This window comes from Mycobacterium sp. IDUB_5 (assembly GCF_055419565.1).
This window is the reverse complement of the sequence record NZ_JBVAXX010000004.1, coordinates 450487-561516: the sequence shown is the minus strand read 5'-3', so window position 1 is coordinate 561516 and position 111030 is coordinate 450487. Positions and strand designations below refer to the sequence as shown.

Here is a 111030-nt window from a genome sequence, read left to right as displayed (position 1 = left end):
GGTTGCCGTCCGCGTCGGACTGCACGACGGCCGCGGTACCGCAGGCTTGCCCGGCGGCGTCATCGGTGGCGCGGTAGAGGGCGTAGGCCAGCGAGCCGCCGTCGGGGGAGAGCCGGGCAACAGAGACCGGGCTGTTGGCGTCGACCTGCCCAAGCGAGGCCGGCGCGCCGGGACCCCGCACGGCGTACAGGGTGTCCGGTCCGCCGAACGGCGACGGCGGTGCTTCGACGCGGGCCAGCACGGTGGTGCCGCCGCGCGCCACGATCAGACGCGCGTCGCCGACGCCGGGGGTGGGCGGGAGTTCGACGGACTGCATCAGTCGCGGTGCCGCGTCGGGGGCGGACAGGTCGAGACCCATCAGCCGGTTCGGCTGTTCCCACCAGACGATCGTGCTCCCTCCCGACGTGCCGAGCGTCGGCCCCACCGAGATCTGGCGGATACCGCCGCGCCGGTTCTTCACGTCGATGGCGGCGAGGTGGTTGTCGACGGTGCGGGTGAAGACGAAGCGGCCGTCCTCGGTGGTGATCAGGTCGTTGCTGGGCGGAAAGGCTCCTGGCACGTTCGCGACCTTGGTCGTGCCGTCGATGATGCCGATCTCGTCGGCGGCGCGGTAGGCCAGCATCGGGCCGGTGGGCGGGGCCGGCGTCGTCGTCGGGTCGAAGGGCGAGGTGACTTTCGGTGCAGACGAGCCCGTGCTACTCGAAGACGTCGAACCGGGCGGTGACTGAAGACCGCTGCAGGCTGCGACCAGGACGGCCAGCAGCGCGAACAGCGCGGCGGTCAGGGCATGTCTGACGGAACTGTGAAGCGAATTTCTCATAGGGGATCGCCCTCCATGGTGGCCGAAGATCGGACGGCCGGACGGAGCGGGTGGCCGCGGGGTGGGTCCGCGGCGCGCCCCGGACCGTCACGCTCGGTATGGTGATTCCTCGCCGGCGACGGGGGAATCGTGGGCTGACGAGCACCGTCGGCCGGGCCGCCGACTGTCGAAACCTCAGATGTGGAGCAACGCTGTGAGCCTGAACACCATCGCTTTGGAGCTGGTGCCGCCGAACGTCGATCGCGGACGCGAGCGGGCTCTCTCCGACGCCGAGAAGGTGCTGCGCTGTTCGGCCGAGGCGGGCATCGGCGGTCGGGTTCGGCACGTGATGATCCCGGGCATGATCGAGGAGGACGACGACCGTCCCCTGGAGATGAAGCCCAAACTCGACGTGCTCGAGTTCTGGTCGATGATCAAGCCCGAACTGCCGGAGGTGCGCGGGTTGTGCACCCAGGTCACCGCGTTCATGGACGAGCCGACGCTGCGTGGCCGGTTGACCGAGCTGAGCGAGAGCGGGTTCGACGGCATCGCCTTCGTCGGTGTGCCACGCACCTTGAGCGACGGCGAAGGTTCCGGGGTGGCGCCCACGGATGCGTTGACGATGTTCGACGAGGTCGTCGACAACCGCGGCGTCATCCTGATCCCGACCCGCGAAGGCGAGCAGGGCCGGTTCTCGTTCAAATGCGGCCGCGGCGCCACCTACGGCATGACGCAGCTGCTGTACTCCGACACGATCGTCGACTTCCTCACCGAGTTCGCCGCCACCAACGAGTACCGGCCCGAGATCCTGCTGTCCTTCGGCTTCGTGCCTGCGGTGGAGAACAAGGTCGGCTTGATCAACTGGCTGATCCAGGACCCGGGCAACGCCGCGGTCGCCGCCGAGCAGGACTTCGTCAAGCAGCTGGCCGGCGCCGAGCCGGTGGAGCGGCGCAAGCTGATGGTGGACCTGTACAAGCGCGTGATCGACGGTGTGGGCGAGCTGGGCTTCCCGCTCAGCGTGCACTTCGAGGCCACCTACGGCATCAACACCCCGGCGTTCGAGACGTTCGCCGAGATGCTGGCCTTCTGGGCTCCAGACACCCCATGATCTCCGATCCTCCGGTCGGCACGCTGGGCGCGACGTCGATCGACTGTCCGAACCCGGGCGAGCTGGCCGACTTCTACGCGGCGCTGCTCGGCATGCGGCGACTGGTGGAGACTCCTGACGGCGGCGTCGTGGCGATCACCGACGGTGCCGCGATCCTCGCGCTGATGCGCGTCGACGACTACCGCGCGCCGACGTGGCCGAATCCCGATGTCCCGGCGCAGATTCACCTGGACGTGTCGGTCACCGATGTCGACGCGGCGGTGGCGGCCGCCGAGCGGCTCGGCGCACGCCAGGCCGATGTGCAGCCGCAGCCGACGCTGTGGCGGGTGATGCTGGATCCGGTGGGTCATCCGTTCTGCCTGACCACGGTGTCCGCCGGCTGAGATGCCCGAGCCGAGCACGGAGAACGTGCGCGCCCTGCGCGCGCGGCTGGACGGTCTGACGCTGCGGGACGCGTCGCGGCTGGGCCGCAAGCTGCGTCAGCTCAGGTCCCCCGCACCCTCCCAGCTGGACCGGCTGACCCAGCAGATCTCGGCCGCCGAGGCGCTGGTCGCCACCCGCAGGGCTGCGGTTCCGCAGATCAGCTACCCGGACCTTCCGGTCAGCGATCGCCGCGACGACATCGCCGCCGCGATCGCCGCGAACCAGGTGGTGATCGTGGCCGGCGAAACGGGATCGGGAAAGACCACGCAGCTGCCGAAGATCTGCCTGGAGCTGGGCCGCGGTATCCGGGGCACCATCGGGCACACGCAGCCGCGTCGTCTCGCCGCGCGCACCGTGGCCCAGCGCATCGCCGACGAACTGGACACCCCGCTGGGCGAGGCGGTCGGTTACACCGTGCGCTTCACCGACCAGGCCAGTGACCGCACATTGGTGAAGTTGATGACCGACGGCATCCTGCTGGCCGACATCCAGCGGGACCGCCGCCTGCTGCGCTACGACACCCTGATCATCGACGAAGCGCACGAACGCAGCCTCAACATCGATTTCCTCCTCGGGTATCTGCGCCAGCTCCTGCCGCGCCGCCCCGATCTCAAGGTGATCGTCACGTCGGCGACCATCGAGCCGGAGCGTTTCGCCCGGCACTTCGGAGGCGCCCCGATCCTGGAAGTCAGTGGGCGCACATATCCGGTCGAAATCCGTTATCGCCCCTTGGAAGTTCCGGTGGTCGCCGACGGTGACGATCCTGACGACCCCGACCACGAGGTGGTCCGCACCGAGGTCCGCGATCCGACCGAGGCGATCGTCGACGCCGTCGCCGAGCTCGCGAGCGAGCCGCCGGGTGACGTGCTCGTGTTCCTGTCCGGTGAACGTGAAATCCGTGACACCGCAGAGGCATTGCGCGCAGACCTCGGCGAGAGGGCCGAGATCCTGCCGCTGTATGCCCGCCTGCCCACTGCCGAGCAGCAGAAGGTGTTCAGCCCGAGCCGCGCGCTCCGGCGGGTCGTGCTGGCCACCAACGTCGCCGAGACATCGCTGACGGTGCCCGGCATCCGCTACGTCGTCGACCCCGGGACCGCGCGGATCTCCCGGTACAGCCGACGCACCAAGGTGCAGCGGTTGCCGATCGAGCCGATCTCCCAAGCCTCCGCGGCCCAACGCGCCGGCCGGTCGGGACGCACCGCGCCCGGTGTGTGCATCCGCCTGTACTCCGAGCAGGACTTCGAATCACGGCCCCGCTACACCGATCCGGAGATCCTGCGCACCAACCTCGCCGCGGTCATCCTGCAGATGGCCGCGCTCGGCTTCGGGGACATCGAGGGTTTCGGGTTCCTGGACCCACCCGATGCCCGCAGCATCCGCGACGGCATCGCCCTGCTCACCGAGCTGGGCGCGTTCACCGACGGAGAACTGACCCCGCTGGGCCGTCGGCTCGCGCAGATCCCGGTCGATCCCCGGCTGGGCCGGATGATCCTGCAGGCCGACGCCGAAGGCTGCGTGCGGGAGATGCTGGTGCTTGCCGCGGCGCTGTCCATCCCGGATCCGCGGGAGCGACCCACGGACAAGGAGGAGGCGGCCCGGCAGAAGCACGCGCGCTTCGCCGACGAGAACTCCGACTTCGTGTCGTTCCTGAACCTGTGGCGCTACCTCGGGGAGCAGCGAAAAGAGCGGTCCGGCAGCTCTTTTCGCCGGATGTGCCGCGAGGAGTTCCTGCACTACCTGCGTATCCGGGAGTGGCAGGACCTGGTCGGTCAGTTGCGCGGCATCTGCCGTGATCTGGGCATCACCGAATCCGACGAGCCGGCCGACGTGGCGCGGGTGCACACGGCACTGACCGCCGGCCTGCTGTCGCACATCGGGATGCGTGACGACGCCAAAGGCCGGGAGTCCCGGGAGTTCCTCGGCGCTCGCAACGCGAAGTTCGTGCTGGCGCCCGGATCGGTGCTGACCCGCCGGCCGCCGCGCTGGGTGGTGGTGGCCGACCTGGTGGAGACCAGCCGGCTGTACGGGCGGATCGCGGCCCGCATCGATCCCGAGGCCGTGGAGCGGGTGGCGGGGCATGTGGTGGTGCGCACGCACAGTGAGCCGCACTGGGATGCCGAGCGCGGTGCGGTGATGGCCTACGAGAAGGTGACGCTGTACGGGCTGCCGCTGGTGGCGCGACGGCGGGTGGGGTACGCGCAGATCGATCCGCCGGTGGCCCGTGAGCTGTTCATCCGGCACGCCCTCGTCGACCAGGACTGGCGCACCAAACATCACTTCTTCGCCGACAACGCCCGTCTCAGAACAGAAGTCGCCGACCTCGAGGAGCGCGCACGCCGCCGCGACCTGTTGGTCGACGACGACGAGATCTTCGCGTTCTACGACGCCCGGATTCCCGCCGACGTGGTGTCGGCGCGGCACTTCGACGGGTGGTGGCGCAAAGAGCGGCACCGCACGCCTGATCTGCTGACGATGACGCGAGATGATCTGCTGCGCAACGAGTCCGATGCTGATCAACCCGACGCGTGGCAGGCCGAGGATGTGGCGCTGCCGCTGTCCTACCGCTACGAACCGGGCGCGACCGACGACGGCGTCACCGTCCACGTGCCCGTCGACGTCCTGGCTCGGCTCGGCGGTGACGACTTCGCCTGGCAGGTGCCCGCTCTGCGCGAGGAACTGGTGACCGCTCTGATCCGCTCGCTGCCGAAGGACCTGCGCCGCAATTTCGTGCCCGCCCCGGACACCGCTCGCGCGCTGCTGTCCTCGATCACACCGGAGGACGGTCCGCTCCTCGACTCACTGCAGAGGGAACTACGCAGGCGCACCGGCATTCTCGTCCCGATCGACGCATTCGACCTGGACAAGATCCCGCCGCATCTGAGGGTGACGTTCGCGGTGGAGGCCGCCGACGGCAAGGTCGTCGCACGTAGTAAGGACCTCACGGAGTTGCAGCGAACGCTGGCCGCGCCGGCCCGTGACGCCGTGGCGGCCGCAGCCGGGGATCTCGAACGGTCCGGGCTGCGAGCGTGGCCGGATATCGACGAGGTGCCGCGCGTCGTCGAACGGCAGGGACGGTCCGGGAACACGGTGCGCGGATACCCTGCTCTGGTCGACGAGGCAACGTCGGTGGCGGTGCGGGTGTTCGCCAGTGCGGCCGAGCAGGCCATCGCTGCGCCGGCGGGCACCCGCCGCTTGCTGCGGCTGACCGGACCGTCGGTGGTCAAACAGGTCGAGAAGGCGCTCGACATGCGGACCCGGCTGTCGCTCGGGACCAACCCGGACGGTTCCTTGGCGGCGTTGATCGAGGACTGCGCCGACGCCGCGATGCAGCTACTGGCTCCCGAACCACTCTGGACCAGAACAGAATTCGATCAAGTCCGTACGCGTGTCGGGCAATCTTTGGTCGCCACGACCCTCGACGTGGTGCGGCGCGCGGAAAAGGTGCTCGTCGCGCTGCACGACGTGTCGCTCGCACTGCCCGACACTCCGTCGGCGGTGCAGGCCGATGCGGTCGCCGACATCCGCGCCCAACTCGCGCGGCTGGTCCCCGCCGGCTTCGTGGCTGCCGCCGGGGCGCCGCGGCTGGCCGACCTGACCCGCTATCTGACCGCCGTCAGCCGACGGCTCGAGCGGCTGCCGCAGGCGCCGGCGGCGGACCGCGAGCGGATGGACCGGATAGGCGCCGTACAGGACGCCTACGACGACGTGGTGGCGGCGCTGTCCCCGGCGCGGGCGGCCGCCGCCGACGTTCGCGACATCGCCTGGATGATCGAGGAGTTGCGAGTCAGCCTGTGGGCGCAGCAATTGGGGACGTCGCGCCCGATCAGTGAGCAGCGCATCTACCGCGCGCTCGACGCGATCACGGGCTGAATCTCCTCAGCCCAGTGCGGCGATCCGCGCGACCGTCAGCGCGGACGTCAGCTGCAGCAGATCGGCGGGTCGCGACATCACCAGCCCCGTCAGGTCTTCCAACCGGCGCATCCGCTGGGCGACCGTGTTGGGGTGCAGGTGGAGCCGTTCCGCGGCGGCGCGCCGATCGAGTCCGGTGTCGACGACCACCCGGGCGGTGTCGAGCAGTGCCGTCGAGCGGGCGCGGTCATAGTCCATCGCGCGGCCGAGGACGGACACTGCGAACTCCCGCAGCCGCGCCGGATCGCCGAGCTCGAGCAGAAGCTGGTCGACCGTCAGCTGGGTCAGATCGATCACGGTGGGGGAGTCTGCCCCGGCGGCCAGGTCGAGTGCGCCACGCACGGTCCGGAAGGCAGCGGGCAGCTCCGAGGCACTCACAGTTCTCGACACAGCGGCATACACCCCTGGCACGGCAAGGGTGTCGAGCAGTCGGCGTGTCGTCTCCACGGCGGATTCGGCGGGCCAGAGCAGGATGACGTCGCCGCGGTGCACGGCCGACAGCGGCCGCACCGGCGCACGCCGGAAGAACCTGTCGGCGGTGGCCAGCACGCGTTCGGTGTCGGTGCAGCGCAACCCGATCAGCGTCTGGGTCCCGCCGAGGTCCCAGCCCAGCCTGCGGGCCCGGTCGAGGATGGCGGGAAGGCCGGCGGGGGCGGTGCCGAGCACGTCGGCCACGAGCGAACCCCGCAGGCGCTGTTCCACTTCGGCGGCCGTGCGGGCACGCAGCAGCTCGAGCGCGGTGACGACTGCGGCCTGTTCGACGGCGCGCACATCGACCGGCGACAACTGATCTGCTGGTGCGCCGACGCGGATGTGCGCCACCGCGGCGCCGTCGAGGATCACGTCGGTGACGGTGGCCCTCGGCTGATCGGGGGCGCTGTCTGTCTCGGTGACCGAGCCCGCGGCCGCCAGCTGCTCGCCGTAGGCGTCGTCGATCAGTACGGACCGCCCCAGGAGTTCGGCGAGTGCCTCGGCGACACCGGCGACGCCCTCACCGCGCAGGGCCGTCGCCGTCAGCAAGATGTGGACTTCCTCTGCGCGACGCAGTTCGGCGATCGTGGCCTGTTCGGCGGCCCGCAGCTGTGCGGTGCCCAGCGCGATCGCGACCTGGGTGGCCAAGGTGCTGACCAGACCGATCTCGGCGCGATCGAATCGGTGGGGACGAGCGCGATATCCGTTGAGCGCGCCCACGATCGTGGCTCCGCGCCGCAGCGGCACCGAGATCAGCGCCCGGTAGCCCTGTTCGTGCGCCACCCCGCTCCAGGTGAAGCCCGGCTTGCGATCGATGTCGTCGACCGTCACCACCTCACCCGTGCGAAACGCGATGCTGGTCGGTGCCTCGGATTCGTCGCGCACGTCGAGCAGGATCGGCCGGTCGGCGTTGACCTGAGCGACGTAGTCCGGCGACAGCCCGTGCGAGCCGACGATCGTCAAGGCGGTGCGGCCGGCGGTGGTGAGGAACGTCGGCAGGAACACCGCGCAGAAGTCGTAGCCCAGCAGGGTGCAGGCGGTCTCGGCCACCCGGGTCAGCACGGCCGCCACGGGGGTGTCCCCGCCGACGGCTTCACCGATGTCGGCCAGCGCATCCAGCCAGAGTTCCAGCTGGTGCACGCCACCGTATGTATCAGAGGACACAAGAAAAAGTCTAAGTGTGTGTGTCAAGACATTGCCCGCATCTCGGTCGGGGCCGCACAGTGGTGGTCGTGACGGTGGTCACACGTCAAGGAGGTTCTTCGGTGAGACGTTCGATTCGGATCTGGGTCCGCGTGGCGATCGCGCTCGCGTCGATATCGGCGGTGCTCGTGAGCACCGGGTGCGCCGCCGGACTCGGCGGTCCGGCGTCCTCGCGCACGGCGCGCGACGGCGTCATCCGGTTCACGTTCGCGCCCGACCCGATCTGGGACTACATGCACGAGACCGGAGTCGTCGCGCAGTGGGAGCACGACACCGGCTACCGCATCGAGACGAGCGCGACCTGGGACGAGTTCGGTCTATTCGCCGGCGGCCACGCCGACATCATCTCCACCGCGTCGTTCGAGGTGCCCGGACTGGAGGAGCAGACGCGCCGCGAGACCCTCATCATCGGCCGCTACAACGCCGAACGCAGCCGAATCCTGGTCCGCGCAGGCGATCCCGCCCAGACGCCGGCCGACCTGAAAGGCAAGCGGCTGGGCGTGTTCACGACCGTCTCGGGCACCCTCGTCTGGAGCGCGCTGGTCAAACAGCTGCACGGCGTCGACCTCACCGGCGGTGACTACGACGTCGTCGTCGCAGACATCCAGAACCTGTCGAACTTGTTGGCGCGCGGCGAGATCGACGCCTGCATCTGCTATCCCGATCTGTCTGCCCGCGAACTGCGCGACGGGTCGGTGCGCCCGCTCTACGACGGAAAGTCCTCGGCCGACCTGTTCGCCGAACTCGTCGCGCCGGGTCACGACGGTCCGATGGGCAACGTCTTCGTCGCTCGCAAGGACTGGGTGGACGGCCATCCGGCCGAGGTGTCGGCCTTCCTCGACCTGTGGGACCGCGGCCTCGCCGAATGGCAGGCACACCGCGACGAGATGATCGAACGCTACCCCCAGCACTTCGCAGTCGCCACGCCTGAGGACATCGCGTGGATGAAATCCTATGTCGCAGAACATGACTGGGTAGTCGACGAGGTCCGTTTCGACCCCACGTGGGCGCAGGACGAGAGCTCGGTGTTCGACCTGATGCGCACCACCGGAGTCATCGGCGACGACGTCACCGATCCGAAGTTCCTGCCCACCGAAGGAGTCCAGCCGTGACCGCCACCCTGACGCAGGCGCCCCGGCGCACGCTGAACCTCCGGTGGCTCGCCTCGGGCGCAGCGCTGCTCGCCGCCGTCGCGATCTGGGCGGCTGTCGCCGCCTTGATCGACGACCCGATCGTGCCCCGGCCGGCAGGAGTCGCCGAGCAGGTCGTCGCGATCGTGGTCTCGGGCGAGGCACTGACCAACTTCGCGGTCAGCATCGCCAAGATCGCCGCCGGTTTCGCGATCGCGATGGCGGGCGGTCTGGTGATCGGATTCCTGATGGGCCGTAGCCCGTTCATGACGTCCTACTTCTCCCTGCCGCTGTTCGTGCTCGGCAACATGCCCGGGCTGACCTACGCCGTGTTCGGGCTGCTGATCTTCGGGGTCGGCGCGGGTGGACCGATCGTCGTCTCCGCGCTGGTGGCCCTGCCGTTCATCGCGATCAACGTGGCCGAGGGTGTGCGGTCGGTGGACGGCAAGCTGCTGTCGATGTGTCATGCCTTCGGGCGCAATCGGTTCGACGTAGTGCGCCACCTCTACCTGCCCGCGGTCACGACGTTCGTCTTCGCCGGTGTCCGATACGGCTTCGCGATGGCGTGGAAGGTGGAAGCGCTGACCGAGGTGTTCGGCGCCAGCAGCGGCGTCGGCTTCATGATCCGCAAGGCCTACCAAGAGTTTCGCGTCGACGACATGCTTGCGTGGACCGCCCAGTTCATCATCGCGATGGTCCTGATCGAACGCGGACTGGCCGCGCTGGAAGACCGCTTCTTCGCCTGGCGAAAGGACATCGCATGACCACCCTCACTCGTCATCGGATCACAGGCGGGACCCGTTCGGCCACAGCAGTTCTGGCGGCTGTGGCGAGCATCCTGGCCGTCTGGAGCTTGGCTGTGGTGCTCGGCAACCGGGTGCCGTCGCTGCCGGATGCACTGACCCGGTTGAGTTCCGAGGCAGCCGCCGGCCAACTCTGGGGCAACCTGGCCATCAGCATGAACCGATTCGCGCTCGGACTGCTGGCGGCCCTCGTCGTCGGCACCGCACTGGGCGTGCTGATGGGACTGTCCCGACTGGCCGATCTGGCCTTCGCCGACCTGACCGCGGCCGGTCTGGCGATCCCCGCGGTGATCTGGGCCCTGTTGACCACGATGTGGTTCGGCTTCGGCTGGCTCACCCCGGTGGTCACCGTGTTCCTGTCCGGTCTGCCGTTCGTGATCGTGAACATCGCCAAGGCCACCCGCGCGGTCCCTGCGGACCTGCTCTTGATGGCGCGCGCGTTCGGTGTCTCCCAGCCAACGGTGCTCCGCCAGATCGTCGCGGCGGCCGTCGCCGGCTCCGCGGTCGCCGCCGTGCGCTTCGCGATCATGAGCGCCTGGAACGGTCTGCTCCTCGCCGAATGGTTCGGCTCCACCTCGGGCGTCGGCTGGCGCGCCCGCTACTGGTACGACGCCAACCAGCTCGACGGGTTCCTGGCCTGGGTGCTCGTCTTCATCGCCCTGCTGGTCGTCGCCGACCTGCTGATCCTCGGTCCCATCGAGCGCCGCACCACCCGCTGGCGCACCGTCTAGAAAGCGAGAAAACGCATGGCTTCCATCGACATCCAGCAGCTGATCAAGGAGTACACCGATCGCCGGGGTGCAGTCACCCGGGTGATCGACGCGATCGACCTGACGATCTCGGGAGAGACGTTCGTGTCGGTGGTCGGCCCGTCGGGCAGTGGAAAGACCACACTGCTCAACATCGTCTCCGGCATCGAACCGCACACGTCCGGCACGGTGTCGCTGCGGGCAGGGGAGCGCGACGCCCGCGTCGGTTACGTCTTCCAGGACCCCCGGTTGCTGCCGTGGCGCACCGTGATGGCCAACCTCGGCTTCGTACAGCACGAGCGCGACGGCTGGCAGGACCGCGCGCGGCACTACCTCGACCTGGTCGGGCTGAGCCACTGCGCGGACAGGTTCCCCGCACAGCTCTCCGGCGGGCAGCAGCAGCGCATCGGCATCGCCCGCGCGTTCGCCGTCGAACCCGACATCCTGCTGATGGACGAACCGTTCAGCCACCTCGACGCGATGACGTCGCGCACACTGCGCGAACACCTGGAACGCATCTGGCTCGAGTCGCGGCGCACCGTCATGTTCGTCACCCACGACGTGACCGAAGCGGTGCAGCTCTCGGACCGCATCGTCGTGCTCGCCCCCGGCGGGCGAATCCACGAGATCATCGACGTCGACCTGCCGCGCCCGCGCAAGGCGTCCGATCCCGCGGTGGCGATCCTGCAGGCCGAGGTCCTCGCCCGCTTCGAGGCGCTGGAAGCGATGGGGGCCGCCGTATGAGCACGACACTGCGCCGTGGACCGATCGACGTGCACGCGCACTGGCTGCCGCGGCACCTCTTCGGCCTCGCCCCCGGTTCTCCGTTGCCACCGCTGCGGGATCACCACGGCGAACTGCATCTCGGTGAACTGCCGCTGTCCATCGAGACCGACGCGATGAGCGATGTGAGCCGGGTGCTCGCCGACACCGACGCCGCCGGTCTGGGTGCCCGTGTGCTGTCTGCCCCGCCGTTCGCGTTCCCGGTCGCCGACGGCGCCGATGGGGTCGACGAGTTCGTCGGGACCTACAACGACGATCTCGCGAAGGTCTGCCGGGACAGCGATGGTCGACTGATCGGACTGGGGTTGATCTCGCTGCATGACCCGGTGGCCGCCCGCAGGCAGATGGAGGCGCTGGCGGGGGTCGAGGCGATCCGTGGTGTCGCGGTACCGCCACTGTTGGGCGCCACCTCCTTCGATGTCGCGCCGATGCGTGAGATCGTGGGCACGGCAGCAGAACTCGGACTCGCCGTACTCGTGCACCCGATGCAGCTGCCCCGGCCGGAGTGGGCGTCGCACTACCTTGTCAACCTGATCGGCAACCCCGTCGAATCCACCACGGCCGCGGCCTCACTCACCCTCGGCGGCGTCCTCGACGAGTACCCGTCGCTGCGGATCTGCCTGGTGCACGGGGGCGGCTGCGCACCTGCTCTGGTGGGTCGTTGGGCACACGGGTGGCAGCAGCGCGCCGACGTGCGCGGCACAGGCACCCGGCCGCCGCGGGAGGCGTTCTCCCAGTTGTGGTTCGACACACTCACCCACGACGTGCCGGCACTGGAGCTGCTGAAAGCACAGTCCGATCCGGCCCATCTGATGTGCGGCAGCGACTACCCGTTCGACATGGGCACGCCCGACCCTCTGCACCTTCCGCACGCGGCGGACATCGACGACGCCGCACTGGAGGCCAACGCCCGAGCATTCCTCGGACTCGACACAGGAGATGAACGATGAGCGACACTGCTTGGCGCGGTCACCGCGCGCTGGTGATCGGCGGTTCGATCGGCGGGCTGACGGCAGCGCTGCTGCTGCGCCGCCTCGGCTTCGACGTCGACGTCTACGAACGCACGCCGACCGACCTCGACGGCCGCGGCGGCGGCATCGTCCTGCAGCCCGACACGCTGCGCTGGTTCGCCGAGTGCAGCACTCAGCACCCCGAGACGGTCAGCACGCAAACGCATTTCGTTCAGTACCTGGGTGCGGGCAACGCCGTCGTGCACCGTGAACACGCGCCGTGGAGTTACACGTCGTGGGGCACGTTCTACCGGGCGCTGCTGGCCGACTTCGATCGTCTGAGTGGCACCGAGCACTACCACCTGGGCGAGTACGCCGCCGGCTTCGACCAGGACGCCGACTCGGTGACGGTGCGGTTCGCGTCGGGCCGGTCCGAGACCGCCGAGCTCGTCGTCTTCGCCGACGGCATCGGGTCCCCGAGCCGGCGGCGCATCGCCCCCGAGTCGCACATGGAGTACTCCGGCTACGTCGGTTGGCGCGGCACCGTGCCCGAACGGGACGTGACGCCCGAGACCTTCGAGCTGCTGCACGATTCGATCACCTACAGCGTCGCGCCGCACACTCATATCAACGTCTACCCGATCCCCGCCCCCGGCGGCGGGCTGAAGATCGGCGAGCGGCTCCTGAACTACGTCTGGTACCGCAATGTCCCCGAGGGGCACCAGCTCGACGAACTGATGACCGACAAGCGCGGCTTCGTCGCCGGGGTGTCGCTGCATCCCGGCCACGTGCAGGACCGATTCGTCGACGAGATGCGTTCGGCTGCAACCGAACTCTTGGCACCGGCGGCCGCAGAGGTGGTGCTGCGCACCGAACAGCCCTACCTGCAGGCGGTCTATGACGTCGGCGCCTCCCAGATGGCGCTCGGGCGGGTGGCCCTCGTCGGGGACGCAGCCAGTGCCGCCCGCCCGCACGCGGCTGCCGGCACCGCCAAGGCCGCGGCGAACGCGTGGGCGCTCTACGACGCGCTGTCCGACAGCTCCGACGTCGCCGAAGCGCTGGCCAAATGGGAGCCAGGCCAGCTCGAGCTGGGGCAGCGGTTGCTGCGCCGTGTCAAAGAGATGGGCACCCGCTCGCAAGTGGACTGCACCTGGGTCCCCGGCGATCCCGACAACCGGTTCGGCCTCTACGGCCCGGGCCGATAACCCACGAGGAGAGACCATGACAAGTACCCGTGAATTCCTGACAGACGCCCCGCTGGCGGGGACCCTGGTGGGCACCGACTTCGACGGCTGGACCGACGAGCTGCGCGCCGAATTCGCCGAGCATGCGCACGACGGTCGTGTCGGTTCCCGGCTGCTCAGCGAGAACGACAGGGTCCGGGTCTGGGAGATCCGGCTGGCGCCGGGGCAGCGGTGGCACGCCCACCGTCACGTCCTCGACTACTTCTGGACCGCGGTCACCGCCGGACGCAGCAAACAGCACACCGCCGACGGCACCACCCGCGAGGTCTCCTACGACGCCGGCGAGACCCGCCACTTCGATTTCGCGGCAGGTGAATTCCTGCTACACGACATCGAGAACGTCGGCGACACGGAGCTGGTGTTCACCACGGTCGAGCACCTCGACTCCGCGAACGCGGCGCTTCCGCTCTAGGGGCTGACCGCGGCGCTCGCGGGGTCGATGAGGATCTTGGCGTGCGTCTCGGGGTCACCGAGGGCGTCGAAGGCCGCGGCGACGCCGTCGAGGCCCACGGTTCCGGTTACGAGTGCCGAGGCGTCGAGCTTGCCGTCGGCCAGCATGTGCAGGGTGTCGCGGAACTCCAGCGGCGTGTAGCCGAACGCGAATCGGATGTCGACCTCCTTGCCGATCGCCATGGCGGGCCGGATCTTGTCGTCGCCCATACAGACGCCGACCACGACGATCCGCGAGGCCAGCGGGGCGGCGCCGATGACCCCGTCGATCATCCCGGGCACCCCGACGCATTCGAAGATCACCGGCCGCTTCGGCGCGGTGCCGCCGAGGCGGTCGGCCAGCCGGTAGACGTGCGACCAGCCCGGGATCTTGCGCAGCTTCTCCATCGACCCCATGCCGAGCTCGTAGAGCGCCGGGAGTTCGGTCATCCCGCGCTGCTTGCCCGGCACGGCCTCGTACGGCGAGTCGACAGCCGGGTCGACGACGACGTCGGCACCGCACCGCGCGGCCAGCGCCCGCCGGCCGGGGGAGAAGTCACTGGCGACGATCGTGCGGACCCCCAGCGTCTTCAGGTGACAGATCACCGCGAGCCCCACGGGGCCGCAGCCCAACACGATCGCGACGTCCTTGGTGGCGATCTCGCTGCGCCGCACCGCGTGGTAGGCCACCGCCATCGGCTCGGTGAGCGCAGCCGTCGCGGGGTCCAGGCCGTTGGGCACGACGAACGTCATCGCGGCCTCGGCCAGCACCTGCTCGGCGTAGGCGCCCGGCGCCAACGGTGAAAGACCCGTCAGATGCACGCCGCCGCGCGCACGCAGCAGCGGGAACGACACCACCGTGGTGCCGGGAGTGAACTCCTTCCCCACCTTGCGTCCGCGTTCGGCGACCACGCCGCAGAATTCGTGGCCCATCACCACAGGGGTGTCGCCGCGCATGAAGTCGGTGTAGCCGCCTTCGGCCATCACCTCGCGGAGTTCGTCGGCGTGATCCTTGGCGTGCAGGTCCGATCCGCAGATGCCGCAGCGCAGCACCTCGAGCACCAGCTGGCCCTCGGCGGGGGCGGGATCGGGAAGGTCGATGACGTCGAGAGAGCCGTGCACACAGCGGACCGCTTTCATCGGCCCATCGTCGCACGGTAGAACAGGCCTATGACCAGACGGCAGAAGTGGGCGGGGATCGCACTGGCGGTACTGGCCGTCGTCACCGTCGTGCCGGGCGCGCGCGCCGAACCCGAGGCGCCTCCGGGGGTCGCCGCGGTGCCGGTCATCGAGCCCGTCGTGCTGGGAGAGATGCCGCACGATCCGATGGCGTTCACCGAGGGATTCGAGATCGACGACGGCGTGCTGTACGAGGGCACCGGCGAGGTGGGCACCTCCCAGCTGCGCGAGCTCGACCCTGACACCGGCGCCGTCCGCAAGGCCGTCGACATGCCCGGCCGCTACTTCGGTGAGGGTGTCACCGTGGTCGGGGACCGGGTCTGGCAGCTCACCTACACCGACGGGGTCGCCGTCGAATGGGATCGGGGCACGCTGACCCCGATCCGTGAAGTCCCGATCACGCCGCAGGGCTGGGGGCTTTGCCGGGACGGCGACCGGCTGATCCGCAGCGACGGCACGTCGCGGCTGCGTTTCCAGAACCCGGACGATCTGACCGAGACCGGCGGCGTCGACGTCACCAAGTCCGGATTGCCGGTCACCGGCCTGAACGAACTCGAGTGCGTCGGCGACCGGGTGTGGGCCAACGTGTGGCCCACCGACACGATCGTGCGGATCGATCCGGCCACCGGTGCGGTGGATCTGGTGGTCGACGCCAGCGCGCTCCGCGCGCGCGGGATTCCGCCGACGGCACAGGTGCTCAACGGGATCGCGCACGTCGCCGGTGACGAGTTCCTGCTGACTGGCAAGTACTGGCCGACGACGTTCCGGGTCCGGCTCGGGTGAGCGCGGTGAGCACCCAGATGAGCAAGGCGCGCTCGCTGTCGATCGTCACCCTGGCCTACGTGCTGGCCGTTGCCGTGGCCGCCGCGTGGCTGCTGTGGGGACCAGGCACCGGGCGGCTGTGGCTGGACACCCTGATCGCCGATGTGCTGGCCACCCTGGTGGTGTTCGCGTTCAGCCGCGCCTATCGCAATTCCAGTTTCTACGACGCCTATTGGAGCGTGATCCCGCCGCTGCTGCTCTTCTACTGGTGGAGCCAGGGGCACGGCGATCCGCTGCGGTCCTGGCTGCTCGCCGTTCTGGTCGTCGTGTGGGCGGTGCGGCTGACCGGCAACTGGCTCTACGCGTTTCCCGGGCTGCACCACGAGGATTGGCGCTACCCGATGTTCCGCGAGAGGGCGGGCCGCTGGGAGTTCGTGGTCGACCTGGTCGCCATCCACCTGATTCCGACGTTGCAGGTGTTCCTCGCGATGGTGCCCGCCTACGTGGCGGTGACGACGCCGGATCGCGGCCTGGCATGGCTCAGCGTGGTCGCGTTCGTGCTCGGAATGGCCGCGGTGGCACTCGAATTCACCGCGGACGCGCAGATGCACCGCTTCGTCCGCGACCGTGAGCACGGTCAGGTGATGGACCGCGGCCTGTGGGCCTGGTCGCGGCATCCGAACTACTTCGGGGAGTTCGGGTTCTGGTTCGCGGTGGCGCTTTTCGGTGTGGCGGCCTGGCCGACGGCGTGGTGGCTGTTCGCGGGTGCCGCGGCGATGCTGGCGATGTTCCTGGGCGCGAGCATCCCGATGATGGAGGAGCGCAGCTTGGCCCGCAGGCCCGACTATCAGGCGGTGATCGACCGCGTGCCCCGGTTCGTGCCCCGGCCGCCGGCGAAGGTGCGCGCGTGAAGCGGGTGGTGATCGCCGGCCTCGGCGACACCGGGGTGCTGACTGCGATCAAGTTGGCGCGCCACGCGCAGGTCACCGGTATCTGCAGCAAGCCGGGCCTGGTCAGCGGTCAGGAGTTGGGCTGGCGGCTCGCTCGGCCTGACGAGTGGGCGCGGCACAACTGGATCCCCTACGGCCGGTTCCGGGGGCTGGACCGGGTCACCACGGTGCACGGCACACTCACCGGCGTGGACCTCGAATCACGCAGTGTTGCTGTCGAACTCGCTGACGGCGCAACGCAGCAGGTGCCCTACGACGCGCTCGTCATCGCGACCGGGGTGCGCAACGGGTTCTGGCGCACACCCGTGCTGCAGGGGGCCGACGAGGTCGACGCGGATCTGCGCGCGCCGCACGAGAAGCTCGCCGCGGCGCGGTCGGTGATCGTGGTCGGCGGGGGAGCGGCCGCGGTCAGCAGCGCTGCGCAGATCGCGACCACGTGGCCGGGGAAACGAGTGGACCTGTACTTCCCCGGAGAGCGCGCGCTCGCCGGACACCATCCGAGAACGTGGAAGACAGTGCAGCGCAGGCTCACCGATGCCGGAGTGAGGTGCCATCCCGGTCACCGGGCCGACGTGACAGAGCTGCCGACCGATCTGACGTCTGGCCCGGTGCAGTGGCGCACCGGTCAAGCTCCGGCGGCGGCCGACGTGGTGCTCTGGGCGATCGGGCGAGTCGTGCCCAACACCGGCTGGCTGCCCGGCGACGTGCTCGACGAGCAGGGCTTCGTGCGCGTCACCCCGACACTGCAGGTGCCGGGGCACCCGGAGGTGTTCGCGATCGGCGACGTCGCCGCCACCGATCCGCTGCGCAGCTCGGCGCGCAACCGTGCCGACGGCCTGCTGGCCCGCAACGTGCGTGCGTTCTTCGACGGCGGTGAGCTCAAGTCTTACCGCGCGCCCACGCGGCGGTGGGGATCGGTGCTGGGCATCCAGCCCGACGGGCTGGAGGTGTTCGCACCCAACGGCCGTGCGTTCCGGTTCCCGGCCTGGTCGTTCGACCGGGTGCTGATGCCTTGGATCGTGGCCCGGGGCATCTACCGGGGTATCCGGGCGCGCTGAGCGCTCACCCGGCCACGTCGAAGAACGTGACGGACAGCTGGGATTCGGCTGGGGTGAGCCGGTGTTCGGCCAAGTGGGCCAGCAGGATTCGGCGGGCGGGTGCCCCCTGCAGTGCGACCACGCGGACGTCGTCACGCAGATTGGACAGCGCGAGCCGCGGTGCCATCGACACCCCGAGGTCGATGGCCACCATCGCCTGCGCCTCCTGGTAGTCGTTGGCGGCGAAGGCCACTGACGGGGTGAATCCAGCTGCGCTGCAGGCTCGTTCGAGGGCCTCGCCGACCGGGTGGGTGTCTTCACGGGTGATCCATTGCTCGTCGGCGAGTTCGGTCATGTCGATCGAGGAACGGTCGGCGTAGCGATGGTTGGCCGACACCAACAGCATCGGGGGGTCCACGAGCAGCTCGCGGACCACCAGATCGGGGTCGGCGACGGGGGCCCAGTGATAGTCCCAGAGCAGCGAGAGCTCGATCTCGCGAGCGTCGAGCATCGCGCGCAGCGCGGCGAAGCGGGAACTGCGCACGGTCAGTGAGACGGCGGGGTGGCGGGACTTGAAGTCCTTGACCACCCGGGGCAGCAGCCCGGCGCCGGCGGTGGGGAAGGTGCCCAGGCGCACGGTCCCGGACCGAAGGCCGGCGATGTCGTCGAGCTCGCTGCGCGCGGCGCGCAGCTGCAGTTCGATCCGCTCGGCGCGCCGGATCAGGGCGCCTCCCGCCTCGGTGAGGCGTACGCCGCGGGCGTGTCGTTCCAGAAGTGGTTGTCCCGCTTCGGCTTCCAGCTTGGCGATCTGCTGAGAGATGGCCGAGGTGGTGTAGCTCAACCGGGTGGCGGCAGCGGTCAGCGACCCGGCCCTCACCACGTCGACGAGGAGCAGCAGCCGCCGCGGGTCCAGATCGCTCATGCCCACCAGACTATAGCTGAACTTAAGCCATATCGAGTTTTCCGAGATTGTTCTAGAGGCTGGATGTGTTGCATCCTCGAATCACCGGCCAAACGTGACCGGTATCACGCACAGACGAAAGGTCGTCACATGCTCACCCTGCGAGGCACGTGGATGCGCGGCGGGACCAGCAAGTGCTGGCTGTTCAACGCCGTCGACGTCGACCCGCTGGTTCGCGAGGACGGTGACCTCGATCGTCTCCTCAGCGCCGCGTTCGGTTCCGGGGACCCCGCGCAACTGGACGGTGTCGGCGGCGGCAGTTCGACGACGTCGAAAGCCGCTGTGGTCCGCAGGTCCGCAGTGCCGGGCATCGACATCGACTACCTGTTCGCCCAGGTCGCGATCGGACGGCGCGCGGTCGAATGGGGCAGCAACTGCGGCAACTGCGCCACCGCGATCGGGCTGTACGCGCTGCAGTCGGGGCTGGTGCCCGTCGCCGCCGAACGCACTGTCATCCGGATGCGCAACCAGAACACGGGCGCTGTCCTGACCGCGGAGATCGACACAGCGCAGGCACGCATTCCCACCGAGGGCACCGCCGCCGTGCCCGGCACGACGGCGCTGGGTGTGCCCGTCGCGCTCACCTTCGATGCCGTCGTCCCGTCCGCCGCTGCTCTGCTTCCCAGCGGCGCCGTCACCGACTCGCTGGAAGCTGCCGGCCGGCACTACGACGCCACACTGGTCGCCGCCGGTGCGCCCGCTGCGCTGTTCGCCGCACGCGACTTCGCGATGACGGGCGCCGAGAGCAACGACGTGCTCGCCGAGCGGCTCCCGGTGCTCGTCGAATTGCGCCGCCAGGCCGCCCTGCGGATGGGCCTGGCGCGATGCACCGACCCGGTGTCGCATGCCGTACCGAAGGTCGGCATCGTCGGCCCCGCAGTGCCGTACCGCACCACCGCGGGCGAGTCCGTCGACGCGTGCGACTACGACGTCTCGGTCCGCATGGTCTCGATGATGGCGCCGCATCCGTCGATCGGATTGACGTCCGCGGTCGCGATCGTCGCCGCGGCAGCGGTCGACGGCAGCACCGTCGCCGGTCACATCGGCGCCTGCGCCCCGGGACGGCTGAGGATCGGCACGGCCGCCGGGGTCGTGCACGCGACCTACACCCGGCACGACGACGGCACAGTCGATTCGGTCAGCCTGCACCGGGCAGCGCGCCGCATCGCCACCGCCGAGCTGTATGTCGCCGACACCACCGCCGCGCTCGCGGGGGCACCGTGATCGGCCCGTTCTCCGGACTTGCGGGTCTCTTCCTGCCGATACTGGCAGCGAGCCCGCCGGCCGGAGCCATCCCACCCAGCCCCCGACCGGCGACCGCGAACGCGGTCACCTCGAGCAGATGAAGGAAACCATGAAAGTCACGATCGAGCACCTCACCCTCGCCTACGGGGGGAACACGGTCGTCAGCGATCTCGACCTGCAGATCAACGACGGCGAATCCTTGGTCCTGCTCGGCCAGTCGGGCTGCGGCAAGACGAGCACCATGCGCTGCATCGCGGGTCTGGAGACGCCCAACGTCGGGCGCATCACGATCGGTGACCGGGTGGTGCACGACAGTGCCAGCGGGAAATCGGTTCCGCCGCACAAGCGCAACGTCGGCATGGTCTTCCAGTCCTACGCGGTGTGGCCGCACAAGACCGTCTTCGAGAACGTCGCGTTCTCGCTGCGCATGCAGAAGGTCTCGCGCGCCGAGACCGCGACGCGCGTCGGCGAGGCACTGGATCTGGTCGGGTTGGGTGAGTTCGCGTCGCGGGGTGCGAGCCTGCTCTCCGGCGGCCAGATGCAGCGCGTCGCCCTGGCCCGCTCCCTCGTCATGCGCCCCAGCGTGCTCATGCTCGACGAACCGCTGTCCAACCTGGACGCGCGGCTGCGCGAACGCCTCCGGATGGAGTTGCGCGAACTGCAGCTGCGGCTGGGACTGACCACCGTCTACGTGACCCACGACCAGATCGAGGCGTTCGCGCTCGCCGATCGGATCGCGCTCATGCAGAAGGGCCGCATCGTCCAGATCGGCACCCCGGAGCAGATCTACAAGCAGCCGACGTGCGCGAGCATCGCCGACTTCCTCGGCATCGGCAACATCTTCCGCGGTAGCTCTGGCGCCGACGGTTTCCGCCTGTCCGACTACCCGGCGATCACCGTCGATGTCGATCACCATGCCGGCGACGACCCGTCGATCGTGTGCCTGCGCCCCGAGGACCTGTTGGTCACCGGTCCGAACGAGCCACGCCCGGCCGGTCAGCACTGGACCGGACGCATCGAGGTCGCCAGCTACCAGGGCGCCTCCATCCGCTACCGGGTCACTCTCGACAACGGCCCCGAGATCGAGGCCATCGCCACCGGACACGGCAGCCCCGTCCTGGGCATCGGCGAGGACGCGATCGTCACCGCGCGCCCCGGCGCAGCCCAGGTCCTGATCGACGACCGCGCCGACACCACGCCGGCGGTGACGGCATGAGCGCCCCCACCCTCACCCGGCCGGCGCCGCCGACCCCAGGAGGCCCGGACGTGCAGGTGCCCCAGCCCCGGCGGCGGATGAGCCGCTGGATTCCGGTCCTGCTGCAGCTCGCGGTGCTGGCTGTGATCGTGCTGTGCCCGATGTTCTTCATCCTGGCCGGCGCATTCACCACCGACTCCGACCGCGAATCCCTGTTCGATTTCGGCAGTTTCACCCTCGACAACTTCACCGTCCTGGGCTCCGGAACGGCGCGCACCGCGTTGCTGAACTCCGCGGCCGTGGGTATCGGCGCCTCGGTGGTGGCGCTGGTGATCGGCTGCCTGCTGGCCTTCCTCGCCGCGCGCACCGACGTGCCGGGCCGAAAAGCGGTGTACGGCATCGCGATAATGCCGCTGTTCCTGCCCGCCCTGGTCGGCGCGCTGGCTTGGGCGCTGCTCGGCGGACCCGCCACCGGCTATCTCAACCTCGCGCTCAACGCGATCGGGCTGCCGCATCTGATCAACATCTACAGCTTCGCCGGCATGGTTCTGGTACTGGGTCTCTACTACGCCCCATACCCCTTCCTGATGGTGCACTCCGCACTGTCGCTGATGAACCCCGACCTCGAGGACGCGGCGAGCCTGCACGGTGCCCGTGTCAGCCAGATGCTGCGCAAGATCACGTTCCCGCTGGTGATGCCCGCAGTTCTCGGCTCGGCGATCCTGGTCTTCGCGCTGACCGTGGAGAATTTCCCGGTGGCCCAGGTGATCGGCGTCCCCGGTGGTGTCGACACGCTGCCCACGCTGATCTACCGGTTGATGAACGCCTCACCAGCCCGGTCCAACGACGCCGCCGCCGTGGCCGTCGTGTTGACCGTGCTGCTCGTGGTGGTGGTCGCCTTCCAGCAGCGAGCGATGGGCAACAAGCAGTACACCACCGTCAGCGGCAAGGGTGTACGTGCGCGCCGAGTCCCATTGCGGGGCTGGCGGATTCCCGCCGCGGTGTTCGCGTGGACGTACTTCGCCCTGGCGGTCCTGCTGCCCGTCGGCGCCCTGGTGATCGCAGCGATGCAGACCAGCCCCTATGTCGCCGACCTCGGCCAGCTGGCCCGCCCCGGCGCACTCTCGCTGTGGGGCATGGGGCAGACGCTGACCGATCCGGACTTCCACAGTGTGGTGATCAACAGCGTGGTAGTGGGCGTGGCGACTGCTGCCATCGGAACGGCACTGTGCTTCGCGCTCGCCTACACCCGCTACCGAACCAATGCGCCCGGCCGAAAACTGCTCGAGTACGTGGCGATGCTGCCGCTCGCGGTGCCGGCGATCGTGCTGGGCCTGGGTCTGCTGTGGACCTGGCTGGCGCTGCCCGTGCCGATCTACGGCACGCTGGCCGTGCTCGTCATCGCCTTCGTCGCGGTCTTCCTGCCGCAGGGCTACCGCGGGGTGTCGGCGTCGATCATCCAGCTGGACAAGGACCTCGAAGACAGCGCGATCATGCTCGGCGCCCGCCGCAGGCGGGCAATCACCTTCGTCACCGCCCCGCTGCTGCGCGTCGGACTGTCCTCGACATTCCTTCTGCTGCTGATGCTGTCGATGCGCGAGCTGACTGCCGCACTGTTCCTGTTCACCTCCGACACCCGCCTGCTGTCGATCGCGATCTTCGACGCGTACGACAACGGATCGTTCCAGTCGGCGGCTGAGCTCAGCCTGCTCTACTGCGCGGTCATCGGCGTACTCGCGGTGCTGGCCCGCCGCTTCGGTTCCAAGGAGATCTCATGAAAAAGATCAGCACCCTGCTGGCCGCCCTGGTGGTCGGTACAGGCCTGGCCGCCTGCTCACCCCCGCCGGAGGCCCCGCCCCTGGCCAAGCCCGCCGAGTCCATCCAGCGCGACGGCGCGCTGGTGATCGACGGAGAGACCATCGCCGATCCGGCACTGTGGAAAGCCGCCCAGGAAGAAGGCGGGCTGGTCCTCTACAGCGGCTACACCCAGGACAGCGAAGCCACCGTGCTAGAGCAGTTCAAGGCCGACACGGGCCTGGACGTCAAGCTGATCCGGTTGACGCCCAACCGCCTCTACGAGCGCCTGGTCGCCGAGTACGGGGCAGGCAAGCTCAACGCCGACGTGGTGCGGATCTCCGACGCGGGATTCGTCTCCGGGCTCAGCAAGCGCGGCGTGTTCGCGCCGTACACGCCGTCGACCGCGGTCAATCTGCGCGACGACGTGGTGTTCGACGGGGGTGCCTACTACCGCACCTTCGATCCGATCTACACCTTCGGCTACAACACCGCGATGATCGACAAGGACGCTGCGCCGACTGCGTGGAAGTCGCTGCTCGACTCCCGCTGGGACAACAAGCTAGGCATCGCCCAGGCTGGGGCGGGTGGCAGCGCATTGGCGCTCACCCGCTTTCAGCGCGAGGTGCTCGGTGATGACTATCTGCGGGACTACGCCGGCCGGACAAGGGTTTTCGACTCCCTTGGCGCTGAGCTCGACGCGTTGGCCCGCGGTGAGATCGAGGCAGGCACCGTCGTGGTGAGCAGCGTCAACATCGCGATCAACGAGAACGCACCCGTCACGTTCGTCGTGCCGCCGGAGGGGGTCACGGCCTACGACTACTACACCGGTCTCGCGTCAACCGCGCACAACGTCGCGGCGGGCAAGGTGTTCATGAACTGGAACCTGTCCAAGCGCGGTCAGAACGTCATGCGCGACATCGGCGAGTACTCGGTGCGCGCCGACGTCCCGGCCCCCGAGGTGCGCGGAGTGTCGTTGCCCGACTTCGACGATCCCCGCGTGCACCGGATCACCCCGGCCGACTCGATCACCCACGCTCCCGACGATCAGAAGGCCTGGAACGCGATCTTCGGCTACAACGAATAACCGCACGAACCCGCAGATGCCCCGCTACTGGCGGGGCATCCCGGCATTGATGCGGTCCAGCAGCTGCGGATACCGCTTGGCTTCGGGGTGCCCACTCGGCTTCCCACTGCTCACCACCGCGACCGAGAGGGCACGCTCGGGGTCGGCCCACATCGCGATGTCGGTGAGGCCCGTGTGGCCGAAGGCGCCGGCGGCATCCCGCCCGAATGGGCCGAAGCGCTTGGAGCCCAACATGTATCCGGTACCCCAGCGCATCGGCTTCAACCCGGTCGCCAGGTCCGGGCGCAACCGGCGGGCCTCCCGGGTGGCTGCGCGCAGCGTCTCCGGCGACATCACCCGGATACCGTCGAGTTCACCTCCGCGACAAAGTATCTCGGCGAACCGGGAGAGCTCGTTGGCGTTGGACACCGTGCTGGACGACGGGATCACGCTGGTCAAGAAGGCCGGGGTGTTGGAGAACGGGATGATCTGCTGCGGCGTACCCCCGACGGCGGTCTTGAACGCCTTGGCGATCGGCGCGGGCAGCGGCTTGCCGGTCACATGGCTCGGCGCGACCAGTGGAACATCCTGCGGCGCAACACCGTAATTGGTCCAGCGGAAGTTCAGCGGCGCCAGGATCTCCTCGCGCAGGATGTCACGGATGCTGCGACCCGTCGCGGCGTTGATGATCTCGCGCATCAGCGGACCCCATGTCACACCGTGATAGATGTGCACCAGACCCGGTGGGTAGACCGGCTTCATCTTGCCGAGCATGTCGCGCGCGTAGTCGCTGTCGTCCATCCGTTTGAGGTCCGGTCGCGGACCGGTCGCGAACGGCACACCGGCACTGTGCGTCATCACGTGCCGGATCGTGGTGCGGTCCTTGCCGTGGCTGGTGTAGGTGGGCAGGTAGTCACAGACCCGGTCGTCGAGCGCGAACACACCCCGCTCGATGAGCATGTGCGCGACGGTGGTGGTGATCGCCTTGGCGGTGGAGTACACGCAGAACGGGGTGTCGGTGCCGACGACGACCTTCTCCGCCTCGGGTGAGTCGGCGGGGCCGTTACCCCACGCGTGGCCGATCGCTCGATCCAGGACGACGCGGCCGTCGCGGCGGATACACACCTGGATGGCCGGCTGCATGCCCGCCGCGTACCAGTGCCGGGCCGCCTGCCAGATGCGCTCGATGGCGGCCGGGTCGAGACCGGTGTGGTCCTCGGCGCCGACCGAGGTCACCGCATCGAGGTCCGCTGGCACCGCGATGCGGCCGTCACCCCGGTCGGAACCGGCCGAGCTCAGCGAGGCCCTCCGTTGAACATGCCGCTGCCGATGGCCTGGGTCAGTGCGCCGAGCAGGTCGCCGGGGCCGGGCTGGGGCGGCATCGGGCCGTTGGTGAGCTGCCAGGCCTGGCAGTCACTGGTGGTGAACGACGTGTCGGTCGCATCGATCTGCACGAACGCCGGCTTCTTGGTCAGGGCGTTGTCGACCAGCTTGTCTCCGGCCGCGCGCTTCCAGTAGCAGGCGCCGTTGTCGACCGGGCCGGCGGACTGGTACACGCCGGGGAGGATGTCCTTGCCGACCGCGTACGACCCGTCGGCGTCGATCGTCGTCTTCGGGCCCTCGCCGGCGGGGGCCGGAGGGGCGGGCGCAGGAGGCGCGGGCTGAGCGTGGGCCAGGGGCGCCACGACGCAGGAGCACGTCAGCGCGACGGCGGCGGTGGCGAAACGCAGCGATCTCATGAGAAAACCAGCCTCATAGAAAGACAGTCTAAGTGCTGCGGCGGCGGGCGTGAACCCGCCGCCGCAGCACCTGGTGTTCTGCTCGGTGTCAGCCGGCCATGAAGGTGTTGTAGGCCGACTGCAGATCGGCGGGCAGCACGTTCACGTTGCAGGTGCGCTGGGTGTCGCCGATCGGCGCCAGGATGCCCCGCAGGTCGTAGTACTCACCCGGGTTCGCGGTGAAGTAGGTCCGCAGGTTCGCTTCGGCGTCGGGTCGCGGCTGGTGCATCGCGGCCGTCACGGCCTGGTTGGCACCGGGATGGCTGTCGAGGTACTGGCGTGCCGCGGTGGTCGCCGAACCGACCGTGCCCGCGACCTGGCTGGCGCTGCAGCCCTGGATGGGCTGAGCCGACGCGACAGGCGCGGCAACACCTGCGACAGCAAGCCCGCCGAAGACACACGCCGCCCCGACGCGAGCCATATTCTTGCGCACGCTGATAGCACTGGAATTCATGGTGATTGTGGTCCTTGTCAGAGTTTGTTGACGTCGTACGTATTGCGTTTCCCCGCCCGAAATCCACGGTAACCCCGTGCGAGAGGGCTCAAACCGGACCGGATGACGCCGCCGCATCCACCGGTGGAGTGTTACAGGATCGAGGCGTGAGATCGGCCTCAAAACAACCGCGAAACCCCCTCTGACGTTGGGTCATCGTTGAGATTTCTCACGATCGGTGACGCTTCCTTAAATGATCGTGATGTGCGTTGTGTCCGAATCGTTATGTGCCAACGGCTAATTTGGTGGCGTGAAGCTGGATCTGCTGATGCCCGGCATCGAGGTGGGGCTCGTCACCACGAACCTCGACGCGATGACCGCGTTCTACGAGGGGTTCCTCGAACTCGAGCCGCAAGGGGAGATCGCCTTCGCGGGCGGATCGCAGCGCCGCTACACGCTCGGCACGTGCGTGCTGAAGCTCGTCACCTACGACACCCCGCCCGCCCCCGCGATGCCCGGCGGCGGGCGTGCCCAGGCCGGCCTGCGGTACTTCACGATCGGGGTTACCGGGTTGCGCGACGTCGCGGCGGCGTTCGAGGCGTCGCCTTATCAGATCGTCGAGCCGCCGACGGAGTTCGCGCCGGTGCCCGGGATGGGCTTCATGTTCGTCGCCGACCCCGACGGCAACCACATCGAACTGTTCGGCACCCTATGAGCCAGCCCGGGTACCCGCCCCCACCGCCCGCGGCCTGCTACCGGCACCCTGACCGGGGAACCTACGTCCGCTGCACCCGCTGCAACCGCTTCATCTGCGGGGAGTGCATGCACAGCGCGGCGGTCGGTCATCAGTGTGCGGAGTGTGTCGGCGCGGGCGCCCGGTCGGTCCGCCAGGCCACCACTCCGTTCGGCGCGGTCGCGCGCCAGTCGACGACGCCGGTGATCACGTACGCGCTGATCGGGCTCAATGTCGCGATGTTCGCGCTGCAGATGGCGCTGCCCGGCTTGGAGCGCGCGCTGGCGCTGTGGCCGATCGCGGTCGCCGACGGCGAGTGGTACCGGCTGTTGACGTCGGCGTTCCTGCACTTCGGGTTCGCACACATCGCGTTCAACATGCTCGCGCTCTACTTCGTCGGTCCGCCGCTGGAAGTGGCGCTGGGCCGGCTGCGGTTCGCTGCGTTGTACCTGCTCAGTGCGCTGGGCGGCTCGACGCTGGCCTACCTGCTGACGCTGAACGCGCTCACCGCCGGTGCCTCGGGTGCGGTGTTCGGACTCTTCGGCGCGACGTTCGTCGTGGGCAAGCGGCTCAACATGGACGTCCGCGGCGTCGTCGGGGTCATCGTCTTGAACCTGGCGTTCACGTTCGTCTTCCCGTTGATCAGCTCGCAGAACATCAGCTGGCAGGGCCACGTCGGCGGGTTGATCACCGGCGCCGCGGTGGCCGCGGTCTTCGCCTATGCACCGCGCGCGCAGCGCACCGCGGTCCAGGCCGGCGCGTGCGCCGCGATCCTCGTCCTCCTGGTCGCCATCGTGGTGTGGCGCACGGCGGACCTCCAGGCGACGTTCGGGCTGTGACCGGTTAAGCGGACAAGCCCGCCGCGCCCGCGACAGCCTCCAGGGCAGCCAGGTGCTCGTCGACCGTCGTCAGGCCGGCGCCCATGGTGTTCACCGTCAGATGCGTGGCGCCGGTCTGCTGCCATGACTCGATCGCCGCGACGGCGGCGTCGAGATCGCCCTGCCAGCTGACGCGTCCTTCCATCCCGATGCTCGCCGGATCTCGTCCAGCGTCGCGGGCCGCCTGGTCCACCACGGCACGCGCCTCGTCGAGACGCGGCCCCGGCGCGAACATCGGGAACCAGCCGTCGGCGAGCCGGCCCACCCGGTCATAGGCCCGCGGCGACGCCGCGCCGATCCACAACGGGATGGGACGCTGCACCGGCAGCGGAGCCACGCCCGCGCCCACCACGCGGTGATGACGCCCCTCGAAGGTCACCGAGCGCTGGGTCCACAGCCGGCGCAGCAGCTCCATCTGCTCTTCCGACCGTTTGCCCCGATCGCGGAAGTTCTCGCCGAGCGCCTCGTACTCGACGGCATTCCAGCCCAGCCCCACACCAAGCCGGAACCGCCCGCCCGTCAACAGGTCCACTTCCGCGGCCTGCTTGGCCACCAGCGCGGTCTGGCGCTGCGGCAGGATGATCACGCCGGTGACCAGCTCCAGCGTCGTCGTCACGGCCGCGAGATAGCCGAACATCACCAGCGGTTCGTGGAACGTGGTGTCCACGTCGTACGGGCCTGCCCAATCGCGGTGCACGGCCGGGTCAGCTCCGAGCACGTGGTCGTAGGCGAGAAGGTGGGTGAACCCGAGTTCCTCGACCCGCTGCCCCATGGCGCGCACCGCGCCGGGGTCGCCGCCGAGCTCGGTTTGCGGAAAAACCACGCCGATGCGCATACCGGGGCCAACCGCCACAGCGTGGAAATTAGTCCGTCCGGGTAGAAAGGGTGGGTGTTCGGTTTACCGGAGGGCATCCGCGCGTGCCTGTTCGACCTCGACGGAGTGCTCACCGACACCGCCAGCGTGCACAAGCGGGCGTGGAAGGCGATGTTCGACGAGTTCCTCCGGCAGCGTGACGGCGACGACTTCACCCCGTTCGACATCGGCTCCGACTACGACGACTACGTCGACGGCAAACCGCGCGGGGACGGGGTGCGGTCCTTCCTGCAGAGCCGGCACATCGACGTCGACGACGCGACCGTGCGCCGGCTCGGCGACCAGAAGAACACGGCCTTCCAGCACACCCTGGAGAAAGACGGGGTCGAGGTGTTCGACGGATCGCGCCGCTACCTGCAGGCGGTCGCCGAAGCCGGGCTGCGCCGCGCCGTGGTGTCGTCGAGCGCCAACACCAAACAGGTTCTCGAGATCACCGGTCTGGCCCAGTACGTCGAGGTGCGCGTCGACGGCGTGACGTTGCAGGAGGAGCACCTGCGGGGCAAGCCCGCACCGGACAGCTTCCTGCGGGCCGCGGAACTGCTCGACGTGGCAGCGGGCGATGCCGCGGTGTTCGAGGACGCGCAGTCGGGTGTGGCCGCCGGCCACGCCGGGCACTTCGGAAGCGTCGTCGGCGTCGACCGCGTGGGGCAGGCCGACGCCCTGCGCGACCACGGCGCCGACATCGTCGTCACCGACCTCGGGGAGCTGCTCGACCGATGATGATCACCGACGAGGCCTTCCCGGTCGAACCGTGGCAGATCCGCGAAACCCAGCTCGTGTTCGACCTGCTGCCCCAGACGGAGTCGATCTTCGCACTGTCCAACGGCCACATCGGTTTACGCGGCAACCTCGACGAAGGGGAACCCTTCGGTCTGCCGGGCACCTACCTCAACGGGTTCTACGAGACGCGGCCTCTGCCCTACGCCGAGGCAGGGTTCGGCTACCCGGAGGACGGCCAGTCGATCGTCGACGTCACCAACGGCAAGCTGATCCGACTGCTCGTCGAGGACGAACCGTTCGACGTCCGCTACGGCGAGCTGCTGTCCCACGAACGGGTGCTCGACATGCGGGCGGGCACCCTGACGCGGACCGCGGAGTGGAAATCGCCTGCGGGCAAGCATGTTCGGGTGACGTCCGTGCGGTTGGTGTCGCTCGCGCAGCGCGGTCTGGCCGCCATCGAGTACATCGTCGAAGCGGTCGACGACCCCGTGCGCGTCACCCTGCAGTCCGAGTTGGTGGCCAACGAGGACCAGCCGGCGCCCTCGGACGATCCGCGGGTGGCGTCGGTCCTGAAGAACCCGCTGAAGGCGATCCAGCACGAGGTCAGCGACAACGGCGCGGTGCTGATCCACCGCACCCGCAACAGCAAGCTGATGATGGCTGCGGCGATGGATCACGTCGTGGACGCGCCCGGACGCGTCGACATCAGCGGCGATGCCGGTGGTGACTGGGCGCGTACCACCGTGGTGTGCGCACTGGAGCCGGGTGAAAAGCTGCGCCTGGTCAAGTATCTCGCCTACGGCTGGTCGAGCATCCGGTCCCGGCCCGCCCTGCGCGACCAGGTCGCCGCGGCCATCGCCGGCGCCCGCTACACCGGCTGGGACGGGCTGCTCGACTCACAGCGGGAGTATCTCGACGACTTCTGGGACAGCGCCGACGTCGAGGTCGACGGCGACGCCGACTGCCAGCAGGCGGTGCGGTTCGGCCTCTTCCACGTCATCCAGGCCAGTGCCCGCGCCGAACGCCGCGCGATCGCCGGCAAGGGTCTCACCGGTACCGGCTATGACGGCCACGCCTTCTGGGACACCGAGGGTTACGTGTTGCCGGTGCTCACCTACACCGCGCCGCACGCCGCCGCCGACGCGCTGCGGTGGCGGTCGTCGACGCTGGGCCTGGCGCGCGACCGCGCCAAAGAGCTCGATCTCGAGGGTGCCAGTTTTCCGTGGCGCACCATCGCCGGCGAGGAGTGCTCGGCGTACTGGCCGGCAGGTACCGCCGCGTTCCACGTCAACGCCGACATCGCGATGGCGTTCGACCGCTACCGCGTGGTCACCGGGGACGACTCCCTCGAAAAGGACTGTGGTCTGGCGGTTCTCGTCGATACAGCGCGGCTGTGGATATCGCTGGGGCACCACGACCGCGATGGTCTGTGGCGCATCGACGGCGTCACCGGCCCCGACGAGTACACCGCGGTGGTGCGCGACAACGTGTTCACCAATCTGATGGCGGCCAACAACCTGCGCATCGCCGCGGACGCCTGCCACCGCAATCCCGACGCCGCGGCGGAACTCGGCGTCGACAACGAGGAGACGGCCGCGTGGCGCGATGCCGCCGATGCCGTGCACATCCCGTACGACGAAGACCTGCGCGTGCATCCGCAGTGCGACGGTTTCACCACCCTGCGGGAGTGGGACTTCCGGGAGAACACGGAATACCCTCTGCTGCTTCACGAGCCGTACGTCCGGCTGTATCCCGCACAGGTGGTCAAACAGGCCGACCTGGTGCTGGCCATGCAGTGGCAGAGCCACGCGTTCACGCCCGAGCAGAAGGCCCGCAACGTCGACTACTACGAGAAGCGGACCACCCGCGACTCGTCGCTGTCGGCATGTACGCAGGCGGTGATGTGCGCCGAGGTCGGCCATCTCGAGCTCGCCCACGACTACGCCTACGAGGCCGCTCTGATCGATCTGCGCAACCTGCACCACAACACCGGCGACGGTCTGCATCTGGCGTCGCTGGCGGGCAGCTGGACCGCGCTCGTCGGTGGCTTCGGCGGACTGCGGGACGACGAGGGCATGCTGAGCCTCGACCCACACCTGCCCGCGGGGATCAAGCGGCTCTGTTTCCGGTTGCGCTGGCGCAACTTTCGCGTCACGGTCGAGGCCGATCACTCGTCGGTGACCTACACGCTGCGCGACGGCCCGCACCACCGCCTGACCATCCGGCACGCCGGTGAACCGCTGGAGATCAACACGGACTCACCGACCACGGTGCAGGTTCGCCCGATCACCCCACTTCTGCCGCCGCCGACCCAGCCGCCCGGCCGCGAGCCGATGCGTCGGCATTTGCAGAAATCAGACCTCGAGCCGTGATCCGATGACGACCGTGCGTTCCAGCGGCAGTCCGAAATAGGCGGCCGCGTCCGAGGTGATGTAGGACGTCGCGATGAACAGCCGCTTGCGCCACCGCGCCATCGACGGCCGATCGCCTTCGCACAGTTCGAGTTTCGACAGGAAATAGGTCGCGTTCGCGAGGTCGAGCCGGCCTTCGGTCTGCTCGGGTTCCAGCATGGCCAGCACCCTCGGCACGTTGATGTGCTCCATGTAGCCGAACCGGGCGACCACGTGCACGATCCCGTCGTCACGCGGCCCGAGCTCGTCGACGCTGAGGCGCTCGGAATCCGGGATGCGGGGCACCGGCTCGGTCGTCAGGCTCATGATCACCACGTGCTCGGCCAACACGTGGTTGTGTTCGACATTGGTGCGCATCGACAGCGGCGCCGTGTCGTCGCCCCTGTTGAGGAACACGGCCGTGCCCGGCAGCCGCACGAGAGGCGGGTCCATCGAGCGCAGCCCGTCGATGAACTCCTGCATCGGGCCCTCGACCTCGCGGCGTTCCGCGGTGACGATCACCCGGCCCCGCTGCCACGTCGTCATCACCACGAACGCGACGACGGCGATCAGCAGCGGCAGCCATGCCCCGTGCACCAGCTTGGTCATATTGGCGGCGAAGAACATCAGGTCGACGGTCAACAGCACCGCGCCGCCACCGATCACCAGCCACAGCGGGGCGCCTGCACGGGTGCGGGCGATGTAGAAGAACAGCAGCGTGGTGATCGTGATCGTGCCGGTGACCGCCATACCGAACGCATAGGCCAGCGCAGACGAGCTGCGGAAGGCGAACACCAGGATCAGCACGGCGACCATCAGCATCCCGTTGATCCAGGGCACGTAGACCTGCCCCATCGCGGTGGCCGATGTGTAGTGGATGCGCAGCCGCGGCAGGTACCCCAGCTTCGCAGCCTGCGACGCCACCGAGAACGCGCCGGTGATCACCGCCTGCGAGGCGATCACCGTCGCCGCGGTGGCCAGCAGCACGATCGGGATGCGCCCCCACTCGGGCACGAGAAGGAAAAACGGTGCGGAGACGTTCCGTTCGTCGGCCAGCACCAGCGCGCCCTGCCCGAAGTAGTTGAGCGTGCAGGCCGGCAACACCAGGCCCAGCCAGCCCACGGTGATGGCCTTGCGGCCGAAGTGCCCCATGTCGGCGTAGAGCGCCTCAGCGCCGGTGACCGCGAGCACGATCGCCGCGAGCGCGAAGAACGCGATGTGGAAGCGTCCGGACAGGAACTCCAGCGCGTGGGTGGGGGAGAGCGCCCAGAGGATGTCGGGATCGGCGACGATGCCGCGGATGCCGCACGCACCGATCACCGCGAACCACAGGATCATCACCGGACCGAAGAACCGGCCGACGGTTTCAGTGCCACGGCGCTGCACGGAGAACAGGATCACGATGATGACCGCCGTCACCGGCACCACGAAGTCGGCGAACCCGGGGTCGATCACCTTGACGCCCTCGACCGCCGAGAGCACCGAGATCGCCGGGGTGATCATGCTGTCGCCGAAGAACAGCGCCGCGCCGAACACGCCGAGAGCGGCCAACACCGACGACACCCGCCGGGTCGACGGTTTCGAGAACTTCTTGACCAGCGTGATCAGCGCCATGATGCCGCCCTCGCCGTGGTTGTCGGCGCGCATCACCAGCGTGACGTAGGTGAACGTCACGATCATCATCACCGACCAGAAGATCAGCGAGACCACGCCGTAGACGTGGTCCCGCGTGACCGGCACCGGGTGCGGATCGTGGGGATCGAAGACGGTGGCCAGCGTGTAGATCGGGCTGGTGCCGATGTCGCCGAACACCACACCCAGTGCCCCGACCACGATGGCCAGGCGGAGTGGATGGCGACCAGTGTTCTCGGTGATAGTGGACAGTGTGACCGATCCTCCGGCCGTTCAAGCGTCCGACGCACTTGACGTCCTCTACGCGGCGCGCCCGGAGGACTTCACCGCGCGCCGCACGGAATTGGCGGCGGCCGCCAAGCGTGCCGGCGACGGTCCCGCGGCGACACAGATCCGCGGCAGCCGTAAACCGACCGTCGCGGCATGGGTGGTCAACCTGCTGGCGCTCAAGGGAACGGCGCGAACACAACTGACCGATCTGCGGACACGCCTGCGGGACGCGCACGCGGCGATGGACGGTGAGGCGATCCGCGCGCTGACCACGCAGCAACGCCGGCTGGTTGAGGAACTGAGCCGGGCCGGATTCGTCGCCGCCGGGATCACCGACCCGTCGGCCGCGCTGCGCGACGACGTCGTCTCGACACTGCAAGCCGCCGTCGCGGATCCGGACGTGCTCGCTCGACTCGGCCGGCTGACCAAGGCCGAGCAGTGGTCCGGTTTCGGCGACTTCGGCGTCGCCACGCCGGTGACGGCGACACGCGCCCCCGCCCGGCCCGCCGCGCCGGCCGAGCCGCCCCGACGAGGGCCGCCCCCGGCGCTGACAGCGGCGTTGGCACGACAGGCGGACGCCGACGCCGCGCTACCGGAGCTGCAGTCCGATCTGGCCGTGACCCGGCTGCGGGTCGAGGATGCGCGACGCCGCCTCACCGCCGCCGAAGAGGCGCTGCACGCCGCCGAAGAGGCGCTGCGCACCGCCGAGGACGCGTACGAGGCCGGCAAGCAGACGAGCCGGGAGGCTGCGGCGGCTGTCGCGGCGGCCCGATCGGCACGCTGATTCCCGCTACCCTGGGCACAGGCATCCACACAGGGAGGCGCGGGAGATGAAGCTTCGAGTGCTGCCGTATGTCACTGTCGAGGTCGACGACCGGCTCCGGCGCAGATTGCGGCTCGCCGGGGATCGCTGGCGGCTGAACATGCGGGCCTACCTGCTCAGCGCCGCCGACGATGTCGACACGGCCGTCGACACCGCTGGGGATCGCGTTCGCGGGCTGTGTGACCGCGCGGTCAACCGCATCGACTCGGTGGCAGCCACGGTCACCGACAAGATCGGGCCGCAACCGTCGGCGCAGCCGGAACCGCAGGAGCGGCCCCGGCTGCGGGTGGTCAAGAGCGAGCGCGCCAGCTAGCTGCTAGGCCCGCACCCGGCCGGTGCGGCCGCCGACGAAGAACGAGCCGGCGAGCACCAGTACACCCACCACCGCCACTGGGATCGACCACGACCGCCGCGACGACAGCGCCGAGTCGCACTCGGCCACGAAATCCTTGTGCGGGATGATCTCGTTGAGCACCGGCAGGTTCGCGAGATTCTTGCTGTCGACGTCGCGCGCCTGGGACAGATCCGACGCGATCGCATTGCCGCACCCGATGTCGCCCTGGGGTCCCGGCACCGATACCGGCACCAGCAACGCGATGACTCCGACGAGCAACACCACCGCGCCGACGAGCATGACAACTCTCCGCAGATTCATGGCGCAGGGAGTGCCCAGTTCTGTGATGACGAAACAAGATCGATCATCGGCGCCCGCCGAGCCGGGTGGGCAGCAGCCCGTCGGATGTGCTGTCCTTGTCGGGTGATCGGCCATGGGGTGACCGTCCTGCTGTCGTTGTTGGCGGCGGTGTTTCTGGCCATCGGCATCGTGGTGCGGCAGCGGGCCACGCTCGACGTGCCGGCCGAACACGGTGTCAGCAGCAAGATGGTTCTGACGCTGATCCGCAGGCCGCTGTGGTGGGCGGGCACGGCAGCGGCGATCGCCGGCTACGTCTTCCAGGCGCTGGCGCTGGCCAACGGTTCGCTGCTGTTGGTGCAGCCGATCCTGGTGTCGGCGCTTCTGTTTGCGCTGCCCCTGTCGGCCCGGCTGGCCCATCGTCGGGTCACCCGCGCGGAGTGGGCCTGGGCGCTGCTGCTCACCGCGGCGCTCGCGGTGTTCGTGGTGCTGGCCAAGCCCAGCCCCGGCGACTACGAGGCCTCACTGAGCACGTCGGCGATCGTCGCCGTGGTCTGCACGGTGCTGGTGATGGTCTGTGTCGTGGTCGCTCTGCGCAGTGCCGACTGGCGGCGGGCGGTGCTGCTGGCGGTCGCGGTCGGTGTGTTGTTCGGCGTCGTCGCGGTGCTCACGAAATTGTTCATGCACGTGCTGACCCACGAGGGCCTCCTCCCCGTCATGATCACGCCGGTGCCTTACCTCTTGGTGGTGCTCGGAGTGATCGCGGTGCTGCTGCAGCAGTCGGCGTTCCATGCGGGATCCCTGCAGACCTCGGTGCCGACGATGTTGACCCTGGAGCCCGTGATCGCGGTCATCCTGGGGGCCGTCGTGCTCGGCGAACAGCTCGACGTCAGCCGCCTCGATGCCGTGGCGCTGACAGTCGCGACGCTGGCGATGGCCGCGGGCACGATCGCGCTGGGGCGCGACGAAGGCGCCTACGAAGAGCGATTGACCGCTACCGAACTCGCAGAGCGTCAGGCTGCCTCGGGCACCGAGTAGCCGACGGAGGCGGCCCTGTCCCGCAGCGCCAGCCGCAGTCGGGTCCGGCCGCGGTGGACGCGGGACATCACGGTGCCGATCGGCACCTGGAGCCGGGTGGCGATCTCTCGGACCGCGAGGCCCTCGATGTCGCTGTAGTACACCGCGGTGCGGTAGTGCTCGGGCAGGGAGCGCATCGCCGCTGCGATCGCCGGATCGCCGAGGAGCGCCAGCACCTGATCTTCGGGGGAGTGCGCGACACCGGCGCGTTGATGATGGTTCAGCAGTTGGCGTTCGGAGAACTCGTCGGTGAATTCCAGGGTCGGGCGTCGCTGCGCTCTGCGGTGCTCGCTGATGTGGGCGTTGACCATGATTCGGTAGAGCCAGCCGGCCAGGTTGGTGCCCTCGGTGAACCCGCCGAACGACGCGAACGCCTTGACCGCCGTCTCCTGCAGCAGGTCCTCGGCGCTCAGCGGGTTGCGGGTCAGTCGCACCGCGTGCCCGCGCAGCTGACGCAACAGCGGCACCGCGTCGCGTTCGAATCGTTCGGTGAGCTGGATTTGATCGGTCATCGGGGCTCCTCGGCAACGCGTGGATGATGCCCTTGACTCTTCCGCCGGGCTGCCCCCGCGTCTGCCCGGCTGACCTCCAACCCGGCGGCGGACAACCACCGCAGCCTCTACCGGCTAGCCCCCACTCCAGGACGTCCAGCGGTGGATCTGGATGCTGATCACTGGCCCGGTGAGCGCGACCTTTTCGTACTGCGGGTACTTGGCGCGCAGCGCCGCGTACCCCGCCGCCACGGTCTCGCCGGCGTCGTGGATCGTCGCCGTGCCGTCGGCACGGACCCACCACAGCCGTGACCAGTCGTCGTCGTAGTGCTCCACCAGCAGGCTCACCGCCGGCTGGTGGGCGATGTTGTCCAACCGGCGCAGCCGCTGCGTCGACTTGGGCTTCGCGTCGACGGCGGTGAAGACCACGTCGTCGCGATCGGCGGCCATCGCGAACACCACCGGGACGACGTGAGGAGCACCGTCGGGGCGCACGGTGGCGAGCACCGCCACCGGTGCGCCACCGAACTCGGCGACAGGCCGGGACATGCTCACCGGCTCAACCCTAGGCGCGAACAGCGCCGCCAGGTTATGGTTCACCGCGATGACACGGCCAGGTAATCGCCGCGCCACTGCGCAGCCTCCTGCTCACCGGAAGGTCTCAACCATGCCCTCTGCCAACGCCACTGGACGTCTGTCCCGCTTCTTCGCCTGCGCCGCCTCCGCCCTGCTGGTCGTCGGCGCCGCGGCATGCGCCCCGCCGGAGAAGAACGATTCCGGCTCGCAGACGCAGTCCGGCGCCAAGGCATCGGAGGCCACCTCGGCACAGGACTTCGGTGGCATGGACGGCCTCGTCGAGGCGGCCAAAGGCGAGGGTGAGCTGAATGTGATTGCGCTGCCGCCAGATTGGGCCAACTACGGGGCGATCATCAAGGCCTTCTCCGACAAGTACGGCATCAAGGTCAACTCCGCGCAACCCGATGCGTCGAGCCAGGACGAGATCAACGCGGCCAACCAGCAGAAGGGCCGCAGCAGCGCGCCGGACGTGTTCGACCTCGGCCAGTCCGTCGCCCTGGCCAACACCGCGATGTTCGCGCCGTACAAGGTGGCCACCTTCGACGACATCCCGGCTGCCTTCAAAGATTCGGGCGGAACATGGGTCAACGACTACGGCGGCTACATGTCGATCGGCTTCGATTCGGCCAAAGTCCCCCCGGTGACAGGGGTCAACGATCTCCTCAAGCCCGAGTACCAGGGCAAGGTCGCGCTCAACGGAGATCCCACCCAGGCCGGTGCGGCGTTCTCCGGGGTGCTGATGGTGGCGCTGTCGCAGGGTGGTTCGGCCGACGACATCGCCCCGGGTGTCGAGTTCTTCCGCAAACTCAAGCAGGCAGGCAACTTCCTGCCCGTCGACCCGACGCCCGCGACCATCGAGTCCGGACAGACGCCGGTGGTGATCGACTGGAACTACACGAATTCCAGTGAGACCAAGAAGCTTCCGTCGTGGACGGTGGTGGTGCCGCCGAATGCCGCCGTCGCCGGGTACTACTACCAGGCCATCAACAAAGAGGCACCGCATCCGGCGGCGGCGCGGCTGTGGCAGGAGTTCCTCTACAGCGACGAGGGTCAGAACCTGTACGCCCAGGGCGGGGTTCGGCCGGTGCGCGCCGACAACATGCTCGCCAACAAGACGTTGAACGCCGAGGTCGCCAAGTCGCTGCCGGTCGTGGACGGGCCGGTCACGGTGCCGACTCCCCAGCAGACCGAGGCGGCGTCGAAGTACCTGTCGGAGAACTGGGCTGCCGCGGTTGGCTGACATGCGCCGCGTCCGTGACGGCCTGCCGCTGCTGCCGTTCCTGGCCGTCGTCGTGGTGTTCCTGATCATCCCGACGGTCACCGTCGTGGTGAGTTCTGTCTACATCGACGGGGTGTTCTCGCTGAGTCGTATCGCGGCGCTGTTCACCGGAACCGCGCTCTCGGCTCTGCTCAACAGCGTGCTGCTGAGCGCCGCCACGGCCGTGCTCGGTGCGCTGCTCGGTGCGGTGATGGCGTGGCTGATCGTCAGCAGCCCACCGACGTCGATGGTGCGCCGGGCGGTGCTGTCGCTGTGCAGTGTGCTGGCCCAGTTCGGCGGTGTCGCACTGGCTTTCGCGTTCCTGGCGACGGTCGGTCTGAACGGTGTGCTGACGCTGTGGGTGCAGCAGGCCACCGGGTGGAACCTCGCCGGCTCGGGCTGGCTGTACGGCCTGGGTGGGTTGATCCTGGTCTACACCTACTTCCAGATCCCGCTGATGGTGATCGTCTTCGTGCCGGCACTCGAGGGGCTGCGCGAGCAGTGGCGCGAGGCGGCGGTCAGCCTCGGGGCGTCCACGTGGGACTACTGGCGAGAGGTGGCGGTGCCGCTGCTGACACCGGCGTTCCTCGGTTCGATGTTGCTGTTGTTCGCCAACGCCTTCGCCGCCTACGCGACGGCCGCTGCCCTGGTCAGTCAGGGCAGCCCGATCCTGCCGCTGCTGATCCGAGCATCTCTGGTCAGTGAGGTGGTGTTGGGGCAGGCCGGCTTCGCCTACGCGCTGGCACTGGAGATGATCGTCGTCGTGGCCCTGGTGATGATCGCCTACAACCTGCTGGTGCGGCGCAGCGCGCGGTGGCTGTCATGACGCGGGCGGTGCGCGGGCTGCTGTGGGTGGTCTTCGGGTTGTTCTTCTGCTTCCCGCTCTACGCGATGGCCGACTTCTCGACCCGCGACCTGATCTCCGGCGGACGCACCGGGCAGGCCTGGGCCAACCTGATCGCCGACGAGCAGCTGTACCGGGCCATCGTCGTGTCGCTGTCGCTGGCGGTCCTGACCGTCGTGGCGATGCTGATCCTGTTGGTGCCCACCATGATCTGGGTACGGCTGCGCGCCCCCTGGGCCAAGGGGCTGGTCGAGTTCCTGTGCCTGTTGCCGCTGACGATCCCGGCGCTGGTGATCGTCGTCGGCTTGCGCAACGTCTACCTGTGGGTCACCTACTTCCTCGGTGAGTCCGCACTGACGCTGACGTTCGTCTACGTCGTCGTGGTGCTGCCGTTCTCCTACCGGGCGCTCGATGCTGCGCTCTCGAGCATCGATCTGCAGACCCTCTCGGAGGCCGCGCGGTCGTTGGGCGCGGGCTGGGCGACGACGATCCTGCGGGTCGTGGTGCCCAACATCTGGTCGGGCATCCTGTCGGCCGCATTCATCTCGATCGCCGTCGTGCTCGGCGAGTACACGATCGCGTCGCTGTCGGGATACGAGACGCTCCAGGTACAGATCGTGACCATCGGCAAGAGCAACGGCCCCACCTCGGTGGCAGCGTCGCTGGCCACGCTGCTGTTCGGCTTCGCGCTGCTGCTGATCCTCTCGCTGGTCACCCGCGGCCGCCGCCACCAGACAGGAGTCACCACGTGACCGGAGTTGCCGTCGAGCTCACCGAGCTGACCCGTCTCTACGGCGAGACCAGGGCGCTGGACGGGCTGACCCTGCACATCGAGCCGGGCGAGATGGTGGCGCTGCTCGGACCTTCGGGCTGCGGAAAGACCACGGCACTGCGCATCCTCGCGGGCCTCGACGAGGCGACGTCGGGCACGGTGACCGTCGGCGGCGTCGACGTCAGCAGGGTGCCGGCCAGCAAGCGGGACATGGGCATGGTGTTCCAGGCGTACAGCCTGTTCCCGCATCTGACGGTGCTCGACAACGTCGCGTTCGGTCTGAAGATGCGCGGAAAAGCCAAGAGCGAGAGGCTTTCCCGTGCCGCCGACATGCTCGACCTGGTGGGCCTGGGCGCGCTGGGCAGTCGGTACGCGAAGGAGCTGTCGGGCGGTCAGCAGCAGCGGGTCGCGCTGGCCCGCGCGCTGGCGATCCAGCCCCGGGTGCTGCTGCTCGACGAGCCGCTCTCGGCGCTGGACGCCAAGGTGCGCACTCAGCTGCGCGATGAGATCCGGCGTGTTCAGCTCGACGTCGGCACCACCACGCTGTTCGTCACCCACGACCAGGAGGAGGCGCTGGCCGTCGCGGACCGCGTCGGGGTGATGAACAAGGGCAGGCTCGAACAGCTCGCGGCGCCCGCCGAGCTCTACGCACACCCCGCGACCCCGTTCGTCGCGGACTTCGTCGGGCTGAACAACAAGGTGCCGGCTTCTGTGTCCGGTGGACATGCGTCGCTGCTCGGTCTGTCACTGCCCGCGGCGCCGGGGTCCGTCGACGGTGAGGGTGTGGCGATGGTGCGGCCCGAGTCGGTGAGCGTGACCGCCGATCCGTCGGGTACCGCGACCGTGACGTCGGTGTCGTTTCTCGGGGCGATCTCACGAGTGCACCTGACGGCGGCCGACGGAGCGGCGCTGATGGCTCAGATGGCCAGCTCGGCGGCCCGGGACCTGCAGCCGGGGGAGCGGGTCGCGGTCGCAGTGGACAGCGACGCCGTGCTGGTCACCCCAGCGTGATTTCGGCGTGCTTATCGTCGGTCAGCGACGACAACCACGCCGGAATCACACGTCCTTGACCGGGTCGATGCCCAGGTCGCGGTAGCTCACCAGCGCGTGGAAGGGGATGCCGCGCCTGGCGAACCGCGCGGCCGCGATGTCCCCGCGATCGACCATGGGGATCACACCCGTGACCACCACCCCGAGGGGCGCGATGCGCTCGAGAGCCAGCTCGGTGGAGCCACCGGTGCTGATCACGTCGTCGACGAGCAGCACCCGGTCCCCGGACTGCAACCGGGTGCCCTCGATCCACTGCTCGCGGCCGCGGCTCTTCTGCTCCTTGCGCACCGAGAACCACGCCTTGCCAGTCACCATCGCCACGCCATGCGCAAGCGGGTCGGCACCCATCGTCAGTCCGCCGACGGCGTCGAACTCGATGCCTTCCGCCGCCGCCAGATCGGCCACCGCACGGCTGACCACCGACAGGCGCTCGCCCGTGTCGACCGCGAACTTGCCGTCGATGTAGTCGTGGCTGAGCTGACCACTGGCCAGCCGGAAGGGCTCCTCGCGACGCTCGTGCCCGCGCGTGCGGATCAGTTCGAACGCGGCCTGCCAGGTCTCGGGACGCTGCATCTGCTCGGGCATAGCGCGATGGTAGTGCCCGCCCCGAATCAGTGCCCGCGCGCCCGACGTGTCAACTCGACCGCGGCGGAACGCAATTCGTCGGCGGAATCGAGTGGTGAGGCGAAACCGATTCGGGTGTAAGCCATTCCGCGTTCGGTCATCAGCCGCAGATCCAGGCCGTAGCGATCCACGCCGGTGCACGAGGCGGTTGTCGTGTCGGGGTAGCCACCCAGCTCGCGGGCCATCGCGGCCAGCGCATCGGCGTGGTCGGCGTTGAGATGGGCGATGGCACCTGCGGCATGCGGGCTGATCGGGTCGGGCTGCGCCGCGGCATAGTCGGCGCCGCTCGTGGACTCCATGCGGCCGTAGCCACCGACCCATCGCACGCGGTCCACCCGCAGCACCCACAGCGTGAAGTCGGTGTAGTCGATGTAGTACTTGGCCGCGGCCACCGCCGAGAGGTGCGCATCGCGAGCCGCCGCCTGCTCGTCGCCGGTCGGTCGCTCCACACGACCAGCGACCGTGATGCGCGCATTGGCCAGCGGGTCGGACTCGGTGGCGGGGGCGACGATCGCGAGGCTCGCGCGCGGATCGGCCGCCAGGTTGCGGCCGTGCTCGGCGAGGTTCGACACGCACAGCACCGGAGCTCCGCCGAGGAGGCCGTACGTCACGAACGAGGCCCACGGGTCGCCGTCGCCGGTCAGCGTCGCCAGCGTTGCGGAGTTCGTCGACGCCGCGATCGTGCGGGCCTCCTCGGCCGCCGAGGGGCGCGCGGGATTGACGGGTTCGCGCAGCGGCGGCGGGATGGTCGGCGCATCGCCGGGGTCGCCGTGATCGCGGGGTCGGCTTCCGGACGTCACGACGGCACGATAACGCACTGACGCGCGCGTCGATTTCGGCCCGTCGTCAGCAAACTCGGATCGGGCCGCGGGGTTGTGCTGATGTGCGAGAATTGCCGAGATGGGGAGGATAGTCGGCGGCATCTCCTCGCTAGTGCGTCTGCCGGATTAGGGGGCATCATGGGGCGGCCCGCATCGCGTGCCTTCGCCGCTGCCGGTGCGCTCTCCATGGTTCTTTTCCTCGGCGGGGTGGGGTCTGGGATAGGTGTCGGGCCCGTCCTCGCTCAGCCGTCGGACGGCGACGGTTCCTCGCAGACGGACTCCGGCGGCACCGACAGCGGTGGTACCGAAGGTTCCAACAACACGTCGACGGACACCTCCGGCGGCTCCTCACCCTCGGTTGGCACCCCGGACACCGATTCGTCGGTCACCGTCGACACCGAACCCGAGGAACCGTCTCGCAACGGCGGCTCCCGTGAACCCTCCGAGCCGGACAGCCCGGAGCCACCCCGAGAATCCGGCAAGGTCGATTCGGGCCGCTCGCTGACGATCCCGGTACTGCGGCTGCCCGCCCCCGGTGAGATCCCCTCGGGCCAGCTGCCGCTGCCGCGAAATTTCTACACCACCGTCCAGATCCCCGTGCCGACGCTCACGCAGTTCCTCTCGGCCCTGTCGATCGTGCCGCCCGCGCCGCCGCCGGGCCCCGCGTTCCGGACCCAGGAGGAAGCCCCGGTGGTGGACGCCGCCACCGGGACCGCAGGCGGAGGGGGCGGCGGCGCAGGCGTAGGCCAAGATCCGACGGTGCTGCACGCGCCGCTGGTGGTGACCGTTCCGCGCGCCATCACGGTCGCCAGCCCCAGGGCAGGTACCCGCGCACCTGACGCCGTCGCCGCCGAGCCGGGTGTGACCGCGCCGGGCGTCGCCGGAGCGAGCACGCCGACGATCCGCGGCTCGATCGAACCGACGCCGGGGGCCGCCGCACAACCCATGGCCACCGGTGCGTCGGGGCCGCGACCCGAGGCGATGCCGCGCTCCATGGTCAGCCCGACCATCACCCAGCTCGCCGCCGTCGCGCTTCCCGGGCTCGCCGGCCTCATCCTGCTGACCTTCGGCGGGGGCGTGCTCGGCTACCGGCAGGCCAACAGTCTGAGGTTCGTCCGCACCGCCGGAGCGGAGCGTTTCCTCGCCTGAGCGTGGGGTCGCGGCGGCGGAACGGGTACAAGGACACCGTGATGAGACTGCCCTTCGCTGACTGGATCGTGCGACAGCGCTGGTACGCCGGTCGCACCCGCCAATTGACCAGTGCCGAACCGACCGCCGTGACTTCGCTGAGTGCCGACCTCGACCACGTCCTGCTCGACGTCGGCTACGGCGACGGCACCACCGAGCGCTACCAGGTGCTGATCCGCTGGAGCGACACCCCGGTGCCCGATTTCGGAGACCTCGCGGCCATCGGATCGGACCAGGACCGTTTCGCCTACGATGCGATGTTCGATCCGGCCGCGGCCACCCGCCTGCTCACGCTGATCGACGAGTCCGCGACGGTGGGCCCACTGACCTTCGTCAAAGAGCCCGGCGCCTCGCTGCCGCTCGACGCGGCGCCGCGGGTCTCGGGGGCGGAGCAGAGCAATACCAGCGTGATCTTCGGCAGCGACGCCATCCTCAAGGTGTTCCGGCGGGTGACCCCCGGCATCAATCCGGACATCGAGCTGAACCGGGTCCTCGCGCGGGCACAGAACACCCACGTGGCGACGCTGTTCGGATCGTTCGAGACCGGTCCAGAGGAGCCGTCGGCACTCGGGATGGTGACGGCGTTCGCGGCAGACAGCTGCGAGGGCTGGGACATGGCGACCGCGAGCACGCGCGAGGACTTCTCCGACTTCACCGGGGAGTCCCGACGACTGGGACAGGCAGTGGCCTCCGTGCACGCGGCGCTGGCCGACGCCCTCGGTACGTCGACCGTCCGGTTTCCTGTCGATACGGTGCTGCACCGGTTGCGCACTGCGGTCGACGCAGCGCCCGCGTTGGCTGAGCACGCGCCGCGGATCGAGGCGCGCTACCGCGCGCTGGCCGACGAGGCGATGGTGGTGCAGCGCGTGCACGGCGATCTGCACCTGGGGCAGGTGCTTCGGACCGAGGACGGCTGGGTGCTGATCGACTTCGAGGGTGAGCCGGGACAGCCGCTCGACGAGCGGCGCCGTCCGGATTCGGCGATGCGCGACGTGGCGGGTGTCTTGCGGTCGTTCGAATACGCCGCCTACCAGTTGGTGGTCGAGCGCAGCTCCGACACGAGCGACGACGGTGAACTGGCGGAGCGGGCGCGGCAGTGGGTGGACCGCAACAGCGCCGCCTTCTATGACGGCTATGCCGCCGGTGGCGGGGCGGATCCGGCTGCCGCGGCGCAGATCCTGGCTGCCTACGAGCTGGACAAGGCCGTCTACGAGGCGGCTTATGAAGCCAGGTTCCGTCCGTCGTGGCTGCCGATCCCGATGCGGTCGATCGAACGCATCGTGGGCAGCTGAAGACTGCATAAAAAGCTGGCAACCGTGGCCGCCCGGTAGGTCACCGCCGCTCTACGGCTCCTACTCCGGCCCGCCCGACCGGTGGCCTCGCGTCAAGACGCTCGCCCACTAGCGACCACGGCTGCAACAGCTCCCCAAAGCTAACACACCGATGCAGCAAAGACGCTGAACCTGGCGTCTAAGCGCGATGCCGCGCAACGTCTTTCAAGGCAGTCTTTTCACAGCGCTGTCTCAGTCGGTCTGCGCGCGCAGAACGACCGTCGTCCGCGCCGGCACCTTCAGCGTCTCCCCTGCGGGCTGAGCCTCGTCCGGCTGGCCGTCGGGAGTCAGCTCGGCGGTGTTGATCACCGGCACCCACGCCGCCCCGAACTCCTTGGGAGGCAGTGTGAAGTTGATCGGCTCGTAGTGGGCGTTGAAGCACAGCAGGAACGAGTCGTCGATCACGCGCTGGCCGCGGGCATCCATGTCCGGGATGCCGTGGCCGTTGAGGAACGCGGTCAGCGACTTCGCGAAACCGGCGCCCCAGTCCTCACCGGTCATCTCCGTGCCGTCGGGACTGAACCACGCGATGTCCGGCAGACCGGCGTCACCGCGGCGGCCGACGGGCTTGCCCGAGAAGAACCGCCGCCGCCGGAACACCGGATGGTTGGCTCGCAGCTCCGACACCGCCCGGGTGAAGTCCAGCAGACCGTCGTCGACGGTCGACCAGTCGATCCAGGTGATCTCGTTGTCCTGGCAGTAACCGTTGTTGTTGCCGCCCTGGGTGCGCCCCAGCTCGTCGCCGTGGCAGATCATCGGCACACCTTGCGACAGCAGCAGCGTGGTCAGGAAGTTGCGTTCCTGCTGGGCCCGCAGCGCGTTGATCTCCGGGTCGTCTGTCGGCCCTTCGACGCCGCAGTTCCACGACCGGTTGTGGCTCTCGCCGTCGTTGTTGTCCTCGCCGTTGGCCTCGTTGTGCTTCTCGTTGTACGACACCAGGTCGCGCAGCGTGAAGCCGTCGTGGGCGATGACGAAGTTGATGGATGCGACCGGCCGTCGCGCGGTGTGCTCGTAGAGGTCCGAAGAGCCGGTCAGCCGGTAGGCGAACTCGTCGAGGTTGGCGCCCTCACCGCGCCAGAAGTCTCGGACGGTGTCGCGGTACTTGCCGTTCCACTCGGTCCACTGCGGCGGGAAGTTGCCGACCTGGTAGCCGCCCGGGCCGACGTCCCACGGCTCGGCGATCAACTTGACCTGGCTGACCGTCGGGTCCTGCTGCACGAGTTCGAAGAACGTCGCCAGCCGGTCGACGTCGTAGAACTCGCGGGCCAGGGTCGAGGCCAGGTCGAAGCGGAACCCGTCGACGTGCATCTCGGTGACCCAGTACCGCAGCGAGTCCATGATCAGCTGCAACGAGTGCGGGTGCCGCACGTTGAAGCTGTTACCCGTACCGGTGTAGTCCATGTAGTACCGCTTGTCGTCGTCGACGAGCTGGTAGTACGCCGCGTTGTCGATGCCGCGCATCGACAGTGTCGGCCCCATGTGGTTGCCCTCGGCGGTGTGGTTGTAGACGACGTCGAGGATGACTTCGATGCCGGCTTCGTGCAGCGCCCGCACCATCGCCTTGAACTCCTGGACCTGCCCACCCGGGTTCGGGTTCGAACTGTACTTGGAGTCGGGGGCGAAGAACCCGATCGTGTTGTAGCCCCAGTAGTTCGACAGCCCCTTGTCGATCAGGGTCGAGTCGTTGGCGAAGTGGTGCACCGGCATCAGTTCGATCGCGGTGATTCCCAGCGATTTCAGGTGGTCGATGATCACCGGGTGCGCGACCGCGGCGTAGGTTCCGCGGATCTGCTCGGGGATGTCGGGATGGGTTTGCGTCAGGCCTTTGACGTGGGCCTCGTAGATCACGGAGTCGGCGTACTCGAGGTTGGGCGGTCGGTCGTTTCCCCAGTCGAAGTAGGGATTGACCACCACGGACTTGGGCATGCTCGCCGCGGAATCGTCGTCGTTGCGGCTGTCGGGATCCCCGAAGTCGTAGCTGAACAGCGACTGGTTCCAGTCGAATTGTCCGTCGATGGCTTTGGCGTAGGGGTCGAGCAGCAGCTTGTTCGGGTTGCAGCGCATCCCGTTGGGCGGGTCGTAGGGGCCGTACACGCGGTAGCCGTAGCGCTGGCCCGGCTCGATGTTCGGGATGAACCCGTGCCAGATGTACCCGTCCACCTCGGGCAGCGTGATGCAGTCGGTCTGCTCGCCGTTGACGTCGAACAAGCACAGCTCGACCTTCTCGGCGGCCTCGCTGAACAGCGCGAAGTTGGTGCCGTATCCGTCGTAGGTGGCCCCGAGAGGGTAAGCCTTGCCGGGCCACACCTCGAGCGCATACGAGGTGTCAAGCGAGGCGGCGGTCTGAGTCAAGGAGCTCTCCTGGTGTGCGTGCGGCGGGTGGCGGTAGGGGATGCCCACAACGGGGGTGCTGCAACCGTTCGTTATGTCACAGGGACGTCAATTGACGATGACGCCGGCCGCGCGGAGCGCGCCGACGGCGTCATCGGTCGTGGTGGGGGCGACCCCGGCGGTGAGATCGAGTAGGACGCGGGTGTTCAGCCCGGCGGCGACCGCGTCCGCGGCGGTCGCCTTGACGCAGTAGTCGGTGGCGATGCCGACGACGTCGACGGTGTCGACGCCGCGTTCGCGCATCCAGTCGGCCAACGAGGTGCCGTCGTCGTCAACGCCTTCGAAGCCGCTGTAGGCGGCCGAGTACCGGCCCTTGTGGAACACGGCCTCCACGGGCGTGACGTCCAGGTCGGGATGGAACTCGGCACCGTCGGTGCCGACGACGCAGTGTCGGGGCCAGGACGTGACATAGTCCGGGTGATCGGAGAAGTGCTCACCCGGGTCGATGTGGAAGTCCTTGGTGGCCACCACGTGGTCGTAGCCGTGCTCGCCGGCCAGCAGGTCGGTGATGGAGCGTGCGACCGCGGCGCCTCCCTCGACAGCCAGCGATCCGCCTTCGCAGAAGTCGTTCTGCACGTCGACGATGATGAGCGCGTTCATGGCCTTACGGTATCCGCGCCGCCTCCCACCCGCTGGTGGGCGGTCAGGAGCAGGTGGTCGAAGGTCTCACGGCTGGGCAGGGTGTCCTGGTAGTCGAGCTGCCGGTAGTCGGCGAGGAGCTGCTCGGCGAGCGCGCGCAGCTTGACGTTCGACTCTTGGGATCGCCAGCGGAGCAGTTCGAACGCGGCATCACTGTCGACCCGGTAGATGAGCATCAACATGCCCTTGACCTGCTCGATTGCCGCACGGTTCTCGGCGATCTCCGTCAATGCGGCGGTGACCATCTCCTGGGTCATCGTCTTGACAGTGACGTCGACGTAGAAGCCGTGCGTCCCGACGACCTGACCCTGCTCGTCGGTCATCCGGTCACCCACGACGACGACGTCGCGGACGTCACCGCGGGTGTCGACGATGCGATGTCGGGTCGAGAACGGCCGGTGCGCGCGACGCATCTCCTCGAGAGTCGCGGCGATCGTCTGCCGGTCGTCGGGATGCTTGTGGGAGAGCACGAGTTCGGTGGTCGGGGTCACCGTGCCGGGTTCGTAGCCGTGCATGATCTGCACCGCGTCGGACCAATCCCATCGCTCGTCGTCGAAGTGGAACGTGAACCATCCGACGCGCTGGGATTCATCACCTACCGGCGCCTGCTCGAGTGGTTCCTCATCGGGCACATCGAGCACGATAGCTGCGGCGGTGCCGGGTCAGCCGCCGAACAGCAGATACAGGCCCATGAACGTGTAGCCGACCATCACCAGCATCATCGCCAGCTGTCCGGTCACCTGATGAGCGCGCGGTAGCAAGGCCAGCGAGCGATCGTGCGCGGCGATGACTCCGGCGATGTGGCCCGCCACGACGAAGCCGACCTTGAGCGTGGCGCCGACCGCGGGATGCATCGACAGCAGGTAGCTGACCTCGTTGTCGGCCAGGCCCAACACGTTCCAGCCGCGCCCGAGGGGATCCGCGAGCCGGATGATCGTCTCCTGACCCCGTTCGACCAGATACGTGAGGTAATGCGCGAACACGTAACCGATGACGATCGGGATCAGCGAGTGGGCCATCTTGCCAGGGAGTTCGCGCCGCTGCTGCGCATCGACGCCTCCCGTGCAGCGGGCCGCGAGCGTGAAGGACACCGCCACGACGGTGGCGAAGAGCAGTAGACCCGCGGTGCGCAGCAGGCTCGCCGTCGCCGCGGAGTCGGTGACCCGATCGGAGAAGTTCCGGAACGCAGGCGTGGCCGAGAAGCTGTCGAACGCGGTCGAGCCGAGCAGCACCGACAGCACGACGACGATGCCGGGGCGCACCGGCAGGGTCCCCAGGTGGTCGAACGGGTTGCCGATCGCGATCCGGCCGTCGGCGTTGCGGCGTATCGGAGAAAGTCGCGACGCGACGACGCTGTAGACCTCGAACGGATCGGCGCGGGCACACCACCGGGTGCCGCACCACAGCGTGCCCGCGACGGTGATGCCCAGGTAGATGAGCAGCCAGACGCGGATCGCCGGCAGGGAACCGGGGTCCGGGCTGGCCAGCTCGAGCCAGACGAATGCGAACAATCCCACCGCGGCCGGCCAGTACCCCAACCGGTCCGGGTAGCTGCGCCCCAGCGATGGCCGTCCGGTGATGCGGTGCAGGGCGCGCACCGGCGAGATCACCCGCCACACCGGGCCGAACACGAGCGACAGAGCGACCAGGCCGACCCACAGCAACACGTAGAAGACGCCCGGCAGCGCGTTGTCGGAGTTCTGCGGCCCGACGAAGGCCGCCATGGCCACCCACGCCGTCAGCACCAGCGTCAGCACCGTCAGGATCCAGCGGGTCACCGCTGCGTCGACGACGCGCGTGACCACGTCGGGCAGTGCCCGGCCTGGACGCGTGGTGTCGAATTTCGGTCGCTTCCACGCCAGCGCGACGACGGCGAAGGTGAACGTCAGAGCCCACGCCGCGCCGATCAGCGCGTAGGTGAACGGGATCGGCAGATCGGTCGAGCCGCCCAGCCCGTGGGCGAGCACGTGGGTGGTCACTGAACGGCGATGGTGGCGATGGTCTTGTTCAGTTCGTGCAGTTCCACGTCGACGCGGCCGGGCATGTCGACGGAGAACTGGAACGATTGTCCGTTGCCGACGGCAATCGGAAACGAGTGCTCCGGGGTGGAGTGCACGTGCAGCTCGTCGGCGGCGTCACTGTCGACCTGAATCACGATCGGCTGCTTGAGCTTTGCCTGCAGCTGTTCGTTCGTCGGGGTCACCGAACCGTCTTTGATCGTCACGGTCACGACCAGCCGCTCCGGCGCTGCCTGTGCATCGCTCATCTGCGTGGGCGCAGGGGCTCCTGGACTGGAACTCCCCGTGTCGGCACCGTCGCTCTTGTTGCCTCCACACCCGGCGAGCAGCAGAACCGCGGCGGCGGTCAGCACGAGCAGTCTGGTCACGGTTCTCCTGTCTCGTCGGGTTTCCTGCGGTTCTTTCTGGCGATGTAGAACACCACGCCGGCCACCACGAACGCGGGGGCGAACGCGGGCAGCGCCAACCAGATGGAGTGATCCGCGAGGATCACCACCTGTTCGGCTGACGTCATGCCTGCCCGGACGGCTGCAGTTCGTTCTCGCTGCCGCTCGGCTCGTGGTTGTTGATCCGGCCACCACCCCAGCTGATACCGGCGATCATCGCCAGCGTGCAGACCAGCACGATCAGGCAACCGATGAGCCACAGCGAGGCCGGGATATCGGGGCTGCGCTCGCGCTGCAGGATGGTGATCTCCGAGACGAACGGCCGGGTGAACTGTGCTTCGGCCGGCACCTCCTTCGCGCCGATGCCCGGATCGCCGGCCAGGTAGATCGGGACCGCGGTGAGGGTGGTGCCGTCGTGGACACGCAACAGGGTCTTCCACTGACCGGACACGGGCATCGGTTTGGTCGAGACGTAATGACCGGGGCCGACTTGCTCCAGATGGTCGATGAACTGGCCGCGTTCGTTCGACAGACCGCCCTGCCATCCGAGCACCGACACCCAGTTCGGGTCGTCGCTGATCGCGTCCGGCGGATTGAAGCGCACGTCGGCGGTGACGAACCGGCCGGGACCGGGGCCCTGGGCCTCGGTCAGCGCGAACGTCGCGGTCTCGTTCTCGGGCACCGTGTAGCGCAGACCGTTGGCCGTCGCGCCGCCGATGGCCAGCACCGTCAGCACGACCAGGCCGATGGAGATTGCGCGGCCGGGCAGTTTGCGGCCGGTGAGGACCATGCCGATCATGCCGCCGCAGCCACCCGCCAGGATCGCGACCGGGACGGCCATCGCCAGTGCTTCAGGCCAGATGCTGGTGGGCCAGGGGTAGGGGTAGATCGCGTCGATCCACAGCGATTCCAGCCACAGCCCGACCGTGGCGATACCGAGCCCGCTGACCATGCCGAAGAGCACGGGTTTTCTGATCAGCGGGGTGAGTGCCACCAGCTCCACGACCAGCGCGGGGCCCAGATAGAGCGGGAACCAGTTCACCGGCGCGTCGAGCAGCGGCGCGACCATGAACGCGATGATGCCGCGCAGGCCGATGGCCACGACGGCGGCGATGATCGCCGCGCCACGGCCGAGGAAGATACGCGCGGCCACGAGCGCGACGGACGCCGCGGCGGCGATCAGCATCGGCTGGAAGACCTGCCGGAATTGGGGGACGCCGAAGTCGAACTCGATCTGATAGACCGACAGTCCGATCAGCACGCCGGCGAACGCCAGGTACTGGATGAATTTCAGGGCGATGCTGTCGCGCGGCGCATCTGCGCCGGCAGCCCGTTTGCCTTCGACTTCGAGGTAGGCCGCGGCGATGGTGGAGAAGCCGGCGCCGCCGATCATCATCAGGTGCGTCGGACCCCACAGCGTGACGTCCTGGCCGAAGATTCGGTGCCACACGTCGTCGAGCGGGAACCCGATCAGTGCGTACATGCCGCAGCCGGCCATCACGATGCCGCCGACGGGAGCGTGCCATGCGTCGGTGATGCGGACTGCGGCCGGGCCGGGCTTGTCGAAGGGCAGCACGATCGCCGTGCATCCGGCGATGAACACGAAGAACAACCCGATGATGATGAAATAGTGCGCCGGGTTGGCCAGCGGGCCGGGGTCGCGACCCTTGCCGATGTGCAGGCTGACGTCCCAGATGAATCCGAACAGCGCGCAGATGATCGCGCTGACGAAAATCGCTATGGGCAGTGCCACCCATCCCGGTCGGTTGAACTTGCGGCCCAGCCAGTCGGCAAGATTGCCCAGCCACGAGATCTTGTGTTGGCGGTGCAGATACCCGATCCACAGCAGGACCGCGGTGACGGCAAGAGCCACTGCGGAAAGCCCGAATACCTGGCTGAGCTCCGCGCCGCCACCTTCGCTGCCCTGTGCGAGCACCGTGATGTCCGGTCGAGAATGCGTCATCGTCATTCCTTCACCCGTACCGATGGAGTCATTACTGGGCGGTAATGTTGCCAGAAGCAGGTGAGGTGAAACCAGGGGTATCGGGTTTTTTCGCAGACTGACATCTTTCCGTGTCTGAGGCCTCGCGAAGGACGTGCACAGTAACCGGCACTGGGCAGATATGGGGCCCTATCCCGGCTTTCGCGCGGTCCGCCCGGCGTTCTGCCCTCGTCTCCAGATCAGGCCGCGAACGCCCCACAAACGCGTGGCTCCGATGTCTGGTGACCCCGCCGGCAGGGACCGCTAGCGGTTGCTAGCAATCGCTAGCGCGGGTCGCCAGCGTCGCGTTGTCCTCGGCCTCACTTCCTGGGCGGGCGGAGCACCTTCATCGCGGCGTTCATGACCGGTGCCGGCACGCGGTCCTTCATCGCCAGCGCGGTGTTCGCCGCTTGCGTGCGCGCCGGCGTGCCCCGGCCGAACATGCGGTTGAGCGGGCCGCCGGTCGGCTCCAGGTCGACGTGCAACGGTGGTCTGCCGTCCGCGGCCCCCAGCGCGTTGGAGATCACGATGCGCTGGATCTCGCTGGTTCCCTCGAAGATGGTGTAGAGCTTGGCGTCTCGATACCACTTCTCCACGGGGTGGTCCTTGATGTACCCCCAGCCGCCCATCGTCTGGATCGCGCGCTCGGTGGTCCGTACCGCCAGTTCGCTGGCTGCCAGCTTCGACATCGAGCCCTCGCCGCGTTCGAACGGCACGCCGGTCGCGGCCATCCACGACGCCCGCCAGGTCAACAGTCGCGCCGCGTCCAGCCCGGTAGCCAGGTCCGCCAGCGGGAACGCGATGCCCTGGTTGTCGATGATGGGTGCGCCGAACGCTTCTCGCCGGTTGGCGTACTCGGTGGCGTATTCCAATGCGGCTCTGGCGATTCCGAGCGCCTGGGCGGCGACCATCGGCCGGGTCTGCTCGAAGGTTCCCAATGTCGCCGAGCCCGAGTGCTTGGCGCCTTCGACGGCTTCGCGGGCGCGGGCCAGCTTGTGTTGCAACTTCTCCTGCCCGCCCAGCAAGTTCTCGGCCGGCACCCGGACGCCATTGAACTTCAGCTCGGCGGTGTGGGAGGCGCGGCAGCCGAGTTTGTCGAGCTTGCGGACCATCTCGAGCCCTGGGGTGCCGCCCGGCACGATGAACAGCGCTTGGCCCTTGTGGCCCAGCTCCTGGTCCACGACCGCGTTGACGACGTGGACGTTGGCGATGCCGCCGTTGCCTATCCACATCTTGTGGCCGTCGATGATCCAGTCCGCATCCGGGCCGTCACCGTCGCGCCGGGCCGTGGTCCGCAGATTGCGGACGTCGCTGCCGCCTTCGGGTTCGGAGATGGCCAGCGCAGCGAGCTTGAGGTCACCGGGAGTCCCGAAACACTCCGGCGCCCACTGCAGCATCTGTTCGGGGGAGGCGGCCTGTCCGATCGCCGATAGCGCCAGCGCGGGCATCACCACGGCCAGCCCGATGCCGGCGCAGCCCCAGAACAGCTCCTCCATGAACATCGGCAGGGACAGACCGGTCGGGTCGCCGATGAGATCGCGATAGAACAGCGGGCTGTAGAAGCCCCTCTGTGCCGCCTCTTCGAGGACCGGCCACGGGAACTCCTGGCGCTGGTCGTACTCAGCGGCAACGGGCCGGACCACCTGTTCGGCGAATTCGTGCGCGCGCCTTGCCAAGTCGTGTTGCGCGGCAGTCGGGGTGATGTCGAAGGTCATGTCGGCGGGTACCCGCGGGCGCACCGAAATCCACCGGTCATGCCGACATCGCCTGCGGCGGCCCGCCGGCCTCGACGATGCGACGCTGGGCCTCGCCGACGGAGATGCGCAGGCGGCGGGACAGCACCTGAGCCCACGAGGCGCCCGCGAACTCGGCCGGAGGCGGCGCGCTCACCAGCCGGCGGATCATTCGGCGTTGGAGGGCGACGACGGCCTTGTCCAGCTCCTCCAGTCGCACGATCAGCGCGCGCAGATCGGTGGGGCGAAGGTCCTGCAGCGGCAGATCGTCCAGAGCACGGTAGGCGGTGTCGAGGGCGTCGAGGGTGGTGAACAGATTATTCGAACTCATGTTCGACAGCGTAGGAGAGCCCACCGACATGTCGAATACGCTGAGGTGATGGCCCGAAAGTACGCGACAGCCGACACCGTCGCCGCCGACGATCTCCACGACTTCATCCGAGGGCGCCACCACATGGTGCTCACCACGTTTCGCTCCGACGGATCGCTTCAGACCTCGCCGGTCACGGGCGGACTCGACGAGCAGGGACGCATCGTGGTGGCGAGCTACCCGCAGCGGGCGAAGGCGGCCAACATCCGCCGGGACCCGCGCGCCAGCGTCCTGGTGCTCAGCGACGATTTCAACGGCCCCTATGTGCAGGTCGACGGACCGGCCGAGGTGATCTCGCTGCCGGAGGCGGTGGAGCCCCTTGTCGACTACTTCCGCGCGGTGGCCGGCGAACATCCGAACTGGGACGAGTACCGGCAGGCGATGCTCGATCAGGGAAAGTGCCTGATCAGAGTCACTCCGCAGCGGTGGGGCCCGGTGGCCACGGGCGGCTTTCCGCCTCCGTGACCGCCAGGGGCGAGCAGGACGGCCGGCGCCGATTGTGATAGTCAGAGCAAGCAGACGCGTTGCATCAGCTAGCACGTCAAACTATAGTCTGGACACATGTCCAGGAGGGGTTCGGATTCCTTGCGCCACATGATTCGGCCAGCTCGCAGCGGCTTCTCTCGCTGGACTCGCGCTCACCTGCGTGCCGCGGCATAGGTGAACTGACGATGCGTATCGCCTTGCTGTCCTATCGGAGCAAGACGCACTGTGGCGGGCAGGGCGTCTACGTGCGCCACCTCAGCCGTGGGCTCGTCGAGCTCGGCCACGACGTCGAGCTCTTCTCCGGCCAGCCCTATCCCGAGGGGCTCGACCCGAGGGTGCGCCTCACCAAAGTGCCCAGCCTCGATCTGTATCGCGAGCCGGATCCCTTCCGCGTGCCGCGGCCGAGCGAGATCAAGACCACCGTCGATCTCGAGGAACTGCTGACCACGTGGACGGCCGGGTTCCCCGAACCGAAGACCTTCAGCAAGCGGGCGGCCCGGCTGCTCGCCGATCGCCTCGACGATTTCGACGTCGTCCACGACAACCAGTGTCTGGGGACCGGGCTGCTGGACATCGCCGCCGCCGGGATGCCGGTGGTCGCCACCGTGCACCACCCGATCACTCGTGATCGTGTCGTCGAGGTGGCCGCGGCCCCGTGGTGGCGCAAGCCGCTCGTGCGCCGTTGGTATGCGTTCGCCGAGATGCAGAAGGCCGTCGCGCGGCGCATCCCTGAACTCGTCACCGTCTCCTCGACGTCGGCCGCGGACATCGCCGAGGACTTCGCGGTCGACCCGCGACAGCTGCATGTCGTGCCCCTCGGCGTGGACACCGAGCTGTTCGGCCCGTCCGAGCACCGCGTGCGCAACCGGATCATCGCGATCGCCAGTGCCGACGTGCCGCTCAAGGGCGTGAGTCACCTCCTGCACGCGATCGCGCGGCTGCGTGTGGAACGGGACCTGGAACTGCAGCTGGTCGCGAAACTCGAACCGAACGGGCCCACGGAGAAGCTCATCGCCGAACTCGGCATCTCCGACATCGTGCACAGCTCCAGCGGGTTGTCCGACACCGAACTGGCCGACCTGCTCGCCTCAGCGGAGGTCGCATGCATCCCCTCGCTGTACGAAGGCTTTTCGCTTCCGGCCGTCGAGGCGATGGCCAGCGGTACCCCGATCGTCGCCAGCCGGGCGGGCGCGCTGCCCGAGGTCGTCGGCCCCGACGGTGACTGCGCACGGCTGGTGACCCCGGCCAACGTCGACGAACTGACCGCCGTGCTCGGCGAGCTGCTCGATTCGCCGCTCGAGCTGCGCCGGCTCGGGGCCAACGGGCGGCGCCGCGCGCTCGAGGTGTTCAGCTGGGAATCGGTTGCCGCACAGACGGTTGCGGTGTACCAACAAGCTCGAGAGAGGGTCGCTGCATGCTGACCGTGGACTTCGACCGCCTCGACGTCGGTGCGGGAACCAAGGTGATCGACGTCGGCTGTGGGGCCGGCCGCCACACGTTCGAGGCGTTCCGTCGGGGTGCCGACGTCGTCGGATTCGACCAGAATGCGGCTGATCTCAACGACGTCGACGCGATTCTGCAGGCGATGAAGGAGCAGGGGGAGGCACCCGCGTCTGCGGTCGGCGAGGCCGTCAAGGGTGACGCGCTCGAGCTGCCGTACCCCGATGCCACGTTCGACTGTGTGATCGCCTCGGAGATCCTCGAACACGTCCCCGAGGACGAACGGGCCATCGCCGAACTCGTCCGTGTCCTCAAACCCGGTGGGGCACTGGCGATCACCGTGCCGCGATGGCTGCCCGAGCGCATCTGCTGGGCGCTCTCGGACTCCTACCACGCCAACGAGGGCGGCCACATCCGCATCTACCGTGCCGACGAGCTGCGGGACAAGGTCCTCGCGCACGGCTTGAGGTTGACTCACACCCATCATGCCCATGCGCTGCACTCGCCGTACTGGTGGCTCAAGTGCGCGGTCGGCACCGAACGTGACAGCCACCCTGCCGTGACCGCGTACCACAAGATGTTGGTGTGGGACATGATGAGCCGGCCATGGCTCACCCGGACCGCCGAGTCGGTTCTCAATCCGGTCATCGGCAAGAGCGTCGCCCTCTACTTCACCAAACCCAGCTGATGGCCGACGTCCCCCACGTGGCAGGCGTTTTCACGCCCGAGCAGTGTCTGCAGACCGCGGAGTCGATTGCCGCGACGCAGGAGTCCTCGGGCGCGATCCCCTGGTCGGTGGGTGGGCACACAGATCCCTGGGATCACGTCGAGAACGCGATGGCGTTGACTGCGGCCGGTCTGCTGGACAGCGCACGTGCGGCCTACGAGTGGTCGCGCGTCACGCAGCGGCCCGACGGCAGCTGGCCGATCCAGCTGCGTGACGGGATCATCGAAGATCCCAACAGCGACAGCAACTTCTGCGCCTACATCGCGACCGGGGTGTGGCACCACGTGCTGATCACCGGTGATCGCACGTTCGCCGAGTCGATGTGGCCGGTCGTGGCCGCTGCCATCGACTTCGTGCTGAGCCTGCAAAGGAGTACCGGCGAGATCGCTTGGGCCGCAGGTCCTTCGGGCTCGGCCGCGGAGGCTCTGCTGACCGGGTGTTCGAGTATCCACCACAGCATTCGGTGTGCGTTGGCGCTGGCCGACTATGTCGGCGAACCGCAGCCGGAGTGGGAGATCGCGGTCGGGCGCCTCGGTCACGCCATCGCCGAACACCCGGAGGGCTTCGTCGTCAAGGACCGCTGGTCAATGGAGTGGTACTACCCGGTGCTGGGCGGCGCGATCCGAGGTCGGCGTGCGCGGGCTCGCATCGACGCGCGCTGGCAGGATTTCGTGGTTCCCGGGTTGGGCATCCGCTGCGTGGACGACCGTCCCTGGGTGACGGGTGCCGAGACGTGTGAGCTGGTTCTGGCACTCGAGGCGATGGGCGACCGTAGCAGGGCCCACGAGCAGTTCACGGCCATGCACCACCTGCGCGAAGAGGACGGGTCCTACTGGACCGGCCTGGTGTACGACGACGGAAAGCGCTGGCCGGTGGAGCGCACGACGTGGACGGGGGCGGCGGTGATCCTGGCTGCTGACGCGCTGTCGTCGGCGACCCCGGGCAGTGGCATCTTCCGCGGCACCGACCTGCCCCGTGGCCTGGAGGGCGAGTACGACTGCGAGTGCGCGACCAGCGAACGCTAGCGGTCGCCCAGCGTTCCGACGTCGCCGCCGACTCTCTCCAGCACCCTCATCGACCCCGTCGCCGACACCTCGCGGAAATCGCCGCAATCCAGCGCCCGTCGGTAGATGTGGAACGGTGCCTGACCGCCGTCGGCCGGATCGGGGAAGACATCGTGGATCACCAGGGCGCCACCGACCTCCACCCACGGCGCCCAGCCGTCGAAGTCGCGTTGGGCTGCCTCCTCGGTGTGGCCGCCGTCGATGAACAACAGCCGCAACGGTGTTCGCCATCCTCGGGCGACGACGGGGGAGCGGCCGACCACCGCGACGACGTGCTCGTCGAGGCCGGCGGCGTCGAGGGTGTGCCGCAACGTGGGCAGCGTGTCGAACAAGCCGGTCACCGGGTCGACGAGGGAGGAGTCGTGGTACTCCCACCCGGCCTGGTGCTCCTCGGAGCCGTGGTGATGATCGACGGTGTACAGCAGGCCTCCGGTCTGCTGTGCCGCGGCACCGAGCATCACCGTCGACTTGCCGCAGTACGTGCCGATCTCGACGGCCACCCCGTCGCCGAGGTAGCGCAGCGCGGTGTCGTAGAGCGCTCGGCCCTCGTCGGCGGGCATGAAACCGGTGACCCGTTCCGCGAGGTCGAACAGCGTCGTGGCGGCCGGCGGCATGGTCATGACACCCAACTTACCGTTGCTGGCATCACGGGGTTGTAGTAGCGTCCGGACATGTGTCCGATCCGGCCCGCGAGTCGACTCGTCGGCGCCTGACGGCCAAGCAGGCCGAGACCGTGGAACGGCTCGGGCAGGCCGCGGTGAACGTGCTCGGCCGTGAAGGTTTCGCCGGTCTGACAGTGCGGCGGGTCGCCGCCGAAGCCGGTGTCGGTGCGGCGACCGCCTACACGTACTTCTCGTCGAAAGAGCATCTGGTCGCGGAGGTCTTTTGGCGCCGTCTCACCGGATCTCCCTGTGTGGCACACCAATCCGATGATCCAGCAGTGCGAGTCATCGAAGTGCTCGGGCACATCTCGAAACCGGTCGCCGACGAGCCGGAGTTCGCCGGCGCGGTCACCACCGCGCTGCTCGGCCGCGACCCCGACGTCGAGGTGCTACGCCTGCGTATCGGCCGCGACATCCGGGATCGGTTGGCCGAGGCCGTCGGCCCCGACGCCGACTCAGGTGTCGTCGACACGCTGGAGTTGCTCTACGCGGGCGCACTCGTGCGCTCGGGGATGGGCTACGCCTCGTACGAGGAGATCGCCCGCAGGCTGGAGAACGCGGCGCGCCTGCTGTTGGGTTAGCCCGGGGACTACTTCGGCTTTTCGCGCCAGGCTCGCTCGAACGGCAGCCGCCAAGCGTTCGGCGCGATGAGCTGGTGGATGGCGTTCGGGCCCCATGTTCCCGGCTGGTAGACCTTGGCCGGGGGTGGGTCCTCGAGCAGTTGTGTCGAGCGCTCCCAGAGCGATTCGATTCCTTCGGCGGTGGTGAACAGGGTGTGGTCGCCCCGCATGGCGTCCAGGATCAGCCGTTCGTATGCTTCCAGCACGTCGCCATTCGTCGCGATTTCCGTCGTCGAGAACTGCATCGACATCTTGTCCAGCTTCATCCCAGGCCCCGGCCGCTTGCCATAGAAGGACAGTGACACCCTGGAGTTGTCCGCCAGATCGAAAGTCAAGTGGTCCGGTCCTTGTGAGCCGACACCGGAGCCGGCCGGGAACATCGTCCGCGGGGCCTCTTTGAAGGCGATCGAGATGATCCTCATACCCTCGGCCATCATTTTGCCGGTGCGTAGGTAGATGGGCACCCCGGCCCACCGCCAGTTGTCGATGCCGACCTTCAGCGCGATGAACGTCTCGGTGTCTGAATCCCTTGCGACGCCCGTGAGTTCGCGATAGCCGGCGAACTGGCCGCGCACCACGTCGCTGCATTTGATCGGCAGCATGGAACGGAAGACCTTGTTCTTCTCCTCGCTGATCGCCCGGGGTTCCAGGGCGGTCGGGGGCTCCATCACCACGAAGGCCATCACCTGGAACAGGTGGGTGACCACCATGTCCTTGTACGCGCCGGTGCTCTCGTAGAAGTTGGCGCGCTCGTCCAAGCCGAGCATCTCCGGGATGTCGATCTGAATATGGTCGATGAAGTTGCGGTTCCAGATTGGTTCGAAGAGACCGTTGGCGAATCGGAACGCCAAGATGTTCTGTGCCGCTTCTTTACCCAGGAAGTGGTCGATGCGGAAGACTTGGCGTTCCTTGAAGGTTTCGTGCACGAAATCGTTGAGCGCGACCGCGCTGGCGAGGTCGGTGCCGAACGGCTTTTCCATCACCACCCGCGATCGGTCCACAAGATTGGACTCGCGCAACATGGTGATGACAGAACGAGCGGCCTTGGGTGGTACCGAAAGATAGTGTAGCCGTTGAGCATTGCCGCCGAGCCTTGTTTCGGCGTCGGCGACTGCCGCGGCCAGTGCCTCCGGGCCCGCACCTTGAGGCACGTAGCTCACGATCTTGGCGAAGTTCGCCCACTGCTCATCGGTCAGCTTATGGGTGCCGTACCTGCTGATGGCCTCTTTGGCCAGCGCGCGGAACTCGTCGTCGGTGAGGTCCTCCAGTGAGGTACCGACCACCTGGATGTTGGGCGCGAGTTCGGACTGATCGAGGTACGCCATCCCGGGGAGCAGCTTGCGCTTGGCGAGATCGCCGGTCGCCCCGAACAGGACGATGACGTGCGGCTCGAGCGGGTCGCCGTCACGGCGATGCGGGCGGGCGTCCGGCGCGGGGTAGGCGATGGTCTGCGGGTTTTCTGGCAAGGTGGCGGCCACTTGGAAGATGCTTCCATCAGATTGTGAACTCTGCGCGACATCATGACGTATCCACTGACGGACTGCGCAGGGACGGGTTGCTGGGGCAAAGCCCGGAGAGCCGATTCTGCATACTGTTTATGTGGCTAAGACTGGACGAGTGGTGTCTGATCTGGCATGAAACTCTCGTGCACTCGCAGCGCACCAGGATCACGCCGATATCGGCACCGCCATCGGCACCGGCAGTGAGCGCCTCGCCGAGAGCGTGGCCTACGAGAGACGCCGGACGCCTTTGCCGACATCTGCGCGCCTGCTGCTGGGTTAGGCCTCCTCAGCGCGGTCGACGAGCGCGGCACACATCTCGCGTACCGAGGCCACCTCGGCCTGCTTGCGTTTGATGACCCGCCGAATGTTGCGGCCGCGTTCGGATTTTCGTGCCGCCGGGGTGAGTTTGCGCAGTTCGTTGCACCGTTCGACGATCTCTGTCTCGAGGGTCTGCCAGCGCGCAGCAAGCATCGTCAGGTAGTAGTCGGCCTGGGCGTTGTTCGCGCTGTCTGAGGGCGGTCGCACTAGCCGGGCGTCGGAACGTGCGACGCGATGTGATCGGCAATCACGCTGGCCTGCTTCACGTCGGTGGCTTGCGGCGCGCAAGCCAGCACGTCGATGACCACGTTCACTCGCGCCGAGAGAACGTGTTCGCACGACGACGAGGCTGTCTCGGTCGAGCGACTGACCGGCATCCTCAAGCGCTCGGGTGCCGCGTCGAGATCACCACTGCGCCAACGGGGTAAGCGTTGGTCGTTCAGTGTGATGTTGACCGTGTGATTGCTGCACCTGGTCCATCGGTCCGCGGACTGGGTGAGGAAGTCGCGCGCCCCCTGGGGTGTCGGGTAGGACGTCACGGATTGGACGACCGACGAGCGCCACTGATCGCTGCCGGGAGCGCGCAGGAGCTGCCGACGCACCGACGTCCACGACCCCGGGGTGTCCGCGGTGCCGTAGATGGCCGTCTCGCCGGGATGCCAGACACCGAGGCAATTCAGGTTGGGCAGCATGTTCCGGTTGTCGTCCATCGCGGAGTTCACGGGGTCGGCGATCAGTGGAGCACCGTTCATGATCGCGTCGATGTCGTTGCCACTCAACAGAAGTCCGTTGAGTGCAGAATCAGGCACCAGTTCCTGCGCGGTCGGCGTCGGTGCAGGCGTCCCGCCACAGCCGGCTACGACGAATGCCAGTGAGACAGACCCGGCGCACAACGCGGCGACGCGCCGTGGTCGGGCGTAGGTCATGCGTGAGTACCCGCCGCGGCGCACGCTTGCTGGGCGGCGATCGCGTCGTTGTTCATCTCGTCAGCGGTGGTGTTGAGGGTGTCGCGCCCGCCGCGCAGGCCCATCTTGATGAGAAGCTTGGTGGCATCGACTGACCATTGCCGCATCGGATCACCCACTGCCGGTGCCAGGCCGGGTGTGTTGGCGGCAGCCATCGCGGCTCCAGCCCCCTGCCGTAATGCGGTGCGGCCGACGACATTGCTGCTTTCCACGGCGGGATCCGAGTAGTCGACCGCGGCGAAGGCCTCGAGCGAGTCGGCGAAGTCACCGTAGTACGTTGCCGTGGCGTCCAGGACCTGGGCGAACTGGCTGCACGCGGCGACGGCGGCGGGATCAGCGTTGTCGCTTCCCGGTGTGGCGACCTGCACCGGCGGCGCCGACGGATCGGCGACCGCATCGACGGGTTGTGCGGCAACGGTGGGCGCCAGCAAAAAACTCATGGTGAGTGTGACACATCCTGCCAGCATTGCTCGCTTGGCGCAGATCCCGGTTGGCACGTTCGTTCTCCGATCGATTCAACAGCGTGATGGAGGCCCGCGAAAATCGTCAAGGCCAACGTATTTCGTCCTTGCGGATGAGTACTCAATGCGCCGAAGGTGAACGAACGGCGACATCCGGATGGCCGAATGCACACTATTCAGAGGTTCCCGGCCACTTCACAGAAAACCTCACAGCTGACTTACAGCAAAGGTGCGCACTCGATAGCGAGCAGGCCTGAACGAGCCACCGTGCGTTCACCCGGCGGACACCCGGCCCATGGACGCTCTGCGAGTCAAAGGCGATACAACCCGTCCACACCCCACGAGAGGCGTCGTCAGACCCATGTTCAACCGCTATGTCTCGCTCGCCGCTGTCTGCCTGGCGGCGCCGGTCTTGGCCGCGCCGATCGTCGCTGCGGAACCGGCACCCGCCAATCCAGGTGTACAGCCCGTCGCGGATGCGGCGCCCGTTCCGCCTCCGCCCGATGGCGCGGTCCCCTCGGGCCCGCCCGGAATCCTCGATACGCCCGACGGTTGGCATCTGGAAGTCCTGGGCAGCAACGAAACCCAGCTTCCGGTGGCGCCGCTGACCACAGCCATCTCGTCGCGCGAGTACCTGGTGAGCGGCACCTTCACGGGCAAGATCACCGGCACCGGCAAGACCACACTGGCCGGTGGGTCGATGGAGGCCGGCGAGCAGATCGGCTGCGGCATCATCTCCGATGAAACGGAGATCAACCCCGGCGCCAGCATTACGCCCAGCATCGGCATCCCGTTCACGGGTAACCCAGCCTTCGGCGCCTCGCTCAGCCTGCAGGGCAAGGTCTACCTCAAGCCCGGCACGGTCACCACCGTGGCACTCGACAAGAAGTCTTTCAAAGGCACCTCGACCCGCATCACGCTGACCGGCGTGCGGGTCAAGACCGATCAATGCGCGGGGCAGTCCTTCATCCGGTCCTACGCGACGCTGACCAGCTCGACCGACAACACCGATGACGTCGTCACCTACCTCGGCGTGACGAAGGCGGTGTGAGCCCCTATCCGGACCTTGTTCGTCACCACAGACTTCGCTGACCCGAAAGACTCTGAGAGGCAATTGCATTCATGAAGAAGAAGTTGCTCGCGATGGCCGTCGCCGGCCTCGTTCTCCCGGCCTTCGCGGTGCCCACCGCGCTTGCCCAGCCCGCTCCGCCGGCGCCACTGCCGCCCGCGGTCGACGGTGCGCCGCCGCCAGACGCCGGACCGCCGCCGGACAACGGAATCGTAGCGTCGGCACCTCCCGGAACCGTCATGTCTCCGGACGGTTGGCAGCTCAGCGTCGCCGCCACCGGTGAGACGCAACTACCCATCGCTCCGCTGACCACCGCCGTGTCCTCGCGCGAATACCTCGTCGGCGGAACGTTCGTCGGGACGGTGACGGGCAACGGCAAGACGAAGCTCAACGGCGGTGTGCTCGAGGCCGGCTACCAGATCGGTTGCGGTATCGAGCTGGGCCAGGTCCGTCTGATCGGCTCCGTCGGTATCGGCACCTCGGGGTCGACACTGACCGGAGGGCTCGTGCCGACGGGCGTGAACTTCCCGATCTCGGGCACGCTCGAGATCCACCTCAAGCCCGGCACGGTGAACCAGGTGTCCGTCGACAAGAAGTCGTTCAAGGCCGCACCCGCCCGCGTGACGCTCAAGGACGTGCACATCAAGGTGGATGGCTGTGCGGGACAGTCGTTCCTACGCTCCTACGCGACACTGACGAGCTCCACGACCGACACCGACGACATCGTGGCGTACTACGGCGTCACGAAGTCCGTATGACACGAGTGATCCGGCAGGCACCGGCGGCGCTTCTCGCCGCCGGTGCCGCTGTCGTCTTCGCGGCTGCGGCCCACGCGCAGCCGCCGGCGCCGCCGGATCCAGTACCGCCCGCACCCGCGCCTGCGCCGCCGGGACCCACCATCCCGGTGATCGGCGCACCGCTGGGGCCCGAGGGCTGGAACATGCTCGCCCAGACCGGGCAACCCGCTGTTCCCGGAATGCTCGGAGCGCCAGCGATTCCGGGCGTCGATCGCGCCACGGCCCTGGGCCAGAACGCGGTGCCGTCGGCGCCGGGCGCGGGGCCGGGCGTGGTGCCGAACCTGCGAGCGTTCAACAATGCCTACGGGCTGCCGCAGAACGAGGTGCCATCAGCCCCGGGGCAGGGCCAGCAGTTCGACGTCGCCCCTGGGCAGGAAAACGCCGATGTCAACGGCCGCACCTGGCTGGGCCGCTTCTACGACCTGGCCGCGGATGGGCGCTTGCACGGAGCACTGCTCAACCAGTTGCCGCAGCAGCAACTCGGTGAGCCACTGCCGGGAACGGCTCCACCTCCGGGCACCAACATTCCGCCGGGCTTGGTGCAGTTCCTGCCCGATCCGGCAGCTCCGCCGCCGCCGCCGGGCTGACGGTCCTCGGCTCCGCGAAAGTGCCTCCAGTGCTGTAGTTCTTCGCTGGCTGCGACCGTGTGTGCACTTTCGCTGCGCCCCAACGGCAATCGGCCCCCACCGAAGACGGTGGGGGCCGATTGCGTCAGCGGTCAGGCGGCGTCAGCCTCCGGCTTGCGGTGCTTGCCACCCAGCGAGGGAGCGGACTTCTTCGTCTCGCTCTTGGCATCGGACGTCGACGCTGTCGTCGTATCGGACTCGGACGCCTTGGTCTCGGTCTTGGGCTCGGTCTTCGTCTCGGTCTTGGGCTCGGTCTTCGTCTCGGTCTTCGACTCGTCCGTGGTGTCGGTCTTTGTCTCAGAAGCGTTCTCGGTTTTGGTGTCCGGGGTCTTCTCGGATTCGCTCACGGTCGGCTCGGCCGACTCCTGGATTTCGGGTGCACGGTGCTTACCGCCAAGGGTCTTCGGAGTCTCGGCGAGCCGAGCCAGGAACGGGTGCGGGCTGTCGAGAACGGTAGTCGCCGAGTCATCGCCGGCCAGCAGGTTCGGGGCGTGCCGCGTCTGCAGTGCCAGCGACGCGGTGTTGCCACCGAAGACCTGGTCGATGACGCTCTTGTTGTAGGCGAGCTCATTCTTGACGGCGGTGGAGATGCCGGGCAGCGCACTCTTCAGGTTCGCGCGGACGGTGTCGACGTACCCGGGGATCTCGTCGGTGCGGTTAGCCAGCACATAGGTGAAGACCGAGAAGGGCAGCGAGACCAGCTGGACGACGGCGTTGGCGGCACTTCCGACGGCCTTCGAGACGCCGACGAAGTTGTGATAGGGGATGGTCAGCAGCTGAAGCAGCACGGTGCCCTGATCAACCGGATCAGCCTGTGCTGCAACGCTCTTGGCGCCCGCGGTGGTGGCGTCGGGTTGCGATCCGAACACCTGCGAGATCAGGTCGAGGTCGTACTGGATCTCGGTCTTGATCGCGGTAGAGATCCCGGGGAGAGCGCCGTCGAGATTGTTCCGGACGCTGTCGACGTAGGCGGGGATCTCGGTGGTGCGGTTGGCCAGGACGTAGGTCGCGACGGAGAACGGCAGTGACGCCACCTGAAGGACGGCGTTGACGGCGCTTCCGACGGCCTTCGAGACGCCGACGAAATTGTGGTACGGCGCGGTCAGGAGCTGCAGGAGCAGCGTGGCCCTGTCGACGCCCGACAGCTCGGCCATCGTGTCGACCGCAGCGACCAGCGTGGCGTCATCGGTCGGTGCCACAGGGGAGTTCAGCGTCCGGAGCGACGGCGGTACCGGATCGAACGTGCTGACCGCGGCTGACAGTTCGACGGGGATCGTCGCGGTGGCGCGCACGGAATCGGGAGTGGTCGAGGTCATGGCCAGGGCTGCCAGGCAGGCGGCCGAGACGAGTGCCACGAGGGGTTTGCCAATGGACGAGTGCATACCGTCGCCTTCGTAAGGGGTGTCAGGACGGACGGAAATGTACGGGGCTCGCACATGGGTGGTCGGAACGCATTGCAGCGCGCGCATTCTCGGCAGGTGAACGGGTGGTGACTTTCCTGGCAGTGGCTCAACCGATGGCGAGGGCGGCCGCCGCTGCGATCGCAGGCTCGGTGATGTCGCCGACGTCGCGGCCGTCTTCGACGACGAATGCCGTCAGCTCGCGCAAGCCTCCCAGCAGGATCAGCGCGGTGGCGGGTGGCAACGGGCGCACGCCTGCCCGTCGGAACCCGGGGCTGGCGGTCAACGTCGTCAGCAGCTCGGTGAGGTCGCCCATCACCTGGCGGTGCAGCGGCCGGGCCACGACGCCCAGCGCTGGAGCCTCCCGTATCCAGCACAGGGTGATCGCGGGGCGCGCCCCGATGTGTGCGACGTACGCCTCGACGGCCTGCCGGATCTGCGATCGCCAATCATCATCTGGCGCAACAGCTGCACGGATGCCGGCGATCAAGTCGGCGTTGTTGCGGCGCAGCAGCTCGATCAGGCACTGCTCCTTGCCGGCGAAGTGCTCGTAGAACGTGCGTTTCGAGGTCCGTGCATGCCGGACGATGTCGGCGACCGTGGTGTCGCGGTAGCCGCGCTCACCGATCGACGCGGACAGACCATCGAGCAGTCGGTCCGGCGTCAGCACTGCGGTCACGGTCATCTGCACCTCTTGCGGTCCCTGGTACCAAACGGTACCGTACCCCACATGACTGCGGTACACAGCAGTACCAAAACGGTGAACATCGATCGCTTGCCTCCGGAGCCACGCATTCCGCATGCGCTGCAGGGGCTCGGGTTCTCGTTCGCACGGAAGTGGACCGTGCGGCAGGCCACCCGTCAATGCGGTGACGTGTTCACGCTGCACCTGCCGGTGTTCGGTCCGTCGGTGATCGTGGCCGATCCCATGCTGGCCAAGCAGGTGTTCATGGCCAATCCCGACGAGGTGGGCAATATTTCGCCCAATCTGTCGCGGGTGCTCGGGCCTGGCTCGGTGTTCGCTCTCGACGGCACCGACCACCGCCTCCGGCGCAAGCTGTTGACTCCGCCGCTGCACGGGAAGAGCATCAAGAACTACGAGCGGATCTTCGAAGAAGAGACGCTGCGCGAGATCCGGACATGGCCGCAGGGAAAGCCTTTCGAGACGCTCGAGCCCATGATGCGGATCACCTTGAACGTCATCCTGCGGGCGGTGTTCGGCGCCGACGGTGCACATCTGGACGAGTTGCGGCGCAGCATCCCGCCCTGGGTGACGCTGGGATCGAGGCTCGCGGTGCTCCCGATGCCCTCGCACACCTATGGCCGGTTCACCCCGTGGGGCAAGCTGGCGGCCTACCGCAGGACCTACGACGAGATCATCGGACGACTGATCGATGCCGTCGCGTCCGATCCGGAGCTCGACTCCCGCGACGACGTGCTCTCGCTGCTGTTGCGCAGTACCTACGAGGACGGCTCGTCGATGTCGCGTGAGGACGTCGGCGACGAACTGCTCACCCTGCTGGCCGCCGGCCACGAGACCACCGCTGCGACCCTCGGGTGGGCCTTCGAGAGGTTCAGCCGCCACCCCGACGTACTGACCGAGCTCGCCGCGGAAGCCGACACCGACGACAACACCTACCGGCAGGCGGCGATCCTCGAGGTGCAGCGCACCCGCACGATCATCGACTTCGCTGGGCGGCATGTGTACGCACCGTCGTTCGACCTCGGGGACTGGGTCATCCCGCACGGCTACTCGATCTTGGTGGCCATCAACCAGATACACCGTCGCGCCGAGGAGTTCCCGGACCCGACACGGTTCGACCCGCAGCGCTTCGTGGGTCAGCGCCCGTCCACCGTCGCGCACATCCCCTATGGCGGTGGCACCCGACGCTGTGTCGGGGCCACCTTCGCCAACGTGGAAATGGATGTCGTACTACGAACTGTGCTGCGCCACTTCACCATCGAGCCGACCACCGAGCCGGCGGAGAAGCAGCACTTCCGCGGTGTCGCCCACACGCCCAAGCTGGGCGGGCGCATCGTGGTGCACCCCCGCTGAGTCTGGCACCACCAGCAGGCGAATCAGACCTGCGTGCGCTTAGGCAGCTTCCAGCCCGCGCGCGGAAAGTGGCAGGTGTACCCGTTGGGGTAGTGCAGCAGGTAATCCTGATGCTCGGGCTCGGCCTCCCAGAACTCCGGAGCCGGGCTGACCTCGGTCACCACCTTGCCGGGCCACAGGCCGGAGGCGTCGACATCGGCGATCGTGTCGAGCGCGACGTCACGCTGCTCGTCGTCGACGTAGAAGATCTCCGAGCGGTAGCTGCTCCCGACGTCGTTGCCCTGCCGGTTCTTCGTCGTCGGATCGTGGATCTGGAAGAAGAACTCGAGCAGCGCCCGGTAGTCGGTCTGCGCCGGGTCGTAGACGATCTCGACGGCCTCGGCGTGCCCCGGATGGTTCCGATAGGTCGGGTGGTCGTTCTGGCCGCCGGTGTAGCCGACGCGGGTGGACACCACGCCCGGCTGACGCCGGATCAGGTCCTGCATGCCCCAGAAGCAGCCGCCGGCCAGCACGGCCCGCTTGTAGTCGCTCATGCGCGCTCCTCAGTGGATTCGTCGGATGGGGTGAACAATTCACGGTACTGCCCGTAGCCCTCGGCCTCGAGGTCGTCGAGGTGGACGAACCGCAGGGCTGCGGAGTTGATGCAGTAGCGCAGGCCGCCCTGGTCGTGGGGACCGTCGGTGAAGACGTGCCCCAGATGGCTGTCTCCGTGGGCGGAGCGGACCTCGGTGCGAATCATCAGGTGCGAGAAGTCCCGCTTGCTGATGACGTTCTCCGCGTCGACGGGGCGCGTGAAGCTCGGCCACCCCGAACCGCTCTCGAACTTGTCGACCGAGGCGAACAACGGCTCACCGGAGACGACGTCGACGTAGAGGCCGGGTTCGTGGTTGTCCCAGTACTCCCCGGTGAAGGGGCGCTCGGTGCCGTTTTCCTGGGTGACGTGATACTGCTCGGGCGACAGTGCGCCGAGCGCGTCGGGATTTCTGTTGTAGGTCTGGGTCACGGAACCTCCTCGGGTTGGCACTTGTACAACCGTGAGTGGCCTGCGGTTAGTTCCCGTTACGGACCTCGTCGACCAGCGTCACGATCTCGTCAGCCACGGCCTGCGGCTGATACAGCATCTGGTTGTGCCCGGTCCCCGGCACGATGACGTTGGTGGTGCCGAGCGCGGCCGCCAACATGTCATTCGCCTGATGGACCTGAGTCTGGGTGTAGTTGTCGGGCTCGAGGTTCTTCGGCGCGGCGAACTTGTCGGCGCTCAGAACGATCGCCGGGACGCGGGGCAGCGGTGGTGCGGCCGCGATCCGCGCGAACGCGTCATACGCCAGGATCGCCTCCTCTCCCGGCGGCTTGGTGCGCCCGTCGGCGTCGAACGCGTCGTTCTGGTCGGGCCGACCGACGCTCACCAGGAATTCGGACGTCGGCTCGGAGAACAGCAGGCCGCTGACGAGTTCCGGATGCTGTCGAGCCAGCAGGTCGAGAACCAGGCCGCCGTAGGAGTGGGCGACGAACACCATCGGGGTGGGCAGCTGTGCCGCGGCGATCAGCGCGACGATGTCGTCGACGTCCTGCGCCGCGGTGTGCGGCTGTGCGACGGGGGTCGACCGATCCGGCCCGTCGGGCCGGGTGTCCGGTCTGTCGTAGGAGCAGATGCGCGTCGTCCTCGCGACGGTCGGCTGCGTCGCGACGTCGGTGGGGTAGACGATCGCAGCCTCGTCGACGAGGTCGTAGGGCTGTGAGCGAACCGGGTCGGCCGGCGCGATCGACGCGTTCCAGGCCTGGGCGTAGCTGCCCATGCCGGGGATGACGAAGACGGTGGGCGAGCCCGCAGCGGCGCTGCCCTGGCAGTCCAGATAAAGGCTGCGACCGTCGCCGATGTCGATGAGCCCGGCGACGTCCTGTGCGAGGGCGGTCGGTGCGGTTGCGAGCGCGGCGATGACTCCGATAGCTGTCGCCAGCAGCTTCTTCACGTCGATGACACTACGACTGGTCGACAAGACCAGGTAGAACGTGTTCTAGTTCTGGGTGTGACGGGTAGCACTTTCAGTCGCGACGAACTCGCCGCGGCGTTCGCCGAGTTTGAGAAGACGGTCGACCGCGCGGCGACCACCCGCGACTGGGACCCCTGGGTCGCGCAGTACACCGACGACGTGCTCTACATCGAGCACGCCGCCGGCACGATGCGCGGCCGTGAGGAAGTGCGGCCGTGGATCTGGGACACCATGGAGACCTTTCCTGGCAGCTACATGACGGCGTTCCCCTCGCGGTGGAAGGTGTTCGACGAGGACACCGGACGGGTGATCTGCGAGCTCGACAACCCGATGCGCGACCCCGGTGACGGCACGATCATCAGCGCCACGAACATCTCGATCGTCACCTACGCCGGCGACGGCAGGTGGTGTCGCCAGGAAGACATCTACAACCCGCTGCGCTTCGTCAAGGCGACGCTGAAGTGGTGCCGCAAGGCCCAGGAGCTGGGCACCCTGCCCGACGAAGCCGCCCAGTGGATGGCCGGGGTGACCCGATGAGCGCGCTCGTCATCGGGGCCAACGGCTACCTCGGCAGCCACGTGACCCGCCAGCTCGTCGACGCCGGTGAGGACGTCCGCGTGATGGTGCGCGACGGCGCCAACACGGTCGGCATCGACGACCTCTCCGTCATCCGCTTCGTCGGCGACATCTTCGACGACGACGTGCTGCGCGAGGCCATGATCGGCGCCGACGTCGTCTACTACTGCGTCGTCGACACCCGCGGGTGGCTGCGCGACCCGGCGCCGCTGTTCCGCACCAACGTCGAGGGCACCCGCCGCGTCCTCGACGTCGCGGTCGAGCCGGCGATCGCGGCGGGACTGCAGAAGTTCGTGTTCACCAGCAGCTATGCGACCGTCGCCCGGCGACGCGGGCACACCGCGACCGAGGACGACGTCATCACCGACGAGCGCGCACTCACCCCCTACGTGCAGTCGCGCGTGCAGGCGGAGCGGCTCGTGCTGGACTACGCCCGCACCCGCGGACTGCCCGCCGTCGCGATGTGCGTGTCCACCACCTACGGCGCCGGGGATTGGGGCCGAACCCCGCACGGCGCGATCATCGCCGGAGCCGCGTTCGGCAAGCTGCCGTTCGTGCTGGGGAGCATCGAGTTGGAGGCCGTCGGCATCGACGACGCTGCGGCCGCGCTCCTGCTGGCCGCGGAGAAGGGCAGGGTCGGCGAGCGCTATCTGATCTCGGAGAAGATGATCTCCAACGCCGAGGTGGTCCGCATTGCCGCCGAGGCCGTCGGGGTGCCCGCGCCGAGCAGGACGATCCCGCTGCCCCTGACCTACGCGATGGCGGCACTGGGCAGCCTCAAGGCGCGCCTGACCGGAACCGATGAGCGACTCTCGCTGGATTCGGTGCGGTTGATGCGCGCCGAGGCCCCCGTCGACTGCAGCAAGGCCAAGCGCGAACTGGGGTGGACGCCCCGACCGGTCGAGGAGTCGATCCGGGAGGCCGCGACGTTCTGGGTCAACCTGCGCTCCGCGAAACGGTAGAGGCTGCCACAATCTGTCGGTGCTCAACGGTTACATCTCGCACTGGTATGACGGACTCCCCACACCGCGGACGTTCCTGCCCGGCAGTCGTGACGCCGACGTCTGCATCGTCGGTGCCGGATACACGGGGTTGTGGACGGCGTACTACCTGAAGAAGGCCGATCCGAGCCTGCGCATCGTGGTGCTCGAGGCGCGGTTCGCCGGATTCGGTGCGTCCGGACGTAACGGCGGCTGGCTGTCGGGTCTGGTGCCCGGAGATCGTGAGCGCATGGCGCAGCAGTACGGCCGCGACGGTGTGGTGGCCTGGCAGCGCGCTCTGAACGAGGCCGTCGACGAGGTCATCGACGTCGCCGCGAAGGAGGGCATCGAGGCGGGCATCGTCAAGGGCGGGACGCTGGAGGTGGCCCGCAACCGCGCGCAGGCCAGTCGACTGGCTGCCGCGGCCGCGGCCGAGCGCCGCTGGCAGATCGACGGTATCGAGGAACTGTCCAGAGACGAAGCGCGGCAACGCATCCGGCTCAGCGACGTGGTGGCGGCCTACCACAACCCGCACTGCGCCAGGATTCAGCCGGCGCAGCTGGTGCGTGGGCTGGCCGACACCGTCGCCGCGCTCGGCGTAGACATCTACGAGCGCTCACCCGTCGTCGAGATCGCGGCCGGGCGCGCGGTCACCCCGCGCGGCACCGTCACGGCCCCGATCGTCCTGCGCGCGACGGAAGGGTTCACCGCGGGGCTGCGCGGGCTGAAGCGTCGCTGGTTGCCGATGAACAGCTCGATGATCGCCACCGATCCGATCCCGGCGCACATCTGGGACGAGATCGGTTGGCAGGGCAGGGAAACGCTCGGCGACACCGCGCACGGGTTCTTCTACGCGCAGCGCACTGTCGACGACCGCATCGCGATCGGAGGGCGCAGCGTGCCCTACCGGTTCGGGTCCCGCACCGACCGGGACGGCCGGGTGCCGGAACGCACGATCACCGCGCTGACCGCCACACTGCGCACCGTTCTGCCCCAGGTGGCCGACATCGGTGTCGCGCACGGCTGGTGCGGTGTGCTGGCCGTGCCGCGCGACTGGGAGGCGACCGTCGACTTCGACAGGGCCAGCGGGCTGGGCTGGGCGGGCGGCTACGTGGGCCATGGAGTGACCGCGACCAATCTGGCCGGCCGTACGCTCGTCGACCTCGTGCTCGGCCTCAAGACGCCGCTGACCGAGCTGCCCTGGGTGGGACACCGGTCGAAGCAGTGGGAGCCCGAGCCGCTGCGCTGGCTCGGGGTACGGGGCATGTACCTGGCCTACAAGGCCGCCGACTGGCACGAGGCGCGGGGGCGTGCCGGCACCTCACCGATCGCCGTCGTCGCCGACAAGATCGCCGGCCGCCCGCACTGAGTGGCGCCGAGGCGTTCAATGGAGTCATGACCGACCGACCTGTGCTCGAACCGTCGAGCAGCCACCCGATCACCGTCACCCCCACCGGACGTCGCGTCGTCGTCCGGATCGCCGGCGAGGTGGTCGCCGACAGCTCTGCCGCGTTGACGCTGCAGGAGGCCGATTACCCTGCGGTGCAGTACATCCCGATGTCAGACGTGTCGGCCGAGAAGTTGCAGCGCAGCGATACCGCGACGTACTGCCCGTTCAAGGGTGACGCCGGCTATTACGACGTCCGGACCGGGGACGACACCGTCACCGACGCGGTGTGGACCTACGAGCAGCCTTACCCGGCGGTCGCGGCGATCGCCGGGCACGTCGCGTTCTACCCGGACAAGGCCGACGTCGTGGTGGAGCCCTAGCCTGTGCCACAGAGCAGGACGGCCAGCGTCACATTCGCCGGCCCCGCAAGTCCAGCGCTGACGCTGTCGCCGCTGCGCCGGGGCCGGGCCGACCCGTGCTACCACGTCGCTCCCGACGGTTCGATCTGGCGGACCAGCCTGCTGGCCAGCGGTCCGGTCACCGCTCGGATCGGCCGCGAAGCCGTCGACACCGTCGGCTGCGAGGCGTGGGGGCCCGGCGCTGCGGAGTTCACCGACGCGCTGCCCGCCCTACTCGGGGCCGAGGACGAGGTGAGCGGGTTCGACCCGCAGGAGCCCACGATCGCGCGCGCCCACCGACGCGTGCCACACCTGCGGCTGGGGCGGACGGGGCGGGTGCTCGAGGCGATGGTTCCCGCCATCCTGGAACAGCGGGTGTACGGCAAGGACGCTCGACGGGCGTGGCGCACGCTCGTGGGGAAGTACGGAGCGCCTGCCCCGGGTCCCGCGCCTGCGCACATGCGGGTGCCGCCGAGCGCCGACGTGTGGCGTCGGGTGCCGTCCTGGGACTTCCACCTCGCCAATGTCGATCCGGGTCGCGCGCGGACCGTGGTCGGGTGCGCGCAACGCGCCGACGCACTCGAACGGCTGGTGCATCGGTCGTGTGAGGCGGCGCGCGCAGCGATGATGTCGCTGCCCGGTGTCGGCGTGTGGACGGCGGCCGAGGTTGCCCAGCGGGCCATGGGGGATGCCGACGCGCTGTCCATCGGGGACTACCACCTGTCCACGATGGTGGGCTGGAGTCTGCTCGGCCATCCCATCGACGACGACGAGATGGTGACACTGCTGGCGCCCCTGGCGCCGCACCGGCAGCGCGCCGTCCGATTACTGGAAGTCAGTGGGCTCGCGGTGAATCCGCGCTTCGGGCCGCGGGCGGCGATCCCGAATCTTGCCGAACTGTGACGTCGAGCGCAGGTGATTATCGCGCCGACGGCAGGGGTACACGGGGCGGGACATACGAAGGAGTTGTTACATGACTACGTTCACCGTGCCCGGACTGTCCGACAAGGCGGGCGCCGAGGTCGCTGAGTTGCTGCAGAAGGCGCTGAGCCGCTACAACGACCTGCACCTGACGCTCAAGCACGTGCACTGGAATGTGGTGGGCCCCAACTTCATCGGGGTCCACGAAATGATCGACCCGCAGGTCGAACTGGTCCGCGGGTACGCCGACGAAGTGGCCGAGCGCATCGCCGCTCTCGGCGCCTCCCCGCAGGGCACCCCAGGTGCGATCCAGAAGGACCGAACCTGGGATGACTACTCGGTCGGGCGCGACACCGTGCAGGCGCACCTGGCCGCACTCGACCTGGTCTACACCGGCGTCATCGAGGACACCCGCAAGAGCATCGAGCGGGTCGGCGAGCTGGACCCGATCACTGAGGACATGCTGATCGGCCACGCCGCCGAACTGGAGAAGTTCCAATGGTTCGTGCGGGCGCACCTGGAGAACGCCGGCGGTCAGCTGGCCAACGAAGGCCAGAAGACCGAGAAGAGCGCGGCCGACGCCGCCAAGAGCGCCTGACCGGTCAGTTCGTCGCCAGATCTGGGCTGCCGCCGGGGAGCGTGTCGTCGCGAACAGGACGATCGGCGAGCTCCTCGGCGGTGCCGAACAGGTACGGGTAGGCGACTCCGGCCAGGGCGGCACCGACCAGCGGCGCGATCCAGAACACCCACAGCTGCGCGGGTGCCCCGTCGCCGTTGAAGAACGCGACGCCGGTGGAGCGTGCCGGGTTGACCGACGTGTTGGAGATCGGGATCGAGATCAGGTGGATCAGGGTCAAGGTCAGCCCGATCGACAACCCCGCGAAGCCCTTCGGTGCGCGATCGTCGGTCGATCCGAGGATCACCAGCAGGAAGATGAACGTCAGCAGCACCTCGGCGATGATCACCGCCACCAGCGAGTACCCGCCGGGGGAGTGCGTGCCGTACCCGTTGGCAGCCATACTTCCCGTCGCGCTGAAGCCGTCGCGGCCCTTGGCGATCACGTAGATCGCGGCGCCGGCTACGACACCAGCGACGATCTGGGTCAGCCAGTAGCCGGGTACGGCTTTCCATTCCACCCGCTTGGCCAGCGCGGCGCCGAGGGTGACGGCCGGGTTGAAGTGGCCGCCCGAAATGGTGCCGAAGGCGTAGACGCCGCTGAGAACCGTCAAACCGAAGGCGAGTGAGACGCCGACGAAGCCGATCCCCAGAGAGACACCGTCGCCGGAGAGGAACTTGGCGGCGAACACGGCACTTCCGCATCCGCCGAATACGAGCCAGAACGTGCCGATGAACTCCGCTGCAACTCGATGCAGCATCGTCGGTGCGCGCATCAGGGACCTTCTTCCGCCGTCGAGGGCTCAACGGTGACACGGTCGGGTGCCTGAAGGCCGCGCTGTGTCCGAACCGATGCACTTTGGCAATGAACGATTCACCCAGGTCAGCGGTAGGCGGTCACCCGTCCCGTGAGTGCGGTGCGACCGTCCGACCCGACGGCGACGACGTCGGCGGCGGCGCTGCGCCGGCCCATGCGCGTCGGCGTCGCGCTGTAGTGCGCTCCGGCTCCGCCGTGCATCGGCCGGTAGAAGTTCACCCGCAGCGAGCCGGTGACGAATTCGGGTCCGGTGCCGCCGTTCAGGGCTGCCGATCCGACCAGCTCGAGCCCCATCGACGACACTCCGCCGTGGACGGTGCCCACGCCGTTGTAGACCGCGGGGTCGTCGCGTTGGACGAGCACCGCCGCCGCGCCGCCGGTCTCGCCGACCTCGACGGCCATCCGATCGGCCAATCGCGGACCCACTGTCGTCCCGTCTGTGTCGTCGGACCATGTCGTGAAGGTCGCCGGTGCGGGGATGTAGAAGGAACGGACGGTCGCCGTCGCGATCACTGCGCCGCCGACCGACAGGTCGCAGAGCGCCAGCGCGGTCGTTCCTTTGGGGCCGACGGGCCGCGCGACGCCGATCACGGGGTGATCGGGCGCGGCCGCGATGGCCTCTGCCGCCCCGGGAGCGACCTCCAGCGACAGCTCGCTGGACACCGTCCACTCGTCAGCTGCTCGGCGGACGTGATTGGCCGCGCCGGCGACATGGTCGACGAGCATCGCCAGCGGGGCGACGGTGGGCAGCCCGGTGAGGGGATTGACCAATCCGGCGATCGGAATGGACGCCGTCGCCAGGTCGGGGTCGTCGTCGTCGGTCTCGATTCCGAACCGGCCGAGGGGATGATTCAGCGGGTAGCGCACCCAGCCAGCCTGACCGGCGTGCCTCATCCGCGCAGCGGTGGGGCCGTCATTGCCATCGATCCTGCTGTGGCGCAGCGTGTTTGGGCCAGCAGGTGCCCGCCGGGCACCCTCGGTGGCTCTGTCAGCCACTCGGGCGACAACTCTAAGAATCTCGCCAGGCTTTCAGCAAATGCAACGAGAACGTCACGTGCACGTCATGACGGTGAGAGACTGATGTGGCAAATACTGGACGCGGGAGTGTCGAGTGTGTGATGTGGGTCTCACCCGGTGGATCTCCTCTTTATCGAGGTGAAAGACCGTCCATGGCAACGTTATTCGCCTGTGACCTGGCGCCGTGAGCCGTTGGGCGAAGTCCGGGCGGCCCAACCTCGTTAGGATGCACTAAGTTGGCATGTCAGGGGCCCTTTGTCATATCGTTTTGAGCACTTGTGGCGAGTGGAAAAAGGGCCGTCGTTCAGTGCTGCACGAGAGCCCCTCCGCCGCCGCCCCGGCTAACGTTCTCGCGCCGAGGTATCTGAAGAAATAAGGTAGGTGGGAATGGCGCCCAGTCCTCAGGGCCTGTACAACCCCGCATTCGAACACGATGCGTGTGGCGTGGCCATGGTGGCCGATATGCACGGCCGCCGCAGCCGCGACATCGTGGAAAAGGCCATCACGGCGCTGCTCAACCTCGAACACCGCGGCGCCCAGGGCGCCGAACCGAACACCGGTGACGGCGCAGGCATCCTGCTGCAGGTCCCCCACGAGTACTTCCAGGCGGTCGTCGAGTTCGATCTGCCCGAGCCGGGAAACTACGCCACGGGCATCGCGTTCCTGCCGCAGTCGTCCAAGGACGCTGCGACGGCGTGTGAATCCGTCGGCAAGATCGCCGAGGCCGAAGGCCTGCAGGTGCTGGGGTGGCGCGACGTGCCGACCGACGAATCGTCGCTCGGGGCTTTGGCTCGCGATGCCATGCCGACCTTCCGCCAGGTGTTCCTCGCCGGCGCCTCCGGAATGGACCTCGAACGCCGCGCCTACGTGGTGCGCAAGCGCGCCGAGCACGAACTCGGCACCAAGGGGCCGGGCCAGGACGGTCCCGGCCGCGAGACCGTCTACTTCCCGAGCCTGTCCGGGCAGACGTTCGTCTACAAAGGCATGCTGACCACGCCGCAGCTCAAGGCCTTCTACCTCGACCTGCAGGACGAGCGCCTCACCAGCGCGCTCGGCATCGTGCACTCCCGCTTCTCGACGAACACGTTCCCGTCGTGGCCGCTGGCTCACCCGTTCCGGCGCGTCGCCCACAACGGCGAGATCAACACCGTCACCGGCAACGAGAACTGGATGCGGGCCCGCGAGGCGCTCATCAAGACCGACATCTTCGGTTCGGGCCAGGACCTCGACAAGATCGTGCCCGTCTGTACGCCTGGGGCGTCGGACACCGCCCGCTTCGACGAGGTGCTCGAACTCCTGCACCTCGGCGGTCGCAGCCTGCCGCACGCAGTGCTGATGATGATCCCCGAGGCCTGGGAGCGCCACGAGTCGATGGACCCGGCGCGGCGGGCCTTCTACCAGTACCACTCCTCGCTGATGGAGCCCTGGGACGGTCCTGCGGCAGTGTGCTTCACCGACGGCACCGTGATCGGTGCGGTCCTGGACCGCAACGGTCTGCGGCCCTCCCGTATCTGGGTGACCAGCGACGGACTCGTCGTGATGGCCTCCGAAGCCGGCGTGCTCGACCTCGACCCGGCCACCGTCGTGCAGAAGATGCGCCTGCAGCCCGGCCGCATGTTCCTCGTCGACACGGCGCAGGGTCGCATCGTCGACGACGAGGAGATCAAGGCCGAGCTGGCTGCCGAGCAGCCGTACCAGGAATGGCTTGACGCCGGTCTGTTCAAGCTCGAAGAACTGCCGCCCGGTGACTACGTGCGGATGCCGCACCACCGCGTCGTGCTGCGCCAGCAGATCTTCGGCTACACCTACGAAGAGCTGAACCTCCTGGTCGCGCCGATGGCGCGCACCGGCGCCGAGGCGCTGGGCTCGATGGGCACCGACACCCCGATCGCGGTGCTCTCCGCACGGTCACGTGTGCTGTTCGACTATTTCCAGCAGCTGTTCGCGCAGGTCACCAACCCGCCGTTGGATGCCATCCGCGAAGAGGTGGTGACCAGCCTCGCCGGCACCGTCGGCCCGGAGGGTGACCTCCTCAATCCCGACGCCGAGTCGTGTCGCCAGATCGCGCTGTCGCAGCCGATCCTGCGCAACGCCGAGCTGTCCAAGCTGATCTGCGTCGACCCCGACCACGAGATCCGCGGCCACAAGCACGGCATGCGCGCCGCCGTCATCCGCTGCCTCTACCCGGTCAACCGCGGCGGCCGAGGGCTCAAGGAAGCACTCGACAACGTCCGCGCCAAGGTGTCGTCGGCGATCCGCGACGGTGCCCGCATCATCGTGCTCTCCGACCGCGAGTCCAACGAACAGATGGCGCCGATCCCGTCGCTGCTGTCGGTGGCTGCGGTGCACCACCACCTGGTACGTGACCGGACCCGCACCAAGGTCGGCCTCGTCGTCGAGGCCGGCGACGCCCGCGAGGTGCACCACATGGCGTGCCTGGTCGGCTTCGGTGCGGCCGCGATCAACCCCTACATGGCGTTCGAGTCGATCGAGGACATGGTCGATCGAGGTGTCATCAACGGCATCAGCAGCGACCAGGCCAAGGCCAACTACGTCAAGGCCGCAGGCAAGGGCGTGCTCAAGGTGATGTCGAAGATGGGCATCTCCACGTTGGCGTCCTACACCGGTGCCCAGCTGTTCCAGGCCATCGGTATCAGCCAGAAGCTGCTCGACGAGTACTTCACCGGGCTGAACTGTCCGGTCGGCGGCATCGACCTGGACGACATCGCCAACGACGTCTCCGCCCGGCACTCCCTGGCGTACCTGGACCGCCCCGACGAGTGGGCGCACCGGGAGCTCGAGGTGGGCGGCGAGTACCAGTGGCGCCGCGAGGGCGAGTACCACCTGTTCAACCCGGACACGGTGTTCAAGCTCCAACACTCCACGCGCACCGGTCAGTACGAGGTGTTCAAGGAATACACCAAGCTGGTCGACGACCAGAGCGAGCGGATGGCCTCGCTGCGTGGGCTCCTGAAATTCCGTGTGGGCGAACGCCCGTCGGTTCCTCTCGAGGAAGTCGAGCCGGCCAGCGAGATCGTCAAGCGGTTCTCCACAGGCGCGATGAGCTACGGCTCGATCTCCGCCGAGGCGCACGAGACGCTGGCCATCGCGATGAACCGGCTCGGCGGCCGGTCGAACTCAGGGGAGGGCGGTGAAGCGGTCGCCCGCTTCGACCGCGACGAGAACGGTGACTGGCGGCGCAGCGCGATCAAGCAGGTCGCCTCGGGTCGCTTCGGCGTCACGTCGCACTACCTGTCCAACTGCACCGACATCCAGATCAAGATGGCCCAGGGTGCGAAACCCGGTGAAGGCGGCCAACTCCCGGGGCACAAGGTGTACCCGTGGGTGGCCGAGGTGCGGCACTCGACGCCTGGCGTGGGATTGATCTCGCCGCCGCCGCACCACGACATCTACTCGATCGAGGATCTCGCTCAGCTGATCCACGACCTAAAGAACGCCAACCCGCAGGCACGCGTGCACGTGAAGCTGGTGTCGGAGAACGGTGTCGGCACCGTGGCGGCGGGCGTGTCCAAGGCGCACGCCGACGTGGTGCTGATCTCCGGGCACGACGGCGGCACCGGCGCCACCCCGCTGACGTCGATGAAGCACGCCGGCGCGCCGTGGGAGCTGGGGCTGGCCGAGACGCAGCAGACGTTGCTGCTCAACGGACTTCGCGACCGCATCGTGGTCCAGGTCGACGGCCAGCTCAAGACAGGCCGCGACGTGGTGGTCGCCGCGCTGCTCGGCGCCGAGGAGTTCGGCTTCGCCACCGCCCCGCTGGTGGTGTCGGGCTGCATCATGATGCGCGTCTGCCACCTCGACACCTGCCCCGTCGGCGTGGCCACCCAGAACCCGCTGCTGCGTCAGCGCTTCAACGGCAAGCCCGAGTTCGTCGAGAACTTCTTCATGTTCATCGCCGAAGAAGTTCGGGAACTGATGGCGCAGTTGGGCTTCCGGACGGTCAACGAGATGGTCGGCCAGGTCGGCGCGCTCGATACCGCCAAGGCTGCCGAGCACTGGAAAGCGCACAAGCTCGATCTGACCCCGGTTCTGCACGAGCCCGAGTCGGCGTTCATGAACCAGGACCTCTACTGCAGCTCGCGGCAGGACCACGGGCTGGACAAGGCGCTCGACCAACAGCTGATCGTGCAGTGCCGGGAGGCGATCGACGACGCGTCCCCCGTTCGGTTCTCCACGACGATCGCCAACGTCAACCGCACCGTCGGCACCATGCTCGGCCACGAGGTGACGAAGGCCTACGGCGGACAGGGACTTCCCGACGGCACGATCGACATCACGTTCCAGGGTTCGGCGGGCAACAGCTTCGGCGCGTTCGTCCCGAAGGGCATCACCCTGCGCGTCTACGGCGACGCCAACGACTATGTCGGCAAGGGCCTTTCGGGTGGGCGCATCGTGGTGCGTCCGCCGGAGAACGCGCCTGCGGACTACGTCGCCGAGGACAACATCATCGCAGGAAACGTCGTGCTGTTCGGCGCCACCAGCGGCCAGATGTTCCTGCGCGGCCAGGTGGGAGAGCGGTTCGCGGTGCGCAACTCCGGCGCCCACGCCGTCGTCGAGGGCGTGGGTGATCACGGCTGCGAGTACATGACCGGTGGACGGGTCGTCATCCTCGGCCCCACCGGCCGCAACTTCGCGGCGGGTATGTCCGGCGGCATCAGCTACGTCTACGACCCCGACAACGTCCTGGCCGACAATCTCAACGGCGAGATGGTGGCCTTGGAGAGCCTCGACGACGAGGACACCGAGTACCTGCGCGACATCATCACGGCGCACGTGGACGCCACCGATTCTGCCGTGGGACAACGGATTCTGGCCGACTGGGACGCCCAGTCCGGTTCTTTCACCAAGGTGATGCCCCGCGATTTCAAGCGTGTGTTGCAGGCCATCGCCGATGCGGAACGCAACGGAGACGATGTGAACGAAGCGATCATGGCGGCCGCAAGTGGCTGATCCGCGCGGTTTCATGAAGTACACCCAGCGGGAGACGCCGCAGCGTCGCCCCGTCGACCTGCGCCTGCGGGACTGGAAAGAGGTCTACGAGGAATTCCCTCCCGACCATCTGCAGGTTCAGGCCGCCCGGTGCATGGACTGCGGTATCCCGTTCTGTCACAACGGATGCCCGCTGGGCAACCTGATTCCGGAATGGAACGACCTGGTCCGCACCGACCGGTGGCGCGAGGCGATCGAGCGGTTGCACGCGACCAACAACTTCCCGGAGTTCACCGGGCGGCTGTGTCCGGCGCCGTGCGAAGGCTCGTGCGTGCTCGGCATCAATCAGGACCCGGTGACCATCAAGCAGGTCGAGGTCGAGATCATCGACAAGGCCTTCGACGAAGGCTGGGTTGTTCCGCTGCCGCCGGACCGCAAGACCGGCAAGAAGGTCGCGGTGGTCGGCTCGGGCCCGGCGGGACTGGCCGCGGCGCAACAGCTCACACGTGCCGGCCATGATGTGACGGTGTTCGAGCGGGACGATCGCATCGGCGGTCTGCTGCGCTACGGCATCCCCGAATTCAAGATGGAGAAGCGCCACATCGACCGGCGCCTCGAGCAGATGGAGGCCGAGGGCACCGAGTTCCGCGCCGGCGTCAACGTCGGGGTCGACATCACTGCCGCGCAGCTGCGTTCGCAGTTCGACGCTGTGGTGCTGGCCGGCGGCGCGACGGCGCGGCGCGATCTGCCGATTCCCGGACGTGAACTCGACGGCATCCACCAGGCCATGGAGTACCTGCCGTGGGCAAACCGCGTGCAGCTCGGTGACCCCGTCGTCGACGACGACAACCAGCCGCCGATCACGGCCAAGGGCAAGAGGGTCATCATCATCGGCGGCGGTGACACCGGCGCCGACTGCCTGGGCACCGCACACCGCCAGGGCGCTGAGCACGTGCACCAGTTCGAGATCATGCCGCGGCCGCCGGAGACCCGCGCGGATTCGACGCCGTGGCCGACCTACCCGCTGGTGTACCGGGTCACCTCCGCGCACGAGGAGGGTGGCGAGCGCGTCTACTCGGTCAACACCGAAGAGTTCTTCGGCGAGGACGGCCGTGTGACGGGTCTGCGCGGCTACGAGGTCGAGATGAAGGCCGGCAAGTTCGAGAAGGTCGAGGGCAGCGACTTCGAGATGGCGGCCGATCTGGTGCTGTTGGCCATGGGCTTCACCGGTCCGGAGCGTGAGGGCTTGCTGACGGATCTGAAGGTCGAGATCAACGAGCGCGGCAACGTCGGGCGTGACTCGAAGTTCGCCACCTCGGTTCCCGGGGTGTACGTCGCCGGCGACATGGGTCGGGGCCAGTCCCTGATCGTGTGGGCGATCGCCGAGGGACGTGCGGCCGCCTCCGCGGTGGACACGTACCTCATGGGGCACACGGCGCTGCCGGCGCCCATCAAGCCGACCGCGGTGCCGCAGCGGTAGTCAGACGACGGGGGTCGTCTCGAATCGCGGCCCCCGCAACGGCTCGCCGAAGCGCGCCCGCAATCCGGCTAGTTTTGAGGCCTCCCCTGACGATTGGTCCCGTTGGGCCGCGCGGTTGTCACTCGTAAGACATGGTCTGCTTCGGCCAACCCCCGGGGTGCGTTGGCCGACCCAACCGTCGGTGATCAAGGCCCGTTGCAATCTAATGGTCCTCTTCACCCAAAGCTGTTAGACCCTCAAACGATCCGGATCGTGTTGGCGCTCGGCAATTGATCGCTGCCGGAGCGGCATGAATAGACGACCAAAGTAATGAGCTCAATCGGCCACAGCGAATCGAAGACGAGCCTAGAATTCGGTGGGGCATAGAGGGCCTGATGTTCTACGAACATCGTTTCTTGCGAGACGGTAGGCGCTGCTGTTGCCCACAGGGGGAGGGAAGATGGCAGTTCGATCTGACGGTGGTCGATCAGTCTTGCTTCGTGGAGGCGGAAATGCGTGAGACCCCTAGGGTTTTGAGCCTCGCCACGGCTCTCGCGGCGCTCGCGGCACCCGCTGCCGTCCCGCCAACTACTGAAACGCCCCTCGACCTGGGCAACGCTGAGCACAGTGCGGACACCGAGGGAAAGGATGGGACAGTTGCTGAGTCTGGCCTGTCTGGCGGAGTGGAGCTAATGAGCTTCACGGTGCATCAGGCCAGCAACGGGATGTTGTTCCCGCAACATGGGTCGCACTCATCCCATTCTTCGCATTCCTCCCACGTTTCGCATGCGTCGTCCAGCGGAGGTTATGGAGGCGGTTACGTGCCGTCCCTTCCGAATCCGATCAACTTACCGCCGATCTACCCATCGCCTCTTCCTCCGCCTCCCGCCACCAGCACCGCTCCGCCGCCGCAGTCCACCGCCAACCCGATTCAGCACGCCTGCGAGCGGGCGGTCTATGGCTACGGTGTGACGGCTATTGTGAGCGAACTTGAACAATACTTCGGCCTTGGGGCGAGTGAGGCTACGAGCATTGCGCAGCAGGCATTGACCTCAGTGCTCACTGGCGGTGACTATTGCACCCCCTATCTCGGTGACAACTACTGACTTTTGAAGACCGCACAGAGGCATGAGAGGAATACGCCGCTGCCCAATGGCATCGGCGGGTGATGCCCATGACCAATCCGCCTTCGTCCGATGTAGTGGTCGATTTCAACGCGTCGATACAAGCGATCGGGGCTCTGCACGAGGCCGCTTACCGCTTGATCGGGCATGCCACCTGCCAGATTGACGAAGCGCAGGGGCGGTATGTATGCCGACTCTCTCCGTCGCAGTCGGAACTGCAGGGCGAGGAGTTGCGCTCCCACTTCCTCAATTTGGTCACCGATGAGAATCTCCGCGAGAAAGTGCGCCGCGAAACTGAGCGACTCCGAGATGTGATCGTTGCGTTGGCCTTTGGATCGCTGGCCGAGGAAAGGTAGGACTTTGGCTAGATTCGCGCCGCCGGACTCTTTCGCGCCCGAAAGGGCCGACCTCCACCTGCTGCCTATTCGTTTCGAACGGCTGGGTGAAGATCGCTTCCTCGTCGGCAACATGGTTGGTGACATGGCGGAAATGACTGCTCTGGAGCTACAACGCCTCTGTGCTCTTGAGCTTTCGCCGGGCGATGGGCTCTATGAGCGCGCGTTCGAGAAGCTCTTCGTCGCTTCAGTTGGACAGCGCTCACAACAACAACTCTTGGCTCTTAGGCTGCGTAGCCGCATGAGCTTTCTGCGGGCGGCTACGCCGCTTCATATATTCGTCGTCACATTGCGGTGCGAGCACTCTTGCCCGTATTGCCAAGTGTCGCGGCAGAGCAGGGACCGCGATCGTTACGACATGGACGAACAGACGGCCTCCCAAGCGTTGGACATCGCGCTGTCAGCACCAGCTCCGCTGATCAAGATTGAATTTCAGGGCGGCGAGCCGCTGCTGAATTTCGAGCTAATCCGATGGATTGTTCTGGCGGCCAAGGAGCGCGCTGCCCCACGTGGAAAGCAACTACAGTTCGTTATCGCGACGAATCTGGCCCTTCTCGACGACGATGTGCTCGACTTCTGCGACCAGCACGACATTCTTTTCAGCACATCATTGGACGGTCCTCGCGACCTGCACAATAAGAACCGTCCGCGTCGGGGGCAGAATAGTCACGAGCTTGCAGTAGCAGGTATCGAACGAATCAAGAGGCGACTGGGACCCGACAGGGTTGGGGCTTTGATGACTACCACCGAGGCGAGCCTTCATCGTGTCGAGGAGATCGTCGACGAATACCTCTTGCGGGGTCTCGACGGTATCTTTCTACGGCCCCTATCCCCATACGGGTTCGCAATGAAGACGAAGCAATTTCACAAGTATGGCGCAACAGAATGGCTCGATTTTTGGAAACGTGGCCTACGCTACATCATTGATATTAATAAGTCCGGGCGTCGATTCCCCGAATTCTATTCGGCTGTGATGCTTCGAAGAATGCTGAGCGACGAACCTATCGGTTACGTCGACCTGAGAAGCCCGGCAGGAATCGGGCTAGGTGCTCTCGTCTACAACTACGATAGCTCAGTCTTCGCGTCCGACGAGGCCCGGATGCTCGCGGAAATGGGTGACCGCCGATTCGAGCTCGGCAACGTGCGCCAGCACAAATATCGAGATCTCATGCTGTCTGACTCATTGGTGTCAGCGGTTGCGGATTCACTGACGCAAACAGCCCCGCAATGCTCGAGCTGTGTTTTCGAACCCAACTGCGGGGCTGACCCTGTGTATCACTATGCGACACAGAAGGACCTGCTGGGAATCAAGCCGCTCTCTGAGTTTTGCGAACGGCATATGGGCGTCATTACCCATCTGTTCGAACTGCTGGAACATTCTCCAGACGATGCTGAAGTTCTTCGAGGCTGGGCGGGATGAAGCCGCTGGTACTTTCCGCCCGGTCCCCCCGGAGTGACATCGTGGGTTTGGGCCTCGCAAATCGATTGTGGCGCCTTCGATCTGCTACCGATTTCCCGGCGCACAAGCACGATGCCGCCCTGATTCGAAGAGAATCCGATTGGGAGCTGGCGCAGGCGCGAGGGTACCGATTTGGCGTTGCTCGTGATGCGGCTCCGGTCAATGTCTCGCTAAATTATGTTCGACTGCCCGGGACGTTTGCAACGCTCGATGATGGTGACATTCTGGCGATCCATCCCGAGTCCGGTTGGGTGAGAGTACTTTTCCGCCGATCGTCCAAGCACAACTTTTTCCTCATAACGGAACGCTGCAACAACTACTGCTTAATGTGCTCTCAGCCGCCGAAGAAGGCCGACGATGGCTGGTTGCTAGACGAAATCGCGGCAAGTATTCCTCTAGTAGACCCGGCTACTGCCGCTCTGACGTTCACTGGTGGAGAGCCGCTGACTGAATGGCGTAGGTTCATCGAACTGCTTGAGCTGACCCGTAAGCTGCTCCCCGACACGGCAGTGCACGTCCTGACTAATGGTCGTGCATTCGCATCGGTTGACGTCGCAAACGCTTGGGCGGCAATTTCGCATCCGAAACTTTCGGCCGGCATTCCGCTCTATGCAGCGGTTGACCATATCCACGACTACGTGGTGCAGGCGAAGGGTGCCTTCGATGAGACCGTCCTGGGTGTGCTGCGGATGAAGGACCTTGGTCAGGCTGTTGAGATACGTATCGTGCTTCACGCCATTACGGCGCCCCGTCTACGAGACACATGCTCCTGGATTGCTCGCAATTTGCCGTTCATCGATCACGTGGCACTGATGGGTATGGAAAACACTGGCTTCGCGATCGCCAACAACGACAAATTATGGATCGATCCGGTTGATTATCAGGACCAACTGAAAGCGGCTGTAGACGTGCTCTCCGTAGCAGGGGTTAATGTCTCGGTTTATAACTTGCCGCTATGCGTGCTCGACCCAACTACTCGCGCATATGCAGTTCAGTCAATCTCCGACTGGAAGAACTCCTACATCGCCGAGTGCGACGGCTGCTCAGCGCGGAGCGATTGCGCAGGCTTCTTCTCAACGGGGCGACCTAGAATCAGCCGGGGAATCGCAGCTATCTAGTCGGCGGCTGGGTGCTCTCGGTCGCCCACGTCGCCGTCGTCCCGGCCGAACGGCTCGCCGGGCGATTCGCGACGACCCGACTGATGCCGGTGGGTGCCCCGGGTCGCTTGGTCTACGACCACCGCGAGATCGTCGCGATGGCTGTCGCCGAGGTCCGCGCCAGGTACGCGACCGCGCCCGACCTCGACAGGCTGCTGGGTGACGCGTCCACGCTGCGGGAGCTGCGCCTGGCTCACGAAGCCGTCGCGGGAGTGACGCTGCAGCGCGACACCTGCGCGATGGAACCCCAACTGACAGCGACCGGGGATCGGGTGACGGTCGGTCGCGGAAGGCCGCCGGAGCTGTTCCGCCGAACGTGAGCGAGCCCGCTGCGAGTGCATCGATTTCACAACCACTACGCCACGCTCGGTGCACGGGATGGTCAACGACCGGTTTCGCGGCGTTAACACCAGCCCCATGAGTCACACCAGAAACAGCATATTTTTTTTCGGCGTGCCTTCCAGTGTTTGCCAGCGGTCAGGTATCTAATGACTTGGTGAGGGCGCTGCGGTAAGGTGGCTCCCCGGTTCAGCTATACGTACACCGCAGGAGTAGACACCGTGTCCATCACCCCGGTTACCCGCACTCGGATCAGTCGTATTGCCTGGTCACTGTTCCGCCACCCCGTCAAAAGCCGCGAATTTCCGGCCAAGGCAGAGCGCCTGATCACCCCTGACGAACTCGTTCGGTACGGCTTCTAGCGAATTTTGTCGCGTCCGTCGATCTCCAGGTGGACGCTGCGACCCGCAACGTTGCCCTTCGTTACCGAATCGTGATCATCACCGATCTTTGCTGAGCAGACCTGAGTCGCGGATCGCCTCGGCGAGCGGCTCGAGCACCGCAGGATCGTAGGGCGGGGGCAGATAGATGATCGCCAGATCGAGGCCCTCGGCGCCGAGCGCGATGCAATCCTCGATGAGCTTGCGGTAGTTGCGCTCCTCCAGCCGCACATGCGAGGACAGCATGATGTCCTTGGGATCGCGTCCCACGTCTGCGCAGTGCCGCTTCAGTACATCTCGCTTGCGTGCGAATTCCTCTGGTGTGCCGCCGACGTAGTTCCAGTGGTCGGCGTACTGGGCGGTGATACGCAGGGTGCGCTTCTCGCCGTTGCCGCCGATGCAGATCGGCGGATGCGGCTGCTGCGGACCTTTCGGCTCGTTGCGGGCGTCCTTGAGTTGGTAGAACCGGCCGTCGAAGGTCGTGGTCTCCTGACTCAGGAGGCCACGCAACACCTGACAGGCCTCCTCGAAGCGGTCGAACCGCTCCTTGATGCTGCCGAGTTCGATCCCGTAGGCGCCGGACTCCTCCTCGTTCCAGCCGGCGCCGATACCGAGCTCGAGGCGGCCGTTGGAGACGATGTCGAGTGCCGAGGCCATGTTGGCGAGTACAGCCGGGTGCCGGTAGTGGATGCCGGTGACGAGTACGCCCACACGCAATCGGGTGGTCGCCTGGGCCAGAGCGGTGAGCGTGATCCACCCCTCCAGGCAGGGGCCGGTCGAGTCGGAGAAGATCGGATAGAAGTGGTCGAAGGTCCAGCCGGATTCGAAGACATCGATGTCGTCGGCGGCCCGCCAGATCGCGAGCATGTCGGACCAGGTGGTGTTCTGCGGGGAAGTCTTGAATGCGAATCTCACTATGCCGACTCTAGGACGAAATCCTGGAGATGCGCCGATGAGTTCGGCGGACGGTGCGAGTCAGCATGCACATGATCGATATGACCTCAGCGTGTGCGGGCACCGCGGATCTGGTGCGGACCGTCGGTGACGGCGAGTTGACGGGGCCGACGCCCTGTTCGGAGATGAGCGTAGCGGCGTTGGTGTCGCACCTGGGTGGGCTGGCGGCGGCGTTCACCGCGGCGGCGCGGAAGGACTTCTGCGAGCTGACCAACTCTCCGCCAGAGGTCAGCGACCGGCTCGACGACGACTGGCGGACCTCGTACCCGGAGCGTCTGACGGCAATGGCGGCGGCGTGGGGAGACCCCGCGGCGTGGGAGGGGATGTCGCGCGCCGGCGGCGTGGATTTCCCGGCCGAGGTCGGCGGCAGGATCGCGCTCACCGAGGTCGTGGTGCACGGCTGGGATCTGGCGCGGGCCACCGGCCGACCGTATGCGGTGGACGACGACGTCCTGCGCGCGGTGCTGCCGCACGTGACGGAGTTCGCCTCCGGGCCGCCGGTCGAGGGACTCTTCGCCGCGGCGGTTCCCGTGAATGATGATGCGCCGCTGCTCGATCGGGTGGTGGCACTCACCGGACGGGACCCGGCCTGGACGCCCTAGGGCGCGACGAGTGACATCAATTCGGTTCCGTCGTCAGATAATTGAACAAGCGTGGTGTTGATGCGCCAGACGTTGCGCCAGGAACCCGGAGCCGAGCTGATAGTCCACAACCGCTCGCATGTGTCGAGGTCGGTAGCTTCGGTGTCGAGTCCTATTGTCTGGTTCCCGTCACTCGTCACCGCGACGCGGCCGTCAAAGCCGATGTACCCGGCGTCCATGTCCACATCGGTGCATCGCTTTCCCCACGTCCCGGAGCGCACGTCGTATTGGGCCCAACCGCGGGTCGAGAAGTCGCTGGCACTGATGATCAAGCGTGAACCGACCAGGCGGACAGGGTCACCCGTACCGGACGGCGCCGAGAACACGAGGTCGCCACGCGATGTCACCAAGGCCCAGCTGTCCTCACCGTCAAACGAGGAGACGACTGGTAGATCGAAATAGCCCCGCAGCGAGGACAACCCGCCGGTGAAGTTTCGTGTCGACGTGCGGTTGCCTGTTGCGTCGAAGAATTCGATCTGGTCTCGTGGGTCGCTCGTGTCGATCAGGGACACAAAGCCTCCGGGGAACAACAGGGTGGTTTGTTGCTCAGCGCCGTCTGGGAGCTGGGGGCGAAGTACTCGTCCGTCAGACGGCGAAAACACCACCTTGCCGAATGAACCCCTCCCGGAGGTGGTTTGGTACGCCAAAGCGGGAGGGTCGATGTCCAGTGGGTGAAGGTACTTCGGTCCCGGGTCGCCGGCGCCGGGTACGAACCAGGTGGTGTTCGCAGTGGGGCCGATGCCGTAAACCCCCTCGTTCACAGATTCTGCGACGGCGTAGATGCCTAGCTGCGTCACTTCGAGGTCGTTGGGTCGAACGTTGAGGTCAGTCTGTCCGTTGTAGGTCACCGCGCCGGAGCGCGAATCGATGACCCAAGCTGTCCGGTCGGCGATATCGCTTGTCACACAGAGAACAGCATCAGGCCCGTTGAGAAGGCACTCCGGTTTGCCTCCTGTATTGAGTCTGACGGCCGGGAAAAGAGAGACACCGCGTGACACGTCGATGCCGGCAAGCCACCACTGGGTGGGTTCATCGGGTGTTCGCGCGAGGAAAAACGCTCGATCACCGACGTTGTTGATGAACGGACGGGAATGGATGGGCATGTCAGCGGTCGACAGCTGGCTGTCCTCTGGCAAGCCGAGGTCTTCGAGATGTACATGCCAGCCGGGGATCGGCAGAGAACTCATGGACGCGCTGACGAAGTGTTGGCCCGACGGTTGCCAACTGACGCGGAGTTCTGGCGGGATGCCCCCGCGATCTCCCCTCAAGAAGAACGCCGCCCCAGCGATGAGGAGGCACACGACCACGAATACTCCAGCTACGAGTGGCCAGTGCGACCGGCGTCTGGGAAGCGGCGTCTCATTGGCATCGTGCTCCCACGTGGCCCACCGCGGCGGTGTTCGCTTGCGTAGGGAATTCACCTCGTTACCAGCGGCATTCACTGCCGATGTCCCGGCCGGCGAGGTAGTCGGCATTCTCGTAGTTGGATGCCGCCGTAGTGAGTTTGGCCGACAGCTCCGTGGATCGTGCGAACAATCGCCGTCCCAGCGACACTCGCGTCTGGTCGACATCGGACAGCACGGTGCTTGTCATCGCGCAGATGAGTCCGTGGGTCTCACGGACCCGGTCCGAGACACCGGCTATTGCACGGTTCGCCCCCGTGAACTGGTCAGCTGCCCGAGACTGCGTATCAGCCAACTGGCGGATGTGGTCGGTAACGACATGCACGTTGATCTCAGGGTTGGTCACGGGTTGCTGCCTTTTCATTCTCGTCTTCGACCCTGGTTAGCGGCGCGGGGCCGACCGTCGGGGATTGGCCACCGGCCGCTCCCCCGGGTGAAGGGCTGCGAAGAATGTGAGGGGTGGTCCGCGCAGTCGCACGAGCGGCAGACCGCTTCTGCTCGGGGAGTGAAGGGGGACCGGAGAGATTTGGCGTGACCGAGGGAGCGCGCGGAACTAGACCGTAAGGTGTTGCGGGAGGACCCCATTTGGGCTCGGTATCGGGTATTTCATAAGTGCCTGGCTCGCGGATTCGTCGAGGCAGTTTCGCGAGGTCCTCGTTTTGCTCGACAAAGGTTCCGCAGGGTCCCGCAAGCTCAGGTGTAGGGGCTGCCGCGCTGTCTTCCTCGCTCATGGACTTGACGGACTCCGTGTACTCGCCGTGGATACGCTCGATCCGCCCTGCGTTCTCCACCGAGTTTCTGATCAGAATCGCTAACGCGCTTTGAGTGGTGGCCAGAGCAGCGCTAGCGCTGGCGAGATCTGCCGCCGCCTTTGCAGCAGCCATACCCGGGATGAAGTTCATCCACGATGTTGCGAGTCCGAAGTCGTACAAGCTCTGAGACGCTTCGTCCAAGGTCTGCCGTGTACGACGCACCTGGCCCGCCTGCGTTGCGATCACGTCACCGATCGCTTTGTCCGCGACACTGGCATCGGACGTCACACGTCGATGTTCCGCATTCGTGTTCCGGTAGGTCTCCGCCGCCGCGCCATCCCACCGATCGTCCTTGGGCGCGGCATCGATGAGCGTCTCGACGGTGTCCTCGAGCCGGCGTGCGGACTCCCGATAGCCGTTGCCCTCGTCCGGGTCGCCGGAGCCGGTCAGTGCCTTCTGGCCCTCGATGGCCAGTTGCGCGGCGGACAGGATCTTCGAGTCGGCGAGCTTCGCGGCCGGCCCCAGGTATCGCCGGGGGATCTCGCCCAGGCTGACCCCCAGTCCCTCGACACCGTCGAGAACGCCGACGACGTCGCCGATGAGATTGCGGCCGTTGGTGGTCGCGCCGTGCACATCACCGCTGAGCAGGTTGACGACGAAACTCGGTGCGTCCATCGCACCGCTGCGTATCCCGTCGCCGATCTGGAAGAGATCCTCGAACAGCCCCACGACACCCCCGTCCGTCGCAGAAAACACTAACAACCGGCCAAGAGGGGTCTTGACAGGATTTTCTGCCCTGCCCTGCGGGCACACTGAAGGCATGGATCCGGTCACCGCCCTGCGCCAGATCGCCTACTACAAGGACCGCGCCCGCGACGATCCGCGCCGAGTGATGGCCTACCGCAACGCCGCCGACGTCGTCGAGGCGCTCACCGACGCCCAGCGTGAGAAGCACGGCGCCGCGAACAGCTGGCAATCGCTCCCGCGGATCGGACCCAAGACGGCCAAGGTCATCGCCCAGGCCTGGGCGGGGCACGAACCCGACGTGCTGGTCGAGTTGCGCGAGTCCGCCCAGGACCTCGGCGGCGGTGAGATCCGTGTCGCGCTGCGGGGCGACCTGCACGTGCACTCGAACTGGTCCGACGGCTCGGCGCCCATCGAGGAGATGATGCTGGCCGCCCGCGAGCTCGGGCACGAGTACTGCGCGCTGACCGACCACTCGCCGCGCCTCAAGATCGCCAACGGTCTCTCACCCGACCGACTGCGCCATCAGCTCGACGTCATCGACGAGCTCCGCGAAAGTGTCGCTCCCATGCGCATTCTCACCGGTATCGAGGTCGACGTCCTCGAAGACGGTTCACTCGATCAGGAGCCCGAGCTTCTCGAGCGGCTCGACGTCGTCGTGGCGAGCGTGCACTCCAAGCTCGCGATGGATGCTCCCGCGATGACGCGTCGGATGATCAAGGCCGTCACCAACCCGCACGCCGACATCCTCGGGCACTGCACCGGCCGGCTGGTCACCGGCGGGCGGGGGATGCGCCCCGAGAGCACCTTCGACGCCGACGCCGTGTTCACGGCGTGCCGGGACGCCGGCACCGCTGTCGAGATCAACTCGCGACCGGAGCGCCGCGATCCGCCCACCCGACTGCTCACCCTTGCGATGGAGATCGGCTGCGTGTTCTCCATCGACACCGACTCCCACGCACCCGGCCAGCTCGACTTCCTGGGCTACGGCGCCCAACGCGCACTCGACGCCGGCCTGGCCGCCGACCGCATCGTCAACACGTGGGACGCGGACACTCTGCTGGAATGGACCCGCTCGTGAGCGTCAATCGGGCAGCATCGGCATCTCCCATCCCGTGTCCTTGCCGACCAGCACTCCCCGCATGACCGCCGCGTTGCCGTAACGACCCCTCACCCGGTCGATCGCCGCGTCGATGCTCGTACTGTCCGCGGCGAGGGCGGAGTGCGAGAACGGCAGCTCCATCTGCTGCGCACCGTCGCGGTCGATGTTGCAGACCGCGAACCCCACCAACGTCAGACCCCGCTCGGCGATCAGCGGTGCCGCGCCCGCCACCAGAGCCCGCGCCGCCTGCAGGATCGCGTCCGTCGACGCCGTGGCTCGAGGCAGGGTGTGGGAGCGGGTGACACGGGTGAAGTCGTCGAACCGCAGGCGCAGCACTATGGTGCGTCCCGTCCGGTCGGCGGCGCGCATGCGCCGCGTGATCCGGTCGATCAGGTTGACGACGACCGCGTCCACCTCCGCCGGCGACATCGTGTTGCCGGCCCGGCCGAGCGCGCGCTGGGCTCCCACTGAGCGGCGCCGCTGCCCCGTCACCACCCGACGGCGGTCTTGATTGTGAGCCAGCGCGAACAGTTGACGACCCATCGCGCCGCCGACCATCGACCGCAGTGTGGCCTCGTTCAGCTCAGCGACATCCGACACCGTCTCGATGCCGTGCTCGCGAAGCTTGGCCGCGGTCTTGGCACCCACGCCCCACAGCCGCCGCACCGGCAGCGGGTGGAGGAAGGCGAGCTCACGGTCGGGCGGCACCAGCAGCAGACCATCGGGCTTGGCCTCCTGGCTGGCCACCTTCGCGAGGAACTTGGTGCGCGCGATCCCGACGGTGATCGGCAACCCGACCTCGTCACGCACCCGCTCCCGCAGTCTGGCGCCGACCTGTACCGGAGTGCCGGACACCCGGCGCAACCCGGACACGTCGAGGAACGCCTCGTCGATCGAGAGTGGCTCGACAGCCGGTGTCGTGTCCCGGAACACCTCGAACACGGCCTCGCTGGCCTTCGAATATGCGGACATACGCGGCGGCACCACGATGGCCTGCGGACACAGCGCCCGGGCCTGCCGGCCGCCCATCGCGGTCCGCACCCCGAACGCCTTGGCTTCGTAACTGGCCGCCAACACCACCCCGGCGCCCACGATCACCGGCTGACCGCGCAACGCAGGATTGTCCCGCTGCTCGACCGACGCGTAGAACGAGTCGAGATCAGCGTGGAGGATGCTGGCTTCCCCGGACACGAACACATGTTCGCATCAAGGGCCGACACGAAAAGCTAGGCCGAGTCGCCGTAGATGCTGGTGGTCCAGATGTGCTCGAGGTTGTCGAGCACGCGGTGATCGGGGATCGCGGGCTGCTGGCCGGCAAATGTCGCCGCCATGACCGACTCGTTCATCAGGTTCAGCGCGGTCGCCAGCTCGATCGCGGGCACCGTCACCGGCGCTGCGCCGGCGGCCCGTTCCGCCTCGATCACCGTCGCCGAATGGTCGATCCAGCGCTGCATCGACCGCGCCCACATCTCGCGCGCCGCCGAGTCCGTGGTGCGGACACCGACCGTCGCGGCGCACACCGCGCGGTGAGCGCCGAAGGTGCTCACGAACACATCGATACCGCGGCGCCAGAATGCCCGGCGATCGGCGGGCCGGGTCGCTATCGACTCGGCCAGCGCGGCATCGGCCTCGGCGATGACGCGCTCGAGCAGCGTCAGCAGGACAGCGTCCTTGGAGGGAAAGTAGAAGTAGAACGTGGGCCGTGAGATCCCGGCGCCCTTGGCGAGGTCGTCGACGGAGATCTCGGCCAGCGGGCGGTGCTCCAGCAGGCGCTCGGCGGTCTCCAGGATCGCGAGCTCTCGGTCGTCACCCGACGGGCGCGAACTGCGCCGGCCGCGGCCGGCACGCGCATGGCTGGTGGTGGACACTTCCTGCACTTTACACCCTGTTGATAATATCGACGCACTGTTGACTGTCTCGACGCGGCGTTGATAGCTTGCCTTCATGACCGAGTTCGTCGACGTCGTCATCGTGGGAGCCGGAATCTCCGGCATCAGCGCCGCGTGGCACGTGCAGGATCGCTGCCCCGGCACCAGTTACGTCATCCTCGAGCGGCGAGCCCACCTGGGTGGCACCTGGGACCTGTTCCAGTACCCCGGAATCCGTTCCGATTCGGACATGTTCACGCTCGGATTCCGCTTCAAACCGTGGACATCGAACAAGGCCATCGCCGACGGCCCGTCGATCATGGCCTACCTGAAGGAGACCGTCGCCGAATTCGGGATCGACAAGCACATCCGGTACGGGCACACCGTCACCAACGCCGATTGGTCCGACGACGAGAACCGCTGGACGGTGACCGTTGACCGCGACGGCGAACAGGTCGAGATCTCCGCCCGCTACCTCATGGCCTGCAGTGGCTACTACAACTACGACCAGGGCTACGCCCCGGACTTCGCCGGCGCCGACGACTTCACCGGACCGATCGTGCACCCGCAGCACTGGCCCACTGACCTCGACTACGCCGGGAAGCGCATCGTCGTGATCGGCAGCGGCGCCACCGCTGTCACTTTGATTCCCGCCCTTGCCAATTCAGGTGCCGGTCATCTGACCATGCTGCAGCGGTCGCCGACCTTCATCGCCGCGCTCCCCGACGTCGACCCCTTCACCGTCGCGACCAACAAGCGCCTGCCCGCCAAGGTCGCGTACGTACTGAACCGGTGGAAGAGCATCCTGGCCCAGTCCGCGCAGTACCAGATCGCCCGCCGCTTCCCCGACTTCTTCCGCAAGCAGCTCCTGACGATGGCCCGCCACCGCCTACCCGAGGGCTTCGACGTCGACAAGCACTTCAACCCGCGTTACAACCCGTGGGACGAGAGAGTATGCCTGGCGCCCAACGGCGATCTGTTCAAGACGATCCGCGCGGGCAAGGCCGACATCGTGACCGACACCATCGAGCGCTTCACCGAGACGGGTATCGCACTGTCCTCGGGAAAGCATCTCGACGCTGACATCATCGTCACGGCAACAGGATTGAACCTCCAGCTGTTCGGCGGCGCGACGATCTCCCGCAACTGCGAGCCCCTGGTGCTCAACGAGTCGATGGCCTACAAGGGCATGTTGCTGACGAACATGCCCAACATGGCGTTCACGATCGGCTACACCAACGCGTCGTGGACGCTCAAGGCCGATCTGGTGTCCGAGTTCTTCTGTCGGGTCATCAATTACATGAAAGACAAGGGATACGACACCGTGGAACCCAGGCATCCCGGCGGCAGTGTCGACGAGGCGCCTCTGATGGACTTCACGCCGGGGTATGTGTTGCGGGCGCTGGACTACCTGCCCAAATCAGGCTCGCGCACCCCGTGGCGGCTCAAGCAGAACTACCTCCTCGATCTGCAGCTGATTCGCCGTGGCAAGGTCGACGACGAGGCCCTGGAGTTCACGAAACACCCTGCAGGGGTGCCGACTTCGGCGTGATCAATCGGTCGCCGCGATGACGACGATCCCGTCGTCGTCGCTGTGGGCGATGTCGCCCGGGGTGAACACCACTCCGCCGAACTCGACCGCCTCGTTGCGCACACCCTCGCCGGTCTTGGTGCTCTTGCGCGGATTGGTACCCAACGCCTTGATGCCGATGTCGAGAGTGCGCAACGTCGAGGCGTCGCGTACCGCCCCGTTGATGATCAGGCCGGACCAGCCGCTGGCCCGGCCGAGCTCGGCGATCACGTCGCCCACCAGGGCGGTGTGTACGGACCCGGCGCCGTCGATGACGAGCACTCCACCATTGCCGGGCTCCGAGAGGACCGACTTCAGCAGCGCATTGTCCTGAAAGCAGCGCACCGTGGTGATCGGGCCGGCGAACTCGGTGCGCCCACCGAACTGGCGCATCTGCAGATCGCAGCTACGCACGTCGGGGCCGATCTCGTCGACCAGGTCAGCGGTGGGGCGAGGGGTGACAGTCACCGCGCCATTATGCCGTGATGATGTCGTGCAGGAACTGCGCAAGTCCCGGCTCGACGTCATCGTAGTAGCGGGTGAACCGCTCGTCGGCGATGTACATCTGGGCGAGGCACACCTGCATCTCGTCGCTGCAGTCGTAGAACTGGTCGATCGACGCGCGATGGCGGGCTCGTAGTTCGCGTGCCCTCGGCGAGTTCGGCGCCACGCCGTCGCGCTTCGCGGCGGCGAGGTCGGCCAGCAGCGCGTCGTTGTCGGCCTTGACCGCGATCCAGTCCTGCTTGGTGAACGACGAAACCCGTTGCTGTGATTGTCTCCACGCCTCGGTGTCTCCCCACCGCTCTTCGGCTTCGCCGGCGTACTCGTCGCCGAATGCGGTGCTTCCGAAGATCTCGACCTGTTCTTCGGCGGTGAGCTGGATTCCTTGTCGGTGCGCTGCCATGAGGTTCTCCACTGCAGTGATGGTGTCGGCGAGCCTGCTCGCCTGGGCGGTCAACAGGGCGTGCTGATGGGCTAGCACGGCGCGGATGTCGGTGTCGGGATCGTCGAGGACCGAACGGATCTCGTCCAGAGGTAAGCCGGCGGATCGGTACACCAGCACAATGAGCAGGCGTTCGATGTCGGCGTCGGTGTAGTTGCGGTAGCCAGCGGCGGTGCGCGTGCTGGGCACGACCAGACCGATGTGGTCGTAGTGGTGCAGCGTGCGCACCGAGACGCCGGTCAACGCGGCGACGGCGCCGACGGAGTGTGTGGCTGTCATGGACGCCACTATCGACCCTGACGTCGCGTCAGAGTCAAGTCCGAGGCGTCAGTCCTGATTACGCCGTGCGGCGAGTAGTACCACGACGAGAGCGAGGATGCCGGTGACGGCCGCGGCCGCGAGCGGTAGCCGCGCCGACCGCGACTCCTCCCGAGCGGCGGGTACCGGAGCGGTGGCCGCCGAGCTCGCCGTGGCGACAGTCGACTTCGCCTGGGCAGCAACCTCTTTGGCGGCCTCAGCCAGTTCTTCCGCACTCTGCGGGGGAGTGACCTTCGTCGCGGAGGCCTTCGTCGCCGGAGCTTTTTTGGCAGGTGCTTTTTTGGCGGGCGCCTTCTTGGCCGCCACCTTCTTCGCCGGGACCTTCTTGGCGGGAGCCTTTTTGGCGGGTGCCTTCTTGGCAGGCGTCTTCTTGGCGGGAACCGCCGCGGGATCACTGCCGGGGGACGCAGCTTCCGACCGGTCTTCGGGCCGATCCGACTGCTCCATGTCACCGCTCCTTCGACTGTCCAGGCGTGCGCGTCAATTCATCATGCCAGGTGGGCCAGGGCGACCCACTGCCGTGTCAGCCGGTCACCGCCAGCGTCGCCGCCGCGGCCAGCGTCACCGCCATCAACCCCAGCTCGGTGTAGGCGCGGGTGCGCGACAGCTCGGCACTGGAGCGGTGAGCACGCGCATCGGGCAACCAGGATGCGCGGTTACGCCAGGCCAGCGCCAGGAGGACCGCTGTGAGCACCAGCTTGGCGCACAGCACACGGCCCCATCCGGTGGTGAGGAGGTGCATGGGCGTCTGAAGCTCCGCCAGACCCGCGATCACGCCACCGACGAGCAGGACGGCGACGCTGGCCAGCGACAGCGCGGAGAACCGCGGCAACACCCGCGCCCATTGCCCGCGATGCGACACGGTCAGCACCAGCGCGGCGAGCACCCCGCACCAGAGCGCGGCCGAGAGCGAATGCACAGCGACGGCGATACCGCCCACCGCGTCCTCGCCGAGATGGCCCGTCAGCGGATGGCCCACCACACCGATCGCCGCCACCCCCGCGGTGGCGGCTGCCACCGCCTCGCTCCTGGGCGCGAACCCCGCCGCGAGCACGACCGCCACGGCGGCGGCGATCGTCACTCCAGCGGCCCGCCCAGGTGCGGTGTGCACGGTGAAGTCCCACACGGTGTGAAGGCCGACACCGGCGAGGCTGCGGCCCGCGGCCTCTGCCGTCGCCACGACGAGCCGCACGACTTCTGCCGCCACCCACACCGCCGAGGAGGCCAGCAGAGGCACGGTGGCGCGGCGCAGAAGCTCATCGCGGTAGCGCGGACCGTCGAGTGCGGGAACGACGGTCAACCCCACGGTCACCACCGCGGCACCGTCGGCCAGTGCACGGACCAGCGCAGCCGACAGCGACGCCCCCGGGAACGCCAGCGCCCAAGCCAGGACGCACGCCGCGGCGGTGACGAGCAGACCGCCCGCCACCGCCCGGCCGTGCGTCATGACCTGCGGCGGACCGCCCACACCGCACCCGCGGCCACGACGGCGACCGCGCCGACCGCGAACGGCCACGCGGGCAGCCCCGCCGGGGACGGAGAAGCGGGCGCGGCCTGCGTGGTGGCCGGTGCCGGCGAGGCCCCCGACGCCCCAGAAGCCCCGGACGGCGTCGGAGTGGCCGAAGCCTCGGTGGCACCAGTGGTGACCTGGAAGGGCCACGAACCGGTCACGACGTGACCGTCAGCCGATGTCGCGCGGTAGTTGACGGTGTAGGTGCCCGCGGGCCCGCCGGGACGGACCCCGATGCTGATCACTGCGCCGTCGACGGTCGGGGTCCCCTCGCCCCATTGGGCGCCGTCCGGACCGACCACCGTCATCGCGGCGAACTCGGGTTGCATCGTCTCGTTGAACGTCGCGCTGACCCTGGTGGGCGCCTGGGGCAGTACGGCGTTGTCGGCGGGGTCGCCGGCGAGGCGGGCAGCGTGCGCCCATGCCGGACCGGCACTGATCAGTGCGGTCAGGACGAGGGCCAACGCCGTCGCTCCGACCGCGAGAAGGTGGGCACGCCGGGGCCGCCCACGATGAACTGCATTCATTCGGTTGTCTGCTTCCTGTGTCGAATCTGTCGGGGTCGAGGTCAGCCCGCGACGGGCGGACCCCGATGCGACATCGACGTGGCGAGCAGGAGCTCAGCGAACAGCGGCTGGTCACCGGGGGTGAGAACCCGTGCAGGCGCCGCGAACGCCGTCGCGCATGCCGGGGCCGTCGCGCGCCGCACGACGCGCACGAGCACACGGCACAGCCGCTCCCCGGTGGTGATCAGCAGCGCGCCCAGGGCAACCGCGCCCACATGCGCGGCCACCATCGCCCCGGATGGTGCAGTTGCCGCGTGGGGATGACTGACCGCGAGCACGGCGTGGCCGGCGACCTGCCCCACCGTCAGCAGCAGGGCCATCGCGGCAACACCGTCGGCGCGGGACGTCGCCACCGCCGCGGCACCGACGGTCACCCCGACGAGCAGCAGGCCGATCACGGCTGGTCCGACGGCGAGATGCCCACCGCCGGAGGCGTGGGCGGCCAGCGACAGCGCCGCCGTCACCAGACCCGCAGCTGCACCACGCAGCAGGATCAGGTGCCGGACGGTCGCGTCGGACAAGACGCTCAGGCCACGCCGAGGCGCGCCAACAGATCGGCGTCGATACCGTCGAGCTGCTGGGCGATCGCCGCGTGCGCCGGCTTACGGCGAGCGGGCGGCATGGTCTCGGCGGCCGTGACCGCGGCCGCCAGATCGGTGAGGCGTTCGCTGATGGCGGCCGCGAACTGTTTGGTTTCCGCGTCCTTCGGCTTCTTCTCGGTCAGCTGGCGCAACGAGTGCTCGGCTCCCGCGATCCGCGCGGACAGCTCAGCCCCGTGGCCCGAGAACTGCCCGAGCTGGCTGACGGGGATGCCGAGGCGATCGGCGCGACGCTCGTCGATCAGCCCTCTGGCCGAGATCGACGCGCGGTACACGAGCGGGATGACGACCGGCGCCAGCAGGCGAGACACCGTCAACGCCCGGCGAATCTTGGTGGGGGTGAACAGCTTTCCCTCACGAGCAGCCTTCAGCTGAGTTTCGGCGACCTTCAGCGCGGCGCGATCGCTGTCCCGCTGGGCGCGCAACTGCGCCCGCAGCGCCTTCGCCGTGGCCTTCTGCTCGGCCTTGAAGCGTCGCACCTCGTTCTTGGCCGAGAGCTTGGCCTCCAGCTTGGCCTTGGTCTTGATCGCCCGTCGCTCGGCTCGCCGAGTGGCGCGGGACTTACGTCGCTTGAACAGACTCATCCCTGGGGCCCTCTCCACTGTCATTGTCGGCGCTGACCCACACTATCGTTCGCCCCCGGTGATCAACCGCCTGGAGGGCCGGGACCGGTGTGGGAGAATCGACCCTCACCCGGGCCCATCTTCCGCCCGACGTCCGCGAAGGTGGTGACGACGTGGGTGCGCGAGCGCGCAGAGCCGTGGCAGCCGGCCTGACCGTAGGCGGGCTGTGGATCGGTGGGGTCGGGGCGACAGCGTCCGCGGCACCCGCCGACGCGACATCCGCCGACACGGCCCCCGCCGACACGATGCGGCCCGCCACCTCGGGCGAACCCACCGCGGACCCGCCCCGAGTGACTCCTCCTCCGACGGCCGACGAACCGTCGGCCCGTCGCGGGATCGGCACGACGTGGCGCCGTGCTCACCGAGGTGTACAGGACGTGGACCGGGACTCCGACGGACCCTGCTGCGACGACGGCGGGAAGGACTGCGGACCGGGCTGGCCGTGGCCTCCCGATGATCCGGAGCCACCCGGGATCCCGGCCCCGACGCCGCCGGAGAGTCACGGCGGCGTCAGCGACCGGCCCGTGGTCGCGCCCCGCCCCGGCGGAATCGGCACCCCGGGTGTCGGTGCACCCCAGACGCGGCCACCCGTCGAGCTGCCCCTGGACCCCGACGTCCTCGACGTCGTGCCCGGCGCCGGCCTGCCTGCCGCGGGAGCAGGCGCACCGATCGCGCTGCCGGTGCTGCCCGTGTTCGCGCCGGCCGCCGCAGTTGGACCGGCCGCCGCAGTTGGACCGGCCGCCGTAGCTGGACCGGCCGTAGCCGCTCCGCGCCCCGTCGAGGCCCTTCCGGCACCTGCCGCGCCGCCTCGCGCCGCACCGGAACCGCAACCGGCCCGGCCGATCGAGCCCGTGGAGAACATCCTCGCCGGCTCGCCTCCACCGGCGCCGATCCGGGTGGGTTACGGCGAAACCCTGCGCACCGCAGGCACATCGCAGCTGGCGGCGCTCGCGTTGCCCGGTGTCGCAGGCATCGTGATACTGACCGCAGCCGGCGGCGTACTGGGGTACCGCCAGGCCAAGGCAGGCCAGGTGGTCCGGGCTCGCGGCACAGCGCGGTTCATGAACTGAGACGATATGCGTGCCGGCAGGGGGTAAGCGGCGCATAGTAAAGCTGTCGGAGTGGGGTCCGAAGGGTCGAAGAGGGTCGAAAGGGGGAAGCGATGCCTGCGAGCCGGCGAGTCACCCGTGCGGTGGGGGAGGTGCTCGATCTCGCCCCGCGACGCGGTGAGATCACCCTGCCGCGTCTGGTCCAGGCGGTCAGCGAGCACCGGGGCCGCACCATCGAACTGACCACGGCAGAACTTCCGCCGGGTGTCTGCGGCCAGTGGCGGCAGTACGCCGATCACGACGTGTTCCTGATCCAGCAGGGGCTTCCCGCATGGGATCGCACCCTTGCCCACGAACTCGGCCACCTCGTCCTCGGTCATGAGGGCATCCACGTCACGCAGGCGGCCCGGGACAACACCGAGGTCGCCAGCTCGGAACTGATCGGGTACATGCTCAATCAGCGCACCGGGTGCATGGGTCCCGCGGGTGAGGACGCCGAGCAGGAGGCTGAGGACTTCGCCGCGCTGCTGATCTACCGGCTGGGGCGGTTGCCGTCGGACCGGTCGTCCATCGTCCAGGTGCGTCTCGGAGAGGCGTTTGGTTGATCGTCTGGGTCATCGCCGGTCTCCTGGGATTGGCAACCGGACTTCGCATCGGATGGGCGCTGGTCAACAAGCAGTCGCTGGTCAGCACCTCCATGATCCTGGCTCTGGGCAGCCTCGGTGTGGTCGCCGCGCTCAACTGGCAGCCGTTGGCGCTGCTGATCGACACGCTTCTGCACTGGCCCAACATCGCGATGGGTTTCAGCCAGGTGGCGTTGATCGCCTGCGCCGCGGGAAGCTGCGTGATGATCACCACGGTCTCGAGCAATCGATCACCCACGGCGGCGAAGAAGATCGCCATGGTGCAGTACGGGGTCGCTGCGGCGATCGCGGTGGCAAGCCTCTTGGTGTTCTTCGCCGCAGGCCGTGGCACCGAAATGGCTCCGCAGGAGTACCTGCGCCGCAGCCTCAGCGGCGACGGCGCTTCGCTGCCGTGGCTGTTGCCGCTGCTCTACGTGATGTTGGCGCTGAGTCTGGTCGCCTGGGCGGGGCTGCGGCACAGCAACCGGACCCGCCGCGGGCGTGCGTTGTTCGTGTTCACCGTCGGCATCGCGCTGATCGTCGCGGCCTTGGCGTTCTTCCTCCTGCGGGCGGTCGGCACCAGCGCCGCAGTCGGAGTGGGTGCGGCAGCCACGCTGCTCGGCGCTGCCATGCTGATCGTGGCGGCGGGTTCGCTGCTGCCCAGCCTGGAGGATTGGTTCGGGGCGCGCCGCGAGCTTCGCATCATCGGGCCGATCCTGGCCGAACTCGGTCGACGTCACCCCGACGTCGGCATCGGGGTACGTCCGCGCGGCCCCCTGGTGTTCCGCGTTGCCGAGCGCATGTCCCTGATCTCGGACGCGCTGTTCCTGGAAGCGACCGCTGCGGCAGGAGCGCTGCGCCCGGTCGACGCAGGCTCGGCGGCCGCCGAGCCTGCTGACCCCGACAGTGACGACGAACTCGCGGAGTTGCCGCCACCGGATGCGACGCCGGTAGAGCAGGCCACCGCCGTCGCGGCGTGGATCGCCGAGCGGCAGGACTTTCCAGGTCTGTCCTGGCTGCGGCAGCCGGCGAGCTACTCCGACCGCGAGTGGATCCTGGAAATCGCCCGTCAATACCGAACTCTCGACTCCGGGGGATCCCAGGCGCGTCTTCGCCGGTCGACCCCGCAGGAGTGAGGAAGGCTAAACGTCGAGGTTCTCTTTGCGCCGCAGCTCGTCGACCTTCTGGACGATGTCCTGCTTCGCCTCGGCGGACAAGCCGACCGTGCGGGCGGCGATGCGGCGAACACCCTCGTCACGCATTCCGGCGAGCAGGGTCAGCTCCTTGTCGAGCTTCTCGTAGTACTCGTCGTCGGTGAAGTACGCGGGCTTGATCCGGAAGAAGTTGGCAAGCGCGGCCATCGTGGCGACGGACGGATTGGTTCGGTTGCCAGAACGCAGCTGCGACAGGTACGGGGCAGACATGGTGACGCCCTCGGCCTTGAGTGCGGCGATCACCTCCGCAGAGGTGTGCGGACCACGTCCGGGCGGGTAGACGGTGTCGAACAAGCGGTTCAGGCGAGCGGCAAACGTATTGCTCATCGGATTGACCTCCACATACTGACGAGCGTTGTCCAAGGGCGGTGGATTTGCTGATCATCGTAGCGACAGATGTGTCCACAACCAAGTGCAAACCACAGAAATGTGAACCACGGCTTACGTCGCTGGCTGCCGCTACTGGTGTGAACGGCGTAGACGGGGCATCTGCCACGGGCGGGGCATAGTGCAGCTAGGCAAATAATAACGCCACCGTAGCCAGCATACGTGCGGCTTTCCCAGAACCGAGGAGTCTGTGGCCGTTGCGGATGTGGCCGGCAACCACCCGCCACGCGCAACGCGAACAGACGGAAATTTGCTGGACGGTCGGACGGCGGCGGTGTGAACCGGATCGGGGGCCGCGCTGCGCACCCGGTGATGCGCAAACTTGCTAAATCCGCGCGCTCACGTGCGTCGTGACGGTGTCAGTAGCCAATGGCAGCGGGCGAGAAGACTTTCCGACCGGTCAGGCGGCCAGGAGCATCGCCAGAATCGCGGTATCGGGGTGGCTGATCGGATCGACGCCCACGCGACTCACCATCGAGGTGACCGTACCGTCGGACTCGGCCTCCACCCAGGCGGCCCGATGCTCGAGACCCAAGTGGGGCAGCCCGGGCAGGAGGACACATCCCGACGCAGCCCCGGTGCACTCAGGTAACGACGGGGTGGTCTCCGACGGGGGATGGAGCATCAACAGGGCGGGCGGCTGGCGTTCCGCGAAATGTCCGGGTGCCACCGCGGAATCGCCGACCACCGTGCCCTCGGCCAGGACGAGCCCCACCGTCCCCGGTGCCGGCTCGTCGGGCAGCTCCTCCCGCGCCCCGAAGATCGTCGTCGTGGACAGAAGACCCGGAAGCGACGCCACCCGCACCGCGACCATCAACAGCTGGGCCCACTCTTTGGTCGAGTCAGGCCACCGCCCGGAGACGACGAAGCCCTTCAAGGACCCCCGCGAATGAAACGGTGCGATCTCGATCGCCCGACCGGACCCGAAATCCATCTCGCCTCCCGGCATCGGTGAGCAACAGCCAGACACGTCTGTGGGTCGATCCGCTCAGGATGCGGCAGGCTGCGGCGACCGCGCAAGCGGACACGGCCGATCGATACACCCCAGACACAAACCGGCCCGGTCGACGAGGACCGGGCCGGTGGAGGACTGTGCGGAAGGCTTACGCAGGCGGGTAGACGCCCATCTGCTTGCCCTTGTCGGTCTGCCAGAAGATGTCGGCGATCTCGTCGATGGTCTTCAGCAGCTTCTCAGCGACCGCGGCGTCGAGCGACTTCTTGACATCGCCTGCGCCGTGAACGCCGTCCCAGAACAACTGGTGGAGGTTGGGGAACTGCTCGAAGTGGTCCTTGGTGAAGAAGTCGGCCCACAGGACCATCAGGTGGTGCTTGACCTCTTCGGCCTGGCGCTCCTTGATGATGATCGCGCGGGCTTTGAAGTGGTCGTCATCCGAATCGTGGTACTTCTGAATGGTTTTCAGGCACGACAGCGCCTCGATCTTGGCCTGCGCGGGGTCGTAGACGCCGCAGTACAGATCGCAGTGAGCGTGGGCAGGAGTTGCATTGGAAAACACGGAGTCAAAGAGTCGATGCAGCATGGCTTTAACTTACCCTCAAGATCATGAGGCCTAACCACGGACGGCCGGTATTTCCACACGGTCCGCCGGTGCGCCGATTCCTGGTGGTCGAGGACTCGATGAAGCCCACTGTGAACCCCGGTGACGGCCTGCTCGCGATGCGGTGCGGGCGTCTGCGAGCCGGCCAGTTGCGGGTGTTCCCGGACCCGTCGCGGTCGTCGCGCTATCTGGTCAAGCGGGTGGGCCGGGTGCGCCGCGACGCGACAGGTCTGGTGTTCGAGGCGGTGTCGGACAACGCGAACGCGCCGGGGGTGGTCGACTCAAGAACGTTCGGGTGGGTGCGGGCAGACCGCAGCTACCGCGTGCTGTGGACCGTGCGCCGGAGGACGTGATTCAGAACAGGACGATCAGCGCCAGGACGGCGAGCAGCACCAGTGCGATCACGCCGGCCCGCAGTAATGACATCAACTGACTGCGGGTATATGCGCGCGACGACGACTGCCACTCCGACGGCGGAAAAGTCGAGCCCGGCCCCGTGGAAGATCGCGCCATCAGATGCTCCTCACCTGCACGTTGATGCTGCCTCCCCCACGTGCACACCCCAGTGACTTCTGTCACAGACAAACCATGTGATCGCGATCATAACCTCATTTGTCCTACTCGGAAAAATCGGCCTCCCGGCTGCGGGTGCGCACACCAAATCGTTAGGCAGCCGAGACATTTCGCTCTGTTCGTTTCCTGGACTGTCGATTGGCTGTGAATTCTCGGTGCGTGTCGCGGCGTGATCATCCACAACGCACCGAGAGAGCGCTGGCAACTGCCCACACAGCCTGTGGATGAACCTGTGGAAACTGTGGATAGGTGGCCGCCGAGTCGAGTTTCGCTGCAGCCCGGATGCGGTGGTGCCGGACCGCGGGCTCGTGTCAGCATGGCCACATGGACCACACCGGGGTGAGGCAAGTAGGCATCGCCGAGATACCGGCCGAATTCGACTCGTCGTCGGAGGGGCCCGTGCTGCTCGATGTCCGCGAGGACGACGAGTGGCAGCTCGGGCATGCGCCGGGCGCGCGGCACATCCCGATGGGCGAGGTGCCGGCCCGGATGGGAGAGATCCCGGCCGACGCCGAGCTGTACGTCATCTGTCACGCCGGTGGACGATCCCAGCGCGTTGCCGACTACCTCGCACGCAACGGGTTCGAGCCGGTCAACGTCAGCGGCGGGATGTCGGCGTGGGCCGGGGCCGGTAGGCCGGTGGTGACCGATGACGGTCAGCCGGGCAGTGTCTGAGCTCGGGTCTGAGCCGCCTGCCGGGGGACGACATTAAGCTGGCCGAATGATCCAGGTGTGCTCCCAGTGCGGGACGCGGTGGAACGTGCGCGACCGGCAGCGGGTGTGGTGCCCGCGGTGTCGTGGCACGTTGCTCGCCCCCGGGAGCGCGGCGCCCGCGCCGGAGTGGGGCCGACGAGATGCTGTGCCCGCCCAGCGGCGGCCCACCCCCGGTCTGCCTGCTGGATTCAAATGGGTGGCCGTGCGGCCGGGCGCGCCGCCCCCGCCGCGCCGCCCCCGCCGCGACCTCGGCCCCACGCCCCGATACTCGGTCATCCCGCGGTGGGGTCTCGTCGAGCACTTCGACGCCCCGGCCGAAGAGACGCCGGTGCGCACCGGTCCGTCCCTGACCGCAGTGCAGATGACGCTGGTGACCACGGCCGCTGTGCTCGCCGCCGCCGCATTCGTGCACCTGATCCGGTATGTGCTGCTCATCGTCAACCGCACGGTGCTGCTCAACCCGTGGGTCGCCGGCATCGCCACCTGGGGCGGGGTGGCGGTGAGCGTGGTGGCCCTGTTCACCACAGTGGCCAGCGCACTGATGCTCACGCAGTGGCTGGTGGCCCGCCGGGCCGCCGCCTACGCCCATCACGGACACGAGGATCCCCGACCGGCCTGGATGCTGCGGGTGTGCTGCCTGGTGCCGCTGGTGAACTTGTTCTGGGCGCCGGTGTTCGTGATCGAGCTGGCGCAGGTCGAAGGCCGAGAGAACTGGCTGCGACGGCCCATCTCGGTGTGGTGGGTGGTGTGGGCGGCCAGCACCGCGGTGTCGGTGTTCTCCATCGCGACCAGCTTCACGACCGACCCGCAGGGCATCGCCGACAACACGGTCACCACGATCGTGGCGTATCTGTTCGCGGCGGGGGCTCTGCTCCTGGCGCTCCAGGTGTACCTCGGCTTCGAACGCCAGCCGGTGGAACGACCGTCGAAGCGGTGGCTGATGGTCGACGCGCCGTCGGGCAAAGATTCCGCTGACGATCAGGCGCGTGCGGTTGAGCCCGAAGGGCAGAACCCGGCAGCATAGCGATATGAACTCCGGCGGGACGTCCGACGGCCACCCCTTCGTGGTGGCTCACCGCGGAGCTTCAGCCGATCTGCCCGAACACACCAGGACCGCCTACGAGCGGGCGCTCGATGAGGGCGCCGACGCGGTGGAATGCGATGTGCGGTTGACCCGCGACGGGCATCTGGTCTGCGTGCACGACCGCCGGCTGGATCGCACCTCCACCGGCAACGGCCTGGTCAGCGAGATGACGTTGGCGCAGCTTCGAGAGCTGGACTACGGCTCCTGGCATCCCAGTTGGCGGTCCGACGGCAGTCAGGGCGACACCGGTCTGCTCACCCTCGACGATCTGGTGGCGCTCGTCCTGGACTGGAACCGGCCCGTGAAGATGTTCATCGAGACCAAGCATCCGGTCCGGTACGGCGCGCTGGTGGAGAGCAAGGTGCTGGCGCTTCTGCACCGGTACGGCATCGCCTCACCCGCATCGGCGGATCTCTCCCGGGCGGTGGTCATGTCGTTCTCCGCGGCCGCGGTGTGGCGGATCCGGCGGGCGGCGCCGCTGTTGCCCACGGTGCTGCTGGGCGAGACGTCACGATTCCTCGGGGGCAGCGCGGCGACGACGGTCGGCGCGACCGCGGTCGGGCCGTCGATCGCGACGCTGCGTGAGCATCCGGAGCTGGTGGATCGCGCCGCGGCGCAGGGCCGCGCTCTGTACTGCTGGACCGTCGACCACTACGAGGACGTGCAGTACTGCCGCGATCTCGGGGTGGCCTGGATCGCAACCAACCATCCCGGGCGTACCAAGGACTGGCTGCAGAACGGACTCAAGGGCGCGGGTCGGGACTAGCCCGCTCAGGGATTCGCGGCGTCGAGCACGTCCTGCGGAATGGGCGCATCCGACGCCAGTGCCGAGAAGAGCTGCTGTGCGGCGTCGCTGTCCCACACGACGATCGAGCCGGAGCCGTTCTCGGTGAACTCGCCGATCGGCACCGTGATGGTCTGCATGTCGCCGCGCAACGCCCAGCCCAGCCGCGCGAGATCCCACATGTGGTCGCCGTCGGCGACGGTGACGGTGTCAGCGGCTGCGGTGGTCATGGGGTACCAGCGAAGCGGGTTCAGCAGCACCGACGGGCTCACCGCGCGATGCATCAGTGTGGACATGAAGGCCCGCTGGTTGACCATCCGGTCGAGATCGGCGCGCGGGGTGGCGCGGCTGCGGACGAAGCCGAGCGCCTGCTGCCCGTCCACGTGCTGG

Annotated in this window: 115 protein-coding genes (2 of these 115 cut by a window edge); 62 read left to right on the top strand and 53 right to left on the bottom strand. The window is 67.7% G+C overall.

Annotated features, from left to right (window positions below; translation table 11 throughout):
- Nucleotides 1-820, bottom strand: partial view of a hypothetical protein gene (locus ACZY1G_RS15820; RefSeq protein WP_463822900.1) — the 5' portion only. 353 nt of this gene lie to the left of the window's left edge; the window shows 820 of its 1173 coding nt (coding positions 1-820); it begins with the start codon at nucleotides 818-820; its stop codon lies beyond the left edge, outside the window.
- 193 nt (nucleotides 821-1013) lie between these two features.
- Between ACZY1G_RS15820 and ACZY1G_RS15815 the strand changes: the two genes are divergently transcribed.
- Genes ACZY1G_RS15815 through hrpA form a run of 3 tightly spaced genes read left to right on the top strand, consistent with a single transcriptional unit; the run spans nucleotide 1014 to nucleotide 6200 of the window.
- Entirely contained in the window at nucleotides 1014-1907 is an 894-nt protein-coding gene (locus ACZY1G_RS15815) for a mycobacterial-type methylenetetrahydrofolate reductase (protein ID WP_463822899.1), read from the top strand.
- Nucleotides 1904-2290, top strand: a complete 387-nt coding sequence (locus tag ACZY1G_RS15810) for a VOC family protein (protein ID WP_463822898.1) — start codon at nucleotides 1904-1906, stop codon at nucleotides 2288-2290. Before ACZY1G_RS15815 ends, ACZY1G_RS15810 begins: the two co-directional genes overlap by 4 nt.
- Nucleotide 2291: 1 nt before the next feature.
- Nucleotides 2292-6200 carry an ATP-dependent RNA helicase HrpA gene (gene hrpA, locus ACZY1G_RS15805; RefSeq protein WP_463822897.1) on the top strand — a complete coding sequence of 1303 codons (3909 nt, stop codon included), beginning with the start codon at nucleotides 2292-2294 and terminating at the stop codon, nucleotides 6198-6200.
- A 6-nt stretch (nucleotides 6201-6206) separates the two neighbouring features.
- Here the strand turns inward: hrpA and ACZY1G_RS15800 are convergent, their stop codons facing one another.
- On the bottom strand, nucleotides 6207-7874 hold the full coding sequence (locus tag ACZY1G_RS15800; protein WP_463822896.1) for a helix-turn-helix domain-containing protein: 1668 nt from the start codon (nucleotides 7872-7874) through the stop codon (nucleotides 6207-6209).
- Nucleotides 7875-7975: 101 nt separating this feature from the next.
- Here ACZY1G_RS15800 and ACZY1G_RS15795 point away from each other — a divergent pair, with 101 nt between their 5' ends.
- The 7 genes from ACZY1G_RS15795 to ACZY1G_RS15765 are packed head-to-tail and all read left to right on the top strand — an operon-like array spanning nucleotide 7976 to nucleotide 13984.
- Complete coding sequence (locus ACZY1G_RS15795) at nucleotides 7976-9025, top strand: ABC transporter substrate-binding protein (protein WP_463822895.1); 1050 nt, start codon at nucleotides 7976-7978, stop codon at nucleotides 9023-9025.
- Nucleotides 9022-9807: an ABC transporter permease gene (locus ACZY1G_RS15790; protein WP_463822894.1), complete on the top strand. Its 786-nt coding sequence runs from the start codon at nucleotides 9022-9024 to the stop codon at nucleotides 9805-9807. Before ACZY1G_RS15795 ends, ACZY1G_RS15790 begins: the two co-directional genes overlap by 4 nt.
- Complete coding sequence (locus ACZY1G_RS15785; protein ID WP_463822893.1) at nucleotides 9804-10577, top strand: ABC transporter permease; 774 nt, start codon at nucleotides 9804-9806, stop codon at nucleotides 10575-10577. Before ACZY1G_RS15790 ends, ACZY1G_RS15785 begins: the two co-directional genes overlap by 4 nt.
- Before the next feature lie 15 nt (nucleotides 10578-10592).
- On the top strand, nucleotides 10593-11339 hold the full coding sequence (locus ACZY1G_RS15780; RefSeq protein ID WP_463812772.1) for an ABC transporter ATP-binding protein: 747 nt from the start codon (nucleotides 10593-10595) through the stop codon (nucleotides 11337-11339).
- Complete coding sequence (locus tag ACZY1G_RS15775; protein ID WP_463822892.1) at nucleotides 11336-12328, top strand: amidohydrolase family protein; 993 nt, start codon at nucleotides 11336-11338, stop codon at nucleotides 12326-12328. The genes ACZY1G_RS15780 and ACZY1G_RS15775 overlap by 4 nt, the downstream gene beginning before the upstream one ends.
- Nucleotides 12325-13533, top strand: coding sequence for an FAD binding domain-containing protein (locus ACZY1G_RS15770; protein ID WP_463822891.1), 1209 nt, complete (start codon nucleotides 12325-12327; stop codon nucleotides 13531-13533). Before ACZY1G_RS15775 ends, ACZY1G_RS15770 begins: the two co-directional genes overlap by 4 nt.
- Before the next feature lie 16 nt (nucleotides 13534-13549).
- Nucleotides 13550-13984 (top strand): cupin domain-containing protein, encoded by a 435-nt coding sequence (locus ACZY1G_RS15765; protein ID WP_463822890.1) that lies wholly within the window; start codon nucleotides 13550-13552, stop codon nucleotides 13982-13984.
- On the opposite strand, the gene ACZY1G_RS15760 is transcribed toward ACZY1G_RS15765, so the two are convergent.
- Entirely contained in the window at nucleotides 13981-15141 is a 1161-nt protein-coding gene (locus ACZY1G_RS15760) for a zinc-binding dehydrogenase (RefSeq protein ID WP_463812768.1), read from the bottom strand. The genes ACZY1G_RS15765 and ACZY1G_RS15760 overlap by 4 nt on opposite strands.
- Before the next feature lie 30 nt (nucleotides 15142-15171).
- Here ACZY1G_RS15760 and ACZY1G_RS15755 point away from each other — a divergent pair, with 30 nt between their 5' ends.
- Genes ACZY1G_RS15755 through ACZY1G_RS15745 form a run of 3 tightly spaced genes read left to right on the top strand, consistent with a single transcriptional unit; the run spans nucleotide 15172 to nucleotide 17950 of the window.
- Nucleotides 15172-15963: a glutaminyl-peptide cyclotransferase gene (locus tag ACZY1G_RS15755; protein WP_463822889.1), complete on the top strand. Its 792-nt coding sequence runs from the start codon at nucleotides 15172-15174 to the stop codon at nucleotides 15961-15963.
- 17 nt (nucleotides 15964-15980) lie between these two features.
- Nucleotides 15981-16853, top strand: a complete 873-nt coding sequence (locus tag ACZY1G_RS15750) for a DUF1295 domain-containing protein (protein ID WP_463823014.1) — start codon at nucleotides 15981-15983, stop codon at nucleotides 16851-16853.
- A complete protein-coding gene (locus tag ACZY1G_RS15745; RefSeq protein ID WP_463812765.1) occupies nucleotides 16850-17950 on the top strand; it encodes an FAD-dependent oxidoreductase in 1101 nt (366 codons plus the stop codon). Before ACZY1G_RS15750 ends, ACZY1G_RS15745 begins: the two co-directional genes overlap by 4 nt.
- Nucleotides 17951-17954: 4 nt before the next feature.
- On the opposite strand, the gene ACZY1G_RS15740 is transcribed toward ACZY1G_RS15745, so the two are convergent.
- Entirely contained in the window at nucleotides 17955-18851 is an 897-nt protein-coding gene (locus tag ACZY1G_RS15740; RefSeq protein ID WP_463822888.1) for a LysR family transcriptional regulator, read from the bottom strand.
- Between the two features lie 129 nt (nucleotides 18852-18980).
- On the opposite strand from ACZY1G_RS15740, the gene ACZY1G_RS15735 reads away from it, so the two are divergent.
- The 4 genes from ACZY1G_RS15735 to ACZY1G_RS15720 all read left to right on the top strand — a co-directional run bounded on the left by ACZY1G_RS15735 (nucleotide 18981) and on the right by ACZY1G_RS15720 (nucleotide 24211).
- Entirely contained in the window at nucleotides 18981-20114 is a 1134-nt protein-coding gene (locus ACZY1G_RS15735) for a PrpF domain-containing protein (protein WP_463822887.1), read from the top strand.
- A 130-nt stretch (nucleotides 20115-20244) separates the two neighbouring features.
- Nucleotides 20245-21351 carry an ABC transporter ATP-binding protein gene (locus ACZY1G_RS15730; RefSeq protein WP_463812762.1) on the top strand — a complete coding sequence of 369 codons (1107 nt, stop codon included), beginning with the start codon at nucleotides 20245-20247 and terminating at the stop codon, nucleotides 21349-21351.
- Nucleotides 21348-23108: an ABC transporter permease gene (locus tag ACZY1G_RS15725; protein WP_463822886.1), complete on the top strand. Its 1761-nt coding sequence runs from the start codon at nucleotides 21348-21350 to the stop codon at nucleotides 23106-23108. The genes ACZY1G_RS15730 and ACZY1G_RS15725 overlap by 4 nt, the downstream gene beginning before the upstream one ends.
- Entirely contained in the window at nucleotides 23105-24211 is a 1107-nt protein-coding gene (locus ACZY1G_RS15720) for an ABC transporter substrate-binding protein (RefSeq protein WP_463822885.1), read from the top strand. Before ACZY1G_RS15725 ends, ACZY1G_RS15720 begins: the two co-directional genes overlap by 4 nt.
- Nucleotides 24212-24235: 24 nt before the next feature.
- On the opposite strand, the gene lipE is transcribed toward ACZY1G_RS15720, so the two are convergent.
- The 3 genes from lipE to ACZY1G_RS15705 all read right to left on the bottom strand — a co-directional run bounded on the left by lipE (nucleotide 24236) and on the right by ACZY1G_RS15705 (nucleotide 26422).
- Nucleotides 24236-25489 (bottom strand): lipase LipE, encoded by a 1254-nt coding sequence (lipE, locus tag ACZY1G_RS15715; RefSeq protein ID WP_463823013.1) that lies wholly within the window; start codon nucleotides 25487-25489, stop codon nucleotides 24236-24238.
- Nucleotides 25486-25929 (bottom strand): hypothetical protein, encoded by a 444-nt coding sequence (locus tag ACZY1G_RS15710; RefSeq protein WP_463812759.1) that lies wholly within the window; start codon nucleotides 25927-25929, stop codon nucleotides 25486-25488. Before ACZY1G_RS15710 ends, lipE begins: the two co-directional genes overlap by 4 nt.
- Nucleotides 25930-26017: 88 nt before the next feature.
- Nucleotides 26018-26422, bottom strand: a complete 405-nt coding sequence (locus ACZY1G_RS15705; protein ID WP_463812758.1) for a heme-binding protein — start codon at nucleotides 26420-26422, stop codon at nucleotides 26018-26020.
- Between the two features lie 307 nt (nucleotides 26423-26729).
- Here ACZY1G_RS15705 and ACZY1G_RS15700 point away from each other — a divergent pair, with 307 nt between their 5' ends.
- Both ACZY1G_RS15700 and ACZY1G_RS15695 read left to right on the top strand, forming a co-directional pair.
- Entirely contained in the window at nucleotides 26730-27116 is a 387-nt protein-coding gene (locus tag ACZY1G_RS15700; protein WP_463823012.1) for a VOC family protein, read from the top strand.
- Nucleotides 27113-27973, top strand: coding sequence for a rhomboid family intramembrane serine protease (locus ACZY1G_RS15695; protein ID WP_463812757.1), 861 nt, complete (start codon nucleotides 27113-27115; stop codon nucleotides 27971-27973). Before ACZY1G_RS15700 ends, ACZY1G_RS15695 begins: the two co-directional genes overlap by 4 nt.
- A 4-nt stretch (nucleotides 27974-27977) precedes the next feature.
- On the opposite strand, the gene ACZY1G_RS15690 is transcribed toward ACZY1G_RS15695, so the two are convergent.
- On the bottom strand, nucleotides 27978-28847 hold the full coding sequence (locus ACZY1G_RS15690; protein WP_463823011.1) for an LLM class F420-dependent oxidoreductase: 870 nt from the start codon (nucleotides 28845-28847) through the stop codon (nucleotides 27978-27980).
- 54 nt (nucleotides 28848-28901) lie between these two features.
- On the opposite strand from ACZY1G_RS15690, the gene ACZY1G_RS15685 reads away from it, so the two are divergent.
- Nucleotides 28902-29606: a beta-phosphoglucomutase family hydrolase gene (locus tag ACZY1G_RS15685; RefSeq protein ID WP_463822884.1), complete on the top strand. Its 705-nt coding sequence runs from the start codon at nucleotides 28902-28904 to the stop codon at nucleotides 29604-29606.
- Nucleotides 29606-31978: a glycoside hydrolase family 65 protein gene (locus ACZY1G_RS15680; protein WP_463814767.1), complete on the top strand. Its 2373-nt coding sequence runs from the start codon at nucleotides 29606-29608 to the stop codon at nucleotides 31976-31978. Before ACZY1G_RS15685 ends, ACZY1G_RS15680 begins: the two co-directional genes overlap by 1 nt.
- On the opposite strand, the gene ACZY1G_RS15675 is transcribed toward ACZY1G_RS15680, so the two are convergent.
- Nucleotides 31961-33871 carry a potassium transporter Kup gene (locus ACZY1G_RS15675; protein WP_463823010.1) on the bottom strand — a complete coding sequence of 637 codons (1911 nt, stop codon included), beginning with the start codon at nucleotides 33869-33871 and terminating at the stop codon, nucleotides 31961-31963. The two genes, ACZY1G_RS15680 and ACZY1G_RS15675, sit on opposite strands and share 18 nt — an antisense overlap.
- A 10-nt stretch (nucleotides 33872-33881) precedes the next feature.
- Here ACZY1G_RS15675 and ACZY1G_RS15670 point away from each other — a divergent pair, with 10 nt between their 5' ends.
- Both ACZY1G_RS15670 and ACZY1G_RS15665 read left to right on the top strand, forming a co-directional pair.
- A complete protein-coding gene (locus ACZY1G_RS15670; protein WP_463822883.1) occupies nucleotides 33882-34682 on the top strand; it encodes a hypothetical protein in 801 nt (266 codons plus the stop codon).
- Between the two features lie 46 nt (nucleotides 34683-34728).
- Nucleotides 34729-35034: a hypothetical protein gene (locus ACZY1G_RS15665; protein ID WP_463812754.1), complete on the top strand. Its 306-nt coding sequence runs from the start codon at nucleotides 34729-34731 to the stop codon at nucleotides 35032-35034.
- Nucleotides 35035-35037: 3 nt separating this feature from the next.
- On the opposite strand, the gene ACZY1G_RS15660 is transcribed toward ACZY1G_RS15665, so the two are convergent.
- Nucleotides 35038-35376 (bottom strand): aminopeptidase, encoded by a 339-nt coding sequence (locus tag ACZY1G_RS15660; RefSeq protein ID WP_463812753.1) that lies wholly within the window; start codon nucleotides 35374-35376, stop codon nucleotides 35038-35040.
- 102 nt (nucleotides 35377-35478) lie between these two features.
- On the opposite strand from ACZY1G_RS15660, the gene ACZY1G_RS15655 reads away from it, so the two are divergent.
- Nucleotides 35479-36390, top strand: coding sequence for a DMT family transporter (locus tag ACZY1G_RS15655; protein ID WP_463812752.1), 912 nt, complete (start codon nucleotides 35479-35481; stop codon nucleotides 36388-36390).
- On the opposite strand, the gene ACZY1G_RS15650 is transcribed toward ACZY1G_RS15655, so the two are convergent.
- Together ACZY1G_RS15650 and ACZY1G_RS15645 are read right to left on the bottom strand one after the other, a co-directional pair.
- Nucleotides 36366-36941 carry a sigma-70 family RNA polymerase sigma factor gene (locus tag ACZY1G_RS15650; RefSeq protein WP_463822882.1) on the bottom strand — a complete coding sequence of 192 codons (576 nt, stop codon included), beginning with the start codon at nucleotides 36939-36941 and terminating at the stop codon, nucleotides 36366-36368. The genes ACZY1G_RS15655 and ACZY1G_RS15650 overlap by 25 nt on opposite strands.
- Before the next feature lie 114 nt (nucleotides 36942-37055).
- The gene (locus ACZY1G_RS15645) at nucleotides 37056-37469 is read right to left on the bottom strand and encodes a TIGR03668 family PPOX class F420-dependent oxidoreductase (protein WP_463814765.1); all 414 of its coding nucleotides are present in this window, start codon (nucleotides 37467-37469) and stop codon (nucleotides 37056-37058) included.
- Nucleotides 37470-37587: 118 nt separating this feature from the next.
- Here ACZY1G_RS15645 and ACZY1G_RS15640 point away from each other — a divergent pair, with 118 nt between their 5' ends.
- From ACZY1G_RS15640 to ACZY1G_RS15625, 4 genes are read left to right on the top strand one after another with little or no spacing between them, the layout of a single operon-like run.
- Complete coding sequence (locus tag ACZY1G_RS15640) at nucleotides 37588-38736, top strand: ABC transporter substrate-binding protein (RefSeq protein ID WP_463812750.1); 1149 nt, start codon at nucleotides 37588-37590, stop codon at nucleotides 38734-38736.
- 1 nt (nucleotide 38737) lies between these two features.
- Nucleotides 38738-39580 carry an ABC transporter permease gene (locus ACZY1G_RS15635; RefSeq protein ID WP_463812749.1) on the top strand — a complete coding sequence of 281 codons (843 nt, stop codon included), beginning with the start codon at nucleotides 38738-38740 and terminating at the stop codon, nucleotides 39578-39580.
- Nucleotides 39577-40350 carry an ABC transporter permease gene (locus ACZY1G_RS15630; protein ID WP_463812748.1) on the top strand — a complete coding sequence of 258 codons (774 nt, stop codon included), beginning with the start codon at nucleotides 39577-39579 and terminating at the stop codon, nucleotides 40348-40350. The genes ACZY1G_RS15635 and ACZY1G_RS15630 overlap by 4 nt, the downstream gene beginning before the upstream one ends.
- Nucleotides 40347-41381 (top strand): ABC transporter ATP-binding protein, encoded by a 1035-nt coding sequence (locus tag ACZY1G_RS15625; protein WP_463812747.1) that lies wholly within the window; start codon nucleotides 40347-40349, stop codon nucleotides 41379-41381. The genes ACZY1G_RS15630 and ACZY1G_RS15625 overlap by 4 nt, the downstream gene beginning before the upstream one ends.
- A 45-nt stretch (nucleotides 41382-41426) precedes the next feature.
- On the opposite strand, the gene pyrE is transcribed toward ACZY1G_RS15625, so the two are convergent.
- Together pyrE and ACZY1G_RS15615 are read right to left on the bottom strand one after the other, a co-directional pair.
- Complete coding sequence (gene pyrE / locus ACZY1G_RS15620; RefSeq protein ID WP_463822881.1) at nucleotides 41427-42005, bottom strand: orotate phosphoribosyltransferase; 579 nt, start codon at nucleotides 42003-42005, stop codon at nucleotides 41427-41429.
- A gap of 26 nt (nucleotides 42006-42031) precedes the next feature.
- Nucleotides 42032-42844, bottom strand: a complete 813-nt coding sequence (locus ACZY1G_RS15615; protein ID WP_463812745.1) for a HugZ family pyridoxamine 5'-phosphate oxidase — start codon at nucleotides 42842-42844, stop codon at nucleotides 42032-42034.
- A gap of 159 nt (nucleotides 42845-43003) precedes the next feature.
- On the opposite strand from ACZY1G_RS15615, the gene ACZY1G_RS15610 reads away from it, so the two are divergent.
- A complete protein-coding gene (locus ACZY1G_RS15610; RefSeq protein ID WP_463822880.1) occupies nucleotides 43004-44014 on the top strand; it encodes a hypothetical protein in 1011 nt (336 codons plus the stop codon).
- Between the two features lie 41 nt (nucleotides 44015-44055).
- Nucleotides 44056-45345 carry a maltokinase N-terminal cap-like domain-containing protein gene (locus ACZY1G_RS15605; protein ID WP_463822879.1) on the top strand — a complete coding sequence of 430 codons (1290 nt, stop codon included), beginning with the start codon at nucleotides 44056-44058 and terminating at the stop codon, nucleotides 45343-45345.
- 231 nt (nucleotides 45346-45576) lie between these two features.
- Here ACZY1G_RS15605 and glgX read toward each other — a convergent pair whose 3' ends face one another.
- From glgX to ACZY1G_RS15560, 9 genes are all read right to left on the bottom strand, one after another.
- Complete coding sequence (glgX, locus tag ACZY1G_RS15600) at nucleotides 45577-47736, bottom strand: glycogen debranching protein GlgX (RefSeq protein WP_463822878.1); 2160 nt, start codon at nucleotides 47734-47736, stop codon at nucleotides 45577-45579.
- An 87-nt stretch (nucleotides 47737-47823) separates the two neighbouring features.
- Entirely contained in the window at nucleotides 47824-48375 is a 552-nt protein-coding gene (locus ACZY1G_RS15595) for an isochorismatase family protein (protein WP_463812740.1), read from the bottom strand.
- A complete protein-coding gene (locus tag ACZY1G_RS15590; protein WP_463812739.1) occupies nucleotides 48372-49046 on the bottom strand; it encodes an ANTAR domain-containing protein in 675 nt (224 codons plus the stop codon). The genes ACZY1G_RS15595 and ACZY1G_RS15590 overlap by 4 nt, the downstream gene beginning before the upstream one ends.
- 30 nt (nucleotides 49047-49076) lie before the next feature.
- Entirely contained in the window at nucleotides 49077-50393 is a 1317-nt protein-coding gene (locus tag ACZY1G_RS15585) for a hypothetical protein (protein WP_463812738.1), read from the bottom strand.
- Nucleotides 50390-50800 carry a hypothetical protein gene (locus ACZY1G_RS15580; RefSeq protein ID WP_463822877.1) on the bottom strand — a complete coding sequence of 137 codons (411 nt, stop codon included), beginning with the start codon at nucleotides 50798-50800 and terminating at the stop codon, nucleotides 50390-50392. The genes ACZY1G_RS15585 and ACZY1G_RS15580 overlap by 4 nt, the downstream gene beginning before the upstream one ends.
- Nucleotides 50797-50946 (bottom strand): hypothetical protein, encoded by a 150-nt coding sequence (locus tag ACZY1G_RS15575; protein WP_463812736.1) that lies wholly within the window; start codon nucleotides 50944-50946, stop codon nucleotides 50797-50799. The genes ACZY1G_RS15580 and ACZY1G_RS15575 overlap by 4 nt, the downstream gene beginning before the upstream one ends.
- A complete protein-coding gene (locus ACZY1G_RS15570; RefSeq protein ID WP_463812735.1) occupies nucleotides 50943-52787 on the bottom strand; it encodes a hypothetical protein in 1845 nt (614 codons plus the stop codon). Before ACZY1G_RS15570 ends, ACZY1G_RS15575 begins: the two co-directional genes overlap by 4 nt.
- Before the next feature lie 332 nt (nucleotides 52788-53119).
- Nucleotides 53120-54514 carry an acyl-CoA dehydrogenase family protein gene (locus ACZY1G_RS15565; protein WP_463812734.1) on the bottom strand — a complete coding sequence of 465 codons (1395 nt, stop codon included), beginning with the start codon at nucleotides 54512-54514 and terminating at the stop codon, nucleotides 53120-53122.
- Between the two features lie 37 nt (nucleotides 54515-54551).
- A complete protein-coding gene (locus ACZY1G_RS15560; protein ID WP_463812733.1) occupies nucleotides 54552-54863 on the bottom strand; it encodes a hypothetical protein in 312 nt (103 codons plus the stop codon).
- 48 nt (nucleotides 54864-54911) lie between these two features.
- Here ACZY1G_RS15560 and ACZY1G_RS15555 point away from each other — a divergent pair, with 48 nt between their 5' ends.
- The 4 genes from ACZY1G_RS15555 (at nucleotide 54912) to ACZY1G_RS15540 (ending at nucleotide 58580) form a co-directional block, all read left to right on the top strand.
- Nucleotides 54912-55367: a PPOX class F420-dependent oxidoreductase gene (locus tag ACZY1G_RS15555; RefSeq protein ID WP_463812732.1), complete on the top strand. Its 456-nt coding sequence runs from the start codon at nucleotides 54912-54914 to the stop codon at nucleotides 55365-55367.
- Nucleotides 55368-55573: 206 nt separating this feature from the next.
- Nucleotides 55574-56809, top strand: a complete 1236-nt coding sequence (locus tag ACZY1G_RS15550; RefSeq protein ID WP_463812731.1) for a glycosyltransferase family 4 protein — start codon at nucleotides 55574-55576, stop codon at nucleotides 56807-56809.
- Entirely contained in the window at nucleotides 56746-57516 is a 771-nt protein-coding gene (locus ACZY1G_RS15545; RefSeq protein ID WP_463823009.1) for a class I SAM-dependent methyltransferase, read from the top strand. Before ACZY1G_RS15550 ends, ACZY1G_RS15545 begins: the two co-directional genes overlap by 64 nt.
- A complete protein-coding gene (locus ACZY1G_RS15540) occupies nucleotides 57516-58580 on the top strand; it encodes a prenyltransferase (RefSeq protein ID WP_463812730.1) in 1065 nt (354 codons plus the stop codon). The genes ACZY1G_RS15545 and ACZY1G_RS15540 overlap by 1 nt, the downstream gene beginning before the upstream one ends.
- On the opposite strand, the gene ACZY1G_RS15535 is transcribed toward ACZY1G_RS15540, so the two are convergent.
- Nucleotides 58577-59239: a class I SAM-dependent methyltransferase gene (locus tag ACZY1G_RS15535; protein ID WP_463812729.1), complete on the bottom strand. Its 663-nt coding sequence runs from the start codon at nucleotides 59237-59239 to the stop codon at nucleotides 58577-58579. The genes ACZY1G_RS15540 and ACZY1G_RS15535 overlap by 4 nt on opposite strands.
- Nucleotides 59240-59292: 53 nt before the next feature.
- Between ACZY1G_RS15535 and ACZY1G_RS15530 the strand changes: the two genes are divergently transcribed.
- The gene (locus ACZY1G_RS15530) at nucleotides 59293-59862 is read left to right on the top strand and encodes a TetR family transcriptional regulator (protein ID WP_463812728.1); all 570 of its coding nucleotides are present in this window, start codon (nucleotides 59293-59295) and stop codon (nucleotides 59860-59862) included.
- An 8-nt stretch (nucleotides 59863-59870) separates the two neighbouring features.
- Here ACZY1G_RS15530 and zwf read toward each other — a convergent pair whose 3' ends face one another.
- The 4 genes from zwf to ACZY1G_RS15510 form a co-directional block, all read right to left on the bottom strand.
- Nucleotides 59871-61379 carry a glucose-6-phosphate dehydrogenase gene (gene zwf / locus ACZY1G_RS15525; protein ID WP_463822876.1) on the bottom strand — a complete coding sequence of 503 codons (1509 nt, stop codon included), beginning with the start codon at nucleotides 61377-61379 and terminating at the stop codon, nucleotides 59871-59873.
- 300 nt (nucleotides 61380-61679) lie between these two features.
- A complete protein-coding gene (locus ACZY1G_RS15520) occupies nucleotides 61680-61928 on the bottom strand; it encodes a hypothetical protein (RefSeq protein ID WP_463822875.1) in 249 nt (82 codons plus the stop codon).
- Entirely contained in the window at nucleotides 61928-62530 is a 603-nt protein-coding gene (locus ACZY1G_RS15515) for a sensor domain-containing protein (protein WP_463822874.1), read from the bottom strand. Before ACZY1G_RS15515 ends, ACZY1G_RS15520 begins: the two co-directional genes overlap by 1 nt.
- Before the next feature lie 113 nt (nucleotides 62531-62643).
- The gene (locus tag ACZY1G_RS15510) at nucleotides 62644-63126 is read right to left on the bottom strand and encodes a hypothetical protein (RefSeq protein WP_463822873.1); all 483 of its coding nucleotides are present in this window, start codon (nucleotides 63124-63126) and stop codon (nucleotides 62644-62646) included.
- A gap of 382 nt (nucleotides 63127-63508) precedes the next feature.
- Between ACZY1G_RS15510 and ACZY1G_RS15505 the strand changes: the two genes are divergently transcribed.
- The 3 genes from ACZY1G_RS15505 (at nucleotide 63509) to ACZY1G_RS15495 (ending at nucleotide 65600) form a co-directional block, all read left to right on the top strand.
- Entirely contained in the window at nucleotides 63509-64198 is a 690-nt protein-coding gene (locus tag ACZY1G_RS15505; protein ID WP_463812723.1) for an MspA family porin, read from the top strand.
- A gap of 71 nt (nucleotides 64199-64269) precedes the next feature.
- Nucleotides 64270-64974, top strand: a complete 705-nt coding sequence (locus ACZY1G_RS15500; protein ID WP_463822872.1) for an MspA family porin — start codon at nucleotides 64270-64272, stop codon at nucleotides 64972-64974.
- Entirely contained in the window at nucleotides 64971-65600 is a 630-nt protein-coding gene (locus ACZY1G_RS15495) for a hypothetical protein (RefSeq protein ID WP_463822871.1), read from the top strand. The genes ACZY1G_RS15500 and ACZY1G_RS15495 overlap by 4 nt, the downstream gene beginning before the upstream one ends.
- Before the next feature lie 131 nt (nucleotides 65601-65731).
- On the opposite strand, the gene ACZY1G_RS15490 is transcribed toward ACZY1G_RS15495, so the two are convergent.
- Nucleotides 65732-67021: a hypothetical protein gene (locus tag ACZY1G_RS15490; protein WP_463822870.1), complete on the bottom strand. Its 1290-nt coding sequence runs from the start codon at nucleotides 67019-67021 to the stop codon at nucleotides 65732-65734.
- 127 nt (nucleotides 67022-67148) lie between these two features.
- The gene (locus tag ACZY1G_RS15485; RefSeq protein ID WP_463812719.1) at nucleotides 67149-67724 is read right to left on the bottom strand and encodes a TetR/AcrR family transcriptional regulator; all 576 of its coding nucleotides are present in this window, start codon (nucleotides 67722-67724) and stop codon (nucleotides 67149-67151) included.
- 45 nt (nucleotides 67725-67769) lie between these two features.
- On the opposite strand from ACZY1G_RS15485, the gene ACZY1G_RS15480 reads away from it, so the two are divergent.
- The gene (locus ACZY1G_RS15480; protein WP_463822869.1) at nucleotides 67770-69095 is read left to right on the top strand and encodes a cytochrome P450; all 1326 of its coding nucleotides are present in this window, start codon (nucleotides 67770-67772) and stop codon (nucleotides 69093-69095) included.
- Nucleotides 69096-69118: 23 nt separating this feature from the next.
- On the opposite strand, the gene msrA is transcribed toward ACZY1G_RS15480, so the two are convergent.
- The 3 genes from msrA to ACZY1G_RS15465 are packed head-to-tail and all read right to left on the bottom strand — an operon-like array spanning nucleotide 69119 to nucleotide 71065.
- Nucleotides 69119-69628 (bottom strand): peptide-methionine (S)-S-oxide reductase MsrA, encoded by a 510-nt coding sequence (msrA, locus tag ACZY1G_RS15475; RefSeq protein ID WP_463812717.1) that lies wholly within the window; start codon nucleotides 69626-69628, stop codon nucleotides 69119-69121.
- The gene (gene msrB, locus ACZY1G_RS15470) at nucleotides 69625-70098 is read right to left on the bottom strand and encodes a peptide-methionine (R)-S-oxide reductase MsrB (protein WP_463822868.1); all 474 of its coding nucleotides are present in this window, start codon (nucleotides 70096-70098) and stop codon (nucleotides 69625-69627) included. The genes msrA and msrB overlap by 4 nt, the downstream gene beginning before the upstream one ends.
- A gap of 46 nt (nucleotides 70099-70144) precedes the next feature.
- Entirely contained in the window at nucleotides 70145-71065 is a 921-nt protein-coding gene (locus ACZY1G_RS15465) for an alpha/beta fold hydrolase (protein WP_463822867.1), read from the bottom strand.
- A gap of 57 nt (nucleotides 71066-71122) precedes the next feature.
- Here ACZY1G_RS15465 and ACZY1G_RS15460 point away from each other — a divergent pair, with 57 nt between their 5' ends.
- The 6 genes from ACZY1G_RS15460 to ACZY1G_RS15435 all read left to right on the top strand — a co-directional run bounded on the left by ACZY1G_RS15460 (nucleotide 71123) and on the right by ACZY1G_RS15435 (nucleotide 75949).
- On the top strand, nucleotides 71123-71623 hold the full coding sequence (locus tag ACZY1G_RS15460) for a nuclear transport factor 2 family protein (protein ID WP_463812713.1): 501 nt from the start codon (nucleotides 71123-71125) through the stop codon (nucleotides 71621-71623).
- A complete protein-coding gene (locus ACZY1G_RS15455) occupies nucleotides 71620-72624 on the top strand; it encodes an NAD-dependent epimerase/dehydratase family protein (RefSeq protein ID WP_463822866.1) in 1005 nt (334 codons plus the stop codon). Before ACZY1G_RS15460 ends, ACZY1G_RS15455 begins: the two co-directional genes overlap by 4 nt.
- 13 nt (nucleotides 72625-72637) lie before the next feature.
- Nucleotides 72638-74011: an NAD(P)/FAD-dependent oxidoreductase gene (locus tag ACZY1G_RS15450; protein ID WP_463814762.1), complete on the top strand. Its 1374-nt coding sequence runs from the start codon at nucleotides 72638-72640 to the stop codon at nucleotides 74009-74011.
- Between the two features lie 26 nt (nucleotides 74012-74037).
- Entirely contained in the window at nucleotides 74038-74412 is a 375-nt protein-coding gene (locus ACZY1G_RS15445) for a DUF427 domain-containing protein (protein ID WP_463822865.1), read from the top strand.
- A gap of 3 nt (nucleotides 74413-74415) precedes the next feature.
- On the top strand, nucleotides 74416-75333 hold the full coding sequence (locus ACZY1G_RS15440) for a DNA-3-methyladenine glycosylase family protein (RefSeq protein WP_463822864.1): 918 nt from the start codon (nucleotides 74416-74418) through the stop codon (nucleotides 75331-75333).
- Between the two features lie 70 nt (nucleotides 75334-75403).
- Nucleotides 75404-75949 (top strand): Dps family protein, encoded by a 546-nt coding sequence (locus ACZY1G_RS15435; protein ID WP_463812709.1) that lies wholly within the window; start codon nucleotides 75404-75406, stop codon nucleotides 75947-75949.
- 4 nt (nucleotides 75950-75953) lie between these two features.
- On the opposite strand, the gene aqpZ is transcribed toward ACZY1G_RS15435, so the two are convergent.
- Both aqpZ and ACZY1G_RS15425 read right to left on the bottom strand, forming a co-directional pair.
- On the bottom strand, nucleotides 75954-76742 hold the full coding sequence (gene aqpZ, locus ACZY1G_RS15430; protein WP_463822863.1) for an aquaporin Z: 789 nt from the start codon (nucleotides 76740-76742) through the stop codon (nucleotides 75954-75956).
- Nucleotides 76743-76849: 107 nt separating this feature from the next.
- Entirely contained in the window at nucleotides 76850-77650 is an 801-nt protein-coding gene (locus tag ACZY1G_RS15425) for a PaaI family thioesterase (protein WP_463822862.1), read from the bottom strand.
- Between the two features lie 537 nt (nucleotides 77651-78187).
- On the opposite strand from ACZY1G_RS15425, the gene gltB reads away from it, so the two are divergent.
- The 7 genes from gltB to ACZY1G_RS15390 all read left to right on the top strand — a co-directional run bounded on the left by gltB (nucleotide 78188) and on the right by ACZY1G_RS15390 (nucleotide 88664).
- Nucleotides 78188-82771 carry a glutamate synthase large subunit gene (gene gltB, locus ACZY1G_RS15420; RefSeq protein WP_463812706.1) on the top strand — a complete coding sequence of 1528 codons (4584 nt, stop codon included), beginning with the start codon at nucleotides 78188-78190 and terminating at the stop codon, nucleotides 82769-82771.
- The gene (locus tag ACZY1G_RS15415) at nucleotides 82764-84230 is read left to right on the top strand and encodes a glutamate synthase subunit beta (RefSeq protein WP_463822861.1); all 1467 of its coding nucleotides are present in this window, start codon (nucleotides 82764-82766) and stop codon (nucleotides 84228-84230) included. Before gltB ends, ACZY1G_RS15415 begins: the two co-directional genes overlap by 8 nt.
- Before the next feature lie 374 nt (nucleotides 84231-84604).
- A complete protein-coding gene (gene hxsA2, locus ACZY1G_RS15410; RefSeq protein WP_463822860.1) occupies nucleotides 84605-85315 on the top strand; it encodes a His-Xaa-Ser repeat protein HxsA2 in 711 nt (236 codons plus the stop codon).
- A gap of 68 nt (nucleotides 85316-85383) precedes the next feature.
- The gene (locus ACZY1G_RS15405) at nucleotides 85384-85689 is read left to right on the top strand and encodes a hypothetical protein (protein ID WP_463822859.1); all 306 of its coding nucleotides are present in this window, start codon (nucleotides 85384-85386) and stop codon (nucleotides 85687-85689) included.
- Between the two features lie 4 nt (nucleotides 85690-85693).
- Nucleotides 85694-87148 carry a His-Xaa-Ser system radical SAM maturase HxsB gene (gene hxsB, locus ACZY1G_RS15400; protein WP_463822858.1) on the top strand — a complete coding sequence of 485 codons (1455 nt, stop codon included), beginning with the start codon at nucleotides 85694-85696 and terminating at the stop codon, nucleotides 87146-87148.
- On the top strand, nucleotides 87145-88305 hold the full coding sequence (gene hxsC, locus ACZY1G_RS15395; RefSeq protein WP_463822857.1) for a His-Xaa-Ser system radical SAM maturase HxsC: 1161 nt from the start codon (nucleotides 87145-87147) through the stop codon (nucleotides 88303-88305). The genes hxsB and hxsC overlap by 4 nt, the downstream gene beginning before the upstream one ends.
- 11 nt (nucleotides 88306-88316) lie before the next feature.
- Nucleotides 88317-88664, top strand: a complete 348-nt coding sequence (locus ACZY1G_RS15390; RefSeq protein WP_463822856.1) for a hypothetical protein — start codon at nucleotides 88317-88319, stop codon at nucleotides 88662-88664.
- Nucleotides 88665-89123: 459 nt separating this feature from the next.
- Here the strand turns inward: ACZY1G_RS15390 and ACZY1G_RS15385 are convergent, their stop codons facing one another.
- Complete coding sequence (locus tag ACZY1G_RS15385) at nucleotides 89124-89978, bottom strand: LLM class F420-dependent oxidoreductase (protein WP_463822855.1); 855 nt, start codon at nucleotides 89976-89978, stop codon at nucleotides 89124-89126.
- Nucleotides 89979-90049: 71 nt separating this feature from the next.
- Between ACZY1G_RS15385 and ACZY1G_RS15380 the strand changes: the two genes are divergently transcribed.
- The gene (locus ACZY1G_RS15380; protein ID WP_463814761.1) at nucleotides 90050-90619 is read left to right on the top strand and encodes a TIGR03086 family metal-binding protein; all 570 of its coding nucleotides are present in this window, start codon (nucleotides 90050-90052) and stop codon (nucleotides 90617-90619) included.
- On the opposite strand, the gene ACZY1G_RS15375 is transcribed toward ACZY1G_RS15380, so the two are convergent.
- The 3 genes from ACZY1G_RS15375 to ACZY1G_RS15365 all read right to left on the bottom strand — a co-directional run bounded on the left by ACZY1G_RS15375 (nucleotide 90616) and on the right by ACZY1G_RS15365 (nucleotide 93542).
- The gene (locus ACZY1G_RS15375) at nucleotides 90616-91845 is read right to left on the bottom strand and encodes a hypothetical protein (protein WP_463822854.1); all 1230 of its coding nucleotides are present in this window, start codon (nucleotides 91843-91845) and stop codon (nucleotides 90616-90618) included. The two genes, ACZY1G_RS15380 and ACZY1G_RS15375, sit on opposite strands and share 4 nt — an antisense overlap.
- Nucleotides 91846-92083: 238 nt before the next feature.
- On the bottom strand, nucleotides 92084-92425 hold the full coding sequence (locus ACZY1G_RS15370) for an ESX-1 secretion-associated protein (RefSeq protein ID WP_463822853.1): 342 nt from the start codon (nucleotides 92423-92425) through the stop codon (nucleotides 92084-92086).
- Entirely contained in the window at nucleotides 92394-93542 is a 1149-nt protein-coding gene (locus tag ACZY1G_RS15365; protein WP_463822852.1) for an EspA/EspE family type VII secretion system effector, read from the bottom strand. Before ACZY1G_RS15365 ends, ACZY1G_RS15370 begins: the two co-directional genes overlap by 32 nt.
- 91 nt (nucleotides 93543-93633) lie before the next feature.
- Between ACZY1G_RS15365 and ACZY1G_RS15360 the strand changes: the two genes are divergently transcribed.
- Complete coding sequence (locus tag ACZY1G_RS15360) at nucleotides 93634-94638, top strand: PHP domain-containing protein (protein ID WP_463822851.1); 1005 nt, start codon at nucleotides 93634-93636, stop codon at nucleotides 94636-94638.
- A gap of 3 nt (nucleotides 94639-94641) precedes the next feature.
- Here ACZY1G_RS15360 and dinB read toward each other — a convergent pair whose 3' ends face one another.
- Both dinB and ACZY1G_RS15350 read right to left on the bottom strand, forming a co-directional pair.
- Nucleotides 94642-95856 carry a DNA polymerase IV gene (gene dinB / locus ACZY1G_RS15355; protein ID WP_463822850.1) on the bottom strand — a complete coding sequence of 405 codons (1215 nt, stop codon included), beginning with the start codon at nucleotides 95854-95856 and terminating at the stop codon, nucleotides 94642-94644.
- A 29-nt stretch (nucleotides 95857-95885) separates the two neighbouring features.
- Nucleotides 95886-96527 (bottom strand): TetR/AcrR family transcriptional regulator, encoded by a 642-nt coding sequence (locus tag ACZY1G_RS15350; protein WP_463812696.1) that lies wholly within the window; start codon nucleotides 96525-96527, stop codon nucleotides 95886-95888.
- A gap of 76 nt (nucleotides 96528-96603) precedes the next feature.
- Between ACZY1G_RS15350 and ACZY1G_RS15345 the strand changes: the two genes are divergently transcribed.
- Complete coding sequence (locus ACZY1G_RS15345) at nucleotides 96604-98079, top strand: flavin-containing monooxygenase (protein WP_463822849.1); 1476 nt, start codon at nucleotides 96604-96606, stop codon at nucleotides 98077-98079.
- On the opposite strand, the gene rraA is transcribed toward ACZY1G_RS15345, so the two are convergent.
- The 7 genes from rraA to ACZY1G_RS15310 form a co-directional block, all read right to left on the bottom strand.
- On the bottom strand, nucleotides 98080-98565 hold the full coding sequence (gene rraA / locus ACZY1G_RS15340) for a ribonuclease E activity regulator RraA (protein ID WP_463812694.1): 486 nt from the start codon (nucleotides 98563-98565) through the stop codon (nucleotides 98080-98082).
- 7 nt (nucleotides 98566-98572) lie between these two features.
- Nucleotides 98573-99319: a MerR family transcriptional regulator gene (locus ACZY1G_RS15335; protein WP_463822848.1), complete on the bottom strand. Its 747-nt coding sequence runs from the start codon at nucleotides 99317-99319 to the stop codon at nucleotides 98573-98575.
- Nucleotides 99320-99367: 48 nt separating this feature from the next.
- A complete protein-coding gene (locus tag ACZY1G_RS15330) occupies nucleotides 99368-99805 on the bottom strand; it encodes a hypothetical protein (RefSeq protein WP_463812692.1) in 438 nt (145 codons plus the stop codon).
- A 76-nt stretch (nucleotides 99806-99881) separates the two neighbouring features.
- Nucleotides 99882-100805 (bottom strand): CopD family protein, encoded by a 924-nt coding sequence (locus ACZY1G_RS15325; protein ID WP_463812691.1) that lies wholly within the window; start codon nucleotides 100803-100805, stop codon nucleotides 99882-99884.
- Nucleotides 100802-101395, bottom strand: a complete 594-nt coding sequence (locus ACZY1G_RS15320; protein WP_463812690.1) for a copper resistance CopC family protein — start codon at nucleotides 101393-101395, stop codon at nucleotides 100802-100804. Before ACZY1G_RS15320 ends, ACZY1G_RS15325 begins: the two co-directional genes overlap by 4 nt.
- Before the next feature lie 41 nt (nucleotides 101396-101436).
- Nucleotides 101437-101955 carry a hypothetical protein gene (locus ACZY1G_RS15315; RefSeq protein WP_463822847.1) on the bottom strand — a complete coding sequence of 173 codons (519 nt, stop codon included), beginning with the start codon at nucleotides 101953-101955 and terminating at the stop codon, nucleotides 101437-101439.
- Nucleotides 101956-101960: 5 nt separating this feature from the next.
- On the bottom strand, nucleotides 101961-102617 hold the full coding sequence (locus tag ACZY1G_RS15310; RefSeq protein WP_463812688.1) for a DUF6474 family protein: 657 nt from the start codon (nucleotides 102615-102617) through the stop codon (nucleotides 101961-101963).
- Between the two features lie 89 nt (nucleotides 102618-102706).
- Between ACZY1G_RS15310 and ACZY1G_RS15305 the strand changes: the two genes are divergently transcribed.
- The 3 genes from ACZY1G_RS15305 (at nucleotide 102707) to ACZY1G_RS15295 (ending at nucleotide 105464) form a co-directional block, all read left to right on the top strand.
- Nucleotides 102707-103726: a hypothetical protein gene (locus tag ACZY1G_RS15305; RefSeq protein ID WP_463822846.1), complete on the top strand. Its 1020-nt coding sequence runs from the start codon at nucleotides 102707-102709 to the stop codon at nucleotides 103724-103726.
- Between the two features lie 92 nt (nucleotides 103727-103818).
- Entirely contained in the window at nucleotides 103819-104310 is a 492-nt protein-coding gene (locus ACZY1G_RS15300; protein WP_463812686.1) for an ImmA/IrrE family metallo-endopeptidase, read from the top strand.
- Entirely contained in the window at nucleotides 104307-105464 is a 1158-nt protein-coding gene (locus ACZY1G_RS15295) for a hypothetical protein (protein WP_463812685.1), read from the top strand. Before ACZY1G_RS15300 ends, ACZY1G_RS15295 begins: the two co-directional genes overlap by 4 nt.
- A gap of 6 nt (nucleotides 105465-105470) precedes the next feature.
- On the opposite strand, the gene ACZY1G_RS15290 is transcribed toward ACZY1G_RS15295, so the two are convergent.
- The 3 genes from ACZY1G_RS15290 to sodN all read right to left on the bottom strand — a co-directional run bounded on the left by ACZY1G_RS15290 (nucleotide 105471) and on the right by sodN (nucleotide 107467).
- The gene (locus ACZY1G_RS15290) at nucleotides 105471-105869 is read right to left on the bottom strand and encodes a helix-turn-helix domain-containing protein (RefSeq protein WP_046363341.1); all 399 of its coding nucleotides are present in this window, start codon (nucleotides 105867-105869) and stop codon (nucleotides 105471-105473) included.
- Nucleotides 105870-106329: 460 nt separating this feature from the next.
- Nucleotides 106330-106863 (bottom strand): peptidase, encoded by a 534-nt coding sequence (locus ACZY1G_RS15285; RefSeq protein ID WP_463812684.1) that lies wholly within the window; start codon nucleotides 106861-106863, stop codon nucleotides 106330-106332.
- Nucleotides 106864-107032: 169 nt separating this feature from the next.
- Nucleotides 107033-107467 carry a superoxide dismutase, Ni gene (sodN, locus tag ACZY1G_RS15280; protein ID WP_335332737.1) on the bottom strand — a complete coding sequence of 145 codons (435 nt, stop codon included), beginning with the start codon at nucleotides 107465-107467 and terminating at the stop codon, nucleotides 107033-107035.
- Between the two features lie 98 nt (nucleotides 107468-107565).
- On the opposite strand from sodN, the gene ACZY1G_RS15275 reads away from it, so the two are divergent.
- Complete coding sequence (locus ACZY1G_RS15275; protein WP_463823008.1) at nucleotides 107566-107838, top strand: S24/S26 family peptidase; 273 nt, start codon at nucleotides 107566-107568, stop codon at nucleotides 107836-107838.
- 1 nt (nucleotide 107839) lies between these two features.
- Here the strand turns inward: ACZY1G_RS15275 and ACZY1G_RS15270 are convergent, their stop codons facing one another.
- Nucleotides 107840-107998, bottom strand: a complete 159-nt coding sequence (locus ACZY1G_RS15270; protein WP_463812682.1) for a hypothetical protein — start codon at nucleotides 107996-107998, stop codon at nucleotides 107840-107842.
- A gap of 384 nt (nucleotides 107999-108382) precedes the next feature.
- On the opposite strand from ACZY1G_RS15270, the gene ACZY1G_RS15265 reads away from it, so the two are divergent.
- The 3 genes from ACZY1G_RS15265 to ACZY1G_RS15255 are packed head-to-tail and all read left to right on the top strand — an operon-like array spanning nucleotide 108383 to nucleotide 110622.
- Nucleotides 108383-108733: a rhodanese-like domain-containing protein gene (locus ACZY1G_RS15265; protein WP_463822845.1), complete on the top strand. Its 351-nt coding sequence runs from the start codon at nucleotides 108383-108385 to the stop codon at nucleotides 108731-108733.
- Between the two features lie 46 nt (nucleotides 108734-108779).
- Entirely contained in the window at nucleotides 108780-109796 is a 1017-nt protein-coding gene (locus tag ACZY1G_RS15260) for a DUF4328 domain-containing protein (protein ID WP_463822844.1), read from the top strand.
- A 4-nt stretch (nucleotides 109797-109800) separates the two neighbouring features.
- The gene (locus ACZY1G_RS15255) at nucleotides 109801-110622 is read left to right on the top strand and encodes a glycerophosphodiester phosphodiesterase (protein ID WP_463812679.1); all 822 of its coding nucleotides are present in this window, start codon (nucleotides 109801-109803) and stop codon (nucleotides 110620-110622) included.
- A 5-nt stretch (nucleotides 110623-110627) separates the two neighbouring features.
- Here ACZY1G_RS15255 and ACZY1G_RS15250 read toward each other — a convergent pair whose 3' ends face one another.
- On the bottom strand, nucleotides 110628-111030 hold the 3' end of the coding sequence (locus tag ACZY1G_RS15250; RefSeq protein ID WP_463822843.1) for an LCP family protein. It continues 866 nt past the right edge of the window; 403 of the gene's 1269 nt are visible here — the last part of the coding sequence; its start codon lies off the right edge, out of view — the gene reads right to left on this strand; the stop codon is at nucleotides 110628-110630.

What these genes read in the sequence shown, in the direction of transcription:
- ACZY1G_RS15325 (WP_463812691.1), bottom strand. Translation starts at nt 100,805, where the DNA reads ATGACGCACGGCCGGGCGGTGGCGGGCGGTCTGCTCGTCACCGCCGCG.
- ACZY1G_RS15770 (WP_463822891.1), top strand. Translation starts at nt 12,325, where the DNA reads ATGAGCGACACTGCTTGGCGCGGTCACCGCGCGCTGGTGATCGGCGGT.
- ACZY1G_RS15665 (WP_463812754.1), top strand. Translation starts at nt 34,729, where the DNA reads ATGAAGCTTCGAGTGCTGCCGTATGTCACTGTCGAGGTCGACGACCGG.
- ACZY1G_RS15455 (WP_463822866.1), top strand. Translation starts at nt 71,620, where the DNA reads ATGAGCGCGCTCGTCATCGGGGCCAACGGCTACCTCGGCAGCCACGTG.
- ACZY1G_RS15485 (WP_463812719.1), bottom strand. Translation starts at nt 67,724, where the DNA reads ATGACCGTGACCGCAGTGCTGACGCCGGACCGACTGCTCGATGGTCTG.
- ACZY1G_RS15510 (WP_463822873.1), bottom strand. Translation starts at nt 63,126, where the DNA reads ATGAGTTTTTTGCTGGCGCCCACCGTTGCCGCACAACCCGTCGATGCG.
- ACZY1G_RS15275 (WP_463823008.1), top strand. Translation starts at nt 107,566, where the DNA reads ATGAAGCCCACTGTGAACCCCGGTGACGGCCTGCTCGCGATGCGGTGC.
- hrpA (WP_463822897.1), top strand. Translation starts at nt 2,292, where the DNA reads ATGCCCGAGCCGAGCACGGAGAACGTGCGCGCCCTGCGCGCGCGGCTG.
- ACZY1G_RS15780 (WP_463812772.1), top strand. Translation starts at nt 10,593, where the DNA reads ATGGCTTCCATCGACATCCAGCAGCTGATCAAGGAGTACACCGATCGC.
- ACZY1G_RS15755 (WP_463822889.1), top strand. Translation starts at nt 15,172, where the DNA reads ATGACCAGACGGCAGAAGTGGGCGGGGATCGCACTGGCGGTACTGGCC.
- ACZY1G_RS15575 (WP_463812736.1), bottom strand. Translation starts at nt 50,946, where the DNA reads ATGACGTCAGCCGAACAGGTGGTGATCCTCGCGGATCACTCCATCTGG.
- ACZY1G_RS15375 (WP_463822854.1), bottom strand. Translation starts at nt 91,845, where the DNA reads ATGAGTTCTCTGCCGATCCCCGGCTGGCATGTACATCTCGAAGACCTC.
- ACZY1G_RS15735 (WP_463822887.1), top strand. Translation starts at nt 18,981, where the DNA reads ATGCTCACCCTGCGAGGCACGTGGATGCGCGGCGGGACCAGCAAGTGC.
- ACZY1G_RS15765 (WP_463822890.1), top strand. Translation starts at nt 13,550, where the DNA reads ATGACAAGTACCCGTGAATTCCTGACAGACGCCCCGCTGGCGGGGACC.
- ACZY1G_RS15785 (WP_463822893.1), top strand. Translation starts at nt 9,804, where the DNA reads ATGACCACCCTCACTCGTCATCGGATCACAGGCGGGACCCGTTCGGCC.
- ACZY1G_RS15720 (WP_463822885.1), top strand. Translation starts at nt 23,105, where the DNA reads ATGAAAAAGATCAGCACCCTGCTGGCCGCCCTGGTGGTCGGTACAGGC.
- hxsC (WP_463822857.1), top strand. Translation starts at nt 87,145, where the DNA reads ATGAAGCCGCTGGTACTTTCCGCCCGGTCCCCCCGGAGTGACATCGTG.
- ACZY1G_RS15255 (WP_463812679.1), top strand. Translation starts at nt 109,801, where the DNA reads ATGAACTCCGGCGGGACGTCCGACGGCCACCCCTTCGTGGTGGCTCAC.
- ACZY1G_RS15730 (WP_463812762.1), top strand. Translation starts at nt 20,245, where the DNA reads ATGAAAGTCACGATCGAGCACCTCACCCTCGCCTACGGGGGGAACACG.
- ACZY1G_RS15310 (WP_463812688.1), bottom strand. Translation starts at nt 102,617, where the DNA reads ATGAGTCTGTTCAAGCGACGTAAGTCCCGCGCCACTCGGCGAGCCGAG.
- gltB (WP_463812706.1), top strand. Translation starts at nt 78,188, where the DNA reads ATGGCGCCCAGTCCTCAGGGCCTGTACAACCCCGCATTCGAACACGAT.
- ACZY1G_RS15775 (WP_463822892.1), top strand. Translation starts at nt 11,336, where the DNA reads ATGAGCACGACACTGCGCCGTGGACCGATCGACGTGCACGCGCACTGG.
- ACZY1G_RS15750 (WP_463823014.1), top strand. Translation starts at nt 15,981, where the DNA reads ATGAGCAAGGCGCGCTCGCTGTCGATCGTCACCCTGGCCTACGTGCTG.
- ACZY1G_RS15495 (WP_463822871.1), top strand. Translation starts at nt 64,971, where the DNA reads ATGACACGAGTGATCCGGCAGGCACCGGCGGCGCTTCTCGCCGCCGGT.
- hxsA2 (WP_463822860.1), top strand. Translation starts at nt 84,605, where the DNA reads ATGTTCTACGAACATCGTTTCTTGCGAGACGGTAGGCGCTGCTGTTGC.
- ACZY1G_RS15320 (WP_463812690.1), bottom strand. Translation starts at nt 101,395, where the DNA reads ATGAATGCAGTTCATCGTGGGCGGCCCCGGCGTGCCCACCTTCTCGCG.
- aqpZ (WP_463822863.1), bottom strand. Translation starts at nt 76,742, where the DNA reads ATGCGCGCACCGACGATGCTGCATCGAGTTGCAGCGGAGTTCATCGGC.
- ACZY1G_RS15435 (WP_463812709.1), top strand. Translation starts at nt 75,404, where the DNA reads ATGACTACGTTCACCGTGCCCGGACTGTCCGACAAGGCGGGCGCCGAG.
- ACZY1G_RS15290 (WP_046363341.1), bottom strand. Translation starts at nt 105,869, where the DNA reads ATGAGCAATACGTTTGCCGCTCGCCTGAACCGCTTGTTCGACACCGTC.
- pyrE (WP_463822881.1), bottom strand. Translation starts at nt 42,005, where the DNA reads ATGCCCGAGCAGATGCAGCGTCCCGAGACCTGGCAGGCCGCGTTCGAA.
- ACZY1G_RS15260 (WP_463822844.1), top strand. Translation starts at nt 108,780, where the DNA reads ATGATCCAGGTGTGCTCCCAGTGCGGGACGCGGTGGAACGTGCGCGAC.
- ACZY1G_RS15660 (WP_463812753.1), bottom strand. Translation starts at nt 35,376, where the DNA reads ATGAATCTGCGGAGAGTTGTCATGCTCGTCGGCGCGGTGGTGTTGCTC.
- sodN (WP_335332737.1), bottom strand. Translation starts at nt 107,467, where the DNA reads ATGCTGCATCGACTCTTTGACTCCGTGTTTTCCAATGCAACTCCTGCC.
- ACZY1G_RS15645 (WP_463814765.1), bottom strand. Translation starts at nt 37,469, where the DNA reads ATGTCCCGGCCTGTCGCCGAGTTCGGTGGCGCACCGGTGGCGGTGCTC.
- ACZY1G_RS15810 (WP_463822898.1), top strand. Translation starts at nt 1,904, where the DNA reads ATGATCTCCGATCCTCCGGTCGGCACGCTGGGCGCGACGTCGATCGAC.
- ACZY1G_RS15550 (WP_463812731.1), top strand. Translation starts at nt 55,574, where the DNA reads ATGCGTATCGCCTTGCTGTCCTATCGGAGCAAGACGCACTGTGGCGGG.
- ACZY1G_RS15635 (WP_463812749.1), top strand. Translation starts at nt 38,738, where the DNA reads ATGCGCCGCGTCCGTGACGGCCTGCCGCTGCTGCCGTTCCTGGCCGTC.
- ACZY1G_RS15560 (WP_463812733.1), bottom strand. Translation starts at nt 54,863, where the DNA reads ATGAGTTCGAATAATCTGTTCACCACCCTCGACGCCCTCGACACCGCC.
- ACZY1G_RS15270 (WP_463812682.1), bottom strand. Translation starts at nt 107,998, where the DNA reads ATGGCGCGATCTTCCACGGGGCCGGGCTCGACTTTTCCGCCGTCGGAG.
- ACZY1G_RS15540 (WP_463812730.1), top strand. Translation starts at nt 57,516, where the DNA reads ATGGCCGACGTCCCCCACGTGGCAGGCGTTTTCACGCCCGAGCAGTGT.
- ACZY1G_RS15285 (WP_463812684.1), bottom strand. Translation starts at nt 106,863, where the DNA reads ATGGATTTCGGGTCCGGTCGGGCGATCGAGATCGCACCGTTTCATTCG.
- ACZY1G_RS15630 (WP_463812748.1), top strand. Translation starts at nt 39,577, where the DNA reads ATGACGCGGGCGGTGCGCGGGCTGCTGTGGGTGGTCTTCGGGTTGTTC.
- ACZY1G_RS15605 (WP_463822879.1), top strand. Translation starts at nt 44,056, where the DNA reads ATGAGACTGCCCTTCGCTGACTGGATCGTGCGACAGCGCTGGTACGCC.
- ACZY1G_RS15405 (WP_463822859.1), top strand. Translation starts at nt 85,384, where the DNA reads ATGACCAATCCGCCTTCGTCCGATGTAGTGGTCGATTTCAACGCGTCG.
- ACZY1G_RS15595 (WP_463812740.1), bottom strand. Translation starts at nt 48,375, where the DNA reads ATGAACGCGCTCATCATCGTCGACGTGCAGAACGACTTCTGCGAAGGC.
- ACZY1G_RS15490 (WP_463822870.1), bottom strand. Translation starts at nt 67,021, where the DNA reads ATGCACTCGTCCATTGGCAAACCCCTCGTGGCACTCGTCTCGGCCGCC.
- ACZY1G_RS15700 (WP_463823012.1), top strand. Translation starts at nt 26,730, where the DNA reads ATGCCCGGCATCGAGGTGGGGCTCGTCACCACGAACCTCGACGCGATG.
- ACZY1G_RS15725 (WP_463822886.1), top strand. Translation starts at nt 21,348, where the DNA reads ATGAGCGCCCCCACCCTCACCCGGCCGGCGCCGCCGACCCCAGGAGGC.
- ACZY1G_RS15710 (WP_463812759.1), bottom strand. Translation starts at nt 25,929, where the DNA reads ATGAGATCGCTGCGTTTCGCCACCGCCGCCGTCGCGCTGACGTGCTCC.
- ACZY1G_RS15335 (WP_463822848.1), bottom strand. Translation starts at nt 99,319, where the DNA reads ATGACAGCCACACACTCCGTCGGCGCCGTCGCCGCGTTGACCGGCGTC.
- ACZY1G_RS15535 (WP_463812729.1), bottom strand. Translation starts at nt 59,239, where the DNA reads ATGACCATGCCGCCGGCCGCCACGACGCTGTTCGACCTCGCGGAACGG.
- ACZY1G_RS15360 (WP_463822851.1), top strand. Translation starts at nt 93,634, where the DNA reads ATGGATCCGGTCACCGCCCTGCGCCAGATCGCCTACTACAAGGACCGC.
- ACZY1G_RS15695 (WP_463812757.1), top strand. Translation starts at nt 27,113, where the DNA reads ATGAGCCAGCCCGGGTACCCGCCCCCACCGCCCGCGGCCTGCTACCGG.
- ACZY1G_RS15705 (WP_463812758.1), bottom strand. Translation starts at nt 26,422, where the DNA reads ATGAATTCCAGTGCTATCAGCGTGCGCAAGAATATGGCTCGCGTCGGG.
- ACZY1G_RS15505 (WP_463812723.1), top strand. Translation starts at nt 63,509, where the DNA reads ATGTTCAACCGCTATGTCTCGCTCGCCGCTGTCTGCCTGGCGGCGCCG.
- ACZY1G_RS15690 (WP_463823011.1), bottom strand. Translation starts at nt 28,847, where the DNA reads ATGCGCATCGGCGTGGTTTTTCCGCAAACCGAGCTCGGCGGCGACCCC.
- ACZY1G_RS15445 (WP_463822865.1), top strand. Translation starts at nt 74,038, where the DNA reads ATGACCGACCGACCTGTGCTCGAACCGTCGAGCAGCCACCCGATCACC.
- ACZY1G_RS15570 (WP_463812735.1), bottom strand. Translation starts at nt 52,787, where the DNA reads ATGACGATGACGCATTCTCGACCGGACATCACGGTGCTCGCACAGGGC.
- ACZY1G_RS15680 (WP_463814767.1), top strand. Translation starts at nt 29,606, where the DNA reads ATGATCACCGACGAGGCCTTCCCGGTCGAACCGTGGCAGATCCGCGAA.
- ACZY1G_RS15330 (WP_463812692.1), bottom strand. Translation starts at nt 99,805, where the DNA reads ATGGAGCAGTCGGATCGGCCCGAAGACCGGTCGGAAGCTGCGTCCCCC.
- ACZY1G_RS15640 (WP_463812750.1), top strand. Translation starts at nt 37,588, where the DNA reads ATGCCCTCTGCCAACGCCACTGGACGTCTGTCCCGCTTCTTCGCCTGC.
- ACZY1G_RS15760 (WP_463812768.1), bottom strand. Translation starts at nt 15,141, where the DNA reads ATGAAAGCGGTCCGCTGTGTGCACGGCTCTCTCGACGTCATCGACCTT.
- ACZY1G_RS15380 (WP_463814761.1), top strand. Translation starts at nt 90,050, where the DNA reads ATGATCGATATGACCTCAGCGTGTGCGGGCACCGCGGATCTGGTGCGG.
- ACZY1G_RS15740 (WP_463822888.1), bottom strand. Translation starts at nt 18,851, where the DNA reads ATGAGCGATCTGGACCCGCGGCGGCTGCTGCTCCTCGTCGACGTGGTG.
- ACZY1G_RS15265 (WP_463822845.1), top strand. Translation starts at nt 108,383, where the DNA reads ATGGACCACACCGGGGTGAGGCAAGTAGGCATCGCCGAGATACCGGCC.
- ACZY1G_RS15650 (WP_463822882.1), bottom strand. Translation starts at nt 36,941, where the DNA reads ATGACCGATCAAATCCAGCTCACCGAACGATTCGAACGCGACGCGGTG.
- ACZY1G_RS15480 (WP_463822869.1), top strand. Translation starts at nt 67,770, where the DNA reads ATGACTGCGGTACACAGCAGTACCAAAACGGTGAACATCGATCGCTTG.
- ACZY1G_RS15555 (WP_463812732.1), top strand. Translation starts at nt 54,912, where the DNA reads ATGGCCCGAAAGTACGCGACAGCCGACACCGTCGCCGCCGACGATCTC.
- ACZY1G_RS15370 (WP_463822853.1), bottom strand. Translation starts at nt 92,425, where the DNA reads ATGAAAAGGCAGCAACCCGTGACCAACCCTGAGATCAACGTGCATGTC.
- ACZY1G_RS15345 (WP_463822849.1), top strand. Translation starts at nt 96,604, where the DNA reads ATGACCGAGTTCGTCGACGTCGTCATCGTGGGAGCCGGAATCTCCGGC.
- ACZY1G_RS15300 (WP_463812686.1), top strand. Translation starts at nt 103,819, where the DNA reads ATGCCTGCGAGCCGGCGAGTCACCCGTGCGGTGGGGGAGGTGCTCGAT.
- msrA (WP_463812717.1), bottom strand. Translation starts at nt 69,628, where the DNA reads ATGAGCGACTACAAGCGGGCCGTGCTGGCCGGCGGCTGCTTCTGGGGC.
- ACZY1G_RS15565 (WP_463812734.1), bottom strand. Translation starts at nt 54,514, where the DNA reads ATGACCTTCGACATCACCCCGACTGCCGCGCAACACGACTTGGCAAGG.
- ACZY1G_RS15610 (WP_463822880.1), top strand. Translation starts at nt 43,004, where the DNA reads ATGGGGCGGCCCGCATCGCGTGCCTTCGCCGCTGCCGGTGCGCTCTCC.
- ACZY1G_RS15500 (WP_463822872.1), top strand. Translation starts at nt 64,270, where the DNA reads ATGAAGAAGAAGTTGCTCGCGATGGCCGTCGCCGGCCTCGTTCTCCCG.